The sequence below is a fragment of the Pseudomonas sp. ABC1 genome (genome assembly GCF_013395055.1).
Lineage (GTDB): Bacteria > Pseudomonadota > Gammaproteobacteria > Pseudomonadales > Pseudomonadaceae > Stutzerimonas.
This window is the reverse complement of the sequence record NZ_CP058349.1, coordinates 402,766-516,449: the sequence shown is the minus strand read 5'-3', so window position 1 is coordinate 516,449 and position 113,684 is coordinate 402,766. Positions and strand designations below refer to the sequence as shown.

Below are 113,684 nucleotides of genomic sequence, written 5' to 3'. Positions count from 1 at the left end.
CAGCAGCCCGTCATACCGTTCCTGCAGCTCCTGCATTTGTCGGCGGCACTGCATCAGGTCTGCCTTCAGGGCCTGCCGCTCAACCAGTAGTGCCTGGCCGGTTTCCAGGGTGATGACGGGATGCGCAATGCGTTCGCTGCGGCTGAAAAGAAATGCTGGTCGGTGCTCAGGGTAGTGGGTGCGCATCCAGCGTTTCAGGTCTATATGGCGAATAGTCAAATCCTGTTTATCAAGTAGTGATTCATCATTTAACGTGACGCCGTTCATGCCATACGGCAACTCCTGATTAATTAATGCATCGTATATGCGATCCAAACACAATCGAAGTTCGCTCCATCGAGGGCATTTAATATCCTGCGGCAACTCTCTTGGAGTTATCGTTGATGACAAAATTTCCTGCTTATACCGTAATAACCCAGCCCATCGTATAGCTGCCTCAATCGGTCGATAGAAAACCTTCGACATTGGCGGATCAGTATGCATGCATCAATCTCCTTGTGGGAGCGCTACATCACAGACTCCTCTGATGCCAACCAGCGTTGGCTTATCTACCAATTTGAGTCAGTGTTTCAGAAAAATCCAGGTCATCGCTCTGAAACGAAATTCCACATTCCTTTGAAGGCATGTGGCTATCACGCGCTCATTGTGTGAAAATGAAACTGCAGCACAGTTAAAAAACCTACCGACAGATAACTCAATAATCGTTTTCACACGTGAGCGTTATAGGTCTCAGGCACTTCATCAAGACTTATTGGGTCTTACATGTTTTGATGTATGTCTTACAGGTGGCTTGCCATCGCTTGCAATACGCCATGGGCAAAAGGTCGTAGAGGATAACTCGCCTGTAAGATCAGGCTGTAATGCTGATAGCCTGATATGGCAACGCCTTTAGTGTGCCCAAGAAGTTGTAAATAAGCAGAATGTGACGGTTTACACGTCAATGCTGCTCATATGCCTGTTGGGGATATCTACACGGTCTATTCAAGTCGCAAACATCTGCCGTCAAAGGTGCGGGTACTGATTAGTTTCCAGGCCGAGCGTCTCCCGAGCCCGGCCTGGAACACTTAGAGCCCACGGGGTCGGGCCTGGCGCAGATCAGAATGCTTGACCGGGCATTTCACTCCTATGCCTAGCAGTCGTGTTTGCACGTCGAGCAGATCTTCGTCAGTAGCCTGGGGGTGTACCCGCACCTCAATAATCGCTCGTGCGAAATCGAAATCGAGCACAAGGCCGCCAGCATCCTTTCTGCGGATCACTTTTTGGCCTTGCTCTATGCCTTTCTGCGACATGCATGCGGTGATTTGAGGGTTCAAATGCGATGGCTTATTACCGACGTAGACACCTATGCCTTCAAAGCCTGTGAGTATCGAGTAGTGGGTGAGATTGAAAACGACGCGGAACTCTTTCTCGGATTGAAATTTTGCATGCTTCACACGCAGCGGCTCATTCAGCGGACTAGCCTTTAGCTCATCGCTGTAAGTCACTGGATACCCATTTAAGGCCTGTTCCAGTGGTTCGGAAAACGCGCTCATCAGCTCCCATTCCGTGCTGATCAGGATGATGCCATCCTTGCCGAACTCCTCCCACATGGACTCGCTTTCTTCTGTTCCTAGGTACCAGCAACTCAGATAGTTTGTCTCGCGGCCTACCTTTTGCATGCCCAGCATGATCTTGTCGATATCGGTCAGTAATTTGGCATCCACGCCTTCAACATTCGCGGCGATGTGTTTAGCCAAAAATGTATGATCGGAGGTGCCTTCTTCTGTATCACTTTGATTCTGAGCCGCACTGACGTACAGGCCTTTATCAGCCAGAAGCCATTCGAGCTTCTGTTTCGAGAGGTACCGCATGATTTTCTGCATGGTTATTATTGTCCTTTGAACATCGAAGGCACGATGTGTTCTTGGTGAGGCGTGTGGATTTAGGTGGATATCAGCAGATGCCCTTGGACGGGTTTTTGACTAGCAACCTTGCTATCCGCTTCGATCTAGTCCATAATATAGTCCATCCTGTTAAGCGGGGTAACGAAAATTCTTTTTTAATCAAAGAGTTAGAGTCTCATCCAAGGACTCGTTTCCCGCTCCAATTCTTAAGCTGCAGACAGCCACCAACGTCTACGGCGCCTTGATTCCACAGGGTTTTATCCTTGTGGAGCATCCAGCGAAATCTGCTGAAATCCACTGTCAACCACGCCGGATCAGTACATAAATCAGTACACGAAATCCGGGTGGCTGGCAGTTCGTATTATTTCTAAATATCCCTCCCAAAAAGCGCGGTAGATATCTCCTTGTACTGGCGGATATGCATCTACGGCGTTTCTAGTGTTGACGGTTGTGCTCGTTGATCCACTGCGCCAGCCTTGTCATAACCGCTGCGGGCGCCGCTGTTCGTACTCTTCAACAATGGCTTATCAGGTGATCTTTCTTCGCCGGCTTGGCAATGGCGTCAAACCGTTGGGAGGGATCAAAGATGTTGAAAGGCCAAAAGCGGCGGCCGCTGTAAGTCCGGGCAAATCGGTGTGCGCCTGTGATGGCGGCGTGCCGGGCATTGCTTGAGATGACGTGCGAGCCTAAAGAGGCGCGACAAGCACAGGGTTCTTCATTCATTCAGATGATTTCTGGTCGATGGGCCATGAGTATCATCGCGCACAGTTTCTGCTGTTGCGCTCTCATCCCTGGGAATTGAATGACATGAAGACAATCATTGGCGCTGTGCTTTCATTGTGTTTTTCCGCAGGTGCGATGGCTGAGACCATCGATGTAGCCAGCGGCGCATGTGAACGGTTCTGCGATGCGCAGCGTCGGTATTGCCCCTCGGTCAGTGAGGCTGCTGCGGTGGCCGATCTGAAATCCCGTCACGCACGGTCGAATGCGATGGAGCGTTCGATGGACTTCGAGTTCTATGAGCGCGTCCGTCCGTTCGCGGCAACCGGCGTCATGGATGTTCCAACGAATACCAATATTGCTGCCAGCGAATTGGCACCTGCTCTTTGGGCAATGTGCGTCGGTGCCAAGGCAGGGTTGACCAGCCCGATGGTGGAGGTGAACGCCAAGGTATTCGAGGCTTGGAATACGCCAGCAGAGAAAAAACCAAAACCTTCCGCGCCCGCCCTGGCACAGGGACAGGGACAGGACGAGCAGGCCGATATCCTGGATGCCCAAAGCTATCAGCGCGAGGCTTCGGTCAAATACCGCGAGTCATTGGCCTATGTGCATGAGAAAGATCGTCAGGCGGGTAATGGCAAACGTAGCGATATCCGTGCGCCGGTCATCAAAAGTGATTGCATCAAGTTCAAGAACTGGGGAGCTGGAGTCTCTGCAGACGTGAAGCAGATCGTCAGTACCTGCAAGGTTCCTGTGGCCGTGCTGTATTGTTTCATCGAGCCCGACAAGGGGGAGCAGTGCGCTGATCCGTATCGTGGCTGGGGCCTGTCAGGCGTGATAGCGCGCGGCGGTAAGGTGCTGGCGGTCAGTCCGTCTGCTTCTGCGGGTAAGCGTTTGCAGGTTCGCTATTTCGTCTGTGACATGTCGAACCCCGAGCGAAGCTTTTGCGTCAGGCCCAAGTGATGTCTCACTACTGAACTGCTTGGCGACTGGCGTAATACCCCGCCTCCCGCGAGCGGGGTATTACGATTCAATCGTGCCGTTGGTCATACGCGATACGAGCCTGTTCAATAGTATTGAGGTTCTCTTCGGCCCATATCCACACGCCACAGAAGGCGGCTCCCAGCCCCAGTCCCAAATCGGTCAAGCGGTATTCGACCTTGGGCGGCACCACGGGATGCACGGTGCGGATCACCAGGCCCTCGCGCTCCATCTCGCGCAGTGTTTGCGTCAGCATCTTCTGGCTGATTCCGCTCACCTGCCTGGCCAACTGCGTGAAGCGCAATTCCCCGTGCGCTGCCAGCACCTCGAGAACGATCATGGTCCATTTGTCTGCAACCCTGCTGATTACCTCGGCGACCAGTGCTTCAACGCGTGGATCTGGCGCTTGCTCCTGGGCGAGTTTGTTGCGTACCTGGGCATGTTTGGCTGCATCGATGCTCATCCGACACTCTCCATCAGTAGATGAAACTCAAATCTAACCCGATGGTTAGTATGGCACTTTTGGGTTCCTACTTTCTAAAAGTGAGTGTCAATCCTATGCTGACGATCTTATTGATCTTCAGGAGTTGACGCTCATGTCCAACGGCATTTCATCCGCACCGCAAAATCCGCTTGGTATCGATGCGACAGCACAGCCCGGCATGCGGGCTCACAACAACACCATACTGATCACTGGCGGCGGCTCCGGTATTGGCCGCGAACTGGCCCTGCGGCTGAACGCGCTTGGCAATACAGTCATTGTGGCCGGTCGGCGCCTGCAAACCCTGCAGCAGGCTATTGCGGGCCGGCAGAATATGTACGCGATGGAGTTGGACACCGATGATCCGAGTGCGATCGAGGCGTTTGCGCGGCGCGTTATCGCCGAGCATCCGTCGCTGAATGTCCTTTTCAACAATGCCGGCATCATGCGCTACGACAATCTGGGCACGCACAGCGATTTGCGCGACGCTGAGGCTCAGATCAGTACGAATCTGCTGGGCCCCATCCGTCTTACCAACGCGCTGATCGAGCACCTTAAAAGCCAGCCTGCGCCGGCGATTCTCAATGTCTCTTCCGGGCTGGCCTTCGTCCCGCGCGCGGATGCAGCGATTTACAGCGCGACCAAGGCGGCCATCCACATCTATACGGTAGGCCTGCGCCATCAGCTCGCAGGGCGGGTGAAGGTCATGGAGCTGGTTGCGCCAGCGATTCAGACAGAACTCACGCCAGGCCAATCGGTGCGTGAAGGCTATATGCCGCTGGCCGCGTTCATCGATGAAGTCATGGCGCTGCTGGTTGAGCAGCCCGTGCCTGATGAGATCGTTGTGGAGCGCGCCCGGGTGCAGCGCTGGGCTGAGCGAGAAGGGCGCGTTGAACAGGTATTTGCACGAATCAATGCCACCGCGGCGCAGTAGCGCGTCTACAGGTCAATTGCAAAAAGGCCGAAGAACACTGTTCTTCGGCCTTTTTCGTCTATGCCCCACGTCTTTTCGGATGCCACGGCAGCGGCCCTGGCTTGAAAGGTCGTGGGCTACCTTGGGTGTGGCCGCGACGGGGCTGCTGTCGGCATTGCCAGTGGATCAGAAGAAGTACCTGACCGATGCGCCCAGCGTCGTCGAGGGTTGCGGTACGATGACCAGTCCGCTGCTGGTGCCATAGGCGACTTCCGTGCCGTAGCGGTGTGGCTGGAAGGTGCCGTATACGCTGAACTGATAGTCGGCATAGTCATAGGACGCGCGCAGGTCGTACCGGGTATAGACCGGCATTTCCTTTCTCTCGGTGCCCATGTAGTAGGGGATGCCGGTGAGGTGGTAGGCGTCGGCGTTGAGCGTCAGTTGACCTGCCATGAACGCATCGCGGTACTGAACGCCTGCCTTGTAGGTGTGCTCCGGTACGACCAGCCTGTCGCCGGTGCCGGCGGGCGGGTTGTCGATCACGGCATCGAGGATGCGGCCATAGCTGGCATAGGTGCTGACCGTGGATGTGGCCTGGTAGTTGAAGCTGGTCTCCACGCCTTTGCGTGTGGTGTCGCTGACCTGTTCGAAGACGCCAGGTGAGGTCTGCAGTGTCTCGCTGTCGTTCTGGATGTAGTAGAACTCGGTGGTGCTGGAGAAGCGTTCCGTCGGGCGCAGGGTGAAGCCGATGTCGTAGGAGGTCACCTTGCTGGGGCGTACGTTACCGTTGATCCGGCCGCCGGACTCGCTCGGCGGCAGTGCGCCGCTGTTGCCGGAGCTGATGTATTCCGCCGCGGGCGAGCGGAAACCCTGTGCGGCGTTGGTGAATACTTCGAGCTGTTCGACTGGTGTCCAGACCAGGCCGAATTTGGGTGTGGTGACCGAGCTGTGGTAACCGGTATCGGCATTGCGAAACTTCCGGTTGTCGATGTCGTAGTCGAAGCGGTCATAGCGCAGGCCCGCCAGCAATTTCAGCGAATCGACCGGTTTGTACTGACCCTGGGCGAATACGCCGTAGGTGATCAGGTCCATGTCGAAATCGAAGTAGTAGTTCTGCGTCGGTTCGAAGTTGCGGTATTGCTGGCGGTAGGCATCGCCCTTGTCGCGGCGGATGTCGGCCCCGATCATCAGCGCCGCCGCGTTTTCGTAGACGAAGTTGTAGGCCAGGCGACCGCCGTAGATGTCGCGGTCATCCTTGCCGTAGTTGTGGGTGCTGGTGCCGTTGGCGATACCACGCACGCGCTTGAAGTCTTCGAAGTAGGCGGTGTAGTACAGGCCTTCCTCGCCTTCGGCAGGGCTGCGGTTGAGGACGTAGGTATTGCGGTTGGCGTTGCCGAAGCCATACAGGTTGTCGGTGTCGCGGCGGCTGATCTTGCCGGCCTTGAGGGCTGGCAGGTTCAGGTAGCCATCGTTCTTGAAGTCCGACTGGTAGTGGCTGAAGCGGACCGAGTACCTGGCGTCATCGATGACCTTGGAGAGCTTCCAGAAGTAGTTGTCGCGATTGGTTTCCGCGGCCTTGCGGTAACCGTTGGTCTTGTAGATGTCTGCCACGAGCAGGGATTCGAAGCCCTCATGCTCGCCACTCAGGACCAGGTTGGCCCTGCGTCCATCGAAACTGGTGACTTCCAGGCCAATGCTCGAGGCCACGTCACCGCCGTCGAGTGTCTCGATGTTGACGGCGCCTGCGCGGTTCTGGTCGCCATACAGCGCGGAAACCGGACCCTTGATGACGTCGACGCGTTTGATCATCTGTGGTGTCAGCCATTCCATGAAGACCGGGCCGTGGCCAGCGCCACCCTGGCTCGACGGTATGTTCTGTGGTACGCCGTCGACATGCACGGCCACGTCGGCCCCGTGGGTGCCATTGGTGGTGAAGCCGCGCATGCGAAAGCCATTGCCGGTGTCGCCCTGGTCGATGTTGTTGGCGACCACGCCAGGCACGCGGCGATAGATATTGGAGATATCGCGGCCGACGTTGAGGGTGCGAATTTCTTCATCCGTGATCGTGGACACCGACGCGGGCAGGCTGTCAGGCGCGTTGCTGACCTTGTTGCGCGCCAGCGGCTTGATGGCCCCTGGATTGTTTCCCTTGCCAGTGACTTCGATCGTGCTCAGTTCGGTGATGCCGGCGGTCTCCGTTTCCGCCGCCGAAGCTGGTGCGCAGGCGACCATGCAAGCCAGTGCTGTGCTGCCAAGAATCCAATCCCTGCCGTGATGTGCAGATCTGTACATGAAGCAAAATTCCTCGAGTGTGTTGTGGGCGTGACGTTTTGTTATTTAAAGATATAACATATCAATTTGTGGCGTTCAGCGCAGCCTGTCCAGCGTTTCGGTTCGGGATTGAGTTGGCGCGCTGCTGGCTTTGTTCTACCCACACACGACATCAGGAAGGCATATGAAGCTTTTACTTTCACTCGCTGCTGCAATAGGGCTTCTGAGCGCGGGGGCCGCTTGTGCCCATGGCATCTGGATAGAGACGCGTCATGGCCATCTTGCCGTGGTCTACGGGCATGGCGCCGAGGATGACGCCTATGCGCCCGAGAAGATCAGGGGCGTGTGGGCCTATGATCCCGGCGGCAAGCCGGTGCCTGTCACCGTCGAGCGACTGAACGGCCATGCGCGTTTGCAGCCTTTGGCGCCACCTGCCGTGGTGACGGTTGCGCTGGACAACGGTGTCTGGAGCAAAGGTGAGGATGGGGTCTCCGTCAATGCGCCCATGACAGAGGTGCCAGGTGCGACCAGCGCCAGCCATAGCTACAAATACAGCCTGGCGATTCTGGCGCCGCACGCCCATATTCCCGAGCGACTGAAATTGGCGATGGTCATCCGCCCGTTGAAAGACCCGACGACCGTCGGGGCAGGCAATCCCCTGCCCGTGGAGGTGACGATCGATGGCAAGCCAGCGGCCGACATCGCCCTTTTCGATGATTACCGCGCAATGCCTGATGCCAGTGGTGTGAAGACCGATGCCCAGGGGCGCGCGAATATCGTCATCCGCAACGCCGGATTGAACATCATCGCGGCCCAGGCCAGGGTGCCGGCAGCCGGCGAGGAGGGTGTCTCCGAGCGTAGCCTGTTCACATCCCTGACCTTCATCGGTGAAGCCCACCAGCACTGAGCTGGCCTGCAGCGCCCGGTTTACCGGGCTTGTCAGGGCAATGCTGGGGTGTCGGTCCATTCTCAGGTCAGCGTGGCCAGGTCGGCAGCCTTGAAGCCCTCAAGTTCTCCGGTACGTCCTTCGCGTACTTTGTTGACCCATTGGGCATCGGAGATCAGCACGCGGCCCACTGCAATCAGGTCGAACTCGCCGCGCTCCAGGCGCCCGTTCAGGTCGCCCTGCAAATCCGTGGCTCCCGAGCCCTTGCCACCGAAGGCGCCGAAGAAGTCCTCAGCCAGGCCGACGGAGCCCACGCTGATGGTGGTTGCCCCGGTGAGTTTCTTGGCCCAGCCGGCAAGGTTCAGCCCGTGTTCACCGTCCAGTTCGGGGAACTCAGGCTCCCAGAAGCGGCGTTGCGAGCAGTGCAGTACGTCGACGCCGGCTTCCACCAGTGGCAGCAACCATGAGCTCAACTCGTCCGGGGTGTGAGCGTTGCGGGCGGTGTAGTCCTGTTGTTTCCACTGACTGATACGCAGCGCCAGGGGAAACTCATGGCCGACCGCCGCACGTACGGCGCGCACCGCCTCGGCGGCGAAGCGGGAGCGCTCGGCGATGGTTGCCCCGCCAAAGGCATCGCTGCGTTGATTGGTGCCGCTCCAGAAGAATTGGTCGATCAGGTAGCCATGGGCACCGTGCAGTTCGACGATGTCGAAGCCCAGTCGCTGCGCATCGGCTGCCGCGCGCGCAAAGGCGTCTACGGTGTCGGCGATATCCTCTTCGGTCATCGCTACGCCTCGCGGGTCGTTGGGGCCGACCAGGCCGGAAGGGCTCTCGACCGGCGTGTCAGGCACCCAGTCAGTGCCCATGCCGCGCGTCGATCCGGTGTGCCAGAGCTGCGGGCCTATGCGTCCGCCAGCGGCATGCACGGCTTCTGCAACCTGCTGCCAGCCGGCCAGCGCGGCCTCGCCGTGGAACAGGGGTACACCCGGTTCATTGCGCGAGGCGGGTCGGTCGATCACTGTCCCTTCGGTCAGGATCAGGCCCACGCCACCGAGCGCGCGTCGGCGGTAGTAGTCGGCGTGCGCGGTGCCGGGAACTCCATTGGGGGCCATTGCCCGGGTCATCGGCGCCATGACGAAGCGGTTGGGCAATGTGAGTCCGCGGATACTGATGGGGCTGAAAAGCACGTCATTGGACATATCGGTTTTCTCGCTGGGTTGAGTCGGTGGGGATGCGGCTGTTTCGGGTGCAATCACTCGTCGTCCAGGACGCGTACTGTGATCTCGGCGAATGCCTGGGGATACTGAAAGTGCGCTCCATGCCCTGAGTCTGCAACCTTCATTGCCAGCTACCGATCGCGTGAACATCAGGATGAGCCTGGGAATGGCCGCATGATGGATGTCGGTGGCGACCGACCAAGTGGGCTGATTCCGACCGCCTGACACAAAGTGTCGACAATCTCCCTTTTTCCCTCAATCCCCGCTGCCGGGCATATAGCCTGCCGCTGGCATTTATCTAATTGAAAATCATTGATGATAACTGGTGCTTGTCAGGTTTTATGCTGCCTGCAGGTGTGTTTTTCATATGTTTCAGCCCTGCCTATTAACCTAAGGTATTAGATGGATTGTCGACAATCTGCCTGGTTTGAAATTGACCTCACAGGTTCTAGTGGTTAGATTTCCCCCGAACTGTTTGTGGGTGTCGACAATCATGCTTGAGTTACCCGTAGAGCCCAGCCTGGATAGCGAAACACGTTCCGAACATGTGTTCCGGCAGATACAGGCGGCCATCGTCAAAGGGCATATCAAGCCGGGCAGCAAGATTTCCGAGCCCGAGCTGGCGCGCACCTACGGCATCAGCCGTGGCCCGCTGCGCGAGGCCATTCACCGCCTTGAAGGGCAGAAGCTGCTGGTGCGCGTACCGCATGTCGGGGCGCGGGTGGTTTCCCTGAGCCATGCCGAGCTGATCGAGCTGTACGAGATCCGCGAGTCGCTGGAAGGCATGGCCTGTCGCCTGGCGGCCGAGCGCATGAGCGAAGTGGATATCGACGAGTTGCGCCGCGTGCTGCGTGCCCACGAACGCGACGAGGCGTTTCTCGCCGGTGTCGGCTACTACCAGCAGGAAGGCGACTTCGACTTCCATTACAAGATCATCCAGGGCAGCGGCAACAGCACGCTGACGCAGATGCTCTGTGGCGAGCTGTACCAACTGGTGCGCATGTACCGCATCCAGTTTTCCTCGGTGCCCAATCGCCCCCGCCAGGCCTTCAACGAACACCACCGCATTCTCGATGCCATCGCCGACCGTGACGGCGAACTGGCCGAGTTGCTGATGCGCCGCCATATCGCGGCCTCCAAGCGCAATATCGAGCGCCATTTCGGTGTCGCTCACATCCAGAACCAACCAAAGAGAGGTGAGGCATGACCCTTCCTACAGCGGGCCAGCGTTTCCGTGACGCCCTGGCCAGTGAGTCGCCCTTGCAGGTGATCGGTGCCATCAACGCCAACCATGCGCTGCTGGCCAAACGCGCCGGTTTCAAGGCCATCTACCTGTCGGGCGGCGGTGTCGCCGCTGGCTCCCTCGGCTTGCCGGACCTGGGTATCAACACCCTGGACGACGTCCTCACGGACGTGCGTCGCATCACCGACGTCTGCGACCTGCCGCTGCTGGTGGATATCGACACCGGTTTCGGTCCGAGCGCCTTCAATATCGAGCGCACGGTGAAGAACCTGATCAAGGCCGGCGCCGCCGCCGCGCATATCGAGGACCAGGTTGGCGCCAAGCGTTGCGGTCACCGTCCGGGCAAGGAAATCGTTTCCGTCGAGGAGATGGTCGACCGCGTCAAGGCCGCCGCCGATGCCAAGACCGATCCGGCGTTCTTCCTGATCGCCCGTACCGATGCCATCCAGGCTGAAGGTGTGGATGCCGCCATCGAACGCTCGCTGAAGTACGTGGAGGCCGGTGCCGATGCCATCTTCGCCGAAGCCGCCTACGACCTGCCGACCTACAAGCGTTTCGTCGACGAATTGAATGTGCCGGTGCTGGCCAACATCACCGAGTTCGGCGCCACGCCGCTGTTCAGCCGCGAAGAGCTGGCCTCGGTCGGCGTTGCCATCCAGCTCTACCCGCTGTCGGCCTTCCGTGCGGCCAACAAAGCAGCGGAGGCGGTCTACACCGCCGTGCGCCGCGATGGCCACCAGAAAGAGGTGATCGACCTGATGCAAAGCCGTGCCGAGCTGTACGACCGCATCGGTTACCACGCCTTCGAGCAGAAGCTCGACGCACTGTTCGCCCAGAAGAAAAGCTGAACCGGGCGGGCACAGGTGGCAGTTGCCTGATCTGTCACCTCCGCCGGATTTCCTGTTTTGCACGATCCAGAATAAATCCAAGAAGGAGAAAGCAATGGCTGAAGCAAAAGTATTGAGTGGTGCTGGCCTGCGTGGCCAGATCGCTGGCGAGACCGCGCTCTGCACCGTCGGCAAGGAGGGCGCTGGCCTGACCTACCGTGGTTATGACGTGCGTGAGCTGGCGGCCAATTCGGACTTCGAAGAAGTGGCCTACCTGCTCTTTTACGGGGAGCTGCCGACTCGCCAGCAACTTGCCGACTACCAGCAAAAGCTCAAGACCAAGCGCGACCTGCCGGCTGCGCTGAAAGAGGTGCTGGAGCGCATCCCCGCCGATGCACACCCCATGGACGTGATGCGCACGGGGGCTTCGATGCTGGGTACCCTGGAGCCCGAGGAGTCCTTCGAGCAACAGCGAGAGGTGGCCGAGCGCCTGCTGGCGGTCTTCCCGGCGATCCTCTGCTACTGGTACCGCTTCACCCACGACGGTGTTCGCATCGACTGCACCAGCGACGAGAACACCATCGGTGGGCACTTCCTGCACCTGCTGCACGACAAGGCCCCGAGCGAACTGCACCGCAAGGTGATGAACGTCTCGCTGATCCTCTACGCCGAGCACGAGTTCAACGCCTCTACCTTCACCGGCCGCGTCTGCGCCTCGACGCTGAGCGACCTGTACTCCTGCGTCACCGGTTCCATCGGCTCGTTGCGCGGTCCGCTGCATGGCGGTGCCAACGAAGCCGCGATGGAGCTGATCGAGCGCTTCTCTTCCCCGGAAGAGGCGGTGACTGAACTGCTGGCGATGCTCGAGCGTAAGGACAAGATCATGGGCTTCGGCCACGCGATCTACCGCGAGTCCGACCCGCGCAACGAAGTGATCAAGCAGTGGGCGAAGAAGCTGGCCGACGAGGTGGGCGACACCGTGCTGTACCCGGTTTCCGAAGCCATCGACAAGACCATGTGGGAGCAGAAGAAGCTGTTCCCCAACGCCGACTTCTACCATGCCTCGGCTTACCACTTCATGGGGATCCCGACCAAGCTGTTCACGCCGATCTTCGTCTGCTCGCGTGTGACCGGCTGGACCTCCCATGTGTTCGAGCAACGCGCCAACAACCGCATCATCCGCCCCAGCGCCGACTACATCGGTGTGGAGCAGCGCAGCGTGCCGGAGATCGACAAGCGCTGAGTAAAAAGCAGAGAGGGGGCCGGGCGTGTGCCCAGGCCCTCCGATTCATACGTGTAATGACCTGATCGAGTTCCTGCCCAATGAACGCCGCAAACCGCAAGACCCTACCTGGAACCTCCCTGGACTATTTCGATGCCCGCGCCGCGGTCGATGCGATCCAGCCGGGCGCTTATGCCACGCTGCCGTACACCTCGCGCGTACTGGCGGAAAACCTGGTGCGCCGCTGCGATCCGGCGACCCTGACAGACTCGCTCAAGCAGTTGATCGAGCGTCGACGTGACCTGGACTTTCCGTGGTATCCGGCTCGCGTGGTCTGCCACGACATCCTTGGGCAGACCGCGCTGGTCGACCTGGCCGGCCTGCGCGACGCCATCGCGGAGAAGGGCGGTGACCCGGCCAAGGTCAACCCGGTGGTGCCGACCCAACTGATCGTCGACCACTCGCTGGCCGTCGAGCATGGTGGCTTCGAGAAGGATGCCTTCGAGAAGAACCGCGCCATCGAAGACCGCCGCAACGAAGACCGCTTCCACTTCATCGAGTGGACCAAGACCGCATTCAAGAACGTCGACGTGATCCCTGCCGGCAACGGCATCATGCACCAGATCAACCTGGAGAAAATGTCGCCGGTGATCCAGGCGCGCGATGGCGTGGCCTTTCCGGACACCTGCGTCGGCACCGACAGCCACACGCCGCACGTCGATGCGCTGGGCGTGATCGCCATCGGCGTTGGCGGCCTGGAGGCCGAGACGGTGATGCTGGGCCGTGCCTCGATGATGCGCCTGCCGGATATCGTCGGTGTCGAGCTGACCGGCAAGCGCCAGCCAGGCATCACCGCCACCGATATCGTGCTGGCGCTGACCGAATTCCTGCGCAAGGAGCGGGTGGTCGGTGCCTACGTCGAGTTCTTCGGCGAAGGGGCGGACAGCCTGTCCATCGGCGACCGCGCCACCATTTCCAACATGTGCCCCGAGTATGGCGCCACTGCCTCGATGTTCTACATCGACCAGCAGACCATCGACTACCTGAAGCTGACCGGCCGCGAGCCGGAACAGGTCGCGCTGGTCGAGAACTACGCCAAGACCACCGGCCTGTGGGCCGATGCGCTGAAAACCGCCGAGTACGAGCGGGTGCTGACGTTCGACCTGTCCAGTGTCGTGCGCAACATGGCCGGCCCGTCCAACCCGCACCGTCGCCTGCCGACCTCCGCCCTGCACGAGCGCGGCATCGCCGACGAGGCCAAGCTGGAGGCCGCCAGGGCCGAAGAAGCCCAGGGGCTGATGCCCGATGGCGCGGTGATCATCGCCGCCATCACCAGTTGCACCAACACCTCCAACCCGCGCAACGTGGTCGCCGCCGGCCTACTGGCGAAAAAGGCCAACGCGCTGGGACTGGTGCGCAAGCCGTGGGTCAAGACTTCCTTCGCGCCGGGCTCCAAGGTCGCCAAGCTGTACCTGGAAGAGGCGGGCCTGCTGTCGGAGCTGGAAGCGCTGGGCTTCGGCATCGTCGCCTATGCCTGCACCACCTGTAACGGTATGTCCGGCGCGCTGGACCCGGTCATCCAGCAGGAAATCATCGACCGTGACCTGTATGCCACGGCGGTGCTGTCCGGCAACCGCAACTTCGACGGTCGCATCCACCCGTACGCCAAACAGGCTTTCCTGGCGTCGCCGCCGCTGGTGGTGGCCTATGCCATCGCCGGGACCGTGCGCTTCGACATCGAGCAGGACGTGCTGGGCCATGATGCTCAGGGCAACCCGATCACCCTGAAGGACCTGTGGCCGAGCGACGAGGAAATCGACGCCATCGTCGCCGCCAGCGTCAAGCCCGAGCAGTTCAAGCAGATCTATATCCCGATGTTCGACCTCGGCACCATCGAGGAAGCGGAAAGCCCGCTGTACGACTGGCGCCCGCAATCCACCTACATCCGTCGTCCGCCTTACTGGGAGGGCGCGCTGGCCGGCGAGCGCACGCTCAAGGGCATGCTGCCGCTGGCGGTGTTGCCGGACAACATCACCACCGATCACCTGTCGCCGTCCAACGCGATCCTGATGGACAGCGCCGCCGGTGAGTACCTGCACAAGATGGGTCTGCCGGAAGAGGACTTCAACTCCTACGCGACCCACCGTGGCGACCACCTGACCGCGCAGCGCGCCACCTTCGCCAACCCGAAACTGTTCAACGAAATGGTGTTGAACGAGGACGGCAGCGTGAAGCAGGGCTCGCTGGCTCGCGTCGAGCCGGAAGGCCAGGTCATGCGCATGTGGGAAGCCATCGAAACCTACATGAACCGCAAGCAGCCGCTGATCATCGTCGCCGGTGCCGACTACGGCCAGGGCTCGTCCCGCGACTGGGCCGCCAAGGGCGTGCGCCTGGCCGGTGTGGAAGCGATCGCCGCCGAGGGCTTCGAGCGTATCCACCGTACCAACCTGATTGGCATGGGCGTGTTGCCGCTGGAGTTCAAACCGGGCACCACGCGCAAGACCCTGGGCCTGGACGGCACCGAGACCTACGACGTGGTCGGCGAGCGCAAGCCGCGTACCGACCTGACCCTGGTCATCCGTCGTCGTAACGGTGAAACCCTGGAAGTGCCGATGACCTGCCGTCTGGACACCGCCGAGGAAGTTTCGGTCTACGAGGCCGGTGGCGTGCTGCAACGCTTCGCCCAGGACTTCCTCGAAGGCAAGGCCTGATAGCAGACGTTTCCCCTCCCGCGAGGGGGCGTAGGGTGCGCCGAGCGCACCGGGGCGGGCCTTCCCGGCAGCCTTGGTGCGCATGGTTCACCTTGCCACGGTGCCCCGCGTTTCGTTTTTGAGCGTCATGTTTCTCAACCCAGGAGCAAGCAATGCCCCACGCAGCTCAAGTCAAGATTCCCGCCACTTATATCCGTGGCGGCACCAGCAAGGGCGTGTTCTTCCGCCTGCAGGACCTGCCGCACAGCTGCCAGGTGCCTGGCGCAGCCCGTGACCGCCTGTTCCAGCGCGTCATCGGCAGCCCCGATCCGTACGCGGCGCATATCGACGGCATGGGTGGCGCCACCTCCAGCACCAGCAAGTGCGTGATTCTGTCGAAGAGCACCCAGCCGGAGCATGACGTCGACTACCTGTATGGCCAGGTTTCCATCGACAAGGCGTTCGTCGACTGGTCCGGCAATTGCGGCAACCTGTCCACGGCTGCCGGTGCCTTCGCCATCCACGCCGGGCTGGTCGATCCGTCACGCATTCCCGAGAACGGCGTGTGCGTGGTGCGTATCTGGCAGGCCAACATCGGCAAGACCATCATCGCCCATGTGCCCGTGACGGCGGGGCAGGTGCAGGAAACCGGTGATTTCGAGCTGGATGGCGTGACCTTCCCGGCAGCCGAGATCGTGCTGGAGTTCCTCGATCCGTCCGACGATGGCGAGGAGGGCGGCTCGATGTTCCCCACCGGCAACCTGGTCGACGACCTCGAGGTGCCGGGTGTCGGTACCTTCAAGGCGACCATGATCACCGCCGGCATTCCCACGGTGTTCGTCAATGCTGCCGACATCGGCTACAGCGGTACCGAACTGCGCGAAGCCATTAATGGCGACCCGGTGGCGCTGGCGCGTTTCGAGAAAATCCGCGTTGCCGGCGCGTTGCGCATGGGGCTGATCAAGACCCCCGAAGAAGCCGCGACCCGCCAGCACACGCCGAAGATCGCCTTCGTTGCGCCGGCCAGGGACTACATCGCCTCCAGCGGCAAGACCATCGCCGCCGGTGATATCGACCTGCTGGTGCGTGCCCTGTCCATGGGCAAGCTGCACCACGCCATGATGGGCACCGCTGCGGTGGCCATCGGCACGGCGGCCGCGATTCCCGGCACCCTGGTCAACCTGGCGGCAGGCGGCGGTGAGCGCAGCGCAGTCCGTTTCGGTCATCCCTCCGGCTCCCTGCGTGTCGGTGCCGAAGCCCGGCAGGTGGACGGCGAGTGGGCAGTGACCAAGGCCATCATGAGCCGCAGCGCCCGCATCCTGATGGAAGGCTGGGTGCGCGTGCCAGGGGATGCGTTCTAAGTGAGTGGGTAGGATGGGTTGAGCTGCAAACGTAGGGTGCGCCGCGCGCACCTGGGTGGCGACTCAATCGTCTCCAGAACGCGTAGCGCACCCTATGCCACGTGCAAGTCATTCATAAGAAGCCCGCCCCACCCGGAGGCAGGGCCAGCCAGCCTGAAGACTGAGGACAACTTTCCAACCCTTCATACGAGAGGATTGCAAGATGAGTTCCAATGTCGACCTTAACAATCGCCCCGACTACGATCAGGTGATTCAGGACATCGCCGATTACGTTCTCGACTACGAGATCGTCTCCCGCGAAGCCTGGGACACCGCGCGCAACTGCCTGATCGATACCCTCGGTTGCGGCCTGCTCGCCCTGCGTTTCCCGGAGTGCACCAAGCATCTCGGGCCGCTGGTCGAGGGCACGCAGGTGCCCCATGGGGCCAGGGTGCCGGGCACCAGTTTCCGTCTCGACCCGGTCAAGGCAGCCTGGGATATCGGCGCCATCGTGCGCTGGCTGGACTACAACGACACCTGGCTGGCCGCTGAGTGGGGCCATCCCTCCGATAACCTCGGGGCCATTCTGGCCATCACCGATCACCTGTCGCAGAAGCGCGTGGCCCAGGGCGAAGCGCCGCTGACGATGCGCGACGTACTCGAAGCGATGATCAAGGCCCACGAGATCCAGGGTGTGTTCGCCCTGGAGAACTCGTTCAACCGCGTCGGGCTCGACCATGTATTCCTGGTCAAGCTGGCATCCACGGCGGTCAGTGCCAAGCTGCTGGGGGCGAACCGCGAACAGATACTGTCGGCGCTGTCGCATGCCTTCGCCGATGGTCAGTCGCTGCGTACCTACCGCCATGCGCCGAACGCCGGGTCGCGCAAGTCCTGGGCGGCGGGCGATGCCTCCAGCCGTGGCTTGCGCCTGGCGGATATCGCCCTGCGCGGCGAAATGGGCATTCCGGGTGTGCTGACGGCGCCGCAGTGGGGCTTCTACGACGTGTCCTTCAGCCACACCAACAAGGACCTGGCGACCAAGCCGCAGGCCCAGCGCCAGTTCAGCTTCCCGCAGCCGTTCGGCCACTATGTGATGGAGAACGTGCTGTTCAAGATCAGCTTCCCCGCCGAATTCCATGCACAGACCGCTGCGGAGGCCGCTGTCATCCTGCACCCGCAGGTCAAGGATCGGCTGGAAGAGATCGAGAAGATCGTCATCACCACCCATGAATCGGCGATCCGCATCATTTCCAAGGTGGGACCGCTGGCCAATGCCGCCGACCGCGACCATTGCATCCAGTACATGAGCGTGGTGCCGCTGATCTTCGGCAACCTGGTGGCCGAGCACTATGAGGATGACTTCCATGCTGGCAACCCGTTGATCGACCACCTGCGGGACAAGATCGAAATCGTCGAAGACCCGCGCTACACCCGGGAATACCTGGAAGACGACAAACGTTCGATCGCCAATGCCATCCAGGTGTTCTTCACCGATGGCAGCAGCACCGAGAAGGTCGCGGTGGAATACCCCATCGGTCATCGTCGCCGCCGGGTCGAAGGGATTCCGCTGCTGGAGGAGAAGTTCAAGGCGAACCTGGCGACACGCTTCGCGCCGCAGCGCTGCACGGCGATTTTCGAATTGGCCAGGGATCAGGCGCGGCTGGAGGCCACGCCGGTGCATAAATTCGTCGATCTGCTGGTGATCTGACGGTTTAGGCAGTGTAAGAAAGCGGCAGGTTCTGAGTCGAGCCTGCCGCTCCAGCATTATTTGAGACGGCGCTCGACGCCTTTCTCGACGAGGATCTTGGCGGAAATCTCTTCCACCGAGAAATGCGTGGAGTTGAGGTACGGAATGTTTTCGCGGCGGAACAGGCTTTCCACTTCGCGGACCTCGAACTCGCACTGGGCGAAGCTCGAGTAGCGGCTGTTGGGCTTGCGCTCGTTGCGGATGGCGGCCAGGCGATCGGGGTCGATGGTCAGGCCGAACAGTTTGTCGCGGTATTGCTTGAGGGTCGCCGGCAGTTGCAGGCGCTCCATGTCCTCTTCGGTCAGAGGGTAGTTGGCGGCACGGATGCCGTATTGCATGGCCATGTACAGGCAGGAGGGCGTTTTGCCGCACCTGGATACACCGACCAGGATCAGGTCGGCCTTGTCATAATGTCGCGTGCGCGCGCCGTCGTCGTTGTCGAGGGCGAAGTTGACCGCGTCGATCCGCTCCATGTAGCTGGTGTTGTGGGCGATGGAGTGGGATTTGCCCACGGAATAGGAGGAGCGCGAGCTCAGCTCGCTTTCCAGCGGAGCGAGGAAGGACGAGAAAATATCGATCATGAAACCGTCGGATTCGGCGAGGATATCGCGGATTTCCTGGTTCACCAGCGTATCGAAAATGATCGGACGGACACCGTCCTTTTCCGCTGCCGCGTTGATTTGCTGTACCATTGCCCGCGCTTTTTCCGCAGTATCGATGTAGGGGCGCGTCAGCTTGATGAAGCTGATGTTCTCGAATTGCGCGAGCAGGCTCTGGCCTAGGGTTTCGGCAGTGATGCCGGTGCCGTCGGAGATGAAAAAGGCGGTTCGTTTCATGGGCTGCGGCCTTGAGTGAAGGGCGTTTCGGCAGGTTTTGCCGAGCGTCGAATGGCGGGCATTGTCACTTATTTTGCGGGGCCAGGTCACTGTCGGCGACATGGCTCGGATCGAGATTCCAACATGACTGGAGAGATCACCTTGGTAGAGTACGTAGTTTCCCTCGATAAGCTCGGCAACCACGATGTCGAGCACGTAGGGGGCAAGAACGCCTCGCTGGGCGAGATGATCAGCAACCTCGCCGGTGCCGGTGTTTCCGTACCGGGCGGTTTCGCCACCACGGCCCAGGCCTACCGTGACTTCCTCGAGCAGAGCGGTCTCAATGACCGTATCCATGCGATCCTGGACGCCCTGGATGTCGACGACGTCAATGCCCTGGCCAAGGCTGGCGCACAGATTCGCCAGTGGGTGATGGACGCCGAACTGCCGGCACGCCTCGATGCCGATATCCGCACCGCCTTCGCCGAGATGAGCGGCGGCAACGACAACATGGCGGTGGCCGTGCGCTCCTCGGCCACCGCCGAAGACCTGCCGGATGCTTCCTTCGCCGGCCAGCAGGAAACCTTCCTCAACATCCGTGGCGTGGACAACGTGATCCGCGCTGCCAAGGAAGTCTTCGCCTCGCTGTTCAACGACCGTGCCATCGCCTACCGCGTGCATCAGGGCTTCGACCACAAGCTGGTCGCCCTGTCCGCCGGTGTGCAGCGCATGGTGCGCTCCGAAACCGGTACCGCCGGGGTGATGTTCACCCTGGACACCGAGTCGGGCTTCCGTGACGTGGTGTTCATCACCGGTGCCTACGGTCTCGGCGAGACCGTGGTGCAGGGCGCGGTCAACCCTGACGAATTCTATGTGCACAAGCACACGCTGGAGGCCGGTCGCCCGGCGATCCTGCGCCGCAACCTGGGCAGCAAGGCGATCAAGATGGTCTATGGCGAAGAAGCCAAGGCCGGCAAGTCGGTCAAGACCGTCGAAGTCGATCCCGCCGAGCGTGCGCGTTTCTGCCTGAGCGACGAAGAAGTCAGCAACCTGGCCCGCCAGGCGCTGATCATCGAGAAACACTATGGCCGCCCGATGGACATCGAGTGGGCCAAGGACGGTGACGACGGCCAGCTCTATATCGTCCAGGCGCGTCCGGAAACCGTTAAGAGTCGTAGCAACATCAATGTGATGGAGCGCTACCTGCTCAAGGAAAAAGGCACCGTACTGGTGGAAGGCCGCGCCATCGGCCAGCGTATCGGTTCCGGCCCGGTCAAGGTGATCCACAGCGTCGCCGAGATGGACCAGGTGCAGCCAGGCGACGTACTCGTCTCCGACATGACCGACCCGGACTGGGAACCGGTGATGAAGCGCGCCAGCGCCATCGTCACCAACCGTGGCGGGCGTACCTGCCACGCGGCGATCATCGCCCGCGAGCTGGGCATCCCGGCAGTGGTCGGTTGCGGCAACGCCACCGAGCTGCTGAAGGACGGCCAGCGCGTCACCGTGACCTGCGCCGAGGGTGATACCGGCCTGATCTTCGAAGGCGAACTGGGCTTCGACATCCGTCAGAACTCCATCGACGCCATGCCTGAACTGCCGTTCAAGATCATGATGAACGTCGGCAACCCCGACCGTGCCTTCGACTTCGCGCAACTGCCCAACGCCGGTGTCGGCCTGGCGCGCCTGGAGTTCATCATCAACCGCATGATCGGCGTGCACCCCAAGGCGCTGCTGAACTTCGCCGGGCTGCCGGCCGAGGTCAAGAGCAGCGTCGAGAAGCGCATCGCCGGCTATGACGATCCGGTCAATTTCTACGTCGAGAAGCTGGTCGAGGGCGTCAGCACCCTGGCCGCCGCGTTCTGGCCGAAGAAGGTCATCGTGCGCCTGTCGGACTTCAAGTCCAACGAATACGCCAACCTGATCGGCGGCAAGCTCTACGAGCCGGAAGAAGAGAACCCGATGCTCGGCTTCCGTGGCGCCTCTCGCTACATCAGCGAATCCTTCCGCGATTGCTTCGAGCTGGAATGCCGGGCGATGAAGAAGGTCCGCGACGTCATGGGCCTGACCAACGTCGAGCTGATGGTGCCTTTCGTGCGCACCCTGGGCGAAGCCTCCCAGGTCGTCGACCTGCTGGCCAAGTACGGCCTCAAGCGTGGCGAGAACGGCCTGCGGGTCATCATGATGTGCGAGCTGCCGTCCAACGCGCTGCTGGCCGACGAGTTCCTCGAGTTCTTCGACGGTTTCTCCATCGGCTCCAACGACATGACCCAGCTGGCGCTGGGTCTGGACCGCGACTCCGGCATCATTGCCCACCTGTTCGACGAACGTAACCCGGCGGTGAAGAAGCTGCTGGCCAGCGCCATCCAGGCGTGCAACAAGGCCGGCAAGTACATCGGCATCTGTGGCCAGGGGCCTTCCGATCACCCGGACCTGGCCAAGTGGCTGATGGAGCAGGGCATCGAAAGTGTTTCGCTGAACCCCGACTCCGTGCTCGACACCTGGTTCTTCCTGGCTGACGCGCAGATCTGATACGCCTAGACTGGGTGCGTTCACATGACGCGCCCGCGACAGGTTCCAGACGTGTACTGACGAAGGGCGGATGATTCCGCCCTTTTTCTTTTGGGCAGGCTTGCAAGCGTCCAGGGTGCGGCTGACAATGCAAGTCGTTTTCATTAACTGCTCAAGTGTCTGTCATGCCGTCGGATGATCCAGCCCTGCACAGTGCCGTCACCAGTCTCTACACCGAGCACCACCGTTGGCTGCGAGGCTGGCTGCGCAAGCGGCTGGGCAGCGTCAGCGATGCCGACGACGTTTCCCAGGACACCTTCCTGCGCATCATCCGCAAGCGCAACGCGCTGGATATCCGCGAGCCCAGGCATTACCTGTCGGTGGTGGCCAAGGGCATCATGCTCGACCTGTTCCGCCGGCGCACGCTGGAGCAGAGCTACCTTGACGTGCTCGCCAGCCTGCCCGAAGAGCAGGTGCCCTCGCTGGAGGAGCAGGCGCTGCTGTTCGAGGCGCTGGTTGAGATCGACCACATGTTGCAAGGGTTGGGGCCGAAGGTCCGCCAGGTGTTCATCCTCTCTCAGGTCGAAGGCCTGACCTATGCGCGCATTGCCGAAGAACTGGGGATTTCCCTGCGCACGGTGAACAACCACATGGCCAAGGCCATGGAGCACTGCTGTCTGATGCAGCTGGGTCTATGAGTCGCCTGGAGACGGATATCTCCGAGCAGGAGCGTGACGCCATCCGCGCCGCCGCAGGCTGGTATGCACGCCTGTCCTCGGGCGTGCCCAGCCCGGCGGACGAGGCCGAATGGGCACTCTGGCATGCCGCCGATCCGCTGCACCAGCAGGCCTGGCAGCGTATACAAGCGGTGCGTGAGCAGGTCGGGCGGGTGCCTGTCCGGATCGCACGTGACACCCTGCGCCCGCGCTCCACTCATCCATCGCGCCGCGAGCTGCTGGGGTTCGCCGTGCTGCTGGGCGGGGCGGCTTGGCTGGGTTGGCGCAGCGATTACCGGCAGGCCTGGCAGGCGGACTACCGCAGTGCCGTTGGGGAGCGGCAAACCCATCGACTGGCGGATGGCTCCCGTCTGCTGCTCAATACCGGTACGGCGCTGGACGTGCATTTCGATCCACAGCAGCGGCTGTTGCGACTGCTACGCGGTGAAATCCTGGTCGAGACCGCCGCCGATACCTTGCAGCGGCCCTTCCTGGTCGACACGCCCCATGGCCGGGTGCAGGCGCTGGGTACGCGCTTTACCGTCCGCACCGACGAGCAGGGCAGCGAAGTCATCGTCCTGCAGAGTGCGGTGCTGGTTACCCCACTCCAGGGCAGCGCACAGCGTGTGGAAGCCGGGCAGACCGGTCGTTTCGATGACCGGGGCCTGGCTCCTGTGCAGCGCAATGCGCCGGGTGTGGCGGCCTGGCAGCAGGGCAGTCTGGTGGTGGTCGACCGTCCGTTGCATGAGGTGCTGGCCGAGCTGTCGCGCTATCGCACCGGCATCCTGCGTTGCGATCCGGCCATCGCCGACCTGAACGTCTCCGGCGCTTTCCCCATCGATGACACCGACCTGGCGCTGGCGGCGCTGGAGAGTGGGCTTGGGTTGACGGTCGTCAGGCGCACGCGCTATTGGGTGACGCTGACCCAGGAGCGGGGGTAGGGTGGGTCGCAGTCGATATCGAAGTGACTCAGGGGAAAAGCTCACTCCGTCGCTCCCGCGCAGGCGGGAGCCCAGGTGCGCGGACTCATGATCGATGAATTTTTCCTACGGTCCCTGGCATTTACACAGGAGCGATGTCCCGAAGGCTTGCGTGCCATGTCCAGGGCACAGCAGGACCACAAATGAAAATTGGCGCTTTGCCTCTGCGCATTCGATCAATTGCAAAATAAAGCGATTCGCTTTGCACTTTATTGCATCCCCATTCGGCTGTTTCCTCGAACGGCGTCATTCGAGCGCCGACAGGGGAGGAACAGCATGATCCATCAACCATTCAGGGCCGGCCTGCTGGCCAATGCCATCCGCTTCAGCCTGCTCGGCCTGATGGGCGCCAGCCCTTTGCTGGTGACCGGCGTGGCGCAAGCCCAGGCGGAAAGCCGGCACTACGAGATCGCGGCCGGCAGCTTGAGCGAAGTGCTCAGCCGTTTCGCCGGCGCGGCTGGCGCAGCGATCTCGTTCGACTCGCGCCTGATCGCGGGGCGCCAGTCCGCCGGGCTGCATGGGCAGTACAGCGTCGAGCAGGGGTTTGCAGTGATCCTGGCGGCCACGGGGTTCCAGGCGGTGCGGCAAGGGAATGGCAGCTATGTATTACTGGCTCGCAGTGAGGTTGGCAGTGCCTTGGAACTGGGTGCCACCAGTATCAGTGCCGCAAGTGACAGGCTGGGACAAACCACCGAGCACTCGAACGCCTATGCAACGGGGGCAATGAGTACCGCGACCAAGCTATCGCTGACGGCTCGACAAACGCCTCAGTCGCTGACGGTGGTTACCCGTCAGCAGATGAATGATCAGAACCTGACCAACCTCGCTAGCGTTCTGGAGCGCACCACGGGCGTTACCCTCAGCAAAACCGAAAGTGACCGCCACTATATCTACGCGCGGGGTTTTGCCATTACCAAGCTGCAGTATGACGGTATCTCGACCCGGGATAATGGCTTTGGCTATGAAACCGACTTGTTGTCCGATACGTCGATCTACGATCGGGTTGAAATCGTTCGTGGAGCCACTGGCCTGTTGAGCGGGAGTGGAGAACCCTCGGCTTCTATCAATCTGATACGCAAACGTCCTACAACTGAATTCCAGGGGCATGTGCAGGGCAGCGTCGGCCGCTGGGACAATTACCGTAGTGAAATGGATCTGTCCGGCCCCCTGTCAAGCGACGGTCGGATTCGCGGTCGCTTTGTCGGGACTTATGCTGACCGTAAGTCCAATCTGGATTATTACGGGAAAGATGCCACAGGCCTGTATGGCATACTCGAAACAGACTTGAGTGATGAAACCCTGTTGACACTTGGTCTCGACTATCACAACAGTCATGCCAGTGGCGTTACTTATGGGGCTCCGGTACCGCTCTTCCATGACAACGGCCAAAAAGCTCATTTCTCTCGTTCGACGACAACGGCCGCTGACTGGACTTCGCTCGATAAAGAAAAAACCGTCGCCTTCGCAAGTCTGGAGCACAGGTTCAACGACAGCTGGCAAGCCAAGCTGCAATATACCCACCGCGAGATCGAGGCCAGTCCGAAGCTGCTGTATATGTATGGCTTTCCCGACGCCACGACAGGCCAGGGTATAGGCGCATTCTCCACTAGCTACCACATCGACACGAAGCAGGACGCTATAGACGCTTATACAACAGGTCTCTTCCCGCTTCTGGGGCGTGGGCACGAACTGGTGTTCGGATATTCTTACAGTCAATACGAGGCAAACTATAAATGGCACCCGCTGTTGGGTTCTGCTCCGCTGGATAATTTCTACGACAGGGATGACTACCCTGAGCCCGTGTTCGGTAAAAACTACAACCGTACTCGCGATTCGAAGTGGCGTGAAACAGGGACTTATGCCGCCGTCCGCTGGAATCTGGCAGATTCACTCAAGTTCATCACCGGCCTCCGGGTGACGGACTCTGACTTCGATGAGGCCTACAGCACGTCTACGACAAAAACCTCTGCCAGCTACAGCAGTGAGCTGACACCTTATGCCGGCCTGGTTTATGACATCACTGACAATCACTCTGTCTACGTGAGTTATACGGATATTTTCCAGACGCAAACCAATAGGGATCGAAGCGGTACGTTGTTGGATCCTGTCACCGGTAAAAACTATGAGGCCGGGGTAAAGAGCGAATTCTATGACGGTCGACTCAATCTTTCCGCAGCAGTATTCAAGGTCAAGCAGGACAACCTTGCCGAGTTCGATACGGTTATCGATGGTGAGAACCGCTACCGCGCAATCAAAGGTGCCACCGTTCGCGGTTATGAATTAGAGGTATCCGGAGAGTTGACCCCGAATTGGAACGTCTCGGGTGGATTCACTCGACGCCTTGCCATGTCCGGTGATGGCACCTCGATTCAAACCATCGAGCCGCAAAACCTGTTTCGACTCACCAGTGCCTACAGGCTCCCGGGTAATCTGAGTTCCATCACACTGGGTGGGCATGCCTCTTGGCAGAGCAGGACCTATGAGAAGGATATCGGCCCGTCTGGCGAAGATGCGCTACAGGAGAGCTACGAGTTGCTCCATCTTTTCGGAATCTATCAGGCCAGTCATAACCTGAGCTTCCAGGCCAATCTCAACAATGTCTTCGATAAGGTCTACTACTCGGGCATTGTCGATGGATATGGCTTATATGGAGATCCACGCAATCTGGCTGTTTCAGCCAAGTACAGTTTCTAGGCAGATACCTTTCAGTATCTTCGCGAAGATGGCTCCGAGGGACTGGCAGGGCTCGCGGTCAATACCGAGGTGGTCCTGGGGAAAAGCTCACCCCGTCGCTCCCGCGCAGGCGGGAGCCTAGGTGCGCAAAGTCAAGGTCGGCGGGTTTCTTCCTACAGTCACCACCGAAGACGGTTGTGCGGATGTCAGGTGGCGGGACGGGGCCTTCGCCGCCAGGGATGGCGGCGTAGAGCTACAGGGATGTATTCATGCGTGCCCCGTCCCGCCACCTGGCATTCGCACAGGAGCGGGCTATTGCATCGGAGCAGTGTCGAGCAGGGCCATCCGTGCTTACTTGTCCCACCCCTGCGGACAATCGGTGCAGCCTGCCATATTGGTGCCCTGGAAGTTGGCGTAGTGGCGGCGGGCGCCGGTGAGGATGGCGTTTTCCAGGTTGGCTTCGCCGAACTTGGCTTCCTGCAGATTGGCGTCGGTGAGGTTGGCGCCCTTGAGGTCGGCCTTGCTCAGCCAGGTCATTTCCAGATCGGCAGCGGTCAGGTTGACGTCATGCATCTTGGCGCCGCTGATACGGGCGAACTCCAGGTAAGCGGCGGAGAGGTCGGCGCCCTGGAATTGTGCACCCTGGCCGAACAGCCCCCAGCCCTGGATGGCGACCAGCCGGGCTCCGGTGAAGTCGGCAACGCGCAGGTTGGCCTGTTGCAGGCTGGCGCGGGTCAGGTTGGCTTTCTGCAGCTTGGCTTTCTCCAGGTTGGCCAGGTCCAGGCGCGAGTGGCGCAGGTCGGCGCCGCGCAGGTCGGCACCGGCCAGGTTCATGTTTTTCATGTCCTGGTTGCTCAGGTTGGCACCACGCAGGTCGGCGTTCGGGCACTGGCTTTCCGGAGCGATACGGCAGCCATTGATGACCAGGGCGTCGCTGTCGTCGGCGGCGAGCGCCATGTGGCTGGTGAAGAGCAGGGCGAGGGGAAGCAGTCTGTGCAATTTCATGGCGATACCCGTTTGTTGTAGTTGTAGGTTCTCTGGGAAAACAGCGGCGATCCGCTGCTTTCCCAGAGAACCTGGCGTGAGCCAGGTTTCTGGAAACGCGCCCCGCAGGGCGCGCTACATCGCTATCAGTTCTTTTCCCAGCTGGGCAGCTTGAACACCCAGAAGGAACCGCCCTGTGCGACCGGCTTGGTCAGTTCGGCCATGTCGCCGCCCCACAGCGGTACGGCCCCGCCGTAACCGGCCGTTACGCCGATGTACTGCTCGCCATCCTGTTCCCAGGTGATGGGCGGGGAGATGATCCCGGTACCGACCTGGAACTTCCACAGCTCCTTGCCGTTCTTGGCGTCGAAGGCCTTGAAGTAGCCGTCGCCGGTGCCGGTGAACACCAGGTTGCCCTTGGTGGCCAGAACGCCGGCCCACAGTGGCAGTTTTTCCTTGTGTTCCCAGGCCACTTTGCCGGTGGTCGGGTTCATCGCACGCAGGATACCGACGTGGTCGTCGAACAGACGCTTGATGCGGAAGCCCTGGCCCAGGTAAGCGGAGCCTTTCTTGTAGCTGACTTCCTCGGTCCAGTAGTCCTCTTTCCAGTGGTTGGCCGGAACATAGAACAGGCCGGTGTCCTGGCTGTAGGCCATCGGGTTCCAGTTCTTGCCACCAAGGAACGGCGGAGAAACTTCGACGGACTTGCCGTGTTTCTCGCCTGGCTCAGGCAGCGGCGGACGCTGACCTTCGTTCTCGACCGGACGGCCGGTCTTCAGGTCGATGTGGCTGGCCCAGGTGATCTTGTCGACGAACGGGAAGGCGTTCTGCAGCTTGCCGTTGTTACGGTCGACCACATAGAAGAAGCCGTTACGGTCAGCGTGGGCGGTAGCCTTGACGACCTTGCCGTTCTTGTCTTTGTAGTCGAACAGCACCAGTTCGTTGTTGCCGGAGAAGTCCCAGGCATCGTTCGGGGTGTGCTGGTAGAACCACTTCACTTCGCCGGTGGTCGGGTCTACGCCAACCTGGCCGGAGGTGTAGAGGCTGTCGTAGTCGTGCGGGTTGCCGCCGTCGGAGGTACGCGCCCAGCCGTTCCAGGGTGCCGGGTTGCCGGTACCGATGATGATGGTGTTGGTTTCGGCATCGAAGCTGGCGCTCTGCCACGGTGCACCACCGCCCTGGCTCCAGGCTTCTTTCTTGCCGGTCGGATGGTTTGGATCATCCGGCCAGGACGGAGCCTTGATGTCGCCGGTCGGTGTGCTGTCCTTGCCGTTCAGGCGGCCCATGTGGCCCTCGACGAAGGGGCGCATCCAGAGTTCTTCACCGGTGTCCGGGTCGCGGGCGAAGAGCTTGCCGACTACGCCGAACTCGTCACCGGAGCTGCCGTGGATCAGCAGGGTCTTGCCGGTCTTGCTGTCTTTGACCAGGGTCGGGGCGCCGGTCATGGTGTAGCCAGCGGAGTGATCGCCGAACTTCTTGTTCCAGACGACCTTGCCGGTGTCCTTGTTCAGGGCTACGACGCGCGCGTCGAGGGTGCCGACGAAGATCTTGTCGCCATAGATGGCGGCGCCGCGGTTGACCACGTCACAGCACGGACGGATATCGTCGGGCAGGCGGTGGTTGTAGCTCCAGAGGCGCTTGCCGGTCTTGGCGTCGAGGGCGAACACGCGGGAGTAGGAGCCGGTGACGTAGATCACGCCATCATGGACGATGGCCTGGGATTCCTGACCGCGCTGCTTCTCGTCACCGAAGGAGAAGGACCAGGCAGGTGTCAGTTTGAATACGTTCTTGTCGTTGACCTTGGCCAGTGGGCTCCAGCGCTGTGCGTTGGTGCCGAGGCCGTATTGCAGGACGTCCTTCGTGGTGACGTGGTCGTTGGCGATGTCCTCCCAGGTGACAGGCTTGGCGTTGGCTGCACCAGCCAGGCCCAGAGTACCGGCCAGTGCCAGGCACTGAACGGCAAAGGCGAGGGGGCGTTTGCTGCTGGGTAACGATTTTGTTGTCATGTTCTGGTTCCCATTATTGTTCGAACTAGGCCGCCATTGCTGGCTGTACAACGACTTCCAGTAGCGTTGTTCACCGGTCTTCCACGCTGGCCTACCACCTGGAGGTCAGCCTTTCCCGCCGGTTCGCAGCGTTGCCTGCGAAGTTGCCACGTGGCCTGCATCAAGCGGCCTGGCAATTCGATATTGGAACCTTGCTCATCGTCCGGATACGGAATTATTCCCGCGAACTTCGGGAAAAATTCCCAATCCGGACGTGATTTGGAATTGCTACTTAGGTAGTGCTACCGGGGGTGTGAAATCTACTCCCTTGCGCCTATACCAAGGGAGCAGGGGTCGACCACCAAAGCAGCATTCTGGCGCTTCCCGCCTCCTTTCTAAGATGTCTGCCATGCGCTGCACAGGGCTTCTGTCCCTCGGCGTGTGTGCCTTGCAGGAATCCCGAAAAGAAGGTGGTAGTCATGAACAAGAAGAAAATGTTGCGCGCACTGTTGGCCGCAGGTGCACTGAGCGCTACCGGATTAGCCCTGGCACATGGAGATATGGTGCCGCAAGCCGTGAACACTGAAGGACTGACCCCGCTTGGCAAGGAATGGCTGGACGAGAACCCCTACCGTGGCGACTCCCCCGAGCACGACCTGGCGGTGGACATCGGTTCTTCCGCCTACAATCAGAACTGTGCTCGCTGCCATGGTCTCGAAGCCATGTCCGGTGGTATCGCACCTGATCTGCGCGAGCTGGAAGCCAATATCAACGGCGACGAATGGTTCAAGGAACGCGTCATCAATGGTGCGGTACGCGACGGTGCGGTCTACATGCCGCGCATGGCTGACCACCTGAACCAGGAAGCCTTGTGGGCCATTCGTACCTATATCGAGAGTCGCGTCGGCAAGTGATCGCGGTTCGAGGATGGTTGCATGTCCAGATACCTGCTGTTTCTGCTGCTGGTGAACGTGCTGGGGAGTGCCTGGGCCACCGGGACTGACCCTCTGCAATCGACGATGTGGGACTACCACTATCAGCGCCTGCTGAATGGGGAGCCTTACGTCTTCGATGAGCGGGTCAAGGTACTGACCCCGCCGTTCGCCGAGGATGCGCGGCAGGTGCCGATCCAGGTGGATGCCCGCCAGGTGCCCGGTGAAGTGGTGCGCATAGAGGCATGGGCCGAATTGAACCCGATTCCTCGCATCTTCACCTTCCACCCCGGCGAGCAGGTCCTGCCGGTGGCGGCGATCCGTATTCGTGTCGAACAGGCAACGGCCATCCGCGCGGCGGTGCTGACGCGCGATGGTGTCTGGCACATCGGTTCCGCCCGTGTGGATGCGGCAGGCGGCGGTTGTACGGCGCCCAGCGTGGTGCGCAGCCAGCCAGGTTGGGAGAAGCACCTGGGCGAAGTGCAGGGCGGCCGTTTCGAGCGTGCCGACAGCAGCCGCCTGCGGCTGCGTATTTCCCATCCGATGGACAATGGACTGATCGGCGGCATCCCCGAGTTTTTCCTCAACCAGGCGCAATTGCGCAATGAGCACGGCGAAGCCCTGGCCACCCTCGAACTCTATCCGGCTGTCAGTGAAAACCCGACCCTCAGCCTGGAGCTGAAAAGCCAGGACGCGGCGCGGTTGTGGCTGCGCGATAACAATGGCAACGAATTCGAGGCGACGTTCTAACGCGCGCTTTGCGTAGGGTGTGCGGCGTGTACCGGGGGATTGGCGATGCGATCTCTGGTACGCACGGCGCACGCTACTTCCAGGGGCAATCGGCGATGTGGCTGGCGTGGCGGTTTGGTCGCGACATGCGGCTGCTCCATCGAACGGGGAGGCTTCATGCGTTCACTACTTCATTTCACCTTTCTGCTGTGCCTCGCCACGCCCGCGTTGGGCGAGCTGGAGTACCGTCTGCAACCGCGCCAGATCGCCGAGAACACCTGGCTACTGGAAGGCAGTACGGACGATTTCGACCGGAAAAACGGCGGCAATATCGTCAACACCGCGTTTATCCTGACCTCCGCCGGGGTGGTGGTGATCGACACCGGGCCTTCCCGCCGTTATGGCGAAGCCATGCGCCAGGTGATCGCCGAGACGACCGGCCAGCCGGTGGTCAAGGTGCTGCTGACTCACCATCACCCGGACCATGTGCTGGGCAACCAGGCCTTCGCCGAGGCGCCCATCGCCGCTCTGGCCGGTACCAACCAGTTGCTGCGCGAGCAGGGCGATGCCATGGCCGAGAACATGTACCGTCTGGTCGGGGACTGGATGCGCGGCACTGAGCTGGTCCTGGCCAACGAAGTGCTGGAGCCGGGCGTGCTGCAAGTGGGAGATCATCGTCTGCGCCTGCTGTCCCTGAGTGGGCATACCGGCGCCGACCTGGCCATCCTCGATGAAACCACGGGCGTGCTGTTCGCTGGGGATCTGGTGTTCTATCAGCGCGCCCTGACCACGCCGAACTCGCCGGGACTGGATGTCTGGCTGAAGGACATCGACACCCTGGCGGCGCTGCCCTGGCGTTTGCTGGTGCCGGGGCATGGCCCGGTGGCGAAGGACGATACGCCCTTCGTGCAGATGCGCGATTACCTGGGTTGGCTCGACATGGTGTTGAACGATGCCGCCGTGTCCGGTGCGGACATGAACGAGGTGTTGCGCACGCCGATACCGGAGCGCTTCGCCGCGATCAGCCTGACCCGCTACGAACTGATCCGCACCGTCAGCCACCTCTATCCGACTTATGAACGGCGCGTACTGCGGGCGTCAGAGGGCTGACTCCCGGTGTGTATCGCTGCCGCCTTCAGGCAGCATGGTCCTTTGGTCGTAAGACCTTTGCCGGACGCCCCGGGCGAGGATAGGCATTATTGTTCACCCATTCCCTGTGCCGATACCGAGATGGAGCGACCATGACCGATAGCCTTGCCCGACTTAGCCGCAACGCCCTGTTCCTCGCCGTGAGTGCCGCCGTTTCCGGGCAGGCGCTGGCCCTGGAGCTGGAACTGGACCCGCTGGTGGTCAGCGGCTCGCGCAGTGCGGCGTCGAGTTTCGATCAGCCGTTCTCGGTCGACAGCGTCAGCGCACGGCAGATTCGCGACGGGCAACTGGGCATCAACGCCTCGGAAGCGCTGGCCCGTGTGCCTGGGCTGGTGGTGCAGAACCGGCAGAACTATGCGCAGGACCTGCAGATATCTTCTCGTGGCTTCGGTGCCCGCTCGGCCTTCGGGGTGCGCGGCATCAAGCTGATCACCGATGGCATACCGGCCAGCACCCCGGATGGACAGGGCCAGGCGGCGACCTTCAACCTCGACACCGCAGAGCGCATCGAAGTCTTGCGTGGGCCGGCCTCGGTGCTCTACGGCAGCAATGCCGGGGGCGTGGTGCAGATGTTCTCGCGGGACGGGCAGGGTGCGCCGCGCATCGGTGCCAGCACCCTGTTCGGCAGCGACGGCCTGCGGCGCAACCGCCTGAACGCCGAGGGCGAGGCCAATGGCGTGGGCTTTCTGTTCAACGCTTCACGCCTGGACACCGATGGCTATCGCGATCACAGCGCCGCCCGCCGCGACCAGGTATTCGGCAAGCTGAGCTTCACCCCGGACGACGACAGCCGCCTGGCAGTGGTCTACAGCAGCCTGGAGCAGAACGGCACCGATGACCCGCTCGGTCAGAGCTGGCAGGCCTACAAGGACGATCCGCGTTCGGTCACGCCCAATGCGCTGCTGTATGACACGCGCAAGAGCATCGACCACCAGCAACTCGGCGTGAACTACGAGCGCGATTTTGGCGAAGCGACGCTGCAAGCCACGCTCTATGGCGGCAAGCGCCATGTGATCCAGTACCTGGCCATTCCGGCTGGCCCTCAGGGCAATGCGCGCCACGGCGGCGGGGTAGTGGATTTCGAACGGCATTTCCACGGTGGCAGCCTGCGTTGGCTGCAACCCTTGCAGAGCCGCATCGGTGACCTGCGCCTGGCCCTGGGATTGGAGTACGACCGCAGCCAGGATGACCGCCAGGGCTACGAGAACTTCCTTTCCAGCGGCCAGGTGGGCGTCAAGGGCCGTTTGCGGCGCGACGAGATCAACACGGTGACCAGCCTCGATCCCTATGCTCAGTTGACCTGGCAGGTGGGCGACTGGACCGTGCAGGGCGGGGTGCGCTACAGCAACGTCGAGATCGAGGTGGACGACAAGTACATCGCGGGCCTGAATGGCGATGACAGCGGCACCCAGCGCTACCGCAAGGCGACGCCCTCGCTCAGCGTCGGTTATGCCTTCACACCCGAGCTGAACGGCTATGTCAGCGTCGGTCGCGGTTATGAAACGCCAACCCTGGGCGAGCTGGCCTACGGCCTGGACAGCAGCTTCAATCGCAACCTGTCGCCTTCCCTCAGCACCCAGTACGAGCTTGGCCTCAAGGCGCTGCTGGGCGAGCGTGCGCGCATCAATGCGGCGCTGTTCCAGATCGACACCGATGACGAAATCGTCGTCTCGGGCAGTCAGGGCGGTCGTACCAGCTACCAGAATGCCGGCAGGACGCAGCGTCGCGGCCTGGAGCTGGGCCTGGAAGCGCAACTGCACTCCCAGTGGACCGTCAGCCTTGCCTATACCTACCTGCAGGCGGTCTACGACTCTTCCTTCAACGCGGGCGGCAACCGTATCGACAGTGGCAACAACCTGCCGGGCGTGCCGCGCACCACGCTGTTCGCCGAGCTCAACTGGGAGCCGCTGGAAGGCTTCAACACGGCCGTGGAAGGCTTGTACCGGAGCAAGGTCTATACCGAGGACAGCAACCTCGCGAAGGCCGCGCCGGCCTATGCGGTCTTCAACTGGCGTGCGCAACTGGAGCAGCGCCTGGGGAACTGGCGCTTGCAGCAGACCCTGCGGCTGGACAACCTGTTCGACCGCCAGTACGTCGGCTCGGTCATCGTCGGCGACAGCAACCAGCGCTACTACGAAGCAGCACCGGGCCGCTCGTGGTTTGCCGGGGCGGGGGTCGAGTATCAGTTCTGATGCGAGAGGCGCGGCTTGGTTCGTTATGCAAAGGCCATAGGCATCTGGCGCTATCTGTCCGAGTCGAATGCACCCGGGTTGGCAATATTGTCTGGGCTTTTGGTGTACACCCGTGGCTGGGGCGGTGGCCGGGCCACCGGTTGCGCCCTTACGGCGCCTCACTTTTTCTTGCTTGCCCAAGAAAAAGTAAGCAAAAAGAAGGGCACCCCAAACATACGGCCCCTGCGCTCCGGGGTTCCCTCGCTCCATCGCCGTTCCAGGGGCACGCCGCGAAGGGCCATCCATGGCCCATCGCGCCTCTCGCGGCATCCCTGCCGCTCAACCCCTTACACGACGATTCCGCTCGGCCTCCTGATGGGGGTGGTGAAGCGGGCGGTGACTGGACGAACGAATTAAACCAACTTGATTGAAGTTTATATTTAGACTGGAGCGATAGAGGATGTTACAGACGCAGCATCCCCACCCCCTTTCAGAAGGCTGAACGCAGGCATTGCGTAGGGGAGCGAGTGGCATGGATGCCACGAGAGGCGTAAAGGGCCAGGACGGCCCTTGTACGCCGGCCCCCGGAGCGATGCCAGAGTGAAGGAACCCCGGAGCGCAGCGCAGGGGCCGTATGACTGGGAGCGTGTTTCTTTGCTTCCTTTCTTTGCACGAGCAAAGAAAGGGAGGCGCCGTAAGGGCGCAACCGATGGCCCGGCCACCACACGTGTCATGGGTGTACGCCAAAAGCCCAGACAATATGCCAATCCGATCGCAAGACCGCTCCTTGGCGGTTATAGCGCGATTGCCTTGCCAATTCCCCTGGTCTGCCTTGAGTGCATGGATGCAGCAGCGCAGAATGTGCGGCCCGAGCCGGGCATCGTCCATTGCGCTGCCTGCATCCTGTCCTCGATACCCAGGAGTCCCGCATGTCCTTTTTTAGAACCCTGATGTTGGCCGGCGCCCTTGCGCTGGGTGGGCAGGTCGCACCGGTGCTGGCGGATGAGGCGACCCATGTGCGCAATGCCAAGGAGTTCCTGCAACTGGCGCGGGCGCAGCAACTGGCTACGCCGGTCTATGCGCAGGTCCAGGGCATGTTCGCCGAACGCTACGCCCAGTTGCAGGGCGGTCAGGAGCAGCAGGCGCTGCTGGACAGCTACCAGGCGCGCGCCAACGCCGCGCTGGACAAAGCCATCGGCTGGGACAAGCTCGAACCCGAACTTGTGAAGCTCTACACCCGGCAGTTCAGCGAGCAGGAGTTGCGCCAACTGATCGAGTTCTACCGTTCGCCGCTGGGGCGCAAGGTGCTGACGCAACTGCCCGAACTGAACATGCGCTCGGCGCAGATCACCCAGGACAAGCTGGAAGCGGCCGTACCCGAGGTGAACAAGTTGCTGGATGACATGAGCAAGACACTCGACACGAGGAAGAAGTGACCCATGGCCAAGATAGACAGCATCCGTACGACCCTCGACGCCCAGTTGCAGCCCGAGCACCTGGAGGTGTTCGATGAGAGCCATATGCACAGCCGTGGCCAGGAAACCCATTACAAGGCCGTGGTGGTCAGCGCCTCGTTCGACGGGCTGAATGCGGTCAAGCGTCACCAGCGCGTCTACGTAGCGATGGGCGAGCTGATGGGGCAGATTCACGCGCTGGCCGTGCACACCTATACGCCGCAGGAGTGGAGCGAGCAGAAGGTTGCCCCGGCTTCGCCGACCTGTCGCGGCGGGCATGCCTGAATCCCGACCCGCTCGCCGCCAGGCAGGGGCGAGCGGTTACTTCTCCGTCGCGCCGTCATGTTATCGTCGCGCTTTTTCCGCAGGCCCATGGAGTTTCGATGAAGTTCATCCACCAGCGCGAGTATCTCAACGAAGATGACATCGTGCTGATCGAGTGTTCGAAGCCGTGCAACATCCGTCTGATGAACGATGCGAACTTTCGCAGCTTCAAGAATGGCGGGCGGCACACCTACCACGGCGGTGCGTTCGATCGCTTTCCGGCGAAGATCGTGGTGCCCAGCAGCGGTTTCTGGAATATCACCCTGGATACGGTCACACGCCGTGCCATCAGCGTGACGCAGAAGCCCAGCGCGTTGAAACATTCGATCAAGATCATGCGCCGTTCCGCGGCAGGCCCGCGTTAAGAGGCTGTGCGCGCTCTGCGGTGCTGCAGTCCGCCCTTTGCGAGGGCGATTACCGAGGATTACCCGATGACGGAAAAAATCGTCGTGGCGGCGATGTATAAATTCGTTGCCTTGCCCGACTACGAGGCTCTGCGCCAGCCCTTGCTCGACACCCTGTTGCAGCAGGGGATCAAGGGCACCCTGCTGCTGGCGGAAGAAGGCATCAACGGCACGGTGTCGGGCTCGCGGCAGGCGATAGACGCCTTGCTGCAGTGGTTCGCCAGGGACGAGCGCCTGGCCGATATCGACCACAAGGAATCCTTCTGCGACGAGCAGCCGTTCTACCGCACCAAGGTCAAGCTGAAGAAAGAGATCGTCACCCTCGGCGTGCCGGGCGTGGACCCCAATCGTCGGGTGGGCACCTATGTCGAACCCGCCGACTGGAACGCACTGATCGATGACCCCGAGGTGCTGCTGATCGACACGCGCAACGACTACGAAGTGGCCCTGGGCACTTTCGAAGGCGCCGTCGATCCCCAGACCCGTTCGTTCCGCGAATTTCCCGAGTACATCAAGGCCCATTACGACCCGACCCGGCACAAGAAGGTCGCGATGTTCTGCACGGGTGGCATTCGCTGCGAAAAGGCGTCGAGCTACATGCTCGAAGAGGGCTTCGAGGAAGTCTTCCACCTCAAGGGCGGCATTCTCAAATACCTGGAGGAGGTGCCACAGGCGCAGACGCGCTGGCGTGGCGACTGCTTTGTGTTCGATAACCGCGTGACGGTTCGCCATGACCTGGGTGAAGGGGATTTCGAGCTTTGCCATGCCTGCCGCATGCCGGTTTCCGTCGAGCAGCGGCAGTCGGAACATTACGTGACGGGCATCAGTTGCCCGCATTGCTGGGACAGCCTGAGCCCGAAGACCCGGGCCAGGGCGCAGGAGCGCCAGCGTCAGGTCGAGCTGGCGCGTCAGCGTGATCTCGCGCATCCGATAGGACGCGATCCACGCCGCAACGAAGAGTGAAGGAGTCCGCCATGAGCGCCCAACTGATCTATGTGATGGACCCGATGTGTTCGTGGTGCTGGGGCTTCGAGCCGGTGCTGCAACGGCTGGGCGAGCAGGCGGCGCGGGCCGGGGTCGGCCTGCGGCTGGTGGTCGGTGGCTTGCGCCGCGAGCAAGAGCCGATGGACGCGGTGGGGCGCGAGCGCATCCTGGGCTACTGGCGCGATGTGCAGGCGGCGACCGGACAGGCATTCGATTTCACCTCGGGCCTGCCACAGGGGCTGGTGTATGACACCGAGCCCGCCTGCCGTGCGCTGGTCACCGCACGCGGCCTGGATGCCGCGAGTGCCTGGCCGTTGGCGCGCTCGATCCAGAAGGCCTTCTATCAGGATGCGCTGGATATCACCCAGGCCCAGGTGTTGCTGGGGTTGGCCACGGAACTGGGCTTGCCGCGCGAGGCCTTCGCCAGCCGCTTCGACAGTGTGGCGGCGCGGGAGGAAACGCAGCAGGATTTCGCCTGGGCGGGCAACCTGGGTATCGCCGGTTTCCCGACATTGCTGGCGAAGCGTAAAGGCGGTTATGCCCTGGTGACCAATGGCTACCAGCCCCTGGAGGCCCTGGAGCCATTGCTGGGCCGCTGGCTGGAGCAGGGTGGGCATGCCTGAAGGGTTGAGCTGGGCGAACATCCGCACCCTGGCGCTGAAGCATAGAAAGGCGCTGGTGCTGGCTAACCTGGTCGCGGTCCTGGCGACGCTGTGCAGCGTACCGATTCCCCTGTTGCTGCCTCTGTTGGTGGATGAGGTCCTGCTCGGCCAGGGTGGCTCGGCCGTCACCTGGATGAACCGCCTGCTGCCGTCGGCCTGGGAGAACGCCATCGGCTATGTCGGCCTGATGCTGGTGCTGACCTTGTTGCTGCGTGGTGCTTTCCTGATCTTCAGCGTCCTGCAGGCCTGGTTGTTCGCGCGCTTGTCCAAGGATGTCATCTACCGCATTCGCCTGCGCCTGCTGGAGCGCCTGAAGTGGATCGCGATGGCCGAGTACGAGAGCCTCGGCGGCGGCACGGTGACCACGCACCTGGTCACCGATCTGGAAACCCTCGACAAATTCATCGGTGAAACCCTCAGCCGCCTGCTGGTCGGTGTGCTGACGATCCTCGGTACGGCAGCCATCCTGCTGTGGATGCACTGGCAACTGGCGCTGCTGATCCTGTTGTTCAACCCATTGGTGGTGTACGCCACGGTGCAATTGGGCAAGCGCGTGAAACACCTGAAGAAGCGCGAGAACGACAGCACCGCCAGCTTCACCCAGGCGCTGACGGAAACCCTGGATGCCATCCAGCAGGTGCGTGCCGCCAATCGCCAGGGTTACTTCTTCTCGCGCCTGGGCCAGCGTGCCCACCAGGTCCGCGATCATGCGGTGGCCTCGCAATGGAAGACCGACGCCTCCAACCGTGCCAGCGGCCTGTTGTTCCAGTTCGGTATCGATATCTTCCGCGCCGCGGCGATGTTGACGGTGTTGTTCTCGGACTTGTCCATCGGCCAGATGCTGGCGGTGTTCAGCTACCTCTGGTTCATGATCGGCCCGGTCGAGCAGTTGCTCGGCCTGCAATACGCCTTCTATTCCGCCAGCGGTGCGTTGAAGCGGATCAACCAGTTGCTGGCCCGCGCTGACGAGCCGAGATATGCCTCGGTCAGCGATCCGTTCCGGGGGCAGCGAACGGTCGGTGTCAGTGTGCATGGGGTGTCGTTCTCCTATCAGGACGAGCAGGTGCTGGATGGCCTGGACCTGGAGATCGCGGCGGGCGAGAAGGTCGCCATCGTCGGTGCCAGTGGCGGCGGCAAGAGCACCCTGGTGCAGTTGTTGCTGGGGCTCTACCAGCCGCAGCGTGGTGAAATCCGCATGGGCGGGGTGCCGCTGGAGCGGATTGGCTACGAATGCGTGCGTGAGCATGTGGCGGTGGTGCTGCAGCATCCGGTGCTGTTCGACGACACGGTGCGGGCCAACCTGTGCATGGGCCGCGAGCGCACGGACGAAGCGTGCTGGGAGGCGCTGCGTATCGCACAGCTGGAAGACACCGTCGCACGCCTGCCGGCAGGCCTGGACAGTGTCGTCGGGCGTTCGGGTGTGCGCCTTTCGGGCGGCCAGCGCCAACGCCTGGCGGTCGCCCGTATGGTGCTGGCCGATCCGCACGTGGTGATACTCGACGAGGCAACCTCAGCCCTGGATACCGCCACCGAGCACGCCTTGCACGAGGCATTGGAGCGCTTCCTCCAGGGGCGCACGACGCTGATCATCGCCCACCGTCTGTCGGCCGTCAGGCAGGCCGAGCGTGTGCTGGTGTTCGATGGCGGGCGCATCGTCGAGCAGGGCGAGCACCAGCAACTGATCGACGAGGGCGGGCTCTACGCCAGGTTGTACGGCCACTTGCAGCACTGAGCGGACGGGCCGCGACCCATGGGTCACGCAGCCCCGTACAACCATCGGTGCCACGATATTGGCACTTGTCCCTGTAATTTTTCTGGCGAAAGTGGCGAAATGCCACGCTTTGCTGATTAGAATACCCCACTTTGGTGCACCTACTTTCGTAGTATGCGGTGCTGATCTATCGGCGAAATAGCACGATTTCAGGGTATTTATGATGCGATCTCTGGTTGGCATATTTATCGACCTGGGCGTCGGCAAGAAGCTGCTGCTGGGTTTCGGCGTGGTGTTGTTGCTGACCCTCGGGGTCGCCTTCACCGGGTTCTATGCCGTCAGCGGCATCATCGGGCGAGCCCAGCAAGTGGACGAACTGGCGCATGTGAATGCGCTGATCCTCTCGGCCCGTGGCCAGGAGCGCGACTTCGCCCTGACCCGCAACCCCGCTTCGGCGGCGGCGCTGCGTGACTCGCTGGCCGGGCTCGATAAGGCGTTGCAGGCGTTGGGCACTATTTCCTCCCGTAGCGAACAGGCCGACCTGGCCGCCATCGCCTCGGCGGCGAAGGAGTACGGGCAGCAGTTCGAGCGCTATGGTGCCTTGATCGAGCAGGTCGCCAGCCTGCGCGAGCGCATGGACGAGTCGGCGCAGAACAGCCGTTATGAGTTCGAAGGCATCGAGCTGGAAATGTACGATGCCGTCCGCGCACTCAGGCTGGAGGGCGACCGCCTGCGCGGCAGCGATCCGCTGACCGTGGCCGAGGCTGCCTCCGGCCTGACCAAGAACATCCTCGACCTGCGCACCTTCGAGAACGTCTATGTCGGCAACGCGACCCAGGAAGCCGTGGACAACTGGAACGAGGTCCACGTCAACGTCATCGATGTAGGGCGCAACCTCAAGCGCTGGCTCAACGAGAGCCAGTCTGCCGCGATGGATACCGCCCTGGCCGAGCTGGAAACCTACCGGCAGAATTTCGCCGCTTTCCGTGAAGTCAGGGAGCAGCGCATAAGCCTGGAGCAGGCGCTGGCCGAACACTCCGCGTCGGTGATCGCTTCGGTCGAGCACAGCGTGGAGCGGGCGACGCAGGACATGCGCGAGCAACGCCGCAATGCCTACCTGCTGCTGTCGGGTATCGCCGTGCTGGCCATCGTCATCGGCATGGTCGCGGCCATCTCGATTACCCGCACCATCACCGTCCCGCTACGGCGCACGGTGCAACTGGCCCAGCGCGTGGCCGAGGGTGACCTGAGCGAAGCATTCGTGGCGGTCCGGCGTGACGATGAACTGGGGCAGTTGCAGCGGGCCATGCAGGGCATGACCGAAAGCCTGCGCAACCTGATCGGGCGTATCGGCGGTGGCGTGGCGCAGATCGCATCATCCGCCGAGCAATTATCGGCGGTGACCGCGCAGACCAGTTCCGGCGTGCAGAGCCAGCGCATGGAAACCGAGCAGACCGCGACGGCCATCCACCAGATGGCCGCCACGGTGCAGGAAGTGGCGCGCCATGCCGAACAGGCTTCGCTTGCCGCCCGGCAGGCGGACGACGAAGCGCGTCAGGGCGAGGCCGTGGTGCGCCAGGCCATCGCTGAAATCGGCCGCCTGGCCAGTGAGGTCGAACAGTCGGCCGAGGGCATCGAGGCGCTGGACGCCGAAAGTGGGCGTATCGGCAGCGTGCTGGAAGTGATCCGTGCGGTGGCCGAACAGACCAACCTGCTGGCGCTGAATGCGGCTATCGAAGCAGCCAGGGCTGGTGAGCAGGGGCGTGGTTTCGCCGTGGTGGCCGATGAGGTGAGGGCGCTGGCGCAACGCACCCACGAGTCGACCAAGGAGATCGAGACGCTGATCGCCAGCCTGCAACACCTGGCGCACCAGGCGGTCGAGCAGATGGGCAGCAGCCGAGCGCTGACGCAGAACACTGTCGAGCTGTCCGAGCAGGCCGGCGCCGCACTGGGGCGGATCACCGGAGCGGTGTCCACCATCGAACAGATGAACCAGCAGATCGCCGCCGCCGCCGAAGAGCAGGGCGCGGTGGCCGAGAACATCTCCGAGAGCGTGACGCGGGTTCGCGATATCGGCGAGCGCAGCGCCGAGGCCACCGAACAGACCGCCGGTGCAAGCGCTGAATTGGCGCGCCTGGGAGGGGAGTTGCAGGGGTTGGTCAGGCAGTTCCGGGTGTGAGGGAGAGTGCCTTTCAATGTCTTCGTAGAGGTCGCTAAGCCACTGCCGGCGATTGCATGCATGGCTAGGCTACCCGGACATCCGCGCACCTGGACCCCCGCCTTCGCGGGGGCGACGGCTTCCCCCTTGTGTTCCTAACCTCTGTCATTCCCGCGCAGATGGGAATCCATGCAGTGGTGGTAGCGCCACCTGTCTTGCCGGCAAGCGCTACACGTTGAAAGGCATGGTTCCAGGCTCATGAGCCAGGCCGCCAATCTCCGGCTCTCGCTTTCTGTTCGTTCAGGCTGGCAGCAAGCGCCAGCAGCAGTGCGGCAGCGGCCAGTCCACCCGCCAGCCAAAGATTGCCTGCCAGGCCAAAGCCATCCACGGTCCGGCCTCCCGCCCATGATCCAAGTGCAATGCCGATATTGAAGACGCCCACATACAGCGCGGTGGCGATCTCCACGGCGCCCGGTGCGGCTTTTATCATCCAGGTCATCAGGCCGACCGAAACCCCGCCATAGGCCAGCCCCCAGGCCAGCAGCACCGTACCTCCACCGATGTGGGTGTTGCCAACGGTCAGGAACAATACCGGCGTCAGCAGCAGCCCCAGTGCAATCGCCATCACGGTCCATGTGGTGCGCCGTGCCGCGACGATGCCCGCCAGGAAGTTGCCGGCAATGCCCGCGATGCCATAGGCGAACAGTAGAGCGCCGATCCATTGCGCATCGAATCCAGCCACCGACAGCAGCAGCGGGCGCACGAAGGTGAAAACCATGAAGTGCCCGGCCACCAGCAGCAGCGTCAGGAGCAGTCCGACTTGCAATGTGTGATTGGCAACAAGTTGTTCACCGAACTGGCGCAGGGTGGCTGACCGGGCAACGGGCAGCGCCGGAATGACGGCAAGATGAAGCGCCAGCACCAGTCCACTGAGCAATGCCATGCTGCCGAAGGCCCAGCGCCATCCGGCAAAATCGCCAATCACTGCTCCAAGTGGTACGCCCAGCACCGACGCGGCCGCCACTCCGCCAAAGATGATGGACGTTGCCAAACCAACCGCGTGTCCCGGAACGAGCCGTGCCGCCAAGCCGCCGGCGATGGCCCATATGCCTCCCATGCAGAAGCCGACCAGCACGCGTGCGGCCAGCATCCAGCCCAGGCCAGGGGCGAGTGCCGATGCCGTATTGGCGATCATCAACAGCCCCAGCAGCCCGCACAGAATCCTGCGTCTATCCATGCCGCCCGATGCGATCACCACCAGCGGTGCGAACAACGCCGCCAGCAACGCGGGCAACGAGATCATCAGACCAGCAGTTCCGGTGGAAATGTCCAGGGTGTCAGCGATGGGGGACAGCAGGCCAACCGGGAGCATTTCCGTAGTCACGACGGAAAACGTGGCAAGTCCGACCGCTGCCACGGCCAGCCAGGGGGGGCGAGGCAAGGCGCCTGCGGATACCGATGCGGGTGTGCTCATGGCTCAAGTCCTTGAAATGAAGAAACAGGGTGAGTCGCCATCACGTGGCATCCGATCCAGGCAAACCATGTGCGCGCAGGTGCCGATGCCCCCACAGCGCCACGAGCAGTACCACTGCACCCGCACAGAGCGCGACGGTGAACCCGGCTCGTGCTCCACCGCCATCCACCACTTGGCCGGATACCGCCGCGCCCAGCGCCACGCCGACATTCAGCCCGGCCAGCAGCCAGGTCATGCCTTCGGTCAGGCGTCGCTCGGGCACCAGGCGCTCGACCAGCGACATGGCGATGATCATGGTCGGTGCGAAGAACACTCCCGCGACCAGCACGGCTCCAGCCAGCGCGGCGATACTGCCGACTAGCAACAGGGGCAGCGTGGTCGCGGCCGTTGCCAACCCGGCCAGCAGCAACAAGCGATGCAAGGGTGTCTGCAGTTTGAGTGCGCCGAACAGCAGCCCGGCCAGGCAGGAGCCCACGGCATAGGCCGATAGCACCAGACTGGCCGCCGCCGGTCGGCCCAGGTGTTCGGCAAAGGCCACACTCACGATATCCACGGTGCCGACGATGACGCCCATTGCCACCATCAGCAGCGCCAGCCGCCGCACGTTTGCCAAGCGGATTACCGATCCCGCACCTTCCGTGGCAGCGTCTTGCGCCTCGACGGGCGGTTCGGTGCCACGTTGCACGACTAGCGCGAAGACGCCGAGCATCAGCAGCAGCGCCGCCGCCAGTGGGCCGGCCTGGGGCGCCAGCGCCACCGACAACCCGACTGACAGCGGCGGCCCGGCGATGAAGGTGACTTCATCGAATACCGTTTCCAGCGAATAAGCCGTTTGCAGGTGTGGCTGGCCGCGATACAGCGCCGTCCAGCGCGCCCGGACCATCGCCGACAGGCTGGGCATGAAGCCGGCCAGTATCGCTCCAATGAACAGCGTCCAGTCCGCTATCTGCCAGTGCGTGCAGGCCAGCAGCCACATCATGCCCAGCACGCTGATGGCGGTGGCGATGGGCAGCACGCGACGCTGGCCATGCCGATCCACCAGCCGCGAAATCTGTGGAGACAACAGCGCATAGGTCAGCACGAAGGTGGCCGATACCGCCCCGGCCAGGGCGTAGCTGCCACGCAACTGCGCCAGCATGGTGATGATGCCGATGCCGGCCATGGGCAACGGAATGCGTGCCACCAGGCCGGCCAGGGAGAAGCCCTTGGTGCCAGGCATGGCGAATAGCTCGCGGTAGGGGTTGAGCATGGGGTGGCATCTCCTTTGGCGCCGGGATTGCCAAGACAGGCTTCGCTGGCAACAATACATACAGGTCGTATGATTGAAACTCTATATTCATACGTTGTGTTTGTAAACAATCATGCAGTCCGTATGAAAGGAGAGGCCAATGGTTCGCCGTACCCGCGCAGAGACGGAAGAAACCCGCGTCACGCTGCTGGCGACAGCACGGCAAGTTTTCGGTGAGCGGGGCTATGCCGACACCTCGATGGATGATCTCACCGCACAGGCGAAGCTGACCCGGGGGGCGCTCTATCACCACTTCGGTGACAAGAAGGGATTGCTGGCCGCAGTGGTGGAGCAGATTGACGCCGAGACGGATCAGCGCCTGCACGCCATCTCCGACACCGCCGAAGACGCCTGGGAAGGCTTTCGCAACCGCTGCCGCGCCTATCTGGAAATGGCGCAGGAGCCGGAAATCCAGCGCATCGTGCTGCGTGACACCAGGGCCGTGCTGGGCGGTGCTTCGCCGGAGTCGCAACGCCACTGCATCCAGTCCATGCAACGGCTGCTCGACAACCTCATGCGGCAAGGGGTGGTGGACGAGGCCGATCCGCAGGCGCTGGCATCGCTGATCTACGGCAGCCTGGCCGAAGCGGCGTTCTGGATCGCAGATGGCGAAGACGGCAATACGCGGCTGGCGCAGGGCATTACAGCACTGGAACTGCTGCTGCGTGGCTTATTGGCCAAGCGCTAGCCTGCGCGGGGCCGATTCCAATGCAGTTCTTGGCGCTTGTCTCGAAGCGCCTTCGTTATTCCCGCGCAGGCGGGAGTCCAGCCGAGCGCTTGCCTGGGCCCGACTGCGCAAGTGGGGCGACCCACTGCGCCAGCGGCAGTTCGGGGTGCGGCTGCCAGATTCTGTTCCAGATCAGCACCAGCCGCTGCAGGTCGCCGCGTTCGGCTGGCAGGCGCTGGGGCTGCTCCAGCACGACCCAGTCACCGGCACGCTGTTCGGCCAGCGCAAAACGAAACGGGTGGAAGCCGGTCATGCCCAGGCGCAGGTCGGTGACGACCACCTGGCCGTCGATATCGTCATAGCGCAGCAGGTCATCGCTGAACCAGCGCAGGCGTTCGTGGGCGGCGGAACCTTGCAGCCTTTCGATCTGTTCGGTGCCCCTGGCGATGGGGACCAGCGACGGCGGCTCGTTATCGAACCAACTGCTGACCGCCTCGTAGTAGTGCTCGTCATCCACCGCGAGCATGCGCCACAGCAGCGTATTGAAAGGTGTCGGCGCACTGAACACCCGATGAGCCTCGATGCCTTGCTGTGCGAGGGCGTCGTGCATGCGTTTTTCCGCCATCTGCTTGCCGGCCAGCGTCGAGCCGAGGTAGAGCGACGATGCCGCCAGGGCGATCACAGGCAGACGCCGGCATTTACCGTTCAGGCCGAACAGGCCGGTCAACAGCACCGCCAGCAGCAAGGGCAGGCTGTACAGCGGGTCGATGATGAAAATGCTCGACCAGGCGATCGGCGGCGTCGGCAGGGGCCACAGCAACTGCGTGCCGTAGCTGGTGAAGGCATCCAGCAGGACATGGGTCGTCAGCACCAGCCAGATACAGAGCAGCAGCCGTGCGGCCGAATAGCCCGCGTCGAGAAAGAAGCGCCGCAGCAACCAGGCGAGCAGCACCGAGAACAGGCTGAGCACCAGCAACGAGTGGCTGAAACCACGGTGGTAGGTCATGTTGGCGACGGCATCGCCATAATCGATGATGACGTCCAGGTCGGGCAGGGTGCCGAGCAGGGCGCCGTACAGGAGCGCCTTGCGACCTTGCCAGCGGCCGAGCAGGCTCGCCTGGACGCTGGCGCCGAGGACGGCTTGGGTGATCGAATCCATGGGTGGCCTGGTGCGGGTATGGGGTGGCTACGTTAGCAAGGCCGCGTGAAGGCATGAAGCCTTTCGTGTGAACGGGCGGCCCATGGCGGGCGTAATGGCCTGCAAGGGGTTACAATCCCGCCGTTTTCTTCAGCAGGTTTTCCCCATGCAGCATCCCGCCGAACTGTCTCCGCTGGGCAAGTCCAGTGCCTATGTGTCCAGCTACAGCCCAGAGCTTCTGTTCCCGATTTCCCGGGAGACGAAGTGGCGCGAGCTGGGCCTGACGGCGGCGACCCTGCCGTATCGTGGCGTGGATATCTGGAACTGCTATGAGCTGTCCTGGCTGCTGCCTTCGGGCAAGCCGGTGGTGGCCATCGCCGAGTTCGCCATTCCCGCCGACTCGCCGAATATCATCGAATCCAAGTCGTTCAAGCTCTACCTGAATTCGCTCAACCAGACGGTCTTCGCCAGCCGTGAAGCCGTGGCCGAGACGTTGGTGCGCGATCTGTCCGCCGTGGCGGGGGCGCCGGTCGGGGTGCGTGTGAGCAGTATTCAGGAGGCCACTGCGCAAGGCCTGGTCGAACTGCCGGGGCAATGCATCGACGATCTGGATGTCGTCATCAGCGAGTACGATGCGCCACGAGCGGAGCTGCTGAGCTGCGATCCGACGCGGCAGGTGAGCGCCAGCCTGCACAGCCACTTGCTCAAGTCCAATTGCCCGGTCACCGGTCAGCCTGACTGGGGCAGCGTGTCTGTTGAGTACCAGGGTGCGTGGTTGCAGCCCGAGAGCCTGCTGGCGTACCTGGTGAGCTTCCGCCAGCATGCCGACTTCCACGAGCAGTGCGTGGAGCGTATCTACCTCGACCTGTGGCGGGTGCTGCAGCCGCAGCGCCTGCTGGTCAGTGCCCGCTATGTGCGCCGTGGTGGGCTGGACATCAACCCGTATCGCAGCAGCGAGCCGTTCACCCCGGTCAACCCGCGGCTGGCCAGGCAATAAGCTGCCTGACCTGCGCTGAGGGCGGGGTCTCAGATCCCCATGTTGGCCAGGCTCTGGATGATGTTGCGCAGGGTCATGGCGGTATTCGGGTGGCTGGCTTCGAAGCGTTCGACCGCCAGATTCACGCCGTCGACCAGGCTGTCATGGGGTTCTTCGTCGCCGGAGCCTTCGTTGGCCAGGCGGATTTCGATGCGCTGGGCGATTTCCTGCAGGGCGGTGCGCTCCTCCTCGGTCAGGGGTGTGTCCTGCGCGAGTTGGTTGCGCAGTTCGTCGAGTTGGGTTTGCAGGTTGTGGATCGGCATGGTGTTTTCCTTATGGCCGTTGGAGTCGATCTTCGCCTCGAAGGTTAAACCAGCGGAGCGGGGTTTGTCCGCGTCCATTGGTGACCCGGGCGGGCTTTCGTGCGCTGCGTTGCGCAAATGCGTATGATGCGATCCCTTTCAATCGGAAATGTCACACCGGGAGGTGCCCAGATGACCGAGCATGAAACACCCGAACCCCATATCGCCCACGGCGAGAAACTGCAAAAGGTGCTGGCGCGCATCGGCCTGGCTTCGCGGCGCGAAGTCGAAGGCTGGATCGCGGCGGGCCGCATTCGTGTCAACGGCAACGTGGCGACCCTCGGTCAGCGGGTCGACCTGCACGATGCGATCGCGCTGGATGGGCGTCTGCTCAAGCGTGAAGAGACCACCGAGGCCGTGCGCCGGGTCCTGATCTACAACAAGCCCGATGGCGAGATCTGCACCCGCGACGACCCGGAAGGCCGCCCGACGGTGTTCGACCGGCTGCCACGCCTGAAGGAAGGGCGCTGGATCAATATCGGCCGCCTGGACATCAACACCACCGGCCTGCTGCTGTTCACCACCGACGGCGAACTGGCCAACCGCCTGATGCACCCGTCCTACGAGATGGACCGCGAGTACGCCGTGCGTGTGCGCGGTGAGGTCGACGAGGAGATGCTCGAGCGCCTGAAAAACGGCGTGACCCTCGAAGACGGTCCGGCACGCTTCACCGATATCAAGGAAGCGCCGGGAGGCGAAGGCTTCAACCACTGGTATCACTGTGTCGTGATGGAAGGGCGCAACCGTGAGGTTCGCCGTCTGTGGGAATCCCAGGGGCTGGTGGTGAGCCGTCTGAAGCGCGTGCGCTTCGGCCCGGTGTTCATGACCTCCGACCTGCCCATGGGCCGCTGGCGCGAGATGGCACAGCGCGAGGTGGATATCCTCAGTGAGGAAGTCGGCCTGAAGCCGGTGGCGTTGCCTGAGGTGAAGGTCAAGCCGAAAGAGCAGTTGGAGCGTCAGCAACGCAAGACCTCCAAACCGCTGACCCGCAGCGAGCGTAACAAGCGCGTGCTGCGTCCCGCCGAGGGCGGTTCGGGCAAGAACCGTGAGCGCGGTAGCGCCGTGGCCGAGCGGCCTGGCGATATCAAGCGCGGTGGCCGTGGTCGGGACACGTCCGGTAAAGGGCGTGGCCGTAGCTGACGGACAGCGTTGCGCAGTGAATTGAATAGGCCCCGCATTGTCGGGGCCTATTCAATTCAGCGAGAGCCTTTCTCGCATATGCCGAGGCCTGTCCTTTTATGGAATCCGCTTCGTGTCTTCTCAGTTCATGGACAGTGATACGGCAGTAGTCATTTGCTCGCTGCTGAGGTTGCTGTCCTTCATGGCTTTGATCAGGTTGGCATTGGCTGTGGAAAGTGCACCCTGCAGCGTGGCCAGGCTGCTTTGCAGAGCGCCCAGTCGAATTTGGCGTTCTTCCGGTGTGCCGCTGTCATCGGCCATGGCAGCTTGCAGTTCAGCCATTTTTTCGGCGATCTGTCGTTTCAGTTCGCGGATCATCTTGAGGATCTCCTTGATTCCATTGGGGAGATCGCTTTCGTCAATATCCGCATTCTTATCCGTACTTTTGGAACGCTGGATGCCTACTTCGGACAGGCTGACGCGAATACCTTCGCGTAAGGAGTCGCTGCTGTCCGGGGCTGGCGAGCTGGTTTCTGTTTCCGCTTGGTGCTTGACGGGAACCGGAGTTGTGTGAGTGAACGGTTGGGCAGTGTCGAGTTTCATGGATGGAAATCCGGATGATGTAATCATGCGTATTATCGGCAGGCCCGGTGGTAACTTGATGCGGATTGCTGTGCTTTGACTTGCCGCAGACGAAAGGGTGTTGTGCTGCAGCTATTCGCGCAGGCCGACCTCCGACGCCAGCACTTCATCCAGCTCCAGTTCGTTGTAGAGCATGCGGTTGAAGGCGATGGCATGCATTTCCTTGTCCACCAGCAGGCCGCTGCTCAGGGCCAGGTTGGAGCTGTTGCGGCAAAGCTGTACCACCACCAGCGAGGTCTTGCTGGGGTTGTCCGGGTCTTCTTCCACTTCTTCGGGCATTTCGCCCGTGTACTTGAGGCCTTCGCTCTGGCTCGGGCACAGGTCGCCGACCGAGCCCCGGTACAGGGGCTTCCAGGCCATGTTGCGGTCCAGCGCGACCTGGCTGATGACCAGCTCATAATCGCCGAGGGCCTTTTTCGAGGCCGCCTGGTCGACGAGGGCCTGCAGGCCGTCGTAGTCGAGCCGGCTCTGGTTGGACAGCACCGAGGCGATGGTATGGGCGGACAGCTCCATGTAGCCGCGTGCCTGGTGGACGCTGTACAGGTCGGCGCTGATGACCGCGACGCCGATCACCAGGGGCATGATCAGTGCGGTTTCCAGTACCGCGCTACCACGCTGGCGACGGGGATTGAAGGCTTTCATCACTCATCCTCCTCCTCTGCGCTGCTGGGCAGGTCGCCGAGCAGGTGGCGATACTGGTATTGGAAGGCGTCGCCAAGGCCGAACAGCGCCGGCAGTGGCGTCATGAATCGCTGGCTCAGGTCGACCGTGACGCTGAGGATGGGCGGCGAGCGATCGTTCTGCGAGGCTTCCCTTTCTTCCTCGTCAGCCGTCTCGTTGGTGCCCTGGCCGAACTGGTAGAGGTTGTCGAAGGGCAGCACTTCGATCTCCAGGTTCTCTTCGGTGAGGAAGCCGTAGGAGAAGTCGATCATGCGGTCTTCGATATCCTGCTGCAGCTCCTCGGCATTCTTGCTGTAGTAGTTCGCGTCGCGGCGGAAGTCCTGCAGGGCATGTTCCAGCGAGAGGTTACCGATGCCGATCATGAGGGCGATGCGCGCCAGTTCGAACAGCATCATCACGCCGAACAGCAGGACCGGCAGGATCAGGGCGGTTTCTATGGCGGTGACGCCGCGCTCGTCGCGCGACCAGCGGGAAAGCACCTGCATGTTCAGTCCTGCTCGCTCAGGGCCAACGGACGCTGGCTGGCCGCCAGCAGTTCCTGCGCCAGGGGTGCGCCGGCAGCGATGCGCTGGCGGGTGGCGCGGAAATCTTCGAGGACGCGCTCGGCAAAACTCGGCTGCATGCTTTCCAGCAGGACGCGCCGGGCGGTGTCATCGTGTCCTTCCAGGACGTAGGCCAGGGCCAGGTTGAGTTGCAGGGCGGCGTCCGGGGAGCCGTTGCGGGCCTGGTTGAGCAGGTTGATGGCGCGTTGGTTCTCGCCGCTGGCAAGCCAGGACAGGGCCAGGTTGTTGGCGGCCGCACCGTTGCCTGGTTCGTGCTCGAGGACTTTTTCGAACTGCTGGCGCGCGCCTTCGGTGTCGCCGGTGATGTTCAGTGCGACACCGAAGCCGTTGAGGGCCTGGGCGTTCTGCGGGTCGACCTGCAGGGCGCACTGGAAGTCGCTGATGGCGCCTTTGGGCTGGCCGAGGGCCAGGCGCGCACGGCCGACGCCGTTGCACAGGGCGATGCGCTGGCCGGGGGCGATGTCCTGCAGATCGCCGCCCAGTTGCTGCCTGGCCCGGCCATAGAGGCTCAGGGCTTCCTGTTGCGGACGTACGGCGGCTGCGATGCTGGCGTATTCCAGCAGGTAGGCGCCTTCGAGCTGCTTGCGCTGGTCCATGCGCTCGTAGACCTCATAGGCCGCCTGCAACCTGCCGTTGTCGCGCAGCACACGGGCCAGGCGCAGCGCTTCTTCGGCTTCCTTGGAGATCGCCGGCGGCTTGCCCGAGGCGAGCGGGTTGCCGCCACTCATGCTGGCGCATCCGGTGAGTGAGATCAGGCCGGCGAGCAGGAGGCAGGGCAGGGGGAATCGCATGGTTCGATGGCTCCGGAAAGGGTCGTTAATTGCTGAGCAGGCGGATGATGCGAATCATGGCGGGGGCGCCCATCATCGCCACGATCGGCGGCAGGATCATGGTCATCAGCGGTACGCTGAGCTGGGCTGGCAGTTTACCGGCCCGCTCTTCAAGGTTGAGGATCAGCACTTTGCGGCTTTCGTCGGAAATGGTGCGCAGCGCCTGGGACAGCGGGGTGCCGTAGCGTTCCGCCTGGATCAGCGTGGCCACCATGCTCTCGATATTGCTGACGCCAGTGCGTTCCGCCAGGTTGAGCAGGGCGCGGGTGCGGTCGCTGAGAATCTGAAGTTCGGCACAGGTGTAGCGCAGTTCGTCGGCCATTTCCGGTGCGGACAGGGCCATTTCCTTGGACACCACTTGTAGCACACGACCCAGCGGCAGGCCCGCTTCGGCGCAGATCACCATCAGGTCGAGGGCATCGGGCAGGCTGCGCCCCAGACGCTCGCCGCGCTGTGCGCTGCGCAGCTTCAACCAGGCTTCCGGCAAGGTGGTGCCGGCGAACAGGGCGATCAGGCCGGCGGCCAATCCGGTCAGCCCGAAGCGGTTTTCCGGGCTGATCAGCCCGAACAGCACCACCATCATCAGCAACAGGCCGAGGGTGCACTTGGCGACCATCAGCAGGCCGAGGCCTTCCGGATTGCGGAAGCCGGCCATGGCCAGCAGGCGGCGCAGGCTCTGGCGATCATTGCTGGTGCCGGCGAGGTTTTCGCCGAAGCGGGCAATGGGGCGCAGGATCGCTTGCTGTCGCGGCGACAGACGCAGGCCCTGGCTGCGCAGGATATCCGCCGCCGGGCCGCTGTCGCCAATGAGTACCGGCTCCACGTTGAGGCGCTCGTGCAGACCGGATGTGCGCTGTTGGCGATAGAGGCCGATCAGGCCAAGACCGATGCCGCACAGCATGAGGCCCAGGCAGGTGATGACCTGCGGGTCGTCGAGCAGGTTCATGCGACTCTCCTGACCATCAGGTGGGTGATTATCAAGCCCAGGGTGACGCTGCCGAATGCATAGAACAGCACGACGTTGCCGGTGGGGTCGTTGAGCAGGAAGTGAAAGTCCCTTGGCGAATTTATGTACATGTAGCCGAGGGCCAACGGCACCAGCGCGGCGACGATCTTCGCCGAGGCGCGGGCTTCGGAGGTCTTGGCCTGGATCTTCAGTTGCAGTTCCTGCCGTTCGCGCAGGGTGGATGCCAGTCGGTCGAGGGTTTCGCCCAGGCGTCCACCAGCTTCCTGGTTGATGATCAGGATCACGGCGAAGAAGCGGTATTCGTTCAGCGGGATGCGCTTGGCCGAGTCCTGCATGACCTGGCGCATTGGTACGCCCAGGCGTAGCCAGTTGTCGATCAGCGCGAATTCCACCGCGATGGGGCCGGGCAGGTTTTCCGCGACCAGGGCGAAGGCGTTGCTGACCGGCACCCCGGCGCGAGCGGTACGGGTAATCGCATCGATGGCTTCCGGCAGGCTTTGCTTGAGCTGTGCCAGGTGCTTGGCCATGGCGCTGCGGTACAGCATGTTGCCGATGCCGAAGAAGAACAGCAGGGCGAACAGCGTCCCGAACACCCAGGGCATGGGCGTATCGCGTGCGAGGAAGATGCTGCCGGTCAGGCTCGCCAGCCCCAGCAGCACCAGCCGCAACTGCAGGTTCTTGTCCCAGCCCAGGATGCGCAGGTCCAGCCAGAGGCGGCCCAGGTAGGGGCCGACCAGTGGCCATTCGGCCAGGGGCGGACGCTCCAGCTCACGCAGGATGCTTTCCGCCTGGTCGAGTTGCGCATTGCCGGGTTTGCGCGTCGGCAGTGTGCCCGACAGGTGCAGGCGCAACTGTTGCAGGCGCTCTTGCGCCGCCTGTTCCCGCTGGCGCCGCCCACTGAGGCCGCGTGCGGCGAAGAACGCCAGCAGGACGCAGACGAAGACCAGTACGGTGAACAGATCGAGCATGGCATCCATCAGGCTTGCCCCTCGAACAGGTGGGCATGGGTGCTGTAGAAGTGCGGGCGCTGGCCACTGGGGACGAATTGCCCGGTGAGCTGGCCCTTGGCATCGATGCTGGTGGTCTTGAAGCCGAACAGCTCCTGGGTCTGGATGACTTCGTTCTCCATCCCGCAGACTTCGGTGATCGAGACGATGCGACGGGCACCGTCGCGCATACGCTCCACCTGTACGATCAGGTTGACCGCACTGGCGATTTGCCGGCGAATGGCTTCCAGCGGCAGTTGCATGCTGGCCATCATCACCATGTTCTCCATCCGCATGATGGCGTCGCGCGGGGTGTTGGCGTGCACGGTACAGAGCGAGCCGTCGTGGCCGGTGTTCATCGCTTGCAGCATGTCGAAGCTTTCGCCGCCACGCACCTCACCGAGGATGATGCGGTCGGGGCGCATACGCAGGGCGTTGCGCACCAGGTCGCGCTGGTCGACCTTGCCAGTGCCTTCGGCGCTGACCGGGCGGGTTTCCAGGCGGACCACGTGGATCTGTTGCAGTTGCAGTTCGGCGGCGTCTTCGATGGTGATGATGCGGTCTTCGTTGCTGATCTTCTGCGACAGGGCGTTGAGCAGCGTCGTCTTGCCCGCGCCGGTACCGCCGGAGACGATGATGTTGAGCTTGGCGATCATCGCCCGGCGCAGCACTTCAACCATCTCGTAGGACATGGCGTTGCGTTCGGCGAGGATTTCCAGCGACATGTTGCGCCGCATGAATTTCCGGATCGAGATGGTGGTGCCGTCGATCGCCAGCGGGTAGGTGATGACGTTGACCCGGCTGCCGTCGGCCAGGCGCGCATCGACCATCGGGTGGGTTTCGTCGATACGTCGGCCCACTGCCGCAGCGATGCGCTGGGCAGTGTTGAACACGTGCTCTTCGTCGATGAAGGTGATCGGCGACAGTTCCAGCTTGCCGTAGCGCTCGACGAAGACCTGGCCGGCACCGTTGACCAGGATATCGTTGACGCTGTCGTCGGCGAGCAACGGCTGGATCGGGCCGATGCCGATCATTTCGTTGAGCATTTCCTCGCAGATGACTTCCTCTTCCTGGCGGGAGAGCTGCAGGCGTTGCTCGTCGCAGATGCGGCGGATCAGCGACTCGATCTGTACGCGCAGTTTGTCGCGGCCCATGGAGGCGGCTTTCAGCGGGTCGATCTGGTCGTACAGGTGGGTACGGATCATGCGCCGGTTCTGCGCACCCAGGGTGTCCACCGGCTTGCCGCCGTTATTGCGCTGGACGCTGGTGGCGCGTATTTCCTGCGGTTCTGCGCTGGCCGTTTCGGGGCGCGGCTTGCGCGCCGGCACGGGCTTCTGTGGTTGGCGGATCAGCATGCTGGGACTCCTCGGCTCACGCCGCCGAACGGTTGCGAGTCAGGACGTTTTTCAGGCGTCCGACGAGGCCTGTTTCAACCACCTGCTTGCGCAATGGCCGGCCACAGGCGAGGTCCGCCAGGTCCAGAAGGGTCGACTGGAAGGCGGCAGCGCTTTCCAGGCGCAACGGGCCGGTCAGCAGGCTGTCGCTCAGGGCCTGGCCGGCGTGGGGCAGGATCAGGTCGATGGGACGGCCGACGAACTCTTCGAACTGGCTGCGCTCGACGACGCCGGGTTGCCCATTGCGCGAGGGGTTGGCCACCAGCAGCAGTTGTTGGCCCGCGCTTTCATCGCCGATTTCGCGCAGCAGACGGTGGGTGTTGCGGGCGTCCTGCACGGTGAAGTCGGTCAGCAGGATGCGGGTCTGCGCATGGGCGAGGACATCCAGCGAACCCTGCGGGCGACCCGCCGGCAGGTCCCAGATGACCTGGTTGAACATGCGGCACAGGCTGGCGCCGAGGGTCAGCAGAAGCTCCGTGCTGAGGTGCGTGTCGGTGTGCAGGCTGGGTTCCTGGGCGAGCAGGAAGAGACGCTCGTTGACCTGGCCCATGGCGCGTTGCAGGAAGCGCGCGTCGATTTCCTCGCTGGCCAGCGCGGCGGCCAGGCCGGCGTCGCCGTCATAGCCGAGCAGCAGGGCGAGGTCGCCGTTGCTGCGGTCGAAATCCACCAGCGCGGTGCTGCTATGGCGTTGGGTGGAGAGCAACTGGGCCAGGCCTGCGGCGATGGTGCTGCTGCCACAGCCACCGGATACGCCGGTGACGGCGATGGTGCGACCGCTGCGTACGGCGGAGGTTTCGCCGATGGCGTGGCCCTGGGCGCGTGACAGCGATGAGGCGAGCAGGTCGAGCGGCACCGGCTTGGTCAGGTAGTCGAAGATGCCGTGCTGCAGCAGGGTGCGGTAGAGGTCGATGTCCTGGCGGCTGCCCAGTGCGATGATCTGGCAGGCGGGATCGCAGACTTCGAGGAGGTCGTTGATCGATTGCAAGGGCAGCGAGTCGCCATCCAGGTCCACCAGCAGTACGGCGGGCGGTGGATTGCTGCTGGTCCAGCCGATGGCGGCGGTGATGCCGCCGGACATGGCCATGTCGCTGCTGTAGCCCAGGCGTAGCAGTTGTTCGCCGAAGTGACGGGCGTCTTCCGCACTGGCGGCGAAGAGGGCCACGCCCTGTTTGCCGCCGAGGGTATCGAGAGTATTCCGGGATGCGTCGTTCATAATGCTGTTCTCCTGCCGGATCAATCTTCCTGGAAGTCGATGTCGAGCAGCTCGCGCACTTCATCGTCGTAGTAGCGGGTGACGGCGTTGACCGCGGCGATGCCGTCGCCGGCATCCAGCGTGCGTGGGCGCACCAGGTCGCTCGGGTCGGACACCATGCGGGCGATGTTGGAGCGGTTGGCACAGCCCATCGGGCCGACGGACTGGTAAGGCTTGACCGTCCACACGTCGGCATCGGCTACCGAGCAGTCGGGGGTCTTGACCACCAGGGCTTCGGAGACGACTTGCAGGTCCCATTCCTGGGATTCGGGTGCTTCCAGGCGCACCGGCATGACGACGACCTGCTCGCCAGGTGCACCCAGTTCACGCAGCACGCTGGCCAGGCGTTGCGCCAGTTGCTCACCGGACGGCGTATAGGGTTGCAGGCTCAGGGTCTGGCGCGACAGGCGTCCCTGGACGCGCAGCAGGGTGTTGAGGTTCTCCAGCGACTCGGCGGTGAAACCACCGCTATTGGCCGCCTTCAGCGAGGTGACCATGGCCGAGGGGCTGACCGTCGGCAGAGGCGCGCTCTGGTAGGGCGTGAAGCGGTTCTCGCGCATCTTGTTGAGGTTGTGGTCACAGCCTGCCACCAGCAGGGAGAGCGCCAGCAGAGACAGCAATGGGCGTACAGTCATGGCAGTTCTCCTCAGAACAGGTAACCGGCGGCGGCCTGGGCCGGCATCATCGAATCCAGGGCGCGAATGCCGCGGCCTGGGGTCTGCAGGTCGCCAGGCGCGGTGGGCTCGACCACATAGGCGGTGGCGATGATCACCAGTTCGGTGTCTTCCTGGGAGCTGGCGTCGGTTTCGAAGAAGCGGCCCAGTACCGGGATGCTCTTCAGGCCGGGAACGCTGGTGATGGTCTGGTTGATGTTGCTGCGCAGCATGCCGGCGAGGGCGAAGCTCTGGCCGCTGGCCAGTTCCACCGTGGTGTCGGCACGGCGTACCTTGAAGGCCGGGATGACATTGCCTTCGAGCATCACCGCACCCTCGTCGGACAGGTCGCTGACTTCCGGCGCCACGTGCAGGCTGATGCGGTTCGGCGACAGCAGGGTCGGCGTCATGCGCATGATCACACCGTACTGCTTGTACTCGATGGTCACGTTGTTGTTGGTGATGATGACGATGGGCACCTCGCCACCCGCGGCGAAGCCCGCGGTTTCACCGGACATGGCGGTCAGGTTCGGTTCCGCCAGGACAGTCGCCAGGCCGTCTTCGGACAGCGCGGTCAGCAGGCCGGCGACCGTGGTCGAGCCGTTGCGGTGGAAGCCGCCGGCAACGGCGCTGGTGATACCGGTGCTGGTGAAGTCGCCGGTGGTCGCATCGAACAGGCTGCTGGCGTTGCGGAAGAAATAGTTGCCGTTCTTCAGGGTGGCTTCCCAGTTCAGGCCCAACTGGGTGGACAGGCTGCGCGACACTTCGACGATGCGCACGCTGATGTTGACCTGTGCCGACAGTTCGACCTTGAGCTGGTTGACCACTTTCGGGCCTTCGCCACCGCCGCCACCCTGGGCACCCGAGCCGCTGGCACTGCTGCCGCCCAGATAGGATTCGACGCTGCTGATCACTTGCTTGGCCTGTTGCGGGGTACGCACGGTGCCACGCACGATCAGGCCGTTGTTGGAGGCCGGGCCGAACTCGATGTGCGAGCCGGGCACTTCGTTCTCGATCTGTTCGCTGAGTGCCGTCAGGTCATGGTTGGCGACCAGGCGAATGGCTGCGATCACTTTGTCGTTGGCGTCCAGTGCATAGAGGGTGGTCGTGCCGGCCGTTTCGGCGAAGACGAACACACTGCCGGCGGAGGGCATCTGGAAGCTGGCGATCTTCGGATCGGCGACCAGTACCTTGGCGGCCGGGCGTGGCAGTTGCAGCAGGCGACCCTGCTTGACCAGCAGCTTGACGTCTTCGGTCTCGCTGACCTGGGTGAGCTGCTTGCGCAACGGGGCGCTGCTCGGTTGCCGGCGTGGCGCAGGCTGGGGTGTTTGCACTGCCGCCAGCAGGTCTGCGGCGGGTTCGGCCTGGGCGTAGAACTGCTGGGCCATCGCCAGGTCCAGGTCCGGGTTGTAGGTGTTGGCGGCTTCGGCCGGTGTGTCGGCGCCATCCAGATTGTTGGCGTGGGCGAGTCCGGGGCCGACGACGCCTGCACCCAGGGCGCAGGCCAGCGACAGGGCTGTGGTTTTGAACGCGAACTTCATGGGTTGGGTTCTCTGTTGGGCAGGTGCGGCTGGTGCGAGCCAGCCGTCAACAATGTCGGGTTACTGCTGGCCGAACTGCACGACGCCTGCGGCGTTGCCATGGAATGTATTGACCTTCGTCGGCGAGGCGGGCGCCGACGCCTGGTAGACGCCGGTGGCCTGGGTCAGGGTGGTGACATGGCCATTACCGGGCTTGACCTGTCCGTCGCTCTCTTCCTGGCTGCTGCGCAGCGCCAGTTGCAGCGTGCCTATTTGCGTGGCGAGGGTGAGCTTCTCGGTGTAGGCCGGGGGGATTTCCAGGGTGACGGTTTCGGGGAAGATGTTTGAGTATTTTCCCTTGGCGGATGTAGAGCCTTCACCCGGCTGCGGGTTCGGTTGCAGTGGGCTACGGGCCTGGCTGTTGATGGCAAGGACACGCACGTCGCGCAACAGAGTCTGGGCTGCCAGGCGCGGTATCTGGTCCAGGTTCTGCGGGTTGATCTGCGGGGCTTCCTGGGCGCGCTCCAGGTTCAGCAGGACATCCACGCGATCACCCGAAGTCACCATGCCGTAGAGGCTGCTGGTGTTGTTGGTGGGAACGGAGACCGCCCGCATGCCGGGTTTGATGACAGTGGCAATGAAGCCGGGTTCGCCTGGCATGACCACCAGGTTGCTGGTCAGCGGCTTGCCTGCTGTGATGGGCTCACGGACGGTGGCACCGATCAGATTACCGACCAGGTTGCTGATCCCATTGTCGGCTTGTTCACGGTCGTCAAGGAAATACAAGCGTCCGTCGTACTGGCGCTCAACGCCTTTCCAGCGCAGGAGTGACGGATCGATGAAGTCACCCGGCTGCAGGTCACGGTCCACGACCAGGATGGCTTTATAGACGGGTTTCGCCGGCTCGACAGGTATCTGCTTGACCACGACGGGTGGCGGAGGAGGCGGCGTCATCAGTACCCGAGCCAGCAGGGCGGCGCCGCCGGCCAGGACCAAGGCGCCAGCCAGGAGAAGGATGGGAGGGGTTTTCATGAATTGAACCGTGCAGTCAGGAGTGAATGGGAAACAGCAAGGTGTAAAAAGCGCCGGCAGCGATGGCGAGCCCGTATGGAATGCCCTGCGGGCGGTCTTCGGTGAGCACCGTGGGTGTTGGAATGGCCAGGCGTGGATAACGCTGGCCGAACTTCATCCAGGTCTGCGCACAGAAGCTCTCGATCATCGTCAGCAACGGCAGTCCGAGTGCCAGCAGGCCACCGGCGAGTGCCGTGACGATCAGAAAGGTCATCAGGTCCAGCCCGCTCAGCCACAGGCACATGACGGCCATCAGCTTGACGTCGCCAGCACCGACACGGCCCAGGCTGAACAGGCCGAAGCCCACCAGCAGGACGATGCTGGCGCCGCACAGGGCGCGCAGGACCTGATACAGCAGGCCGTTGCCGGCCAATGACGCCATGGGCCCGAGGCCGAAAAGGGCTGCCAGTGGCAGCAGCAGCCATAGCGCCAGCAGGATCAGCACCAGCGTGTTGTGGATGCGCCGGTAGAGGAGGTCGCTGCAGATCACCCAGGCCAGTGCCGGTAGCAGGACGAGCATGGCGTAGGTGGTGTACATGCTGGGCTCCGTGGCCGGTCGCTTACTTGCTGGCGCCAGGGTTGTTGGTGTTGGTGATCTGGTCGGCGATGGTTGAGAAGCGCTCTTTCAGGGCCGTCACGAAGACGCCGTCGGAACCGAAGATGACGCCGATGGCGGCAGCCATGGCAGCGGCCAGGATGCCGTATTCGATGGCAGTGACACCGCTTTCGTCGGCGAGGAATTTTTTGAGACGGCTGGCCATGTAACGACTCCTTGGGAATGAGCAGGGGATCACTTCGAAGGGCTTCGGTGCCTTCGAATCAGTGTTCGATATTAGGAGTTATTCTCAACTGGGCGGCAAGGGTCTGATCATTAAGAATGCTTAAGGAATTCATCCTCAATTGCGTTCGAAGGCGCGTATTTTCAGCACCGCACGCAGGCCAGGCTGGTTGTCTTCCAGGGTCAGTTCGCCGCCATGCAGGTCGGCGATGGCCTTGGTCAATGTCAGGCCGAGACCGTTGCCGGGCGTGCTGCCGCTGGTGTCCAGGCGCTGGAAGCGCTCTATCGCCTTGTCGTTGAGCTGGTGGGGAATGCCCAGGCCCTGGTCGGCGACGCTGATACGGCTCCAGCCGTACAGGTTGTGGATGTCCAGCGTGATGGGCTTGCCGACGGGACCGTACTTGAGCGCGTTGTCGATCAGGTTGGCCAGTGCCTGGAACAGCAGCGCCTGGTCGCCATAGAGCTGGCAGTCGTCATCGGTCTGTATCAGCAGCTCGCAGTCCCGCTCTTCGGCCAGCGGCAGGTAGTACTCGCGGATGTCTTCGAGCAACTGCCTGGCCTGGATGGGGGCGAACTGGTGGGCACAGCGGCCGGTTTCCACTTCGGCGATGCGCATGACCGCACGGAACAGGTTCTGGATACGCTCGCCATCCTGGATGGCGCGTTGCAGTTCATCGCGCGCGTCGCCATCGACCATGTCCGCCACGTTCAGCAGGCGCCCCTGCAAACGGGTCAGCGGCGTGCGCAGTTCGTGGGCGATATGGCTGGTGATGTGCTGCACTTCTCCCATCAGCCGGTTGATGCGGTGCAGCCCCTGGTTGATTTCGTTGCCCAACTGGTCGAACTCGTCGCCCTGGCGGTCATAGGGAACCATCGCCGTGTGGTCGCCGCTGGCATAGCGCCCCAGTGCGTCGCGGATGCGGTTGATGCGCGACAGGTTGCGGATGCTGAAGGGCAGGCTGATGAGCATGATCGACAGCAGGATGACCAGCAGGCTGGCGCCGGCGATCAGCGGGATGATGCGGGTTCTCTCCAGCATCGGGCGCAGGTCGTAGGCGCTGAAATATTGCCCGCCATCGGACAGCGGGACGACCAGTCCGAGGATTTCCGTCGCGCGGCCTTTCGAGTCCAGCAGTTCGGCATGCCGCCAGTTGGTGGTGCAGGGCGCTGGGCAACTGTCACGCGGCATCAGGCGGGGGTCGCCGTAGAGCGGCTGGCCGGAGGCGTCGAAGACGATCGAATGACGATCCTTGCGCAACTCGAACGGGTGGCGATAGTTGAGCGCCTCGGCGACCGTGCTGGCTTCGGTCAGTCGCCCATACAACTGTTGCGTGCGTATGTCGGTGAGGATCATGTCGCGGACATGGCTGCGCATGACGATTTCCAGCAAGTGGTTGCTGAAGACCATGGACAGCAGGGCGACCAGCAGACAGATGAAGGCGATGGTGGCGGCTTGGCGAAAGTTACTGGTGTTGAGCAGCAGACGCAGGTTGCGGGTACTACCCCAGGACATAGCCGATCGCTCGTATGGTACGGATCAGCGGGCGCTCGAAGCCCTTGTCGATCTTGTTGCGCAGTTTGGACAGGTGCACGTCGATCAGGTTGGTCTGTGGGTCGAAGTGATAGCCCCAGACCTTTTCCAGCAGCATGGCGCGGGTGACCGTCTGCCCCTGGTGTTCGGCCAGCACCTGCAACAGTTTGAATTCCTTGTCGGTGAGGTCGATGTTGTTGCCGCCACGGTGGACTTCGCGGCGGTTGAGATCGATGCACAGGTCTTCGATGTGCAAGCGTTCGTCCTGGTGCGTGTGGGTGTTGCGCTTGGCCAGCAGTTCCAGGCGCAGCAGCAGTTCGGTGAAGTCGAAGGGTTTGCCGAGGTAGTCGTCGGCGCCGGCGCGCAGGCCTTCCACACGGTCGGATATCTCGTCGTTGGCCGAGAGCACGAGGATGGGCGGGCGTGTGCGACCGTGCAGGCGGTTGAGCAGTTCGATGCCGTCCATCCTGGGCAGGATGCGGTCGAGGATCACCACATCGAACGCTTCGCTCTGGATCATCTGCAACGCGCCTTCGCCATCGTCGGCCAGGCGAAAATTGTGCCCAGACGCATGCAGTTTGCTGCCGATCCAGTGGCTGACGGATACGTCGTCTTCTACGACCAGAACGCGCATGCGCTGTTCCTCAGTGAGTGTGGGCTGAAAGCGGGAGTCTTTTTAGCAATCGCAGGCGTGCGATAGGATTAAGAATACTTAACTCTAATGATAATACTTATCATGAGCAAAATTATAGTGGCGAATAGATAATAGGTTTGACCAATTTTTTAGATGCATCGGCACGGCTCTATGCCGTATGGGCTGATGCCGGGTCGGAGAGGTCGGGAAGCTGGGCGCTCCGACGTGCCAGGACGGCACGTCGAGGGCGCGAGGCGATCAGTGCAGGGACTTTCTCAGGCGTGACAGGGCGCCGAAGAAGAAGGCCGCGCCAATGGCGACCAGTGCCAGCAACTGCGGCCAGACGATAAGGATGTCCGCACCTCGGAACAGGATGGCCTGGGCCAGTTGCACGAAGTGGGTGGTGGGGGCGGCCAGCATGATCTGCTGGACCAGTTCCGGCATGCTCTCGCGCGGTGTCATGCCGCCGGAGAGTATCTGTAGCGGCATCAGCGTGAGGATCACCAGCAAACCCAGTTGTGGCATGGAGCGGGCCAGGGTGCCGAAGAAGATCCCCATCGAGGTGGTGGCGAACAGGTGCAGCGCTGCCCCCGACAGGAATAGCGGGATCGAGCCCGGAATGGGCACGGCCAGCCAGCCCTCGACCACCAGGTTCAGGGCGATGCCTGAGGCGACCAGCACCACCAGTCCCATCGACCAGACCTTGGCGCACATGATCTCGAACGGCGTCACCGGCATCACCAGCAGGTGCTCGATGGTGCCGTGCTCGCGCTCGCGGATCAGCGCCGCGCCGGTGAGGATGATCGACAGCAGGGTGATCTGGTTGATGACCTCGTTCACCGCGCCGAACCACGAGCGCACCAGGTTGGGGTTGTACTTCATGTGCACCACGGCTTCCACCGGCAGTGCGCTCTGGGCGCGATAGCGGGCGAGAAAGGCGCTGACCTCGTCGCTGATGATCTGCTGGATATGCCCGGCGCCAGTGAAGGCCTGGGTGATCTGCGTGGCGTCGACGTTGAGCTGGATGCTCGGCTGCCTTCCCGCCAGCAGGTCTTGCTGGTAGTTCGGCGGGATGCTCAGGGTGAAGGTGTAGAGGCCGGCGTCCATGCCCTGGTCCATTTCCTCCAGGCCGATGGCCTTGGGTGCCAGGAAGTAAGGCATCTGGAAGGCGCTGATGATTCGACTTGAGACCTGCGAGCGGTCCTCGTCGATGACGCCGATGGTGGCGCGGTGCGGCGCTTCTGGTACGCCGGTGGCGCTGGAGTAGATGCCCAGGGTGAAGGCATAGACGATCAGCAGCAACAGTGCCGGGTCGCGGTACAGGCTGCGGAGTTCCTTGATGCCCAGTTGCAGGATATTGCTCAGGCTGCGCATGTCATTTCTCCTGCTTTTTCAGGCCCAGCACGCTGAGCAACGTCAGCACCGGGATGGTCAGCAACAGGGGAATGAAGTACGGGTAGAGCTCCGCCAATCCCAGGCTCTTGGAGAACACGCCACGGCTGATGGTGAGGAAGTGGCTGGTCGGGTAGATATTGCCGATCAGCGCCGCGGCACCCTCCATGGCCGAAACCGGGTGCATCAGGCCGGAAAACTGGGTGGCCGGGATCAGCGTGGCGATGGCCGTGCCGAAGATCGCCGCGATCTGGCTGTTGAGGATGGATGACATCAGCAGGCCAAGCCCCGTGGCACAGATCACATAGAGCAGGGCGCCGAGGCTCAGGGTCAGCAGGCTGCCCTTGACCGGCACGTCGAACACCAGCACCGAGAGCACCACCAGCAGGGCGAAGTTGACCATGCCCATGGCGATATAGGGCAGTTGCTTGCCGACCAGGAATTCCAGCCGTGTCACCGGTGTGACATACAGGTTGGTGATCGAGCCCAACTCCTTTTCCCGGACGACGCCGAGGGCGGTCAGCATGGCCGGGATCAGCATCAGCAACAGCGGTATCACAGCAGGCACCATGGCCGGCAGGCTGCGCACGTCGGGGTTGTAGCGATAGCGCAGGGCGACGTTGGTGGGGCTGGCCGCCGTGGCGTAGGGCTGGCTGGCGGCCAGTTCCTGCAGGTAGCTCAGGTGGATGCCCTGTACATATCCCTTGATGGTGTCGGAGCGTGTCGGCATGGCGCCATCGATCCAGAAGCCGACTTCCGGCGTGGCACCGCGCTTGAGGTCGCGACCGAAGCCCGGTGGGATTTCCACGGCGAGGCTGAGTTCGCCGTTGCGCATGCGCTGGTCGAGCTCCTCGTAGCTCTGCAGCGGTGCCTCCTCGATGAAGTAGCGCGAGCCGGCGATATTGCGTGCGTAGGCCTGGCTGGTGGTGGTCTGGTCCCGGTCCAGCACGGCGTAGGTCAGGTCCTCCACGTCCATGCTGATGCCGTAACCCATGATGAACATCAGGATCACCGTACCCAGCAGGGCCAGGGTCGCACGGATCGGATCGCGGCGCAGCTCCATGGATTCGCGTCGGGTATAGCTGAGCAGGCGGCGCAGGCTGAAGCGCGAACGCAGGTCGACGCCAGTGGCGTTGAAGTCCGTGGATGGAGTGCTGTCCTGGGTGGCGGCATCTTCCGTCACCACATCCCTCAGGTAGGCGATGAAGGTTTCTTCCAGCGTGTCCAGCCCGCGCTTGGCCATCAGCGCCTGGGGTGTGTCGCTGTCGAGCACGCGCCCGGCATGCATCATCGACATACGGTCGCAACGCAACGCTTCGTTCATGAAGTGGGTAGAGATGAAGATGGTCACGCCATCCTCGCGCGACAGTTTGATCAACAGTTCCCAGAAACCATCGCGGGCAATGGGGTCGACGCCTGAGGTCGGTTCGTCGAGGATCAGTATTTCCGGTTCGTGGATCACGGCGACGGCCAGGGACAGGCGTTGGCGCACGCCAAGTGGCAGGTCGCCGGGCAACTGCTCGGCGACGCCGTGCAGGTTGAACTGGTCGAGCATGGCCTCGATACGCTGGTCGCGCCGCTCAGCGGGTATGTGGAACAGACGGGCGTGCAGGTCGAGGTTCTGCCGCACGCTGAGTTCGCTGTACAGCGAGAAGGCCTGGGACATATAGCCAACGCGGCGGCGCGTGTCGATGTCCTTTGGATCGACCTGTTGGCCGAACAGGAATGCCTCGCCTTCGCTGGCCGGCTGCAGGCCGGTGAGCATCTTCATGGTGGTGGACTTGCCGCAGCCGTTCGAGCCGAGAAAGCCGAATATCTCCCCGCGTTCGATGCGAAAATCCACATGATCGACTGCGACGAAATCGCCGAAGCGGCAGGTCAGGCCGTGGGCTTCGATGGCGATCGGGTGTTTGCCTTCGGGCACCTGGCGGGGCGGTATTACCAATTCATGGTGACCCTGGCGCTTCTGCTCCGGCAGCAAGGCGATGAAGGCGGCCTCCAGGTTATCGCGGCCTGTCCGTTGCAGCAGTTCGGCGGGAGTGCCGGTGTCCAGCACCTTGCCGTCGTCCATGGCCACCAGCCAGTCGAAGCGCTGGGCTTCGTCCATGTAGGCGGTGGCGACCAGCACGCTCATGCCGGGGCGGCGCTGGCGGATGCGGTCGATCAATTCCCAGAACTGGCTGCGGGCCAGCGGGTCGACGCCCGTGGTGGGTTCGTCGAGGATCAGCAGGTCGGGGTCGTGGATCAAGGCGCAGCAGAGGCCGAGCTTCTGCTTCATGCCGCCGGAGAGCTTTCCGGCGGGACGGTCGGTGAAGGCTGCCATCCCGGTGCTTTGCAACAGATCGGCGATGCGCGCTTCGCGTTCGGCCTGGCCCTGGCCGAACAGGCGGCCGAAGAACTCCAGGTTTTCGAACACCGTCAGTGTCGGGTAGAGGTTCTTGCCCAGGCCCTGGGGCATGTAGGCGATCCGCGGGCAGACCTCGCGGCGATGCTTGCGCTGCGCCATGTCGCCGTCCAGTGCCCAGACTTCGCCCTGTTGCAGGCGGCGGGCACCGGAAACCAGTGCCAACAGGCTGGATTTACCGACGCCATCCGGGCCGATCAGGCCAACCATGCGGTTGGCCGGGATCTCCAGGGTCACCTCGTCGAGGGCGCAGGTGTCCTTGTAGTGCAGGCTGACATTCCGTAGCCGCACGACCGGCGCAATGACTTCGCTCATTGTGGGACCCGTATCTGCAACCGTTCAGGCCATTCTTGCTGTGGATCGAGCTTCAGGTAGGCCATGCCCGGGACGCCGGTCTTGACCTGGTCCAGGTGCTGCTGGAGCAGTTGCGGGTCGATGCGCGCCTTGACGCGAAACATCAGTTTTTCCCGTTCGCTTGCGGTCTCCACGCTCTTGGGGGTGAACTGCGCGACGCTGGCGACGAAGCTGACCTTGGCCGGAATGACGTAGTCGGGGGCGGCATCGATGACCAGGTGCACATCCGCGCCAAGCGATACGCGCCCGGCCTGGTTCGAGGGCAGGAAGAAGGTCATGTAGACGTCGTTCAGGTCGACCAGGTTGAGCACCTTGCCGCCAGCGCCAAGCACTTCGCCCGGCTGGCTGACGCGGTACTGCACACGTCCGCTGCGCGGCGCCTTGAGCTGGCTGTCCTCGATATCGGCCTGCAAGCGCTCGACGCTGGCCTGGGCGGCTTCCACCGCAGATTCGGCTTCGATGACCTGGGATTCGGCGGCCTCGATACCGGCCTGGGCCGAGAGCACCTGGGCACGCGCGGCGGCCAGTGCGGCCTGGGCGCTTTGCAGACGGGCGACATCGTCGTCCAGTTGCTGCTGCGGCATGGCGTTGCGCTTGACCAGGGTCGCGGTGCGCGCGTGGCGCTTCTGCGCCGCAGTCAGTTCGGCCTGGCGCTGGTTCACAACCGACTCGGCACTGGTTTTTTCACTGTGGCGCAGGCTGACCTGGGCCGCAGCGGTGCGGGTGGCGTTCTGCGCCTGGCGTGCCTGGGCCTGGGCCTGGGCCAGTTGGGCCTCAAGCGTCTGGGTGTCCATGCGCGCCAGCACCTGCGCCAACTGCACGAAGTCGCCTTCGTCGACCAGGATATCCTCCAGACGCCCGGCCAGCTTGGTGGCGACATCGACCTCGGTGGCCTCGATACGTCCATTGGCGCTGGCGAAGCCTTCCCCGAGGCTGTCCGGCTGCATGCTCCACCAGGCGATGCCGCCTGCGCCAAGCACGGCCACCAGCACTGCCAGCTTGCCGAATGAGGCCTTTCTTTCCTTTTTCATCAAGTGGGGCTCCTGTTGTGAACGAAGAATCCGATCGACGGATCATAAAGATTGTCAGCCCATTGTTCAGCATGCCTGTGCGCAGGGGAAGTCGCAGGCAGACGCTTTGGCACGGCATTGCGTCGAATGCTGATGCAGGTCAGATGGCTATCCGCCATCTCGACGACTCATACCAAGGCCGACTGTACCTTCCGTGATGGGCGGTCTTTACTGAAGATGAACCTTCCAGCAGATGAGGCCAGCCATGACACATCTATTCCAACCCCTGACACTTCGCCAGCTGACCCTGCCCAACCGAATCGCCGTATCCCCCATGTGCCAGTATTCGGCGGAGGATGGACTGGCTACCGACTGGCACCTGGTACACCTGGGAAGCCGTGCCGTGGGCGGTGCCGGCCTGGTGCTGGTGGAGGCAACGGCGGTTGTGCCCGAGGGACGTATCTCCGCCCAGGACCTGGGTCTGTGGAACGAGGCGCAGGTGGAGCCGCTGCGTCGTATCGCGGCCTTTATCGAAAGCCAGGGCGCGGTGCCCGGTATCCAGTTGGGGCATGCCGGCCGCAAGGGCAGTGTCTGGCAACCCTGGCTGGGTCGCCATGGCAGCGTGCCGCTGGAGGAGGGCGGATGGGTGCCGGTAGGGCCGTCGAGCATTGCCTTCGACCCCGAGTATCGTGCCCCGCAGGCACTGGATGAGGCGGGTATCGCATCGATCACCCAGGCCTTCGTCGACGCGGCGGAGCGGGCGCAACGTGCCGGCTTCAAGGTGGTAGAGATCCATGCGGCCCACGGCTATCTGCTGCACCAGTTCCTGTCGCCGATTTCCAATCAGCGCCAGGACGGTTATGGCGGCTCGTTCGAAGGGCGCATCCGCCTGCTGCTGGAAGTGTCCGCCGCTGTGCGCGAGACCTGGCCGCAGGATCTGCCGCTGTTCGTCCGACTGTCCGCCACCGACTGGGTCGAGGATGGTTGGAATGCTGATGAAACCGTAGAACTGGCCCGGCACTTGAAGAACATTGGCGTCGATTTGGTCGATGTGTCGTCGGGAGGCACGGCGGTCAATGCCGAGATCCCCATCGGCCCCGGTTACCAGACCCAGTTCGCCGAGCGCATTCGCCGCGAAGCGCATATCGCCACCGGCACGGTCGGTTTGATCACCGAGGCCGTGCAGGCCGAGCACATACTGCGCACCGGCCAGGCCGACCTGGTCTTGCTGGCCAGGGAACTGCTGCGCGATCCCTACTGGCCGCTGCATGCTGCCGAAGCCTTGCGTGACAGCCAGGTGTCATGGCCGGCGCAGTATGTACGGGCGGCTCATCGCGATACACCACTGCGCAAGCCTCGCTGACAGGCGATTTATCCGCGCTTTTACCTCCTCTCCCGCTTGCGGGAGAGGGCTGGGGAGAGGGTAAAGAAGCCACAGTCAATAAGTCGGTATGCATCGATTCCAACGGTTGCGCTTGTAACCACTGGGGTAGACTTGTCGGCTCTTCATGACAGGCGGGCCTCCAGTGAGCGCGAGCATTTTCTGGTACGACTACGAAACCACCGGGATCAATCCACGCAGTGACCGCCCGCTACAGGTCGCGGGTATTCGCACGAACGAGGCGCTGGAGGAGATCGGCGAGCCGCTGAATCTGTATTGCCGTCCCTCGGACGACATCCTGCCGCATCCGGTTGCCTGCCTGGTGACGGGTATCACCCCGCAAGTCCTCGAAGAAAAAGGGCTGTGCGAGGCCGAGTTCATGACGCGCCTGCACCAGGAAATGGCCCGCCCTGGCACCTGCGTCGCCGGTTACAACAGCTTGCGTTTCGACGACGAAGTCACGCGCTACGGGCTGTACCGCAATTTCTTCGATCCCTATGCGCGGGAATGGCAGGGTGGCAACAGCCGCTGGGACCTGATCGACATGGTGCGTACGGCTTATGCGCTGCGCCCCGAAGGATTCGAGTGGCCGCAGGAAGAGGGGCGGGTGACGCTCAAGCTGGAGCGTCTGACCGTCGCCAATGGCCTGGAGCACCTGCAGGCGCATGATGCACTGTCCGACGTGCGGGCGACCATCGCCATGGCCCGCCTTGTCCGGCAGCGTCAGCCGCGACTGTATGACTATCTTTATGCGCTACGGCGCAAGCCCGCTGTTCTGGAACGTATCGAGCTGCTCAAGCCGCTGGTGCATGTTTCCGGGCGGTTCTCCGCTGCGCGCAATTATCTCTCGGTGGTCTTGCCGCTGGCCTGGCATCCGGGCAACCGCAATGCCCTGATCGTTTGCGATCTTGGGCAGGACCCGTCCACGCTCTGGAGCGAGGATGCCGAGGCTCTGCGGCAACGCCTCTATACCCGTCACGAAGAACTGCCCGAAGGCGTTCTTCCGGTGCCGCTCAAACTGGTGCATATCAACAAGTGCCCGGTACTGGCACCAATGAATGTATTGCGGCCCGAGGATATTTCGCGTCTTGGCCTCGACATGGCACTTTGTCAGGAACGGGTTCAGGGACTCAGTAATAACCGTGATAAATGGCTGGATAATGTCCGGCAGGTTTATGCAACGCGTGGTGATGACTTTGCAAGCCAGGACGATCCCGAGCAGCAACTCTACGATGGGTTTCTGGGGGACCGTGACAAGCGATTGTGCGAAGAGGTCCGGAATTGTGCGGGCGATTCCCTTGGCAAGCGGAGTTGGTCTTTCGATGATCCCCGGTTGGCACCGCTTCTGTTCCGATATCGCGCGCGCAACTTTCCTGAAAGTCTCGACGACGCGCAAAGGCAACAATGGTATTCATTCTGCCAACAACGGTTGGTTGCACCACAATGGGGCGCGCCCAATACAGTGCTGCAATTCGAAACGGCACTGGCCGAGTCGATGAAGAGTGCGACCCCAGAACAACAACGCATTCTGTTGGCCTGGGAAGAGCATGCGCGGAAACTTGGCGAGCGTTACGCTCTCGATCAGGCAGTTCCTTTACCTGCCGAAAGCTGAAATGAAAACGCCGCCATAAAGGCGGCGTCTGAAGCGGGGAAGTGCGATCAGCCGAGCAGTGTCGCCCAGCCTTCGACCACGTCAGCACCCCATTGTGCTTTCCACTCTTTCAGCGTCTTGTGGTTGCCGCCTTTGGTTTCGATCACTTCACCCGTGTGCGGGTTCTTGTACTGCTTGACGCGACGGGCGCGTTTGCCGGCAGCCGGGGCCTTGGCGGCACGGGCGGTCTTGCTGGTGCGGGCTTCCGGATCGAGAAGGGCGATGATGTCGCGCAGCGACTTCTGGTATTCGCCCATCAGGTTGCGCAGTTTGCCTTCGAATTCCAGTTCCTTTTGCAGCTTGTCATCGGAGGACAGGGATTTCAGGCGCTCTTGAAGTTCCTTGATGGCTTCTTCGGTAGCACGGTATTCATTGATCAGGGACATGGTATTTCCTTGGTATTCGGGTTTAAGTCTGCAAGTGCGCGTAATCATAAGACGGTGCAAGGCACAAGTAAATATATCTGGCCTGTGGCCTGGCTATTTGTTTTCCTGAAAATATTACTTGCTTGGGCATTCCATTCCCTCTATTGCGGCAATGGAATGATGAAAAAGTTTTCCGCCGGTTGTTCTTATCTTCCGTTGTTTTCGTTAAATGTCCATACAGTCAGGTGGTTGGCCCAGCGGCATTGATGCGCTTGCAGGTCCGCCAGTGCAGATGGCGAGACCGGCTTTTCATGAATCGGCTAATTCCCTGGCAATGTGGTTTGCGGCAATGTCGCCGCGCCCCTAGAATGCACCGTCATTTTTGTCAGCTGGAGTTACCCCGGATGCGCACTTTCAGGCTGGTCATTGCCTGTCCCGATGGCGTTGGCATCGTTGCCAAGGTCAGCAACTTCCTGGCCACCTACAATGGCTGGATCACCGAAGCGAACCACCATTCGGACCACCATAGCGGCTGGTTCTTCATGCGCCATGAGATCCGCGCCGACTCCCTGCCTTTCGATATCGAAGGCTTCCGCCAGGCGTTCGCCCCGATTGCCCGTGAGTTTTCCATGGAATGGCGGATCACTGACTCGGCGCAACGCAAGCGTGTCGTGCTGATGGCCAGCCGGGAGTCCCACTGCCTGGTCGACCTTCTGCACCGCTGGCACAGTGGCGAGATGGAGTGCGACATTCCCTGCGTTATCTCCAACCATGACGATCTGCGCAGCCTGGTCGAGTGGCATGGCATTGCCTACCACCACGTGCCGGTGCAGGCCGATCGCAAGCAGGAAGCCTTCGCCGAAGTGACGCGCCTGGTGCGTGAGAACGAGGCTGACGTGATCGTGCTGGCGCGCTACATGCAGATATTGCCGGCCGAGCTGTGCAGCGAGTTCGCCCAGCGGGCGATCAATATCCACCACAGCTTCCTGCCTTCCTTCGTCGGCGCCAAGCCGTACCACCAGGCGTCGATGCGCGGCGTGAAGCTGATCGGTGCGACCTGTCACTACGTCACCGAAGAGCTGGATGCAGGTCCGATCATCGAGCAGGATGTGGTGCGCGTCAGCCACCGTGACAGCATCGAAGACATGGTTCGCCTCGGCAAGGACGTCGAGAAAATGGTTCTCTCGCGTGGTCTGCGCTATCACTTGCAGGACCGCGTGCTGGTCCACAGCAACAAGACGATGGTCTTCAACTGACGGTATTCATCGTTAGTAGCGATGCTGCATAACGAAACAGGGCGCCTCGGCGCCCTGTTTCGTTGTGTCGCCTTGAGTCAGATGCGGAAGCTGTCGACCAGGTGCTTGAGGCGTTCGGCCGCCAATTCCAGGTCCGAGCAAGCGCGCAGCGTGGCCTGCAGGTTTTCGACGCCCTCCTGGTTGAGGGTGTTGATCTCGGTGATGTCCATGTTCAGCGCTTCGATCACCGAGGTCTGTTCCTCGGTGGCCGTGGCGACGGACTGGTTCATGCCATCGATCTCGCCGATCCGGTGCGTGACGGCGCCCAGGCTTTCTCCTGCCTGGTTGGCCACTTGCACGCTGTTCTCGCTGTGTGCCTGGCTTTCCACCATGGTCTTGACCGACTGCTGCGAACCGACTTGCAGTTCCTCGATCATTTTCTGGATTTCCTGGGCCGAACTCTGGGTGCGATGGGCCAGGTTGCGCACTTCATCTGCAACCACCGCGAAGCCCCGGCCGGCTTCGCCTGCCCGCGCTGCCTCGATAGCGGCATTGAGTGCAAGCAGGTTGGTCTGTTCGGAGATGCCCTGTATCACTTCCAGAATCTGGCCGATGTTCACCGTCTTGCTGTTGAGCACTTCGATATTGCTGCAGGAGTCGCTGATGCGGGCTGACAGCTCGTTCATTGCCTGGATCGTGGTGTTGAGCACCTGTTGGCCACTTTCCGCCTGCGTGCGCGCCGCGCTGGCCTGATGCGAGGCGTCAGCGGCGTTGCGGGCGATTTCCTGGGCGGCGGCGCCCAGCTCGTTGATGGCGGCCGCGACGCTGTTGGTGCGGCTGGACTGTTCGTCCGAGTTGCTCATCGAGGAGTTGGAGGCGTTGATCACCAGGGTGGCGACTTCATGCAACTGACGTGTCGCCGAGGACACTTCACGGATGGAGCCGTGGATGCGCTCGACGAACTGGTTGAAGGAAAGCGCCATTTCGCCGAATTCGTCCCGGGAGTGCACGCTCAGGCGTCGGGTCAGGTCCCCTTCACCCTGGGCGATGTCGCGCATGGCACGGCCCATGGTGTGCAGTGGGCGCATCAGGGCACGCATCAGCAGGCTCAGCAAGCCGATGATCAGCGCGACGCTGATGAGCGTGGCGACGATGGCGCTGATGCGGAAGCTCTGCAGCTGGGCGTAGGCCAGGTTCCTGTCGATGGACAGTCCCACATACCACTCGACACTCGGCAGGCCATTGACCGGTGTGAAGGTCAGCAGGCGTGGCGTGCCTTGCAGGTTGACCTCGGTGAGCGAGCCGTCCATGCGCAGGGCAATGCCGGGGTAGACGTCCTTGAGGTTCTTCAGCAGGAGATCACTGTCCGGGTGTACCAGGATGGTGCCGTCCTTGCTGGCGAGGAAGGCGTAGCCGATACCACCGAAGTCCTGTGTGTTGATGATGCTGTCCAGGGTCTTCAGGCTCAGGTCGCCACCGGCCACGCCGATCAGGCTGCCGTTCTGCCGCACCGGCGAGAGAACCGAGACCACCAGGGTCTTGGTGATCTGGTCGATATAGGGTGCGGTCAGTGTGGAGCTGCCGGCACTGGCCGTGTCCTTGTACCAGGGGCGTTGGCGTGGATCGTAGTCCGCCGCCATCTGCGCGGGTGGGTTGGGCGTGAAGGTGCCGTCGGCGGCGCCGAAGTAGGTTGAAAGCAGGGACTTCTCAAGCGTCGGGCGAGACACCAGTTGGCGCACCTCGCCTGGTGCCAGTTCGATGTTCTGCGCGAGGTTCTCCAGCAGCAGGATGCGTCCCTGGAGCCAGCCCTGGATGTTGTTGGCGGTTGCGGCGCCGGAGTCGTGCAGGCGGCTTTCCAGCCCCTTCTGGATGTTGCCGCGTTCCCGGTAGTCGTTGTAGAGGCTGAACAGCGCGAAGGCTGCAATGACTACCAGGGATGCCGCTATAAGGATTTTCTGACTGAATTTCAAAGAGTTGGCCATTTATATCGGTATCCGATGGAGGACGGTTGGTTGTGCGCGGTATGGGATGACTCATCATCGGTTCCACATATGACGTTGCACGTGCTACGCAGGCGGTTCGTCCACTCTTTTTATCGTTGAGCTGGCTCTATGTCGGCGGCTGATGGGGATAGCTTTAGCCATTTTCGAGCGACTGCTTCGATCCCTTTGCAGGATGGCAGCGGTGTATCCTCTGTGGGGTACCGAATCAGCGAAAGTCGCCAGGTGCGCTTTCATATTGCTCAGGAGTGGCATTATGCCGTTATCGGATTCTTTTGTGCTTGGGGCCGACACCCATGGCAACCCGATCACCCACGCCTTGCGCATGGCCAACCGCCATGGCCTGGTCGCCGGGGCGACCGGCACCGGCAAGACGGTGACCTTGCAGCGCATGGCCGAACAGTTCAGTGCCGCCGGTGTGGCGGTCTTCGCCGCGGACGTCAAGGGTGACCTGTGCGGCCTGGGCGCGGCAGGTGCGCCGCAGGGCAAGATTGCCGAACGTATCGCCAGCATGCCCTGGCTCGGTCACAGCCCCAAGGCTTACCCGGTGACGCTGTGGGATATCGAAGGGCGCACCGGGCACCCTCTGCGTACCACCATGAGCGAGATGGGACCGCTGCTGCTGGGCAATCTCCTGGAACTGACTGACAGTCAGCAAGCTGCGTTGTACACCGCATTCAAGGTCGCAGACCGCGAGGGCCTGTTGCTGCTCGATCTGAAGGACCTGAAGGCGCTGCTGGTGCACTTGCGGGAGAATCCGGCGGTGCTCGGCGAGGACAGTGCGCTGTTCACCAATGCCTCTGCCCAGGCCTTGCAGCGCCGACTGGCGACGCTGGAGCAGCAGGGCGCCGAGGCGCTGTTCGGCGAGCCGGCCTTGCAACTCGAAGATATCCTCAGGCCTGACGCCGATGGCCGTGGCCGTATTCATCTGCTCGATGCCAGCCGGTTGGTGCATGAGGCGCCCAAGGTCTACGCGACCTTCCTGCTCTGGCTGCTGGCCGAGCTGTTCGAGCAGTTGCCCGAGCGTGGCGATGCCGACAGGCCTTTGCTGGCCCTGTTCTTCGATGAGGCGCACCTGTTGTTCAGTGGTACGCCCAAGGCGTTGCAAGAGCGCCTGGTACAGGTCGTGCGCCTGATCCGCTCCAAGGGCGTGGGCGTCTACTTCGTGACCCAGTCGCCGGCGGACCTGCCGAATGACGTGCTGGCCCAGCTTGGCCTGCGCATCCAGCATGGGCTACGGGCTTATACGGTCAAGGAACAGAAGTCGCTGCGGGCGGTGGCCGATGGTTTCCGGGCCAACCCGGAGTTTTCCTCGTTGCAGGTGCTGACCGAGCTGGGTATCGGCGAGGCGCTGGTAGGCGGGCTGGAAGAGAAGGGCACGCCGGCCATGGTGCTGCGCGGTGCCATCGCGCCGCCAGAGTCCAGGGTCGGGCCGTTGAGCGAGCAGGAGCGTCAGGCGCTGATCGCCCAGTCGCCACTGCGCGGGCTCTACGACAAGCCCATCGACCGGGAGTCGGCTTACGAAGTGCTGGCCGCTCGCGCCCATGGCGCTGCCACGGCGAAGACGCCGGAGGAACCACCGAAAGGCAAGGCTGCGGGCAAGAATGACATGGGTATTGGAGATCTGGCCGAACGTGCGGTGAAGAGTGCCCTGCGCCAGGCCGCAAGCCAGTTGGGGCGGCAGTTGGTCAGAGGCATCATGGGGTCTTTGATGGGAGGGAAGCGCTAGTCGCTCAGGGGCATCCGGGTAGCGGGCCGCGCCCGCTTCCTGCGAGCCTGCTCAAGGTTCGATCGTGTTTTGTCCTTGCTTGCAAGGACCAGGCATGCGCGGCGTTCTTGTACGTGTGTTCTTCGTTACTTGTTCTTTTCTTTTTCGATCTTCTGCAACTCTTCCTGGAATACCTGATCCAGCAGGCTTGGCCTCTTGCGCCACGGCTTGCGTTCCGGATCGGGTTGAGCGGCATAGTTGGTCACTTCGCCGCCATAGATATCCTTGAAGCGATTGGCTTGTCGCTCGAGTTCGATACGCAGTTCTTCTTTTGTCATCAATTGAACCTTTGTGGCTGCAGGATTGCCGGAGCACAGTTTCCCAGACTTCCATGCAAATGGATGTGACAGTGTCGTCAGTATGGGAACGCCGCGTAGCGGCTATGCGTGAGTCACCATGAACGGAGTTGCCGATCTTGCGCCGGTGACATTCAGGCAGGTGGCGATTCTACTACTTAAGAGAGGTCAAGTGGATAGCAGGTCGCCATCTTGCCGGTATTCTGCTTTCAGCCTTTATCCATGAGCCGCCCGGCGATTGGACGGCAGATCCATGTTGGTACTGTTTCAGTGCTGGATATAACGGTATGCCGTGCCTTATGTGTGATCACGCAAGAATACGAGATGGTCGGGTGCAGACTGCTCCTCGCTGTAGTAATAACCCTCCAGGTCGAAAGGCAGTAGTTGTTCGGGCGTCGTCAGCCGTTGTTTGATGACGTGGCGCGCCATCATTCCACGCGCTTTCTTGGCATAGAAACTGATGATTTTGTATTGGCCGTTCTTCAAGTCCTTGAAGTCGACGTTTATTACTCTGGCATTGAGTGCCTTGCGCTTTACCGCGCTGAAGTATTCGTTCGAAGCCAGGTTCAGCAACAGGTCGTCACCTTGCGCTTCGAGTGCCTGGTTCAACCAGCCACTGATACGGTCGCCCCAGAATGCATAAAGGTCCTTGCCCCGTGCATTGGCCAGGCGTGTGCCCATTTCCAGGCGGTAGGGTTGTATGAGGTCGAGGGGGCGCAGTACGCCGTAGAGCCCTGACAGCATGCGCAAATGGCGCTGGGCGAAATCGAAGTCGTCCTCGCTGAAGGTCTCGGCTTGCAGGCCCGTGTAGACATCGCCCTTGAACGCCAGCAGCGCCTGCTTGGCATTCTGTGGTGTGAATTCCGGGGTCCAACTGCCATAGCGTGCGACGTTGAGGGCGGCGAGTTTGTCGGACAGGTGCATCAGCTCGCTGATGTCCTGTGGTGACAACTCCCGAAGATGCTCGATCAACTCGGCGGAGTGTTCGAGGTGTTCCGGCAGGGTATGGCGTTGCGTGGCGGGAGGTGTGTCGTAATCGAGGGTTTTTGCGGGTGAAATAACCATCAACATGGGCGGTCTCCTGTGGCTTGGGAGGATTCTAACAGCCCATCGCGGGCAGGGCTCCTGGGGCGACCGCACTGGTGAATCTAGCGCTTGTCCAGATGGGCGCCAAGGTCATTCGTCGTGCGGATGAAAAAAACCGGTTCGTTCGAGAAAAGACTTTTTCTTGTCATGTTTTTTACGGTATTACGGCAATCAGGAGTCATCGTGATCTTGCCCGCAAGGGCTGGGTGACGATGATTCCGGACCGCCGAACCCGAGGGCATCAGGGGCGGCTACCGCCCGGTTTGCATGTCGCTGGCATGGTTGCCCCAGGTTCGTTCTCCGGTATGGCGGTTCTGCTGGCGGAGCGTGACGGACGCTCCGTCCCCGATCTTCGAATAAGGTGATCGCGTATGGACGACTATGGCAGACAGGGTGCGACAGGCCCCATCATCTATGTGCTCGATACCAATGTTCTGCTTCATGATCCCAATGCCTTGCTGAACTTCCAGGAGCATCAGGTCGCTATCCCCCTCACCGTACTGGAAGAGCTCGACCAGTTGAAAACCGGCAAGCACAGTGTCGCCGCCGAATGCCGGCAGGTAATACGGCTGATCGACAAGGTGCTTGGCAAGGCCTCGCCGGAGGAGGTCGAGAATGGCGTTCCCATCGCCCGCGATGCCGGCGAGAGCCGTGGCAGCCTTTCCATCCTCATGCGCCAGGCCAGTGTGGCCAAGGGGCTGCCGGAAGACCTGAACGACAACAAGATCATCAATCAGGTGGTCGAGTTGCAGTCGCTCCGGCCGGGCGTGCCGGTGGTTCTGGTGACCAATGACATCAACATGCGCCTCAAGGCCCGCGCCTGTGGTGTCGCGGCGGAGGATTACCAGACCGACAAACTGGTCGACGATGTCGGGCAGCTTTCTCGTGGCTACCACAACCTGTCTGGGTCGTTCTGGGACCGTGTCAGCAAGGTCGAGACCCAGCAAGGGCAGGGCCGTACCTGGCACCGGGTGCTGTTGACCGACAACCTGCCGGCGCTCCATGTCAACGAGTTCATTCTCGACGAGCAGGGCTTCGTCGGCTGGGTCAAGCGTATCGACGGCGAGGAGCTGCTGATCCTGGACATGCACCAGGAGCCGCTATTGCATCAGGAAGCCTGGGGGCTGAAGCCTCGCGATATCTACCAGGCACTGGCGCTGTTCGCGCTGCTCGATCCAGATATCCACCTGGTCAACCTGTCCGGTGCCGCCGGTTCCGGCAAGACCATCCTGGCGTTGGCCGCTGCGATCGAGCAGACCATGGTCAGCAAGCGCTACCGGCGTATCATCGCCACGCGCAGTGTGCAGGGGCTGGACGAGGACATCGGCTTCCTGCCAGGGACCGAGGCGGAGAAGATGGAGCCGTGGCTCGGCGCGATCACCGATAACCTGGAGGCGCTGCACCTGGATGACGAGAACACCCATGGCAGCGTCGACTACATCCTGCAGAAGGTCCCTTTGCAGTTCAAATCCCTCAACTACATCCGCGGGCGCAGCTTCCAGCAGAGCCTGATCCTGATCGACGAAAGCCAGAACCTGACACCGCACCAGATGAAGACCATCATCACCCGTGCCGGCAGTGGTTCCAAGGTGGTGTGCCTGGGGAACCTGGCGCAGATCGACACGCCTTATCTGTCGGCGACCAGTTCAGGACTGACTTACCTGACCGAGCGCTTCAAGGACTTCCCCCATGGTGTCCATATCGCGCTGCAGGGGGTGCCGCGTTCGGTGCTGGCCGAGTATGCCGAGAGCCATATGTAGGTCGTAGCGTCACGACGAAGGGAGAAGGAGGCTGGGTGCGGGCGCAGATGTCTGCCTGCCCCCAGCCTTCTCTCTTTTCAATGACTGCCTGAGGTGCTGTTGGCGGCGGGGTTGGCTTCTGGCTGCCCAGAGGCTTCCTCGTCGGCCTTCTGTGGCGAGTCCGGCATCATTTCCATGACCGTAGGGCTGGTGCGCAGGATGGGCGTGAAATGCCCGTAAGGTTCGCTGACGAGATCGACCACACGACGTGCGCGGTAGACCGTGTAGAGCGCCAGGGTCGCCAGTGGCATGGCGAAGAACACCGGCAGTGTCCAGGGACCGATGGCGTGCATCAGCGTGCCGGCCAGCAGTGGCCCGAGTGCCGAGCCAAGTCCGAATGAAAGCAACATGCCGCTGGAGCCCGAGAGGATCTCGTCGGGTGTCAGGTGGTCGACCATTTGCGCCATGGCGATGGAGTAGATGGAGAAGACCAGGCCGCCCCAGACGAACATCAGGCCAAGCAGCAGCGAGCCCGTCGGCAGCGGGGCCATCAGCAACGCCAACATAGCGGCGAGTCCTGCCACGCCGAGCATGACCTTCCGGCGGTCCCAGCGATCCGAAAGCAGGCCTATCGGCCACTGTAGAACGGCACCGCCCAGAATGGTCAGGCCCATCAGCAGGCCGACGCCGGAGGCATCGAAACCGCTCTGGCGGGCATAGACCGGCGCCAGCCCCCAGAAGCCGCCGAGGGCCAGTCCGGACATGGCGGCGGCCATCAGTGGCAAGGGAACGATACGGGCCAGTTGCAGCAGGTCGGTCGGTGGAATGTCCGGCAGGTTGGGTTGTGCCTGGCGTGTCAGCGTGATGGGCATCAGTGCGCAGCAGATGAGAATGGCCGAGAGCGCGAACAGGGTGAAACTCATCGGGCTGTCCAGGTTCAGCAACTGCTGCGCCGCCGCCAGGGCGCCCAGGTTGACGGCCATGTAGATGGCAAATACCTGGCCACGCTTCTCTCCATTGACCTGTGCGTTGAGCCAGCTCTCGATGACCATGTACAAGGTCACCATTGCTACGCCATAGAGCACCCGTAACAGCATCCAGACCCACGGTGAAACGATCAGTACATGCAGCAGCGCGGTGATTGCGGCCAAGGCCGCGTAGAGCGCGAAGGTGCGGATATGCCCGATGCGGCGTATCAGGGAGGGCGCCATCCAGGTACCCAGCAGATAGCCGACGAAGTACCCGGACATGAGCAGGCCGATCATGCTGGTCGAGTAGCCTTCCTCGATACCGCGCAGCGTCAGCAATGTATTGAGCAGGCCATGGCCGAGCAGGAGCAGGGCGACACTTGCCAGTAGTGAGCTGACCGGTGCGAGCAGTGATTTCATCGACGGATTCCAAGCGATTGATTGCATGGCGAACCGCTGCCGGCAGGGCATCGGTTCGCTCAATGGAGCCTGGCTTTGCTGAATGGTTTCAACGAATCGGTGACAGGCTGTTTATCTGGACAGCCTGGGTTCAGCCGAAAAGGCGCCCGAGATTGGGCACTATCAACACCATCAGTGTGACGAAAAGAATCAATGTAACCTGCTGGAACTTGGGATTCTTGACCATGGCATCAACCCATCCATAGGTACGCTCCTGCGCGGCCGCTCTGGAGTGCACCTTTGCGGTGATCGACTCGGTGTTACCCCCTGGTGGCGGCAGAGTAGACAGAGCAAGAGGTGCGCCAGATACCGGGCTGGTTGTAGCGGGGAATGGTCGATGCGTGTGCTGGATGCTGGGCCGCTTTCCAGGCGGCCAGGTGCGTGCGGGTTATTTGAACAGAGGACCGGAGCGGGTGTTGTTGCCTTTGGCCATGCGGTCATAGAGCACCACGTTCACGGTTGCCGCCAGGTTCATGCAGCCTTGGGTCGGGATGTAGATGACATCTTCGCACCAGTCGAGGATTTCCCGGTCCAGCGAGCCGTCTTCCGGGCCGAAGATATACAGGGCGCGGTCGGGGTGGGTGTACTCCGGTAACGGACGGGCATCGGGGACCAGCTCGACGGCAACGGGCGTGCAGCCCAGGGGCAGGATCTTGCGCAGATCGTCGATATTGATCAGCGGTATGTCCTGGTGCACACGCTTGGTATCGGTGATGAAGTCCCTGGCCCGGTCATAGCGGGTTCCCGTATAGAACACCGAGCTGGTGCCATAGCAACCCGCCGCCCGCATGATGGAGCCGACGTTGCTGGGGGACTTGGGGTTGAACAGGCCTACGCAGCTGTATCTCTTGTTGGCCACTTGGCTTCTCGCAAAAGCGGCGATTATAACGATTGCCTGGCTTGTGCGCTGTAGCTTCGGTATCTGGTATTTGTCCGATGTGAGGGCAGACTTTCGCTCTTTACATGAGGCCGTGTTCGCCATTTGGCATTACAATGCGCGCCTTATTTTCCGAGGGCCGGCCATGCAAACCTCTTTTCTGGAAATCGTCGAACTGCCAGACGGGCGCATCGTGTTGCGTCGGGCCGAGGACGAGGAGGTGCTGGTGACACTGGACTTCTCGGATGAAGCACGGCTGTTTCTGCAAGGGCAGCACGTCGAGATCGCCAAGGTCATGTTGACGGCTGGTGTGCAGATGGCTGGGCGCGTGTTCGACGACGAGTTCGAGCATGAACAGGAACCGCACGTTCTGCACTGAGCCGATCGCCATGAGCGCTGTCGCAGCCTGAGCTGCGCACGCTGTCCGCGTGACGCCTTATGAAAGCCGGATATTCAGGCTCTGGGCATTTCCCTGGTGCGCGGCAGCGGCCAGCAGCCTGCGGTCGAAGGCATCCAGTTTCAGCCAACTGATCACCGTATGGCTGCGCCCCAGGCGCAGGGCACGGCATACCAGTTCGAGCGGGTCCTGATCGTTGCGTGAAGGCAGCAACAGGATGCGCTCGCGGTTCAGATCTGCATCACGTAGCCAGCTGTAGCTCACGAGGTTGGGCGGCGCGATCATCGTCAGCCAGCGCTCGTCGTTCTCCCGGCTGAGCTCGCGTAGCACCGGGGCCAGCAATTGCAGGCCGTGGCTACCGATCAGCCTCATTTCGCTGAGCACGTCTGCGCTGCGTACCGGGGCTGCCGGTTCGAACGACCGTTCGGGCGCCAGGAAGGCTTCGAACAGCGGCAGTTGGTTGGTCTGTGCAGTGGTGTAGAGGGGGAACTGCATGGCTACCTCCTATCAGCGGCGAATCACGCCGACGCTCAAGCCTTCTATGGTCAGTTCCTGTTGTTCCAGGTCGACCTCTATCGGGGCGAAATCAGGGTTTTCTGCGATCAGCCAGACCTTGCTGCCTTCGCGCTTGAAGCGCTTCACCGTGACTTCGTCATCGATGCGCGCCACCACCACCTGGCCGTTTCGTGCCTCGCGTGTGGTGTGGACGGCCAGCAGGTCGCCATCGAAGATACCGATGTCCTTCATGCTCATGCCGCGTACGCGCAGGAGATAGTCGGCGCGAGGGTGGAAGAAGTCGGGATTGATCCGGCAGGACTCTTCGACATGCTGTTGGGCGAGGATGGGTGCACCGGCTGCGACGCGACCGATGACAGGCAGGCCGCTCTCTGCATCGTTGCCGCCTGGCTCGAAGCCGGGAATGCGGATGCCGCGCGAGGCGCCGGGCGTCATCTCGATGGCGCCTTTGTTGCGCAGGGCCTTGAGGTGCTCTTCCGCTGCGTTGGGGGATTTGAACCCCAGCTCCTGGGCTATTTCAGCGCGGGTCGGGGGGTAGCCGTTCTCTTCCAGGCAGCGCTTGATGAACGCAAGGATTTCCGACTGGCGGGGCGTCAACTTGATCATGGGCGTTCTGTCCTTTTGTACAGTAACTGGGATTATATACAGTAATCGTCGCTTGGCAATTCCCCTCGGGTAAAAGTGCTGGGCAACCGTACAGTCGCCTTTGGCGCTGCCTGTAGAGATAAGCCTGTTGTCTACGACCTGGAGATCGCTGTGTCGCGACGATGGATGGGCTACCGGAAACCGGCCTTCATCCGCTTATAATCCGCGCCTCAGGCTTTCATGATTGACTTGGCCGGGCCCGAAACGTAGGTTTCAAACAGTTGTTGGTCTTTGGAGGGCGCATGGCGCAGTCGGAAACCGTTGAGCGCATTCTCGATGCCGCGGAGCTTTTGTTCGCGGAGAGAGGGTTCGCCGAGACATCGCTGCGGTTGATCACCAGCAAGGCAGGCGTCAACCTGGCTGCGGTGAATTATCACTTTGGCTCGAAGAAGGCCCTGATCCAGGCGGTGTTCTCGCGTTTTCTCGGGCCATTCTGCATGAGCCTGGAAAAGGAGCTGGATCGACGCGAGGCGCAGCCCGGCCAGAAGGACAGGCTCGAAGACCTGCTGGAGATGCTGGTTGTGCAGGCGCTGTCGGTGAAGCCTCGCAGCGGCGATGACCTGTCCATTTTCATGCGCCTGCTCGGCCTGGCGTTCAGCCAGAGCCAGGGACACCTGCGTCGCTACCTGGACGATATGTACGGCAAGATTTTCCGCCGCTACATGATGCGGGTACACGACGCCGTGCCGACGATCACGCCGATAGAGCTGTTCTGGCGCGTGCATTTCATGCTCGGGACCGTGGCGTTCAGCATGTCGGGTATCAAGGCGCTGCGGGCGATCGCCGAGAATGATTTCGGCGCCCGGGTTTCCATCGAGCAGGTCATGCGCATGATGGTGCCTTTCGTCGCGGCGGGTATGCGCGCAGAAAGCGGGGTGGATGACCCGGCGCTGCTGGAGGCCGGACCCAAGGTCCGTCGCAATGCCCTGGCCATGCCACAGAAACGATGAACGAGCCCGCCGTGTTTCCCCCGATGCAGATGCTCGACTTTCTTCATGTCTCCCTCACCGAGCAGATGCTCTACGGTTTTTCCAAGGGCGTGCTGTGCGCGCGCTTTCCGGTCTCGACGGCCCTCAACGGTGCCGGCGAGTCGAATGGTTCCGGTTGTACGCCGAGGGGCCTGCATCAGGTGCGTGCCCGGATCGGCGAGGGTCTGCCGTGTGGAGCCGTGCTGCGTGGTCGTCGCTGGACCGGCGAGGTGTGGAGCGACGAGCTGCATGCCGCCTTCCCGGGCCGCGACTGGATCCTGACGCGGATCCTCTGGCTGAGCGGCTGCGAGCCGGGCGTCAATCGCCTGGGTGCGGTCGACACCTTCCGCCGCTACATCTATCTGCATGGCACGCCTGACACCGAGCCCATGGGTGTACCGCTGTCCCATGGCTGCATCCGCATGCGCAATGCCGACATCATGCAGCTGTTCCCCCGCGTGCCTGCCCATTGTCGTGTTCTGATTGCAGAGCAGGCACCCCCACAATCGCAGCAAGCCGTCATTTTCTAAGGATCGCTATGCAAGGCTCTTTGATGCTGGATATCGAGGGCACCTGGCTGACCGCCGAGGACCGCCATGTGTTACGCCAGCCACAGGTTGGCGGACTGATTCTGTTCGCACGCAATATCGAGCACCCGCGCCAGGTGCTGGAACTGAGTCGGGCGATTCGCCAGGTGCGACCAGACCTGCTGCTGGCAGTCGATCAGGAAGGTGGCCGGGTGCAGCGTCTGCGCCAGGGCTTCGTGCGTCTGCCGGCCATGCGCCGTTTCGCCGACTGCGAGGATGCGCTTTCCCTGGCAGAACTGAGCGGCTGGGTGATGGCGACCGAAGTGTTGTCCGTCGGTCTCGATTTCAGTTTTGCGCCGGTCCTGGACCTGGATCACCAGCGCAGCGCGGTCATCGGGGCGCGTGCCTTCGAAGGCGATCCGCTGGCGGCGACGCAACTGGCCGGCGCTTTTATCAAAGGCATGCACGCCGCGGGTATGGCGGCTACGGGCAAGCACTTTCCGGGGCATGGCTGGGCCGAGGCGGATTCCCATGTCGCCATTCCGGTCGACGAGCGCAGCATGGACGAGATTCGCCAGCATGACCTGCTACCGTTCCAGCGGCTTGCGACGACGCTTGATGCGGTGATGCCGGCGCATGTGATCTACCCGGCGGTGGACGAGCGACCTGCCGGTTTCTCGTCGCACTGGTTGCAGAATGTCCTGCGCGGCGAGCTGGGCTTTGACGGTGTGATCTTCAGCGATGACCTGTCGATGGCGGGGGCGCATGTGGTCGGTGATGCCGGGCAGCGTATCCTGGCCGCCCTGGGCGCCGGTTGTGACATGGGCCTGGTGTGCAATGACCGTGCTTCGGCCGAGCTGGCTTTGAGTGCCTTGCAGCGTCAGGCCGTGGCGCCGTCGCCACGCTTGCAGCGCATGCGCCGAGGGTCCGAGGTGGCGCCGGACTACAAGCAGGACCCGCGCTGGCAATGCGCGCTGGATGCGCTGCGCCGGAACGATCTGATATCGCATTGATATTTGATGGCATTTTGCTTCGATTCCGCACGGGCGGGCCTTGCGGTCAGTGTTGTGCTTGCTACACTGAGCCGTCTTTTGGAGTACCGGAATGCGTTGCCAGGCACGAACATCGAACCTCTTCAGAGTGTTGGCGCTATTGGGCCTGTTTGGCGGCCTCGGCGGCTGTTCGACCTGGTTTTCATCGGCATTCGAGGATCCGCAGGTCGAGCTCACCAAGGTCGATGTGATCAAGGCGCGCTTGCTGGAGCAGGAGTTCCTGCTGCGTTTTCGCATCGACAACCCCAACGACCATAGCCTGCCTGTGCGTGGCTTGATCTACACCGTGCACCTGAACGACATCGAGCTGACCAGTGGCGAGTCCAGCGCCTGGCTGACGATCCCCGCCAACGGCTTCGAATACTACGATGTCCCGGTGCACACCAACCTCTGGCGACACATGAAATACGTGGTGCGCTTGCTGGAGAAGCCCGACAGGCCCATCGCCTATCGCCTGGATGGCGAGTTGAAGATCGGCCTGATGTCCGGTCGGCGCGTGCATATTTCCAGGCGCGGCGAGATAATCCCCGGAAATTTCATTCCGGAGTGAACAGCATGAACCACGAGCACCACGTACACGGCCCTGACTGCAACCACGATCATGGCCATGACCACGGTCACGTGCACGGCCCGCATTGCAACCATGCCCAGGACCCGGTCCGCAATCCACTGAAGGATGTCGGCCGCAACGACCCTTGCCCGTGTGGCAGCGAGAAGAAATTCAAGAAGTGCCATGGTGCCTGAGACACCGGCTTCCCCCCTCGTCATTTCCCTCTATTGCGCCGCGCTGCTGCTGATCGTCGCCTTGTCCGTCTATGCCGGGTGGCTGTGGCACAAGGTCTGGCAACGACGGCGGCAGGCCACGCAGCTTCAGCAGCGGCGCCGCGCAGTGCTGGCCGCCGATCTGCGTATCCTGGCGACCAGTCTGCTGGAGGGGCAGCTACCGTTGATCGAGGGAGCGATTCGCATCAAGGTGCTGCTGGATAACCATGATCCCGTTCTGACGGGCGACCCGCAGGTTGCGGTGCTCCACCAGATTTACTCCGCCACCGCGCACATTCCGACCCATGCCGCCTGGAAGGCGCTTGGGCGTGACGAGCGGCGGCGGTTCGAGGCTGATCTGCATGCACTGGACGTGCAGCATGGCGAGGACGTTCGCCGGGCCGCGCGCTGGTTGCTGGATGAGGCCCTGCCGGCCTGAAACCCTGTTCAACGTCTCACGGGTCAAGGCGACCGTAGGGCGCGCATGGCGCACTCCGTGGATGGACTTTTTGCTTCATAGCGAAGGAATTACCGATGTCTGTTCGTGCTCATACCCTGGTTCGTATAGCGCTTGGCGCGACATTGATGCTGGCGGGGCTGGCGGGTTGCCAGTCGTACCTGGACCAGCGCTACCGTGCGAGCCTGCCGCCGGCCCAGGGTGTCCAGCCATTGAAGGGGCTGGGGGGCAACGTCAGCATACGGCGCAATCCCTTGGGTATGCCGCTGATCGAGACGTCGTCGTTCCACGATGCGCTGTTCGCCTTGGGTTATGTCCATGCCACGGATCGCCTGAGCCAGATGGTCGGCATGCGCCTGATGGCCCAGGGCCGGCTGTCGGAGATGGTGGGCGAGGGGGCGCTGGATATCGACCGCTTCATGCGTGCGGTCAACCTGCGCAAGGACGCCGACGTGCTGTACCGAAATTCGTCGGAGCGCATGAAGCGCTTTTTCGAGGTTTATGCACGGGGCGTCAACGCCTACCTGTACCGGCACCGGGACAAATTGCCGATGGACCTGGACGCTTCTGGCTATCAACCCGAGTACTGGAAGCCCGAGGACTCCGCACTGATTTTCAGCCTGCTGAACTTCAGCCTGTCGACCAACCTGCAGGAAGAAATCGCCGCCCTGGTACTGGCGCAGAAGGTCGGCCACGAGAAGCTGGCCTGGTTGCTGCCGATCTACCCGGATGAACCATTGCCCTTCGATGAAGCGCAGAAGCTGGATTTCCTTTCGCGCAAGGGGGCCGTCGCCGGCCTGGTTGAGGTCGACCGCACCGTGGCCGACCTGGCCCGCCTGAACATGGTGGGGGTGGCCGCTTCCAACAACTGGGCGCTGTCCGGACGCCAGACCCGTGGCGGACGCACGATCATGGCCAATGACACCCATCTGCCGCTGGCGATGCCTTCCTACTGGAATTTCGTGCAGATACGCACGCCGAAATTCCAGGCGGCAGGTGTTTCGGTCGCGGGTATTCCGGCCGTGGTTGCCGGCTTCAATGGCAAGATCGGCTGGGGCATGACGATGGTCATGGGTGACACCCAGGACGTCTTCGTCGAGCGTCTGCGTCAGCAGGGCGGGCAGTTGCAGTACCTGGCCGATGGACAGTGGCAGCCTGCCCGGCAGCGCCAGGAGACGTTTATCATCAAAGGCCAGCGCCCGGTCCGCGAAGTCATCCACGAGACGCGCAACGGCCCGCTGCTCAACAGTGTGCTGGGGGAGCGCAAGCATCCCTTGCAGCCCCTGCGCGTCGAGACCGGCTATGGCCTGGCGCTGAAAACCGCTTCGCTCGACGACGACCGCAGCCTCGATGCGTTCTTCGACCTGTCCCGTGCCGGCTCCGTCGACCAGGCCTTCGAGGTGGTGCGCGATATCCGTGCCATGGCCCTCAACCTGGTGTTCGCCGATGAGCGCAGCGTCGGCTGGCAGGTGACCGGGCGTTACCCTAACCGCAAGGAAGGCCTTGGCCTGTTGCCGTCGCCCGCCTGGGATGCGCGTTATGGCTGGGATGGCTACACCGACCCTATGCTGCACCCCTACGATCAGGACCCGGCCCAGGGCTGGCTCGGCACGGCCAACCAGCGCACGGTCAACCGTGGCTACGGCGTGCAGTTGTCCAGCTCCTGGCACTACCCGGAGCGCTACGAGCGCCTGGCGGAACTGGCCAGCCGGGGCGGGCATGACACCCGCAGTGTGATCGGCATGCAGTACGACCAGACCACGGTCTTCGCCGCCAAGCTCAAGGCGATGTTCGAGGCTCCGGGCATGCAGCTACCGTTGCGCCAGGCCATCGATGCCTTGCCCGCGGAGCAGCGCGCGAAGGCCCGGGAAGCCCTGTCGCGCTTGCTGGCTTTCGATGGCCGGCTGGCGGCGGACTCCGCCGATGCGGCGCTCTACAGTGCCTTCATGCACGAGAGCGCCCGGCAGACATTCCTCGATGAACTGGGTCCGGAGGACGGCGAGGCCTGGCAGGCTTTCGTGCGTATGGCCGACCTGTCCTACTCGGCCCAGGCCGATCACCTGCTGGGGCGCGAAGACAGCCCGTTCTGGGATGATCGCAGTACCTCTGGCAAGGAAGACAAACCGGCGATTCTCGCCCGCAGCCTGGCCGCTGCAGTCGGCCTGCTGGAGCGTGAGCAGGGCAGTGACCGCAAGGCCTGGCGCTGGGGGCGTTCGCACACTTATGTATGGGCCAGCGATGCCTCGCAGCTCGCACCGCATATGCCGGCGGCCCAGCGTGCCCGCATCAATGCCATTCGCGGTTATCTCGACCGTGGCCCCTACCAGGCGGGCGGGGACCATAGCACGCTGAATGTCTCGGCCTATCACTGGGGGCAGGACTTCGATACCTGGCTGATTCCGGCCATGCGCATCGTGGTCGACTTCAACCGCGACGAGCCCCTGATCGGCCTGAACAGCAGCGGGCAATCGGGCAACCCGGCCAGCCCGCACTATGGCGACGGCATCGAAGCCTGGCGTCGGGCCCAGTACATGAGCTTCCCATTCAAGTCGGAGAACATCGACAAGGTCTACGGCAGTAAGCGCTTGCTGCTGACTCCGGCGAAGTGAGCCGATAGCGAGCGGAGGTGATCAGGGCAATCGCGCTATACAAAAGATTGCGACCGGATTGGCAAGTGAGTGGCCTCTTGAGCATAAAAGCAATTGCATTGCCTTGATGGTCGCGGTGTTGCAATCCCGAAGTGGCCATAGGAAAAAACACCGATACCCGTCGCTCCCGCGCAGGCGGGTGCCCAGGTGCGCAGGCTTATGACCGACACATTTCTTCCTACAGTCACCACCAAAGATGGCTGTGCGGGTGCCAGGTGGCGGGACGGGGCCTTCGCCGCCAAGGATGGCGGCGTAGAGCTATAGGGATGTATTCATGCGTGCCCCGTCCCGCCACCTGGCATTCGCACAGAGGCGCTGCACCCAAGGTCACGCGGTGCACTCGATAGACCAGATACAAAATTGCCAATCCGGTTGCAACCGTTCACATCGTGAGATTGGCCGGTAGAGGTAACAGTCTCTCGAGCCCGTACGCACAGCTCTGTGTAGTGTTGCCCAAGTGATGCTCCGCCATCACGGGTTCGCAGTTTGCCGCTCGATCTCGATCACGCAGATCCGGTCCGGGCTGGGGTAATGCCAGCGCACGGACACATCCCAGAACAACGTGCCATAGCGCCGTTCTGGATCGGGGTGCTGGTAGGCCGGGCGCGGGTCCTGGGCCAGGCATTGCTCCACCAGTTCGGTGAAGGGCTGGCCGAGTCGCAGGCTTTCGGCCTGGGCGCGTTGCAGGATGCCGGGCGCCCATTGCACCTCGATGCATTCCGGCGCCTGGCTGGCGATGGTGTTGCGTGCGTCGGGCAGGGCGTCCGCGTAGGGCACGTAGGGCTTGATGTCCAGCACGGGGGTGCCGTCCAGCAGGTCGATGCCGGACAGGTGCAGGCGTCCCGCTTCCACTGCCTCCAGCCGCACCACCGATTGCCCGATGCCGTTGGGACGGTGCGTCGCCCGGCTGGCGAAGACCCCGAGCATCCGGTTGCCCCCCAGGCGCGGTGGCCTGACGCGCAGGCGCGGTTGCTCTTCGAGTGCCTGGTGGAACAGGAACAGCAGCCAGACGTGACTGACCTCTTCCAGCCCCTGCAGGGCTTGTGGCTGGTCGTAAGGGGGAATGAGTTCCAGCGTTCCGCGTGCGGCCGGGGCGAGTTGCGGCTGGCGCGGGATGGCGAATTTCTCCCGGAAGCAGGAGCGCATGAAGCCGATGGGGGAAACGGAGTAGGACATGATCGGGGCCAGGTGGTATTCCGCGCGCATCTTACCAGCCCGCAGGGTTCAGCCTCGTGTCGGGAAACGCTCGCGCAGCGACCTATCCCAGGGCGGCACGGGGCCGAAGCGGTTCTTCAGGAAATTCAGCAGCAGATGGCTGCGTGCGTTGGCTTCGCGGGTCAGGCGCAGGGCGTAGACGCCGCTGGCCTCGGTGGCGGGCAGCCCGTCCTGGCAGAACAGTGGCAGCAGTTCACCGCGCAGCAGGTGTTCGCTGATCAGCCAGGTCGGCAGGTGGGCGATACCCAGCCCGGCGAGGGCGCCGCAGAGCAGGGCTTCGGCATTGTTGGCCTGCAGGCGCATGCGTCCGGGGCGGGAGGTGTAGGTCTTGCCCGCGCGTTCGAAGCGCCAGGCCTGCGGTGGTGCGAGGGTGTCCCAGTCGATACCGTCGTGCTGGCACAGGTCATCCGGTGTTTCGGGGAGGCCACGGCGTTCGAGGTAGGCGGGGCTGGCGCACACGACCCGGATCATGGGCGCGAGCGGTGTCGCCACCAGGCGCGTGTCTGCCAGCGGCCCGATGCGCAGCACCAGGTCGACTTGCCCCAGGTGTTCGCCTTGCAGGTCGATGAAGCTGTCGATCAATTGCAGCTGGATATCCACCTGCGGATAGAGCGTGAGGAATTCGGCGAGCGCCGGTGCCAGGTGCCGGCGTCCGAACGGCGCCGGGGCATCGATACGGATGTTGCCCTGGGGCGCATCGTCCAGTTGACCGCTTTCCATCCGCGCCAGGTTGAGTTCGTGGATGATGCGCCTGGCCCGGATGGCGAAGGCCTGGGCCGCGCTCGTCGGTTTGACGACGTGGGTCGTGCGGTTGAACAGGCGATAACCGAGGGATTGCTCCAGGGCGTCCATACGACGAGCCACAGCCGAGGGCGTCAGGGCATGCAGCCGGGCCGTGGCTGAAAAGCTGCCGTGGTCGAGTATGTCGAGAAACAGCTGGAGCTGGCTGGCCAGTCGGTCTGGTTGCATGGTGGAGGTTCTCTTGTGCGTTTCATGCACAGCCATTTTGCTCGCTTATGCCATAGGCACGCCAGCGCCCCGTGGGTAGGATGGCGGCCTTTCCTTCCAGGGGCTGATCATGGCTGTGCTCGATATCGCGTTGAACCTGTTGCTGGGCCTGGCCCTGGGAACCCTGGGCGGTCTGTTCGGGATCGGCGGTGGCCTGATCGCGATTCCCGTGCTGGGCGTGTTGTTCGGTCTGGACCAGCAATTGGCACAGGGCACGGCCCTGGTGATGGTGGTGCCCAATGTATTGCTGGCGGTCTGGCGTTATCACCAGCGCAACCGTATCGACCTGCGCCAGGCCGCGGCCCTGGCGGTCACCAGTTTCTGCTTCGCCATCGTCGGCGCTTATTACGCGCTGTCCCTGGATGCCGGGCAGATGCGCTGGGCATTTATCGTGTTCTTGTTGGTCCTGGCGTTGTACAGCGCATTGCGGGCCTTGCTGCGTAGCGCGGCGGGCAGTGGCGAGCTGAAATACGGCTGGCCCTGGCTGAGCCTGCTGGGTGCATGGGCGGGTGCGCTGGGGGGACTGTTCGGCGTTGGCGGTGCGGTTCTGGCGACGCCCGTGCTGACCAGTATCTTCGGCGCCAGCCAGGTGGTCGCGCAGGGCCTGTCGCTGGCCCTGGCGATCCCCAGCACCAGCGTCACGCTGGTCACCTATGCCCTGCATGACCAGGTCAACTGGCTGCTGGGGCTGCCGCTGGCGGTGGGCGGATTGCTGAGTATCAGCCTTGGCGTGCGCCTGGCGCATTCGCTGCCGGAGTCGCTGCTGCGGGTGCTGTTCAGCGGTTTCCTGGTGGTCAGTGCGGTATTGCTGGCGCTGGAGACCTGAGCCGGCGGATGGCCTTGCGCGCGCTGTAGCGCAGGCGCAGCCCCAGCAGCACGGCTGCACAGCTCAGGCCGGCGATCAGGCCCTGCCACAAGCCCGCCGGCCCGCTGGCCGGGCCGAACCAGTCGGTCAGGCCCAGCACGTAGCCGATCGGCAGGCCGATCAGCCAGTAGGCGAACAGGGTGAAGATCATGGTCATGCGTGTGTCCTGATAACCGCGCAGGGCACCGGCGGCCGTTACCTGTACGACATCCGAGAACTGGAACAGCGCGGCATACAGGAACAGTCCCGAAGCGATGGCGATTACCGCCGGGTCGGTGCTGTAGATACGCGCGATCGGTTCGCTGAACAGCAGCATGCCGGTGGCGGAGAAGCAGGCGTAGACTAGGCTGGTGACGATGCCCAGGCCCGCGATGAAGCGCGCATCGTGTGGTGCGCCACGGCCGAGCGACTGGCCCACGCGCACCGTGATGGCCATGCCCAGCGACAGTGGGATCATGAAGATCAGCGAGGTGAAGCTCAGGGATATCTGGTGCCCGGAGATGACGGTTTCACCCAACCTGCCGATCAGCAGGGCGATCACCGAGAAGATACTCACTTCGGCGAATACCGCGATACCGATGGGCGTGCCCAGTGCCAGCAACGGCGCAAGCTGTGCCCAGCGCGGCCATTCGAAGCGAGTGAACAGGCCTGATTCGGCATAGTACCCGGAGCGGCGCACCCAGAACAGCATGCCCGCCAGCATCGAGCACATCACCAGCGCGGTGGTCCAGCCGCAGCCGACGGCGCCGAGCGCCGGCATTCCGAGCTTGCCGTAGATGAAGATGTAGTTCAGCGGGATGTTCAGCAGCAGGCCGAGAATGCCGATCACCATGCTTGGCCGTGAATACCCGAGGCCATCGCTGTAGCTGCGCAGGACCTGGTAGAGGCCCATGGCGGGGAAGCCGCAGGCGACCGCGCGCAGGTAGCTCATGCTGGTGTCGATCAGGTCAGGTTGCACGCCCATGACACGCAGCAGGGGATGGGCATTCCACATGATCAGCGTGCAGAGCAGGCCGATGCCGAAGCCCATCCACAGCGACTGACGCACCAGTGGGCCGATGCGGTCGTTCTGCCGGGCGCCGAAGTACTGCGCGACGGTGGCGGTGGTGGCGAGGATGATGCCGTTCATCATCAGCAGCATCGGTACCCAGACCGAGTTGCCCAGTGCCACGGCAGCCAGTTCATGGGCGTTGACTCGCCCGGACATGATGGTGTCGACGAAGCCCATGGCGGTGGTCGCGAGCTGGGCGATCATCATGGGAATGGCGATGGCGAACAGGGCGCGCAATTCGTTGCGAATGCGCCCGAGTCTGGAGCCGCTGGGCATTGCTGGTGTCCGGAACAAGAAAGGCCGGGCAGTCTACGCCGCTTCACGCAGGGCAGAAAGTAGTGCAGAAATCAGGGAGGCGAGGGCTTTGCCGGGATGGTTTCCATTGCCTTGGGATAACCGTTGTTTTTCCTGCCGGAAGGGCGTGGGCATTGTCTGCAATGCCCTGGGTATCGCTGCGCTCGGCCCAGGCTACGGGATCGTAGTCAGGGCAGGGTGGTTGGCAGGCGTGGCCCTGGGAGGGCCACGCCTGGGGGCTCAGGCAGGCTGCCCGGCGGCGCTGATGACGTTGGCGTTCGGCTTGATGTACAGCGTCTCGCCACGCACCAGGCCATCGAGGCTCTGGTGATCCTTGGCCACTTCGGCTTCGATCAGTTGCTCATGCGCCGGCACCTTCAGGGTGACCCGGGTGATCGCCCCCAGTGGGCGGATATCGCGCACTTCGCCGGCCAGGTAGCCGCTCAGTTGCAGGCGCGACAGCGACACTTCATGGGGGCGGAAGAGCAGTTGCTGGCCTTCCTCGGTCTTCAGTTCGTTGGCATCGCCGAGGAAGTGATAGACGAAGTCGCTGGCCGGCTTGTCGTAGACCTCGCCCGGCGAGCCGATCTGCTCGACCACACCCTTGTTCATCACCACGATACGGTCGGCGACTTCCATGGCTTCTTCCTGGTCATGGGTGACGAACACGCTGGTCAGGTGCACTTCTTCATGCAGGCGTGCCAGCCAGCGGCGCAGCTCCTTGCGCACCTTGGCGTCGAGGGCACCGAAGGGTTCGTCGAGCAGCAGTACCTTGGGCTCCACCGCCAGGGCGCGGGCCAGGGCGATGCGCTGGCGCTGGCCACCGGAGAGTTGCTCCGGGTAGCGGTCGGCCAGCCAGTCCAGTTGCACCAGGTCGAGCAGGTCGTGGACTTTCTTCTTGATCGTGGTTTCGTTCGGGCGCTCGCCCTTGGGCTTCATGCGCAGGCCGAAGGCGACGTTGTCGAACACGGTCATGTGGCGGAACAGCGCGTAGTGCTGGAACACGAAGCCGACCTTGCGATCGCGCACGTCATGCTCGGAGACGTCTTCGCCGTGGAAGACGATGCTGCCGGTGTCGGGCTGCTCGAGGCCAGCGATGATGCGCAGCAGGGTGGTCTTGCCGCAACCGGATGGGCCGAGCAGGGCGACCAGCTCGCCGCTCTGGATGTTCAGGTTGATATCGTTCAGCGCCTTGAAATTGCCGAACTGCTTGTTGATACCTTTGACTTCGATACTCATGGACGTCGTACTCTCGAAAAACCTGGTCTGTATGGCTATTAGGGGCTCAGTCGTCTTTGTTGGCCTTGAGCGCCCGGCTCAGACGCGCTTCGCTCCATTGGCGAAGCAGCAACACGACCAGGGCCATGATGAGCAGCAGGATAGCCACGCTGAATGCAGCGACGATGTTGTACTCGTTGTAGAGGATTTCGATGTGCAGCGGCAAGGTGTTGGTGTAGCCGCGAATGTGTCCGGAAACCACCGATACCGCACCGAATTCGCCCATCGCACGGGCGGTACAGAGCACCACGCCGTAAACCAGCGCCCATTTTACGTTGGGCAGGGTGACATGCCAGAACATTTGCCAGCCATTGGCGCCGAGCAGGCGGGCGGCTTCCTCTTCCTGGGTGCCTTGTTCTTCCATCAGCGGGATCAGCTCCCGGGCGACGAAGGGAAAGGTGACGAAGATGGTCGCCAGTACGATGCCCGGTACGGCATAGACGATCTGCAGGTTGTGCGTGTCGAGGAATGGCGCCAGTTTGCTCTGGGCGCCGAACAGCAGCACGTAGATCAGGCCGGCGACCACTGGCGAAACCGAGAAGGGCATGTCGATCAGGGTGATCAGCAGGCTCTTGCCGCGGAACTCGAACTTGGTCACGGCCCAGGCCGCGGCCACACCGAACACCAGGTTGAGCGGGACCGAGATGGCGGTGGCCAGCAGCGTCAGTTTCAGCGCCGAGATGGCGTCCGGTTCGGTGATGGCCTCCCAGAAGAAGTCCAGCCCGCGTTGCAGGCCCTGGGTGACGACGATGTACAGCGGCAGCAGCAGGATGACCGCGAAAACCAGCCAGGCCAGGGCGATCAGCGCGATGGCCGCTGGCGAGCGCTGGGCGCCGGCGCGCGTGGTGTCCTTGCGCAATGTTGCAAGACTCATGCTTGTCTCCTCGGCTCTAGATGGCGGGCTGGATGCGGCGCTGCAACAGGTTGATCAGCAGCAGCATGATGAACGAGACGACCAGCATCAGTACGCCGATACCGGTGGCGCCGGGATAGTCGTACTGATCGAGCTTGGAGACGATGAGCAGCGGCAGGATTTCCGTCTTCAACGGAATGTTGCCGGCGATGAACACCACCGAGCCGTATTCGCCGACGCCGCGCGCGAACGCCAGGGCAAAGCCGGTGATCCAGGCGGGCAGCAGGCTGGGCAGCAGGACGTGCCAGAACACCTGCAAAGGCTTGGCGCCCAGGCAGGCGGCAGCTTCTTCCACTTCACGCGGAAAGTCGGCCAGTACCGGTTGCAGGGTGCGCACCACGAACGGCAGCGTCACGAACACCAGCGCCAGGGTGATGCCCAGTGGGGTGTAGGCGATCTTGAACGGGAACAGCGAGCCGATCATGCCGTTGGGGGCATAGAGCGCGGTCAGGGCGATGCCGGCGACTGCGGTGGGCAGTGCGAAAGGCATGTCGACCATGGCATCGATGATGCGCCGGCCGGGGAAGGTGTAGCGCACCAGCACCCAGGCGATGACGGTGCCGAGGATGCCGTTGAGCAGGGCCGCGAACAGGGCGGTGCCGAAGGACAGCTTGAGGGAGAACAGTACCTGGCGACTGGTGATCAGGTTCCACCACTGGTCCAGGCTGAGTTGCAGGGAGTAGACGAACATGGCGCCCAGCGGGATCAGCACGATCAGGGCCAGGTAGGTGATCGTGTAACCCAGGGTCAGCCCGAAGCCGGGTATGACCGGGGAAGTTCGACGCGACATTGGCGAGTCCTTTGGTCAGGGTTTCACAGGCCAGGCCCCTCGCATGGAGGGGCCTGGCGCACATTGCGGTTACTGGTTGATCTTGTTGAAGATCTGGTCGAACACACCGCCGTCGTCGAAGTACTTGGGCTGTGCTTTTGACCAGCCCTCGAAGTCCTTGTCGATGGTAACCAGTTTCAGATCCTTGAACTGATCCTTGAACTCCGCCGCCACTTCGGCATTGCGTGGGCGGTAGAAGTTCTTGGCCGCGATACGCTGGCCTTCTTCGCTGTAGAGGTACTGCAGGTAGGCTTCGGCCACCTTGCGGGTGCCCTTGCGATCGACGTTGCGGTCGACCACGGCCACCGGCGGTTCGGCCAGGATGGACAGGGACGGGGTAACGATTTCCAGTTGGTCGCCGCCTTCTTCCTGCAGCGACAGATAGGCTTCGTTTTCCCAGGCCAGCAGGACATCGCCCAGTTGACGCTGCACGAAGCTGATGGTCGAGCCACGGGCGCCGGTGTCCAGTACCGGGGCGTGACGGTACAGCTCGGTCACGAACTCCAGGGCTTTTTCCTCGCTGCCGAATTTCTCGCGGGCATAGGCCCAGGCGGCGAGGAAGTTCCAGCGTGCGCCACCGGAGGTTTTCGGGTTCGGTGTGATGACTTCCACACCGCTCTTGACCAGGTCATCCCAGTCCTTGATGTTCTTCGGGTTGCCCTTGCGTACCAGGAAGACGATGGTCGAGGTGTAGGGCGTGCTGTTGTCGGCCAGGCGCGACTGCCATTTCGGGTCGATCAGTTGCTGGTTGAGGTTGAGTGCGTCGATGTCGCCGGACAGCGCCAGGGTCACGACGTCGGCCTGCAGGCCGTCGATCACCGAACGGGCCTGTTTGCCTGAGCCGCCGTGGGACTGCTGAATGGTCAGCGGTTTGTTCCCTTCAGCCTGCCAGTGTTTGTTGAAGGCCTTGTTGAATTCCACATACAGCTCGCGCGTCGGGTCGTAGGACACGTTGAGCAGGGTCTGTGCCGTGGCCGGGCCGGCGATGAGTGCACTGGCCAGGGCCGCGAGGGCAAAACGACGGATACTCATGGTTGTTGCTCCTTGAAGACAGATAGAAGTTCGAAGTGCTTGCAGGTAGGCGCTGGGCCGCCTGCGGGTGTACGGGTGCTTCTCTGGTGTCTGGCGTGTTCGCGGGCCTGACTCAGGAGGCTGCCTTGCCGGCAGGGCTCTGCAGGCGGAACTTTTCCTTGCGTTCGATCTGGACGACCTGACCGTTGTGCACAGTGATCTCCACCGCACCGAAACGAAGGCCGCGCAGAGCGTTCTGGATTTCGCTCAGGAGTGCTGCCTGATCCTGACCGTCGACGCTTCGTAGGGGTGCGCTCATAACTCTTGGCTCCATTGACCGGGTTTCTGCTCCGGCCAGTCGTTGCCTGAGCTTGGTGCGGATTATTGATCAAGCAAGGTTATTCTTTAAAAGAATATTTAATAATGTTCATATTCTTTTTTGTTTTGTCTGGTCGTTGGGATCAAGGATGGCGAGCCACCGTCTTTCCGAGGTGGATCGGGAGTGGCTTTTATTCCATTTTGGAATTTAAATAAAAATATTAATTATTTTTTGCCATGTCCAAGGCGGCATAGAGTAGCCATCCATTAGGTATGGCAGCGAACTGCCAGCCCCGACTAGCCAACTAGAGGACATGCCATGCCAGCCCTAGCAGTGACAACAAACCCCACCATTACCACCCAACGCCCGGAGAGCGTGCAGGAAGCGTCCGCGCTTTCCGCCGAGGCGCTCCTGGCCAGGGGACGGGCCAGGGCAGAAGCGGATGGCGTCGGCTATGCCGGCAGCCTTTATCCACCCGAGGCCTGGGCGCTGGTGGAGGCGGGCGCGGCGACGCTGATCGATGTCCGCACCGCGGAAGAACTCAAGTACGTCGGCAGGGTTCCCAACAGCCTGCATATCGCCTGGCAAAGCGGCCCGGCAATGATCAAGAACCCGCGCTTTCTGCGTGAGCTGGAAAGCCGGGCCGGGCGCGACAAGGTCCTGGTGCTGCTGTGCCGCAGCGGCAAGCGTTCGGCGGCGGCGGCCCGGGCGGCGACAGCAGCCGGTTTCGAGCATGTATTCAATGTGCTGGAGGGTTTCGAGGGCGATCTCGATGCCCAGCAGCAGCGCGGCGACTCGGGCGGCTGGCGGCACTGGGAGTTGCCCTGGGTTCAGGACTGATGGCGACATGCACCTGAGCGGCGCGTAATATCCAAACCACCCCGGCAGGCCATGCGCCTGCTTTTCCGGATAGTTTCTATACGAGGCGAGGCCGCGGCGCTGCCGCGAGCCTGCCCGATGGGCCTGATGATGAGTGATGAGCTGAATTCGAAGCAGCCACCCGTGGCGAATCTGTGGCAACTGGATCGTATCGTTGGCGAACTGCGCGAGGCGCGCAGGGCCTGGCGCAGCAGTACCGGACGCAGCCAGGAGCCGGGCGGGCGCGAACTGCCGTCGCGGGCCGCGGTCGGGCAGGTCGTCGAGAACCTTTCGGGAGCCTTGTTCCCGATGCGCCTGGGGCCGCACGACCTGCGCCAGGAAAGCGAGGACTTCTACGTCGGACATACCCTGGATGCCGCACTCAACAGCCTGTTAGTGCAGGTTCGTCTCGAATTGCGCCATGCCGCGCGGCAGCGCGCTGGCGAGCCCGAGGCGAGCCTGGGTATCCATGAGCAGGCGCGGACCATCGTGCGGGATTTCGCCGAAGCCCTGCCCGGTTTGCGCCGACTGCTGGACACCGACGTACTGGCCGCCTACCACGGCGATCCGGCGGCGCGCAGCGTCGATGAGGTGTTGCTGTGCTACCCGGGCATCCTGGCCGTGATCCACCATCGCCTGGCCCATCATCTGTACAACGCCGGCCTGCCGCTGGTGGCACGGATGATCTCGGAACTGGCGCATTCGGCGACCGGTATCGACATCCATCCGGGGGCGCGTATCGGCGAAAGCTTTTTCATCGACCATGGGACTGGCGTGGTGATCGGCGAGACCGCCATAATCGGCGACCGCGTGCGCATCTATCAGGCCGTTACCCTGGGGGCCAAGCGTTTCGAGTCGGATGACTCAGGTCAACTGCTCAAAGGACAATTGCGGCATCCTATCGTTGAGAACGATGTAGTGATCTACGCTGGGGCAACCATCCTCGGGCGCATCACCATCGGTGAGGGGTCCACCATCGGTGGAAATGTCTGGTTGACGCGCAGCGTGCCCAAAGGCAGCAACGTCACCCAGGCGAGCATACAAAACCAGGTGGGCAACGTGGGGTAGTCGTCGACGAACCATCCCGGCCCCACGAATCGAACTCATCTGGAGCTATTCATGGCCGACAACCAGGATGTACGCCTGGCGTTGGGCGACAGCGCTGCGCGCCAACTCGCCAATGCGACAAAAACCGTCCCTCAACTTTCCACCATCACGCCGCGCTGGCTGGTGCACCTGCTGCAATGGACACCGGTCGAGGCGGGCATCTTCCGCCTGAACCAGGTGAAGAACCCGCTCAACGTGCAGGTGGCCTGCACCCAGCGCGATGAGTCGGTGCTGCCGCAGACGTTCGTCGATTATGACGCGCAGCCGCGTGAGTACTTCCTCAACGCCGTGACCACCATTCTGGATGTTCACACCCGCGTTTCCGATCTCTACAGCAGCCCGCACGATCAGATTCGCGAGCAACTGCGCCTGACCATCGAGACGATCAAGGAGCGCCAGGAAAGCGAACTGATCAACAACCCCGAGTACGGGTTGCTGGCCAGCGTCGACCCGGCCCAACGCATCTCCACCCTGACCGGCGCGCCGACCCCGGACGACTTGGATGAACTGATCGCCAAGGTCTGGAAGGAGCCGGCTTTCTTCCTCGCCCACCCGCTGGCCATCGCCGCCTTCGGTCGCGAGTGCACCCGTCGTGGCGTGCCGCCACCCACCGTCAGCCTGTTCGGTGCGCAGTTCCTGACCTGGCGCGGGCTGCCGCTGATTCCTTCGGACAAGGTTCCGTTCGACGACGAAGGCAAGACCAAGATCCTGCTGCTGCGCGTGGGCGACAAGCGCCAGGGCGTGATCGGCCTGTACCAGCCGGGTGTCGCCGGCGAGCAGAGCCCAGGCCTGTCCGTCCGCTTCATGGGCATCAACCGCAACGCTATCGCCTCCTACCTGATCTCGCTGTACTGCTCGCTGGCAGTGCTGACCGAGGATGCTCTGGCAGTGCTCGATGACGTGGAGGTCGGCAAGTACCATGACTATCCAGACACTTACAAGTAATCCCCAGGCCCTGCCGGATGCTTCCGCACCCGCCGGGCTGCCGGACCTTGGCGTGCTGACGCAACTGGCCAACGAGCTGTTCTCCAGCCTGCCCGGTGGCGGTACGCCGCAACCGAACGGCGTGCCAGCCTCTGCGCCGGCCTCGCTGCCGCATGAAGCGCCGCTCCAGGCGACACCGCCGGCGGGCGTCGCCGATGGTCTGGACCTTGGTTCGCCGCAGGCCTATACCGCTGCGATTCCCCAGGTCTATCCGGGGGCTGCGACCGTGGCACCGGCCGGTGGCGGTGCGCCAGCACCGGCATCGCCTTACTACTTCACCGGAGACGGGGCCGGCTACCCGGCCGCATCGGCGGGAGAGGCCGTGCCTGCGCAGGAAAGCCGTATCGACGCGCAGCCCTATGCATTGCCGGGCGGTGATGCGCTGGGCGATATCCTGCAGTCGATCATCAGCGAACCCAGGAATGCGTCGGCGAACCCGTCGTCACGCGGATCAGGCGGGCAGTTTTACTTTCTCGACGATGCCGGGCATGCGCCAGGTATCGAGAAGGCGCCGGAGCGCTCGGGGCAGCCACAGGCCGCCAGCACGGGCGGGCTGGACGTACAGGCGGTGCGCCGTGATTTTCCGATCCTCGCGGAGCGGGTCAACGGCAAGCCGCTGGTCTGGTTCGACAATGCCGCGACCACGCAGAAGCCCAAGGTGGTGATCGACCGCATCAGCTACTTCTACGAGCACGAGAACTCCAATATCCACCGCGCCGCGCATGAACTGGCGGCACGGGCGACCGACGCCTACGAGGGGGCACGCAACAGTGCGACCCGTTTTCTCGGGGCACGGTCGAGCAGCGAGATCATCTTTGTGCGCGGCGCCACCGAGGGGATCAACCTGATCGCCAACACCTTCGGGCGCAAGTACATCGGCGCGGGGGACGAGATCATCGTCTCCAACCTGGAGCACCATGCCAACATCGTGCCCTGGCAGTTGCTGGCCAAGGAAGTGGGGGCGAAGCTGCGGGTGATCCCGGTGGACGACAGCGGACAGATCATCCTCGAGGAGTACGCCAAGCTGCTCAACTCGAGGACGCGGCTGGTCTCCGTCACCCAGGTGTCGAACGCGCTGGGCACGGTGACGCCGGTGCAGGAGATCATCGCCCTGGCGCATGCGGCCGGTGCGCGGGTGCTGATCGATGGCGCGCAGTCGGTGTCCCACATGCGCGTCAACGTGCAGGCGCTGGATGCGGACTTCTTCGTGTTCTCCGGGCACAAGGTGTTCGGGCCGACCGGTATCGGCGTGGTCTACGGCAAGAAGGACCTGCTCGACACGCTGCCGCCCTGGCAGGGTGGCGGCAACATGATTGCCGACGTGACCTTCGAGCACACCCAGTTCCAACCGGCGCCGGCGCGTTTCGAGGCCGGTACCGGCAACATCGCCGACGCGGTGGGGCTGGGCGCGGCGCTGGACTACGTCGACCGCATCGGGTTGGAGAACATCTACCGCTACGAGCATGACCTTCTGGTCTATGCCACCCGCGGCCTGTCTTCCATTCCCGGCCTGCGCCTGATCGGCACGGCGGCCCACAAGGCCAGCGTGCTGTCGTTCGTCCTCGACGGCTACCGCACCGAAGAGGTGGGCGCGGCGCTCAACCGCGAGGGTATCGCGGTGCGTTCTGGGCACCACTGCGCGCAGCCGATCCTGCGCCGCTTCGGCGTGGAGGCAACGGTGCGCCCGTCACTGGCGTTCTACAACACCGTGGGTGAAGTCGACCTGCTGGTGGATACGGTGCGCCGGCTGGCCCGTGCCAAGGGCAGTAGCCGACGCGGTTGAGTCGGTGTTGAAAAGCAAAAGGCCGACAGGGTTTCCTGCCGGCCTTTTGCGCTTTTGCGGGGGTATCGCCAGGATCAGAAATCGTAGCGAGTAGTCAGCATTAGGTTGCGTGGTTCGCCGTAGTAGATGGAATTGTAGAAGCCGATATTGGTGTAGTACTTCTTGTCTAGGACATTGTTCATATTCAAGGTGGTCGACAGGTTTTCGCTGATGCGGTAGCGGGCCATCAGGTCTAGCAGCCAATAGGCGCTCTGGGTCACGTTTTCTGTGCCGCGCACGGGGTTGGTGACGCTCTGCCAGGCCTTGCTCTGCCAGCGGGCGCCGCCGCCGAGCGTCAGGTCATCCAGAGCGCCCGAGAGTTTGTAGCTGGTGTGGATGCTCAACTGATCCTCAGGTTCCCAGGTCGACAGCTTCTTGTTACCAGTGCCGTGGATGGTCTTGTGTACATAACCTGCCTGGACTTGCCAGTTCGTTGCCAATTCCCCTGATATTTCCAGCTCGTACCCTTTGGTCTTGGCCTTGACGCCTTCATAGGCGTAGGTCAGCCCAGGGTGGACAGGGTTGCTGTTGTATGCGGTGTCGGCTTCGGCCCGATTGTCCTGATGCACTTCGAAGTAGGCCAGGCTGGCGTTGAGTCTGCCCTCGAAGTATTCCCCCTTCAGCCCGAGTTCATAGTTGTCGCCGGTATCCGGCTCCAGTGCTTTCTGGTTCCGGTCCAGCTTTGATTGCGGATTGAATATGGTGGTATAGCTGGCATAGACCGAGTAGGTGTCGTTGAGGTCATAGACCAGACCGGCATAGGGCACCAGACGCCCGGTTTCCCGCGAATTTGTATCGCCTGTACGGCTGTAATTGGCCAGCCTGCTACCTAGGATCAGTGCTAGGTCGTCGGTCGGTTTGAAGCGTGCGGTGATATAGCTGCCCAACTGGCGGGTGGTCTGCTCATTGACCATGAAAGCCGATCCCCAGTTAGGCTCCGCAACGTTTCCATTCCAGTTGTAGAAGTCGCTGACATTGCGGTTGTAGGCGCTATTGTAATAACCCTTTCCATCCCACTTGGCTTGGGAGCCACTGACTCCGGCGACCAGATCATGCTCACGCCCCAGCCACTGGAAGGGACCCTGGGCATACAGTTCGACGGAGTCGCTCTTTGTTTCTCCCGTGTATTTGCCATGGAACATAGTAACGCCGGTGCCTGTGACTGGGTCAGGATACGAGCCGCTGGCTGACCCCATTGCGGCGCGATAGCCGTTGATCTTGTGACTCAGCTCGCCTTTGGCGATCCAGCCATTGCTGAACTTGTGTTCCAGAGCCGTGAAGATTGAGCGGGTGTACTGCGCCCAGCCGCTCCAGTCAGCGCCTGGATTGAAAGAGCGAGATGTCTCGACCAGGTCGCCACGGTTGTCATAAAGCGGAATGCCACCCCAACTGGAGCCTTTGGGATTGTTGTCCTGATAGTCGGCCCCAACGCTCAGCAAGGTGTCCTCGCCGAGGTCTATTTCGAGAATGCCGTAGTAGGTACTGGTCTTGCGCTCGTAATGGTCCTGGAACGAATGCTTGTCGTTGTAGGCGGTAACGGCTCGTCCGCGGATGTTGCCCGATGCCGTCAGGGGGCCGGAGATATCCAGCTCACTGCGATAGTTGTCCCACGAACCCACACCAAGGGAAGCGTGACCGGCAAACTCTCGGGTGGGTTTCTTGCGTACCAGATTGATCGTTGCTCCAGGAGCGCCCGCACCGGACAGCAGGCCGGAGGCGCCCTTGATCACTTCTATGCGGTCGTAGATCGAGGTATCGCTCAAGGTGGCGCCAGATGAATAGGCGTCGTCCCTGAGGGTCGGGATTCCGTCGTACTGGAAGTTCTGGATGGTGAAGCCGCGAGAGTAGTAGAACGTCCGTTCGCTGTCGTAGGTGCCTACACTGACCCCCGGCGTGCGGCGCATGACATCGTCGATTCCGTTGAGCCCGAAATCATCCATGTATTGCCGTGTCGAGACAGTGATGGTTTGCGGTGTTTGCCGGGGCGTTAATACCAGGCGGGTTGCTGTTGCGATGGTAACGGCTGCGTAGGAACCACTGCCTTCGGTAATGGTACCGAGCTGGTTGCTGACGACATTGGTGGCACTCAGTTCCAGAGCGTTTTCAGATGAGTTGATCGGGAGCAGCAGGTAGCGTCCCTGTTCCGCCAGTACGGCTTGCAGGCCACTGCCGGCCAGCAGTTGCCGCAGCCCGGAGGCGATGTCGTACTCGCCGCGCAGGCCATTGCTGCTCAGTCCCTGCGTCAGCCTGGCATCGAACGACAGCACCACGCCGGCTTCGGCGGCGAAACGGGTCAGGGACTGGCTCAATGCTTCCTGCGGCAGTTGGTAGTGCCGCACGGCGTCCTGTGCATGCACCAGGGCAGGGCTCAGCAGCAGGCTGGAGCAGAGCAGGGCACGGCGGATGGCAGCAGGTAGCGGGTTGATCCGGGCGGTGGCCGGCAGGGGCTTTCTCATTTCGACGGTTTCTCTTCTGGTTGGCAGGCGGCGGGATGCTGTCCGCCTTCATGGGTCGAACGAGAACGTGAAAAAATATCATCCTCACTGAAAAAATCCGTTTCTACGAATTTTCCAGCGGATCTGCTGCATGCGGCGCGGGATCGTGCTCTTGCCTGCGGGTATCCGTACCACTGTCTTTGGTGATGACTGTGGAAAAGGCTCGTTGGCCATAAGCCCGCGCACCTGGGTTCCCGCCTGCGCGGGAACGACGAGTGGGGTAGAGCTACAGGGATGTATTCATGCGTGTTGCCTGGAGGGGCGTCGGGTTCGCGATGCGATGTACGTCAGCGCCCCACGACGCTGATCCAGTAGTCCGTGCGCCGTTCGATCCGCACCGGCAACGAAGATGCCAGGGCGCGCAGGATCTGCTCGGTATCGCGCAGGTCGAAGGTGCCGCTGATACGCAACTGCGCCACGGCGGGGGCGCAGCGCAGCCAGCCACGGCGATGGCGCGCGAGTTCGGTGATGAAGTCGTCCAGGCGCCAGTCGTTGACGATCAACTGGTTCTGCTGCCAGGCATCCTGGCCAGGGACAACGGCAGTCTGCCGGAGGATGCCGCTGCGGTCGAAGATTGCCTGGTTGCCGCTCTCCAGGCGTACCGGCTGGCCGTCGCTGGGGGTGATTTCGACGCTGTGCTGGTGGACGGCCACCCGGGTCTGCCCGTCGTCCAGGCAGCGTACCGAGAAGCGCGTGCCCAGTGCCCGCACCGTGCCTTGTGCGGTGCGTACGCGTAGCGGGCGGCCTGCCGGGTCGGTGGCGCTGGCCAGCATGATCTCGCCCCGGCGCAGTTCCAGCAGGCGCTGCTGGCTGTCGTAGCGAACATCCACGGTGCTGGCGCTGTTGAGGTGCAACTGGCTGCCGTCGGGCAGGCTGTGCGACAGGCGCTCGCCGCTGGCCGTGTGCAGGTCGCTCAACCAGGCGTCGAAGCTGCCCTGGCGGTAGCCGCCCCAACCCAGCCCACCGGTGCCGAGCAACAGGGCGATGCCCTTGAGCAGTGAGCGGCGTTCGGTGGTGCGGCGTTCGCCTGCCAGTGCCAGGGTTCGTCCCGCCTGGAGCGGGGCGCCGCTCAGGCGTTGCTGCAAGCGCTCCGCCTGCTGCCAGGCCCAGGCGTTGAGCGGGCTGCCGTCATGCCAGGCCTGCCAGTGTTGGCGCTCGGTGGCGCTGAGGTCTTCGCTGTGCAGGCGGCTGAACCAGTGTGCGGCCCTGGCCAGTGCCGCTTGCTGTTCTTCACTGAGAGGGGGCATCTAGTGCTCTTCTGCTTGCAGGGCGTAGAGCATGCAGTGCTGTGCGGCCTTGGCCATGTTGCGGTTGACGGTGGCCAGCGAGATGCCGAGGGTTTCTGCGATGCGCTGGTAAGGCAGGCCTTCGAGTTGCGAGAGGATGAAGGTCTGGCGCACCTGCCGGCCGAGCCCGGCCAGCATACTGTCCAGCGCTTGCAGGGTTTCCAGCAGCAGGGTCTGTTCCTCGGGGGAAATGGCGTAGTGCTCGGGTTGTTCGCTGAGCACCTGGAGCCAGGCACGTTCCAGCCTGTCGCGGCGGAAATGGTCGATCATCATGCGCCGCGCGATGGTCGCCAGGTAGCTGCGCGGCTCACGGATTGAACCGATGCTGTCTTCGTTCTTGAGGATGCGCAGGAAGGTGTCCTGGGCCAGGTCGGCGGACAGCTCGCTGCAGCCGGTACGCGAGCGCAGCCAGTTGATCAGCCAGCGGTGGTTGTTGCGATAGAGTTCGGTGAGAGGAGAGCCGGACGGCGGCCTTGACGCATGCATGGCGATCTCGGGATCGATAAGATGATAATCATTCTAGATTCGACCCGCTCCGGCCCGCAAGGCATGGGCGCATGCCTTGCGGTTGTGTGCCGGCGTGTATCAGACCTCGCTCTGCTGGCCTTGCAGGAGCGTGCTGTTGAGCTTCTCGGCTTTTTCCAGGGCTGGCGCATCGAATCGCTCGTCGGTGCTCATCACGCCGGAGAGCAGGCGTTCGAGGCTTTCCTTACCGTTGAGCAGCAGGCTATTGGCACTGTGCAGGGCTTCCAGCAGGCCCTGGGCATATTCCTTCAGGGCCGGGTTGACGGCACTGATGGCCTGGCCGTCGCCGCTGTTGCCGGCGACGCTGCTGTAGGTGTCGGTGGCCAGGCGCACGCTGGTCTGGGTCAGTTGCAGCGACATGGAGTAGAGCTGCTCGCCGTCGAGTTCCAGTGCCAGGGCCTGGTCGAAGGCACCGTCGAGGTCACCCGAGAAGAAACGGTCCGACAGTTCGCTGACCTGTCCCAGCAGTTTCTCCAGCGCGGCTTTTTCCTCGTCATCCAGTTCGCCTTCGACGCTGACCTGCAGGCCGCTGATCTGCAGGAAGCCCTGTTCGCTGCGCCCGCTGCTGCTAGTGCTCTGGCTCCAGGCCGCTGACGACTGGGCGATGGAGATGCGCAGCAGGTCGCCGTCGCGGGTGGTCACCGAGAGTTCGAAACTCGAAGCCTGTGCGGCGAAGCGCTGGCTGGTGGAGGCCTGGATCAGGTTGCTGGCGCCAGTCGTCTGGGCGTAGTCCTTCTGCAACGAGTCGAGCCCGGTCTGGATACGCGAGTAGGTGTCTTCGATATCGCTGGCGACCTTGCCTTGCAGCACGCCGAGGCTGTCGAGTATGTCCTTGGCCTCGCCGATGCCCTTGTCCACGCCCTTGCGGATCTGGCCGAGTACGTATTCCAGGCGTTCCGGGCTGGCGCCTGCGGCACTCTCGCGCTGCAACGCGCGTTCGGCGTAACCGACGACACGCTCGGCGACTTTCTCCGGGGTGTAGTCACTGGCTTGCCCGCCCAGGCTGCCCGGTTGCAGGCCGAGGCGTTCGGCGATGCGATTGGTCAGTGTCTGCTGGGCGTTGGCGGCTGTCGGGGTGCTCTGTGCCTTGTAGAGGGCCGCGGCGCTGCTCGAAGGGCTGGACAGGGAGGACAACAGGCTCATAGGGCTATACCGAAATGTAGACGGACGTTGCCATGTTGGCGGCGGCGATGCAGGGAACTTTAATGTGGGCGATCGGCGGAAGGTCGGATGTGCGGCCACCGCTTGCCGCGATGTGATACAAACCGGCCGAGCATGGGCAAGAAGGAGCCATTCATGGGGAGCGTCGTAGGGGCTGCGGTCTACAGCCAGGGGCGGAAGGTCGCCGATATCAGTCTGGACGAGGGGCTGGAGTGGTCGCGCAAGCCCGAGCATTTCGTCTGGATCGGCCTGCATGATCCGAGTGGCGAGGAATTGCGCACGCTGCAACGGCAGTTCGGGTTGCATGAACTGGCCCTGGAGGATGCCTTGCAGCGGCACACGCGGGCCAAGCTGGAGACCTTTGGCGATGCGCTGTTCCTGGTGGTCTATTCGCCCTTGCGCATCGATGGCGAGCTGAAGTTCGTCGAGACGCAACTGTTCGCCGGCAAGGGGTATGTCATCAGTGCGCGTTACGGCAATTCGCCGTCCTATGCCCAGGTGCGCCAGCGCTGCGAGGCCCGCCCGCTACTGCTGGCGCATGCCGAGGACTTCGTGCTGTATGCGTTGTTGTCCTTCGTCATTGAAAGCTACCACCCGCTGATGGACACCTATTACAGCGAGCTGGAGGCCCTTGAGCAGAATGTGCTGGAGCGTCCGCTGACCCAGACCGATGTGGAGGTCATTCACCGTCTGCGGCGTGACCTGCAGCGCCTGCGCCGCCATATCGGGCCGCTGGCGGAAATCTGCCAGGAACTGCAACGGCTGGATTTCCCCTTCATCGACAAGCATATGCGGCCTTATTTCCGCGACGTGGCGATCCATGTCAGCCGCTTGCTGGAGGATGTCGGCATGCAGCGCGAGATGGCAGACCACGCCATCGAGACCGGGCTGTTGCTGGAGGCGTCGCGGCAGAGCGTGACCCAGCGCAAGTTCGCCGCCTGGGCGGCGATCCTGGCGTTTCCGACTGCGGTGGCGGGGATCTACGGCATGAATTTCCGCTTCATGCCGGAACTCGAGTGGCAATACGGCTACTTCGGTGTGCTGGGATTCCTGGCTGTCGGCTGCGTCAGCCTGTATGCCAGTTTCCGACACTACGGCTGGTTGTAGGGGACGCCGTGCACAGGGCGCACCCTGTGCGGGTTGCTAGCGGTTCCAGGCGATGAAGTGCAGCATCCAGGCGCCGACGGTGCGGCCGTGATGTTCGTGTTGCAGGCTGTCCAGGGCGGTCTGGTAGAGCTGCTCGCCGTAGTTCGGGCGGCGCAGGTCGAGCAGGGCGCGTGAATAGTCGGTGACGAACTCGGGGTGCCCCTGGAAGCACAGGACCTGATCGCCGATGCAGTAGGCCGCGTGGGGGCAGAAGTCGCTGGACGCCAGCAGGGTGGCGTTCTCCGGCAGGCGCGTGACCTGGTCCTGGTGACTGATCAACAGGGTCAGTTCTTCCACTGCAGGCTGCATCCACTCCGGACGATGTTCCAGCCGGTAGCGGTGCAGCCCCAGCCCCCAGCCGCGTTCCGCACGTCGCGTCTCGCCGCCGAGCAGCAGGGCCAGCAACTGATGGCCAAAGCAGACGCCCAGCAACTTGTCACCGGCGAGGAAGCGCTCCAGCAGGTATTGCTTGAGCGTCTGTATCCATGGGTCGCTGCCAAAGGAGTCGGCCTTGCTGCCAGTCACCAGATAGGCATCGTAGCGTTGCCCGGCGGGTGGGTAATTGCCCTGGAAGACATTGAATGTGCTGAATTCCGCCGTGATCGGCTGGTTATCCAGCAACTGCTGGAACATCCGCGCATAACCCTGATAACGCTCGCTCAGATCGGGGTGGAGAAGATCGGTTTCCAGAATGCATATCCGCAGCGGCATGGTGCAGTGATCCCGTGTTTTCAAAGGGTGAGGATGGCAGAAAAGACTGCCTGTCCGGCAGGCCCAATGCAACTGGGCAATCGTGCTTTGTAGAGCCTTGGCGGAAGAAATCTGCCGACAGGAGAAGCAGGGGTTGCGCGGGTGCTTCGTCGATCAGGGTACGTAGTATGATCGCCGCCTTTCGGGGGTGGGTTTTGCCGTTTGCCGGTGCAATGGCTTTATAATCCCGCCCCTTCGACCATTACTGTCCATATCCGTCAGGGGATGTCTTGCATGCATACGTTCGGCATGAAGAAACTCGGCCGTATCGCCACATTCGTTTCGCTGGGATTCATGGCGTCGTTCTGCGCCGTTTCCGCCCAGGCGGCCGAGGAAGATCCGTGGGAAGGCTTCAACCGTGTGGTCTTCCGCTTCAACGATACGCTCGACCGCTACACCCTCAAGCCCCTGGCCAAGGGTTACCAGAAGGTGACGCCCGCGCCTCTGGAAGACGGTATCGGTAATTTCTTCCGTAACGTCGGCGATGTGGTCGTCCTGAGCAACAACCTGCTGCAAGGCAAGGTGCACGATGCGGGTGTGGATACCAGCCGTATCCTGTTCAACACCACCTTCGGCCTGCTGGGCTTCGTCGATGTCGCCACCCGCATGGGTCTGCAACGCAATGACGAGGATTTCGGCCAGACCCTCGGTGTCTGGGGCCTGGGCAACGGCCCTTATGTCGTCCTGCCGCTGCTGGGGCCGAGTACCGTGCGCGATGCGGTGGGTCGGGTGCCGGACACCTACCTGCAACCCTATCCGTACATGCAGCATGTGCCCTCGCGCAACACGCTGATGGGCGTCGACGTGGTCGATACCCGCGCCAGCCTGCTGGCGGCCGAAAGAATGGTCACTGGCGATCGCTATATCTTCATCCGCAATGCCTACCTGCAGAGCCGCGAGTTTCGTATGCGCGATGGGCAGGTCGAGGATGATTTCTGAGCCAGGCGACAGGCCGTCTACTACCAAATGAGTAGGGTCTATCGCCCATGGGGGCATTCCGGGGTTGTCGTCGCGCTGCCTAATATCGGTCATCGCCTGTCAGCAAGGACAGGCAACAGCAGATCGATTCGACGACAACAAAAGAGGCCCCATCATGATCTATGCGCAACCCGGCACCCCAGGTGCCATCGTTTCCTTCAAGAAGCGCTACGGCAACTACATCGGCGGTGAGTTCGTCGAGCCGGTCAAAGGCCAGTACTTCACCAACACCTCGCCGGTCACGGGCGAAGTGATCGCCGAATTCCCACGCTCCACCGCCGAGGACATCGACAAGGCCCTCGACGCCGCCCATGCCGCCGCCGACGCCTGGGGCCGCACCTCCGTGCAGGACCGTTCGCTGGTGCTGCTGAAGATCGCCGACCGCATCGAGCAGAACCTCGAACTGCTGGCCGTCACCGAGACCTGGGACAACGGCAAGCCGGTGCGCGAGACCCTCAACGCCGACGTGCCGCTGGCCGCCGACCACTTCCGTTACTTCGCCGGCTGCATCCGCGCCCAGGAAGGCGCCGCCGCCGAGATCAACGACACCACCGCCGCCTATCACTTCCACGAGCCGCTGGGCGTGGTCGGCCAGATCATCCCGTGGAACTTCCCGCTGCTGATGGCCGCCTGGAAACTTGCCCCGGCCCTGGCCGCCGGCAACGCCATCGTGCTCAAGCCCGCCGAGCAGACGCCGCTGTCCATCACCGTGCTGCTGGAAGTGATCGGCGACCTGCTGCCGCCGGGCGTGCTGAATATCGTCCAGGGCTTCGGTCGCGAAGCCGGTGAAGCGCTGGCCACCAGCAAGCGCATCGCCAAGATCGCCTTCACCGGTTCCACCCCGGTCGGCTCGCACATCATGAAGGCCGCCGCCGAGAACATCATTCCGTCGACCACCGAGCTGGGTGGCAAGTCGCCGAACGTGTTCTTCGAAGACATCATGCGCGCCGAGCCGGAGTTCATCGAGAAGGCCGCCGAAGGCCTGGTGCTGGCGTTCTTCAACCAGGGCGAAATCTGCACCTGCCCGTCCCGCGCACTGGTGCAGGAGTCGATCTACGATGACTTCCTCAAGGTCGTGATGAAGAAGATCGGCCAGATCAAGCGTGGCGACCCGCTGGACACTGACACCATGGTCGGCGCCCAGGCCTCGCAACAGCAGTTCGAGAAGATCCTGTCCTACTTCGACGTTGCCCGTGAAGAGGGCGCGCAAGTGCTCACCGGCGGTGCGGTGGAGAAACTGGAAGGTGGCCTGGCCAGCGGTTACTACATCCAGCCGACGCTGCTCAAGGGCACCAACGACATGCGCGTGTTCCAGGAAGAAATCTTCGGCCCGGTGGTGAGCATCACCACCTTCAAGGACGAAGCCGAAGCCCTGGCCATCGCCAACGACACCGAGTTCGGCCTGGGTGCCGGCGTCTGGACCCGCGACATCAACCGTGCCTACCGCATGGGCCGCGGCATCAAGGCCGGTCGCGTGTGGACCAACTGCTACCACCTGTACCCGGCGCACGCCGCGTTCGGTGGCTACAAGAAGTCCGGTGTCGGTCGCGAAACCCACAAGATGATGCTCGACCACTACCAGCAGACCAAGAACCTGCTGGTCAGCTACGACATCAATCCGCTCGGGTTCTTCTGAATGATGGGTCCGGCGCGTCCGCTCCGATGCGCCGGTTCACTTGCAGCACCCCTCGGGTGCGATGGTTGATCCCTGCTCTTGTCTCGATCCGGCAACCATCCTCGCAGCGCGGCCTCGGCCGCGTTTTTTTATTTACGCTGGATCATCCACGACAGCTCGCACGCCATCAGGGCTTCAATTGCAGCCAGACCGGGCAGTGATCGGAAGGTTTTTCCATGCCTCGGATGTCGTAGTCCACGCCGCTGGTATCAAGGCGGGCCAGGAGTGGGGCGGTGGCGAGGATCAGGTCGATGCGCAGGCCGCGGCGGGGTTCGTCCTCGAAGCCTCGGCTGCGGTAATCGAACCAACTGAAGAGATCGTTCACTTCCGGGTGCTGGGTGCGGAAGCTGTCCTGCAGACCCCAGGCTTTGAGTTTTTCCATCCATTCACGCTCTTCCGGCAGGAAGCTGCATTTGCCGGTGCGCAGCCAGCGCTTGGCGTTGACCTCGCCGATGCCGATGTCGCAATCCTGTGGGGAGATATTGAAGTCGCCCATGATGGCCAGCGCCTCGTCAGGGCTGAAGCGCTCTTCCAGCAATGCTTGCAGGTCGGCATAGAAGCGGTTCTTGGCAGGAAACTTGGTCGGGTGGTCGCGGCTTTCACCCTGGGGAAAGTAGCCGTTCATCACCACCACGGGGTTGCCCTGGGCATCGGCGAAGCGGCCCCAGATAAAGCGCCGCTGTGCGTCTTCTGCATCACCCGGAAAGCCCTTGTGGATTTCCAGGGGCGCCTGGCGTGACATCAGGGCGACGCCATAGTGGCCTTTCTGCCCGTGGTAATGGACGTGATAGCCCAGGGCTTCAACCTCGGCCAGGGGAAATTGCTCGTCGGAGACCTTGGTTTCCTGCAAGCCGATGACGTCGGGCTG

101 protein-coding genes and 1 pseudogene (2 of these 102 only partly in view) are annotated in these 113,684 nt (G+C 62.4%); 49 read left to right on the top strand and 53 right to left on the bottom strand.

Features of this window, described 5'->3' with window-relative positions:
• The 3 genes from HW090_RS02050 to HW090_RS02040 form a co-directional block, all read right to left on the bottom strand.
• Positions 1-483: the 5' portion of a hypothetical protein gene (locus HW090_RS02050; protein ID WP_179111914.1), read on the bottom strand. The gene continues 261 nt to the left of window position 1, outside the view; the window shows 483 of its 744 coding nt (coding positions 1-483); its start codon is at positions 481-483; the stop codon falls past the left edge of the window.
• Between the two features lie 581 nt (positions 484-1,064).
• Positions 1,065-1,862 carry a hypothetical protein gene (locus HW090_RS02045; RefSeq protein WP_179111913.1) on the bottom strand — a complete coding sequence of 266 codons (798 nt, stop codon included), beginning with the start codon at positions 1,860-1,862 and terminating at the stop codon, positions 1,065-1,067.
• 534 nt (positions 1,863-2,396) lie between these two features.
• Complete coding sequence (locus HW090_RS02040; protein ID WP_179111912.1) at positions 2,397-2,606, bottom strand: hypothetical protein; 210 nt, start codon at positions 2,604-2,606, stop codon at positions 2,397-2,399.
• 84 nt (positions 2,607-2,690) lie between these two features.
• On the opposite strand from HW090_RS02040, the gene HW090_RS02035 reads away from it, so the two are divergent.
• Entirely contained in the window at positions 2,691-3,566 is an 876-nt protein-coding gene (locus HW090_RS02035; RefSeq protein ID WP_179111911.1) for a hypothetical protein, read from the top strand.
• Positions 3,567-3,633: 67 nt separating this feature from the next.
• Here HW090_RS02035 and HW090_RS02030 read toward each other — a convergent pair whose 3' ends face one another.
• Positions 3,634-4,047 carry a helix-turn-helix domain-containing protein gene (locus HW090_RS02030; protein WP_179111910.1) on the bottom strand — a complete coding sequence of 138 codons (414 nt, stop codon included), beginning with the start codon at positions 4,045-4,047 and terminating at the stop codon, positions 3,634-3,636.
• A 133-nt stretch (positions 4,048-4,180) separates the two neighbouring features.
• Here HW090_RS02030 and HW090_RS02025 point away from each other — a divergent pair, with 133 nt between their 5' ends.
• On the top strand, positions 4,181-4,999 hold the full coding sequence (locus HW090_RS02025; protein WP_256930721.1) for an SDR family oxidoreductase: 819 nt from the start codon (positions 4,181-4,183) through the stop codon (positions 4,997-4,999).
• 165 nt (positions 5,000-5,164) lie between these two features.
• Here the strand turns inward: HW090_RS02025 and HW090_RS02020 are convergent, their stop codons facing one another.
• Positions 5,165-7,270 (bottom strand): TonB-dependent receptor, encoded by a 2,106-nt coding sequence (locus HW090_RS02020; RefSeq protein ID WP_218673556.1) that lies wholly within the window; start codon positions 7,268-7,270, stop codon positions 5,165-5,167.
• A gap of 163 nt (positions 7,271-7,433) precedes the next feature.
• Between HW090_RS02020 and HW090_RS02015 the strand changes: the two genes are divergently transcribed.
• Positions 7,434-8,156, top strand: coding sequence for a DUF4198 domain-containing protein (locus HW090_RS02015; RefSeq protein ID WP_179111909.1), 723 nt, complete (start codon positions 7,434-7,436; stop codon positions 8,154-8,156).
• 62 nt (positions 8,157-8,218) lie between these two features.
• On the opposite strand, the gene HW090_RS02010 is transcribed toward HW090_RS02015, so the two are convergent.
• A complete protein-coding gene (locus HW090_RS02010; protein WP_179111908.1) occupies positions 8,219-9,334 on the bottom strand; it encodes an NADH:flavin oxidoreductase in 1,116 nt (371 codons plus the stop codon).
• A 511-nt stretch (positions 9,335-9,845) separates the two neighbouring features.
• Here HW090_RS02010 and HW090_RS02005 point away from each other — a divergent pair.
• From HW090_RS02005 to prpD, 6 genes are all read left to right on the top strand, one after another.
• Positions 9,846-10,559 carry a GntR family transcriptional regulator gene (locus HW090_RS02005; protein ID WP_179111907.1) on the top strand — a complete coding sequence of 238 codons (714 nt, stop codon included), beginning with the start codon at positions 9,846-9,848 and terminating at the stop codon, positions 10,557-10,559.
• Positions 10,556-11,443, top strand: a complete 888-nt coding sequence (prpB, locus tag HW090_RS02000; RefSeq protein WP_179111906.1) for a methylisocitrate lyase — start codon at positions 10,556-10,558, stop codon at positions 11,441-11,443. The genes HW090_RS02005 and prpB overlap by 4 nt, the downstream gene beginning before the upstream one ends.
• 94 nt (positions 11,444-11,537) lie before the next feature.
• Positions 11,538-12,665 carry a 2-methylcitrate synthase gene (prpC, locus tag HW090_RS01995; protein ID WP_179111905.1) on the top strand — a complete coding sequence of 376 codons (1,128 nt, stop codon included), beginning with the start codon at positions 11,538-11,540 and terminating at the stop codon, positions 12,663-12,665.
• An 80-nt stretch (positions 12,666-12,745) separates the two neighbouring features.
• The gene (gene acnD, locus HW090_RS01990) at positions 12,746-15,355 is read left to right on the top strand and encodes a Fe/S-dependent 2-methylisocitrate dehydratase AcnD (RefSeq protein WP_179111904.1); all 2,610 of its coding nucleotides are present in this window, start codon (positions 12,746-12,748) and stop codon (positions 15,353-15,355) included.
• 152 nt (positions 15,356-15,507) lie between these two features.
• Positions 15,508-16,695 carry a 2-methylaconitate cis-trans isomerase PrpF gene (prpF, locus tag HW090_RS01985; RefSeq protein WP_179111903.1) on the top strand — a complete coding sequence of 396 codons (1,188 nt, stop codon included), beginning with the start codon at positions 15,508-15,510 and terminating at the stop codon, positions 16,693-16,695.
• Positions 16,696-16,897: 202 nt separating this feature from the next.
• Positions 16,898-18,382, top strand: a complete 1,485-nt coding sequence (prpD, locus tag HW090_RS01980) for a 2-methylcitrate dehydratase (protein ID WP_179111902.1) — start codon at positions 16,898-16,900, stop codon at positions 18,380-18,382.
• 56 nt (positions 18,383-18,438) lie between these two features.
• Here the strand turns inward: prpD and HW090_RS01975 are convergent, their stop codons facing one another.
• Entirely contained in the window at positions 18,439-19,257 is an 819-nt protein-coding gene (locus tag HW090_RS01975; protein WP_179111901.1) for a pyruvate, water dikinase regulatory protein, read from the bottom strand.
• A gap of 141 nt (positions 19,258-19,398) precedes the next feature.
• On the opposite strand from HW090_RS01975, the gene ppsA reads away from it, so the two are divergent.
• The 4 genes from ppsA to HW090_RS01955 all read left to right on the top strand — a co-directional run bounded on the left by ppsA (position 19,399) and on the right by HW090_RS01955 (position 26,137).
• Entirely contained in the window at positions 19,399-21,768 is a 2,370-nt protein-coding gene (gene ppsA, locus HW090_RS01970; RefSeq protein ID WP_179114791.1) for a phosphoenolpyruvate synthase, read from the top strand.
• Between the two features lie 164 nt (positions 21,769-21,932).
• Positions 21,933-22,445 carry a sigma-70 family RNA polymerase sigma factor gene (locus tag HW090_RS01965; protein WP_179111900.1) on the top strand — a complete coding sequence of 171 codons (513 nt, stop codon included), beginning with the start codon at positions 21,933-21,935 and terminating at the stop codon, positions 22,443-22,445.
• Positions 22,442-23,404 carry a FecR domain-containing protein gene (locus HW090_RS01960; protein WP_179111899.1) on the top strand — a complete coding sequence of 321 codons (963 nt, stop codon included), beginning with the start codon at positions 22,442-22,444 and terminating at the stop codon, positions 23,402-23,404. The genes HW090_RS01965 and HW090_RS01960 overlap by 4 nt, the downstream gene beginning before the upstream one ends.
• Before the next feature lie 315 nt (positions 23,405-23,719).
• Positions 23,720-26,137: a TonB-dependent receptor gene (locus tag HW090_RS01955; protein ID WP_179111898.1), complete on the top strand. Its 2,418-nt coding sequence runs from the start codon at positions 23,720-23,722 to the stop codon at positions 26,135-26,137.
• A gap of 330 nt (positions 26,138-26,467) precedes the next feature.
• On the opposite strand, the gene HW090_RS01950 is transcribed toward HW090_RS01955, so the two are convergent.
• Both HW090_RS01950 and exaA read right to left on the bottom strand, forming a co-directional pair.
• Complete coding sequence (locus HW090_RS01950) at positions 26,468-27,121, bottom strand: pentapeptide repeat-containing protein (protein WP_179111897.1); 654 nt, start codon at positions 27,119-27,121, stop codon at positions 26,468-26,470.
• Positions 27,122-27,246: 125 nt separating this feature from the next.
• Complete coding sequence (exaA, locus tag HW090_RS01945) at positions 27,247-29,106, bottom strand: quinoprotein ethanol dehydrogenase (RefSeq protein WP_179111896.1); 1,860 nt, start codon at positions 29,104-29,106, stop codon at positions 27,247-27,249.
• A gap of 458 nt (positions 29,107-29,564) precedes the next feature.
• Here exaA and pedF point away from each other — a divergent pair, with 458 nt between their 5' ends.
• From pedF to HW090_RS18065, 12 genes and pseudogenes are all read left to right on the top strand, one after another.
• The gene (gene pedF, locus HW090_RS01940) at positions 29,565-29,999 is read left to right on the top strand and encodes a cytochrome c-550 PedF (protein WP_179111895.1); all 435 of its coding nucleotides are present in this window, start codon (positions 29,565-29,567) and stop codon (positions 29,997-29,999) included.
• A 21-nt stretch (positions 30,000-30,020) separates the two neighbouring features.
• Positions 30,021-30,767, top strand: coding sequence for a quinoprotein dehydrogenase-associated SoxYZ-like carrier (locus HW090_RS01935; RefSeq protein ID WP_179111894.1), 747 nt, complete (start codon positions 30,021-30,023; stop codon positions 30,765-30,767).
• Positions 30,768-30,923: 156 nt separating this feature from the next.
• A complete protein-coding gene (locus HW090_RS01930) occupies positions 30,924-31,856 on the top strand; it encodes a quinoprotein relay system zinc metallohydrolase 1 (RefSeq protein ID WP_179111893.1) in 933 nt (310 codons plus the stop codon).
• Between the two features lie 131 nt (positions 31,857-31,987).
• Positions 31,988-34,087: a TonB-dependent receptor gene (locus HW090_RS01925; RefSeq protein ID WP_179111892.1), complete on the top strand. Its 2,100-nt coding sequence runs from the start codon at positions 31,988-31,990 to the stop codon at positions 34,085-34,087.
• A gap of 908 nt (positions 34,088-34,995) precedes the next feature.
• On the top strand, positions 34,996-35,502 hold the full coding sequence (locus HW090_RS01920) for a DUF2059 domain-containing protein (RefSeq protein WP_179111891.1): 507 nt from the start codon (positions 34,996-34,998) through the stop codon (positions 35,500-35,502).
• A 3-nt stretch (positions 35,503-35,505) separates the two neighbouring features.
• The gene (locus HW090_RS01915; RefSeq protein ID WP_179111890.1) at positions 35,506-35,805 is read left to right on the top strand and encodes a BolA family transcriptional regulator; all 300 of its coding nucleotides are present in this window, start codon (positions 35,506-35,508) and stop codon (positions 35,803-35,805) included.
• A 98-nt stretch (positions 35,806-35,903) separates the two neighbouring features.
• Positions 35,904-36,209, top strand: coding sequence for a DUF1883 domain-containing protein (locus tag HW090_RS01910; protein WP_179111889.1), 306 nt, complete (start codon positions 35,904-35,906; stop codon positions 36,207-36,209).
• A gap of 66 nt (positions 36,210-36,275) precedes the next feature.
• Positions 36,276-37,211 carry a rhodanese-related sulfurtransferase gene (locus HW090_RS01905; protein WP_179111888.1) on the top strand — a complete coding sequence of 312 codons (936 nt, stop codon included), beginning with the start codon at positions 36,276-36,278 and terminating at the stop codon, positions 37,209-37,211.
• Between the two features lie 11 nt (positions 37,212-37,222).
• On the top strand, positions 37,223-37,855 hold the full coding sequence (locus HW090_RS01900) for a DsbA family protein (RefSeq protein WP_179111887.1): 633 nt from the start codon (positions 37,223-37,225) through the stop codon (positions 37,853-37,855).
• Complete coding sequence (locus HW090_RS01895) at positions 37,848-39,626, top strand: ABC transporter ATP-binding protein (protein WP_179111886.1); 1,779 nt, start codon at positions 37,848-37,850, stop codon at positions 39,624-39,626. The genes HW090_RS01900 and HW090_RS01895 overlap by 8 nt, the downstream gene beginning before the upstream one ends.
• A 199-nt stretch (positions 39,627-39,825) precedes the next feature.
• Positions 39,826-40,878: pseudogene (locus HW090_RS18070) on the top strand (methyl-accepting chemotaxis protein); the annotation flags it as partial.
• A 33-nt stretch (positions 40,879-40,911) separates the two neighbouring features.
• Positions 40,912-41,784 carry a methyl-accepting chemotaxis protein gene (locus tag HW090_RS18065; protein ID WP_373416377.1) on the top strand — a complete coding sequence of 291 codons (873 nt, stop codon included), beginning with the start codon at positions 40,912-40,914 and terminating at the stop codon, positions 41,782-41,784.
• Positions 41,785-42,019: 235 nt separating this feature from the next.
• Here the strand turns inward: HW090_RS18065 and HW090_RS01885 are convergent, their stop codons facing one another.
• Positions 42,020-43,237, bottom strand: a complete 1,218-nt coding sequence (locus HW090_RS01885) for an MFS transporter (protein WP_179111885.1) — start codon at positions 43,235-43,237, stop codon at positions 42,020-42,022.
• A 40-nt stretch (positions 43,238-43,277) separates the two neighbouring features.
• A complete protein-coding gene (locus HW090_RS01880; protein ID WP_179111884.1) occupies positions 43,278-44,486 on the bottom strand; it encodes an MFS transporter in 1,209 nt (402 codons plus the stop codon).
• 139 nt (positions 44,487-44,625) lie between these two features.
• Here HW090_RS01880 and HW090_RS01875 point away from each other — a divergent pair, with 139 nt between their 5' ends.
• On the top strand, positions 44,626-45,213 hold the full coding sequence (locus HW090_RS01875; protein WP_179111883.1) for a TetR/AcrR family transcriptional regulator: 588 nt from the start codon (positions 44,626-44,628) through the stop codon (positions 45,211-45,213).
• A 55-nt stretch (positions 45,214-45,268) separates the two neighbouring features.
• Here HW090_RS01875 and HW090_RS01870 read toward each other — a convergent pair whose 3' ends face one another.
• On the bottom strand, positions 45,269-46,351 hold the full coding sequence (locus tag HW090_RS01870; RefSeq protein ID WP_179111882.1) for a metal-dependent hydrolase: 1,083 nt from the start codon (positions 46,349-46,351) through the stop codon (positions 45,269-45,271).
• Between the two features lie 145 nt (positions 46,352-46,496).
• Between HW090_RS01870 and queF the strand changes: the two genes are divergently transcribed.
• On the top strand, positions 46,497-47,327 hold the full coding sequence (gene queF, locus HW090_RS01865; RefSeq protein ID WP_179111881.1) for an NADPH-dependent 7-cyano-7-deazaguanine reductase QueF: 831 nt from the start codon (positions 46,497-46,499) through the stop codon (positions 47,325-47,327).
• 29 nt (positions 47,328-47,356) lie between these two features.
• On the opposite strand, the gene HW090_RS01860 is transcribed toward queF, so the two are convergent.
• Complete coding sequence (locus HW090_RS01860) at positions 47,357-47,629, bottom strand: DUF4404 family protein (protein ID WP_179111880.1); 273 nt, start codon at positions 47,627-47,629, stop codon at positions 47,357-47,359.
• Positions 47,630-47,800: 171 nt separating this feature from the next.
• Here HW090_RS01860 and rluB point away from each other — a divergent pair, with 171 nt between their 5' ends.
• Positions 47,801-48,808 carry a 23S rRNA pseudouridine(2605) synthase RluB gene (gene rluB / locus HW090_RS01855; protein WP_179111879.1) on the top strand — a complete coding sequence of 336 codons (1,008 nt, stop codon included), beginning with the start codon at positions 47,801-47,803 and terminating at the stop codon, positions 48,806-48,808.
• A 120-nt stretch (positions 48,809-48,928) separates the two neighbouring features.
• Here the strand turns inward: rluB and HW090_RS01850 are convergent, their stop codons facing one another.
• The 18 genes from HW090_RS01850 to HW090_RS01765 all read right to left on the bottom strand — a co-directional run bounded on the left by HW090_RS01850 (position 48,929) and on the right by HW090_RS01765 (position 67,470).
• Positions 48,929-49,390: a hypothetical protein gene (locus tag HW090_RS01850; RefSeq protein WP_179111878.1), complete on the bottom strand. Its 462-nt coding sequence runs from the start codon at positions 49,388-49,390 to the stop codon at positions 48,929-48,931.
• 111 nt (positions 49,391-49,501) lie between these two features.
• Positions 49,502-50,071 carry a TadE/TadG family type IV pilus assembly protein gene (locus tag HW090_RS01845; protein WP_179111877.1) on the bottom strand — a complete coding sequence of 190 codons (570 nt, stop codon included), beginning with the start codon at positions 50,069-50,071 and terminating at the stop codon, positions 49,502-49,504.
• Entirely contained in the window at positions 50,071-50,595 is a 525-nt protein-coding gene (locus HW090_RS01840) for a TadE/TadG family type IV pilus assembly protein (protein WP_179111876.1), read from the bottom strand. Before HW090_RS01840 ends, HW090_RS01845 begins: the two co-directional genes overlap by 1 nt.
• 2 nt (positions 50,596-50,597) lie before the next feature.
• Positions 50,598-51,464, bottom strand: a complete 867-nt coding sequence (locus HW090_RS01835) for a tetratricopeptide repeat protein (protein ID WP_179111875.1) — start codon at positions 51,462-51,464, stop codon at positions 50,598-50,600.
• 25 nt (positions 51,465-51,489) lie between these two features.
• The gene (locus HW090_RS01830) at positions 51,490-52,449 is read right to left on the bottom strand and encodes a type II secretion system F family protein (protein ID WP_179111874.1); all 960 of its coding nucleotides are present in this window, start codon (positions 52,447-52,449) and stop codon (positions 51,490-51,492) included.
• Positions 52,446-53,438, bottom strand: a complete 993-nt coding sequence (locus HW090_RS01825) for a type II secretion system F family protein (protein ID WP_218673555.1) — start codon at positions 53,436-53,438, stop codon at positions 52,446-52,448. The genes HW090_RS01830 and HW090_RS01825 overlap by 4 nt, the downstream gene beginning before the upstream one ends.
• An 8-nt stretch (positions 53,439-53,446) precedes the next feature.
• Positions 53,447-54,811 (bottom strand): CpaF family protein, encoded by a 1,365-nt coding sequence (locus HW090_RS01820; RefSeq protein ID WP_179111873.1) that lies wholly within the window; start codon positions 54,809-54,811, stop codon positions 53,447-53,449.
• Between the two features lie 16 nt (positions 54,812-54,827).
• Entirely contained in the window at positions 54,828-56,063 is a 1,236-nt protein-coding gene (locus HW090_RS01815) for a cellulose synthase operon protein YhjQ/BcsQ (protein ID WP_179111872.1), read from the bottom strand.
• Between the two features lie 20 nt (positions 56,064-56,083).
• Complete coding sequence (locus HW090_RS01810) at positions 56,084-56,737, bottom strand: CpaD family pilus assembly lipoprotein (RefSeq protein ID WP_179111871.1); 654 nt, start codon at positions 56,735-56,737, stop codon at positions 56,084-56,086.
• A gap of 11 nt (positions 56,738-56,748) precedes the next feature.
• Positions 56,749-58,296: a type II and III secretion system protein family protein gene (locus HW090_RS01805; RefSeq protein WP_218673554.1), complete on the bottom strand. Its 1,548-nt coding sequence runs from the start codon at positions 58,294-58,296 to the stop codon at positions 56,749-56,751.
• Positions 58,297-58,356: 60 nt separating this feature from the next.
• On the bottom strand, positions 58,357-59,307 hold the full coding sequence (cpaB, locus tag HW090_RS01800) for a Flp pilus assembly protein CpaB (RefSeq protein WP_179111870.1): 951 nt from the start codon (positions 59,305-59,307) through the stop codon (positions 58,357-58,359).
• 16 nt (positions 59,308-59,323) lie between these two features.
• The gene (locus HW090_RS01795; protein ID WP_179111869.1) at positions 59,324-59,884 is read right to left on the bottom strand and encodes a prepilin peptidase; all 561 of its coding nucleotides are present in this window, start codon (positions 59,882-59,884) and stop codon (positions 59,324-59,326) included.
• Positions 59,885-59,906: 22 nt separating this feature from the next.
• On the bottom strand, positions 59,907-60,107 hold the full coding sequence (locus tag HW090_RS01790) for a Flp family type IVb pilin (protein WP_179111868.1): 201 nt from the start codon (positions 60,105-60,107) through the stop codon (positions 59,907-59,909).
• Positions 60,108-60,242: 135 nt separating this feature from the next.
• Positions 60,243-61,637 carry a HAMP domain-containing sensor histidine kinase gene (locus HW090_RS01785; RefSeq protein WP_179111867.1) on the bottom strand — a complete coding sequence of 465 codons (1,395 nt, stop codon included), beginning with the start codon at positions 61,635-61,637 and terminating at the stop codon, positions 60,243-60,245.
• Positions 61,624-62,289, bottom strand: coding sequence for a response regulator transcription factor (locus tag HW090_RS01780; RefSeq protein ID WP_179111866.1), 666 nt, complete (start codon positions 62,287-62,289; stop codon positions 61,624-61,626). Before HW090_RS01780 ends, HW090_RS01785 begins: the two co-directional genes overlap by 14 nt.
• Before the next feature lie 258 nt (positions 62,290-62,547).
• Positions 62,548-63,663: an ABC transporter permease gene (locus HW090_RS01775; RefSeq protein WP_179111865.1), complete on the bottom strand. Its 1,116-nt coding sequence runs from the start codon at positions 63,661-63,663 to the stop codon at positions 62,548-62,550.
• 1 nt (position 63,664) lies between these two features.
• Complete coding sequence (gene rbbA, locus HW090_RS01770; protein ID WP_179111864.1) at positions 63,665-66,400, bottom strand: ribosome-associated ATPase/putative transporter RbbA; 2,736 nt, start codon at positions 66,398-66,400, stop codon at positions 63,665-63,667.
• Complete coding sequence (locus HW090_RS01765) at positions 66,397-67,470, bottom strand: HlyD family secretion protein (RefSeq protein WP_179111863.1); 1,074 nt, start codon at positions 67,468-67,470, stop codon at positions 66,397-66,399. The genes rbbA and HW090_RS01765 overlap by 4 nt, the downstream gene beginning before the upstream one ends.
• Before the next feature lie 244 nt (positions 67,471-67,714).
• Between HW090_RS01765 and HW090_RS01760 the strand changes: the two genes are divergently transcribed.
• The gene (locus HW090_RS01760; protein ID WP_179111862.1) at positions 67,715-68,812 is read left to right on the top strand and encodes an NADH:flavin oxidoreductase/NADH oxidase; all 1,098 of its coding nucleotides are present in this window, start codon (positions 67,715-67,717) and stop codon (positions 68,810-68,812) included.
• Between the two features lie 145 nt (positions 68,813-68,957).
• A complete protein-coding gene (sbcB, locus tag HW090_RS01755) occupies positions 68,958-70,442 on the top strand; it encodes an exodeoxyribonuclease I (RefSeq protein ID WP_373416357.1) in 1,485 nt (494 codons plus the stop codon).
• 47 nt (positions 70,443-70,489) lie between these two features.
• Here sbcB and mvaT read toward each other — a convergent pair whose 3' ends face one another.
• Positions 70,490-70,867, bottom strand: coding sequence for a histone-like nucleoid-structuring protein MvaT (gene mvaT, locus HW090_RS01750; protein ID WP_179111860.1), 378 nt, complete (start codon positions 70,865-70,867; stop codon positions 70,490-70,492).
• A gap of 383 nt (positions 70,868-71,250) precedes the next feature.
• Between mvaT and purU the strand changes: the two genes are divergently transcribed.
• Positions 71,251-72,102 (top strand): formyltetrahydrofolate deformylase, encoded by an 852-nt coding sequence (purU, locus tag HW090_RS01745; RefSeq protein WP_179111859.1) that lies wholly within the window; start codon positions 71,251-71,253, stop codon positions 72,100-72,102.
• Positions 72,103-72,179: 77 nt separating this feature from the next.
• Here purU and HW090_RS01740 read toward each other — a convergent pair whose 3' ends face one another.
• On the bottom strand, positions 72,180-74,063 hold the full coding sequence (locus tag HW090_RS01740; protein ID WP_179111858.1) for a methyl-accepting chemotaxis protein: 1,884 nt from the start codon (positions 74,061-74,063) through the stop codon (positions 72,180-72,182).
• A gap of 274 nt (positions 74,064-74,337) precedes the next feature.
• Here HW090_RS01740 and HW090_RS01735 point away from each other — a divergent pair, with 274 nt between their 5' ends.
• Positions 74,338-75,810 carry a helicase HerA-like domain-containing protein gene (locus tag HW090_RS01735; RefSeq protein WP_179111857.1) on the top strand — a complete coding sequence of 491 codons (1,473 nt, stop codon included), beginning with the start codon at positions 74,338-74,340 and terminating at the stop codon, positions 75,808-75,810.
• A gap of 125 nt (positions 75,811-75,935) precedes the next feature.
• Here the strand turns inward: HW090_RS01735 and HW090_RS01730 are convergent, their stop codons facing one another.
• Complete coding sequence (locus tag HW090_RS01730; RefSeq protein ID WP_179111856.1) at positions 75,936-76,127, bottom strand: hypothetical protein; 192 nt, start codon at positions 76,125-76,127, stop codon at positions 75,936-75,938.
• Between the two features lie 315 nt (positions 76,128-76,442).
• Complete coding sequence (gene yaaA, locus HW090_RS01725; RefSeq protein ID WP_179111855.1) at positions 76,443-77,216, bottom strand: peroxide stress protein YaaA; 774 nt, start codon at positions 77,214-77,216, stop codon at positions 76,443-76,445.
• 386 nt (positions 77,217-77,602) lie between these two features.
• On the opposite strand from yaaA, the gene HW090_RS01720 reads away from it, so the two are divergent.
• Positions 77,603-78,991 (top strand): PhoH family protein, encoded by a 1,389-nt coding sequence (locus HW090_RS01720; protein WP_179111854.1) that lies wholly within the window; start codon positions 77,603-77,605, stop codon positions 78,989-78,991.
• 77 nt (positions 78,992-79,068) lie between these two features.
• Here the strand turns inward: HW090_RS01720 and HW090_RS01715 are convergent, their stop codons facing one another.
• Together HW090_RS01715 and HW090_RS01710 are read right to left on the bottom strand one after the other, a co-directional pair.
• Complete coding sequence (locus HW090_RS01715) at positions 79,069-80,358, bottom strand: MFS transporter (RefSeq protein ID WP_179111853.1); 1,290 nt, start codon at positions 80,356-80,358, stop codon at positions 79,069-79,071.
• A 427-nt stretch (positions 80,359-80,785) separates the two neighbouring features.
• On the bottom strand, positions 80,786-81,256 hold the full coding sequence (locus tag HW090_RS01710; protein WP_179111852.1) for an RNA methyltransferase: 471 nt from the start codon (positions 81,254-81,256) through the stop codon (positions 80,786-80,788).
• 163 nt (positions 81,257-81,419) lie between these two features.
• Here HW090_RS01710 and HW090_RS01705 point away from each other — a divergent pair, with 163 nt between their 5' ends.
• The gene (locus tag HW090_RS01705) at positions 81,420-81,653 is read left to right on the top strand and encodes a hypothetical protein (RefSeq protein ID WP_179111851.1); all 234 of its coding nucleotides are present in this window, start codon (positions 81,420-81,422) and stop codon (positions 81,651-81,653) included.
• Positions 81,654-81,710: 57 nt separating this feature from the next.
• Here HW090_RS01705 and sulA read toward each other — a convergent pair whose 3' ends face one another.
• Both sulA and lexA read right to left on the bottom strand, forming a co-directional pair.
• Positions 81,711-82,166: an SOS-induced cell division inhibitor SulA gene (gene sulA / locus HW090_RS01700; RefSeq protein ID WP_179111850.1), complete on the bottom strand. Its 456-nt coding sequence runs from the start codon at positions 82,164-82,166 to the stop codon at positions 81,711-81,713.
• A gap of 12 nt (positions 82,167-82,178) precedes the next feature.
• Positions 82,179-82,793 carry a transcriptional repressor LexA gene (gene lexA, locus HW090_RS01695; protein WP_179111849.1) on the bottom strand — a complete coding sequence of 205 codons (615 nt, stop codon included), beginning with the start codon at positions 82,791-82,793 and terminating at the stop codon, positions 82,179-82,181.
• A gap of 281 nt (positions 82,794-83,074) precedes the next feature.
• Between lexA and HW090_RS01690 the strand changes: the two genes are divergently transcribed.
• The 7 genes from HW090_RS01690 (at position 83,075) to HW090_RS01660 (ending at position 89,207) form a co-directional block, all read left to right on the top strand.
• A complete protein-coding gene (locus HW090_RS01690) occupies positions 83,075-83,782 on the top strand; it encodes a TetR/AcrR family transcriptional regulator (RefSeq protein WP_179111848.1) in 708 nt (235 codons plus the stop codon).
• A 23-nt stretch (positions 83,783-83,805) separates the two neighbouring features.
• Positions 83,806-84,330, top strand: a complete 525-nt coding sequence (locus HW090_RS01685) for a L,D-transpeptidase (RefSeq protein WP_179114787.1) — start codon at positions 83,806-83,808, stop codon at positions 84,328-84,330.
• 8 nt (positions 84,331-84,338) lie between these two features.
• A complete protein-coding gene (gene nagZ / locus HW090_RS01680) occupies positions 84,339-85,340 on the top strand; it encodes a beta-N-acetylhexosaminidase (protein WP_179111847.1) in 1,002 nt (333 codons plus the stop codon).
• 91 nt (positions 85,341-85,431) lie between these two features.
• The gene (locus HW090_RS01675; protein ID WP_179111846.1) at positions 85,432-85,929 is read left to right on the top strand and encodes an LEA type 2 family protein; all 498 of its coding nucleotides are present in this window, start codon (positions 85,432-85,434) and stop codon (positions 85,927-85,929) included.
• 5 nt (positions 85,930-85,934) lie between these two features.
• Entirely contained in the window at positions 85,935-86,123 is a 189-nt protein-coding gene (locus HW090_RS01670) for an SEC-C metal-binding domain-containing protein (protein WP_179111845.1), read from the top strand.
• Positions 86,113-86,580 carry a DUF2489 domain-containing protein gene (locus tag HW090_RS01665; RefSeq protein ID WP_256930716.1) on the top strand — a complete coding sequence of 156 codons (468 nt, stop codon included), beginning with the start codon at positions 86,113-86,115 and terminating at the stop codon, positions 86,578-86,580. The genes HW090_RS01670 and HW090_RS01665 overlap by 11 nt, the downstream gene beginning before the upstream one ends.
• A gap of 95 nt (positions 86,581-86,675) precedes the next feature.
• Positions 86,676-89,207: a penicillin acylase family protein gene (locus HW090_RS01660; RefSeq protein WP_179111843.1), complete on the top strand. Its 2,532-nt coding sequence runs from the start codon at positions 86,676-86,678 to the stop codon at positions 89,205-89,207.
• Between the two features lie 510 nt (positions 89,208-89,717).
• On the opposite strand, the gene tsaA is transcribed toward HW090_RS01660, so the two are convergent.
• Complete coding sequence (tsaA, locus tag HW090_RS01655) at positions 89,718-90,422, bottom strand: tRNA (N6-threonylcarbamoyladenosine(37)-N6)-methyltransferase TrmO (RefSeq protein ID WP_179114786.1); 705 nt, start codon at positions 90,420-90,422, stop codon at positions 89,718-89,720.
• A 48-nt stretch (positions 90,423-90,470) separates the two neighbouring features.
• Positions 90,471-91,430 (bottom strand): LysR family transcriptional regulator, encoded by a 960-nt coding sequence (locus tag HW090_RS01650; RefSeq protein WP_179111842.1) that lies wholly within the window; start codon positions 91,428-91,430, stop codon positions 90,471-90,473.
• 109 nt (positions 91,431-91,539) lie between these two features.
• Here HW090_RS01650 and HW090_RS01645 point away from each other — a divergent pair, with 109 nt between their 5' ends.
• Positions 91,540-92,295, top strand: a complete 756-nt coding sequence (locus tag HW090_RS01645) for a sulfite exporter TauE/SafE family protein (protein ID WP_179111841.1) — start codon at positions 91,540-91,542, stop codon at positions 92,293-92,295.
• On the opposite strand, the gene HW090_RS01640 is transcribed toward HW090_RS01645, so the two are convergent.
• The 6 genes from HW090_RS01640 to oscA form a co-directional block, all read right to left on the bottom strand.
• Positions 92,264-93,661, bottom strand: coding sequence for an MATE family efflux transporter (locus HW090_RS01640; protein ID WP_179111840.1), 1,398 nt, complete (start codon positions 93,659-93,661; stop codon positions 92,264-92,266). The genes HW090_RS01645 and HW090_RS01640 overlap by 32 nt on opposite strands.
• 258 nt (positions 93,662-93,919) lie before the next feature.
• On the bottom strand, positions 93,920-94,918 hold the full coding sequence (locus tag HW090_RS01635; protein WP_179111839.1) for a sulfate/molybdate ABC transporter ATP-binding protein: 999 nt from the start codon (positions 94,916-94,918) through the stop codon (positions 93,920-93,922).
• A gap of 46 nt (positions 94,919-94,964) precedes the next feature.
• On the bottom strand, positions 94,965-95,831 hold the full coding sequence (gene cysW / locus HW090_RS01630) for a sulfate ABC transporter permease subunit CysW (protein ID WP_179111838.1): 867 nt from the start codon (positions 95,829-95,831) through the stop codon (positions 94,965-94,967).
• Between the two features lie 16 nt (positions 95,832-95,847).
• The gene (gene cysT, locus HW090_RS01625; RefSeq protein WP_179111837.1) at positions 95,848-96,660 is read right to left on the bottom strand and encodes a sulfate ABC transporter permease subunit CysT; all 813 of its coding nucleotides are present in this window, start codon (positions 96,658-96,660) and stop codon (positions 95,848-95,850) included.
• 69 nt (positions 96,661-96,729) lie between these two features.
• Complete coding sequence (locus tag HW090_RS01620; RefSeq protein WP_179111836.1) at positions 96,730-97,731, bottom strand: sulfate ABC transporter substrate-binding protein; 1,002 nt, start codon at positions 97,729-97,731, stop codon at positions 96,730-96,732.
• Between the two features lie 112 nt (positions 97,732-97,843).
• Complete coding sequence (gene oscA, locus HW090_RS01615) at positions 97,844-98,029, bottom strand: sulfur starvation response protein OscA (protein ID WP_179111835.1); 186 nt, start codon at positions 98,027-98,029, stop codon at positions 97,844-97,846.
• A gap of 318 nt (positions 98,030-98,347) precedes the next feature.
• Here oscA and HW090_RS01610 point away from each other — a divergent pair, with 318 nt between their 5' ends.
• The 4 genes from HW090_RS01610 (at position 98,348) to HW090_RS01595 (ending at position 102,761) form a co-directional block, all read left to right on the top strand.
• Entirely contained in the window at positions 98,348-98,869 is a 522-nt protein-coding gene (locus HW090_RS01610; protein ID WP_179111834.1) for a rhodanese-like domain-containing protein, read from the top strand.
• Positions 98,870-98,998: 129 nt separating this feature from the next.
• Positions 98,999-99,955: a serine O-acetyltransferase EpsC gene (epsC, locus tag HW090_RS01605; RefSeq protein ID WP_179111833.1), complete on the top strand. Its 957-nt coding sequence runs from the start codon at positions 98,999-99,001 to the stop codon at positions 99,953-99,955.
• A gap of 51 nt (positions 99,956-100,006) precedes the next feature.
• Positions 100,007-100,939 carry a family 2A encapsulin nanocompartment shell protein gene (locus HW090_RS01600; RefSeq protein WP_179111832.1) on the top strand — a complete coding sequence of 311 codons (933 nt, stop codon included), beginning with the start codon at positions 100,007-100,009 and terminating at the stop codon, positions 100,937-100,939.
• Positions 100,914-102,761 (top strand): family 2A encapsulin nanocompartment cargo protein cysteine desulfurase, encoded by a 1,848-nt coding sequence (locus tag HW090_RS01595; protein ID WP_179111831.1) that lies wholly within the window; start codon positions 100,914-100,916, stop codon positions 102,759-102,761. The genes HW090_RS01600 and HW090_RS01595 overlap by 26 nt, the downstream gene beginning before the upstream one ends.
• Positions 102,762-102,835: 74 nt before the next feature.
• On the opposite strand, the gene HW090_RS01590 is transcribed toward HW090_RS01595, so the two are convergent.
• From HW090_RS01590 to HW090_RS01575, 4 genes are all read right to left on the bottom strand, one after another.
• Positions 102,836-105,256: a TonB-dependent siderophore receptor gene (locus tag HW090_RS01590; RefSeq protein WP_179111830.1), complete on the bottom strand. Its 2,421-nt coding sequence runs from the start codon at positions 105,254-105,256 to the stop codon at positions 102,836-102,838.
• 326 nt (positions 105,257-105,582) lie between these two features.
• Positions 105,583-106,542: a FecR domain-containing protein gene (locus tag HW090_RS01585; protein ID WP_179111829.1), complete on the bottom strand. Its 960-nt coding sequence runs from the start codon at positions 106,540-106,542 to the stop codon at positions 105,583-105,585.
• On the bottom strand, positions 106,543-107,067 hold the full coding sequence (locus HW090_RS01580; RefSeq protein WP_179111828.1) for a sigma-70 family RNA polymerase sigma factor: 525 nt from the start codon (positions 107,065-107,067) through the stop codon (positions 106,543-106,545).
• 99 nt (positions 107,068-107,166) lie between these two features.
• Positions 107,167-108,249: a DUF5610 domain-containing protein gene (locus HW090_RS01575; RefSeq protein WP_179111827.1), complete on the bottom strand. Its 1,083-nt coding sequence runs from the start codon at positions 108,247-108,249 to the stop codon at positions 107,167-107,169.
• Between the two features lie 153 nt (positions 108,250-108,402).
• On the opposite strand from HW090_RS01575, the gene HW090_RS01570 reads away from it, so the two are divergent.
• The gene (locus HW090_RS01570; protein WP_179111826.1) at positions 108,403-109,374 is read left to right on the top strand and encodes a magnesium and cobalt transport protein CorA; all 972 of its coding nucleotides are present in this window, start codon (positions 108,403-108,405) and stop codon (positions 109,372-109,374) included.
• A 36-nt stretch (positions 109,375-109,410) separates the two neighbouring features.
• Here the strand turns inward: HW090_RS01570 and HW090_RS01565 are convergent, their stop codons facing one another.
• Positions 109,411-110,124, bottom strand: coding sequence for an amidotransferase (locus tag HW090_RS01565; RefSeq protein ID WP_179111825.1), 714 nt, complete (start codon positions 110,122-110,124; stop codon positions 109,411-109,413).
• Positions 110,125-110,457: 333 nt separating this feature from the next.
• On the opposite strand from HW090_RS01565, the gene HW090_RS01560 reads away from it, so the two are divergent.
• Both HW090_RS01560 and HW090_RS01555 read left to right on the top strand, forming a co-directional pair.
• On the top strand, positions 110,458-111,102 hold the full coding sequence (locus HW090_RS01560) for a VacJ family lipoprotein (protein WP_256930774.1): 645 nt from the start codon (positions 110,458-110,460) through the stop codon (positions 111,100-111,102).
• Between the two features lie 154 nt (positions 111,103-111,256).
• A complete protein-coding gene (locus HW090_RS01555) occupies positions 111,257-112,777 on the top strand; it encodes an aldehyde dehydrogenase family protein (protein ID WP_179111823.1) in 1,521 nt (506 codons plus the stop codon).
• A gap of 166 nt (positions 112,778-112,943) precedes the next feature.
• Here the strand turns inward: HW090_RS01555 and xthA are convergent, their stop codons facing one another.
• Positions 112,944-113,684, bottom strand: the 3' portion of a protein-coding gene (gene xthA / locus HW090_RS01550; RefSeq protein ID WP_179111822.1) for an exodeoxyribonuclease III. It continues 75 nt past the right edge of the window; 741 of the gene's 816 nt are visible here — the last part of the coding sequence; its start codon lies beyond the right edge, outside the window; its stop codon occupies positions 112,944-112,946.

Excerpts from the sequence above, each read along its gene's own strand:
- HW090_RS01935 (WP_179111894.1), top strand. The coding sequence starts at position 30,021 with ATGTCCAGATACCTGCTGTTTCTGCTGCTGGTGAACGTGCTGGGGAGT.
- HW090_RS02040 (WP_179111912.1), bottom strand. The coding sequence starts at position 2,606 with ATGAATGAAGAACCCTGTGCTTGTCGCGCCTCTTTAGGCTCGCACGTC.
- HW090_RS01950 (WP_179111897.1), bottom strand. The coding sequence starts at position 27,121 with ATGAAATTGCACAGACTGCTTCCCCTCGCCCTGCTCTTCACCAGCCAC.
- HW090_RS01560 (WP_256930774.1), top strand. The coding sequence starts at position 110,458 with ATGGCGTCGTTCTGCGCCGTTTCCGCCCAGGCGGCCGAGGAAGATCCG.
- HW090_RS01840 (WP_179111876.1), bottom strand. The coding sequence starts at position 50,595 with ATGCAGGTGCTTTCCCGCTGGTCGCGCGACGAGCGCGGCGTCACCGCC.
- HW090_RS01895 (WP_179111886.1), top strand. The coding sequence starts at position 37,848 with ATGCCTGAAGGGTTGAGCTGGGCGAACATCCGCACCCTGGCGCTGAAG.
- HW090_RS01825 (WP_218673555.1), bottom strand. The coding sequence starts at position 53,438 with ATGCTCGATCTGTTCACCGTACTGGTCTTCGTCTGCGTCCTGCTGGCG.
- pedF (WP_179111895.1), top strand. The coding sequence starts at position 29,565 with ATGAACAAGAAGAAAATGTTGCGCGCACTGTTGGCCGCAGGTGCACTG.
- HW090_RS01585 (WP_179111829.1), bottom strand. The coding sequence starts at position 106,542 with ATGCCCCCTCTCAGTGAAGAACAGCAAGCGGCACTGGCCAGGGCCGCA.
- HW090_RS01845 (WP_179111877.1), bottom strand. The coding sequence starts at position 50,071 with ATGAAAGCCTTCAATCCCCGTCGCCAGCGTGGTAGCGCGGTACTGGAA.
- HW090_RS01570 (WP_179111826.1), top strand. The coding sequence starts at position 108,403 with ATGGGGAGCGTCGTAGGGGCTGCGGTCTACAGCCAGGGGCGGAAGGTC.
- HW090_RS01930 (WP_179111893.1), top strand. The coding sequence starts at position 30,924 with ATGCGTTCACTACTTCATTTCACCTTTCTGCTGTGCCTCGCCACGCCC.
- HW090_RS01715 (WP_179111853.1), bottom strand. The coding sequence starts at position 80,358 with ATGAAATCACTGCTCGCACCGGTCAGCTCACTACTGGCAAGTGTCGCC.
- prpC (WP_179111905.1), top strand. The coding sequence starts at position 11,538 with ATGGCTGAAGCAAAAGTATTGAGTGGTGCTGGCCTGCGTGGCCAGATC.
- HW090_RS01735 (WP_179111857.1), top strand. The coding sequence starts at position 74,338 with ATGCCGTTATCGGATTCTTTTGTGCTTGGGGCCGACACCCATGGCAAC.
- rluB (WP_179111879.1), top strand. The coding sequence starts at position 47,801 with ATGACCGAGCATGAAACACCCGAACCCCATATCGCCCACGGCGAGAAA.
- purU (WP_179111859.1), top strand. The coding sequence starts at position 71,251 with ATGCGCACTTTCAGGCTGGTCATTGCCTGTCCCGATGGCGTTGGCATC.
- HW090_RS01740 (WP_179111858.1), bottom strand. The coding sequence starts at position 74,063 with ATGGCCAACTCTTTGAAATTCAGTCAGAAAATCCTTATAGCGGCATCC.
- HW090_RS01555 (WP_179111823.1), top strand. The coding sequence starts at position 111,257 with ATGATCTATGCGCAACCCGGCACCCCAGGTGCCATCGTTTCCTTCAAG.
- HW090_RS01875 (WP_179111883.1), top strand. The coding sequence starts at position 44,626 with ATGGTTCGCCGTACCCGCGCAGAGACGGAAGAAACCCGCGTCACGCTG.
- HW090_RS01925 (WP_179111892.1), top strand. The coding sequence starts at position 31,988 with ATGACCGATAGCCTTGCCCGACTTAGCCGCAACGCCCTGTTCCTCGCC.
- HW090_RS01705 (WP_179111851.1), top strand. The coding sequence starts at position 81,420 with ATGCAAACCTCTTTTCTGGAAATCGTCGAACTGCCAGACGGGCGCATC.
- acnD (WP_179111904.1), top strand. The coding sequence starts at position 12,746 with ATGAACGCCGCAAACCGCAAGACCCTACCTGGAACCTCCCTGGACTAT.
- HW090_RS01595 (WP_179111831.1), top strand. The coding sequence starts at position 100,914 with ATGACTATCCAGACACTTACAAGTAATCCCCAGGCCCTGCCGGATGCT.
- HW090_RS01835 (WP_179111875.1), bottom strand. The coding sequence starts at position 51,464 with ATGCGATTCCCCCTGCCCTGCCTCCTGCTCGCCGGCCTGATCTCACTC.
- HW090_RS01600 (WP_179111832.1), top strand. The coding sequence starts at position 100,007 with ATGGCCGACAACCAGGATGTACGCCTGGCGTTGGGCGACAGCGCTGCG.
- HW090_RS01775 (WP_179111865.1), bottom strand. The coding sequence starts at position 63,663 with ATGCGCAGCCTGAGCAATATCCTGCAACTGGGCATCAAGGAACTCCGC.
- HW090_RS01575 (WP_179111827.1), bottom strand. The coding sequence starts at position 108,249 with ATGAGCCTGTTGTCCTCCCTGTCCAGCCCTTCGAGCAGCGCCGCGGCC.
- HW090_RS01815 (WP_179111872.1), bottom strand. The coding sequence starts at position 56,063 with ATGAACGACGCATCCCGGAATACTCTCGATACCCTCGGCGGCAAACAG.
- HW090_RS01620 (WP_179111836.1), bottom strand. The coding sequence starts at position 97,731 with ATGAGTATCCGTCGTTTTGCCCTCGCGGCCCTGGCCAGTGCACTCATC.
- HW090_RS01900 (WP_179111887.1), top strand. The coding sequence starts at position 37,223 with ATGAGCGCCCAACTGATCTATGTGATGGACCCGATGTGTTCGTGGTGC.
- HW090_RS01665 (WP_256930716.1), top strand. The coding sequence starts at position 86,113 with ATGGTGCCTGAGACACCGGCTTCCCCCCTCGTCATTTCCCTCTATTGC.
- HW090_RS01790 (WP_179111868.1), bottom strand. The coding sequence starts at position 60,107 with ATGGCCAGCCGTCTCAAAAAATTCCTCGCCGACGAAAGCGGTGTCACT.
- HW090_RS02015 (WP_179111909.1), top strand. The coding sequence starts at position 7,434 with ATGAAGCTTTTACTTTCACTCGCTGCTGCAATAGGGCTTCTGAGCGCG.
- prpB (WP_179111906.1), top strand. The coding sequence starts at position 10,556 with ATGACCCTTCCTACAGCGGGCCAGCGTTTCCGTGACGCCCTGGCCAGT.
- HW090_RS01675 (WP_179111846.1), top strand. The coding sequence starts at position 85,432 with ATGCGTTGCCAGGCACGAACATCGAACCTCTTCAGAGTGTTGGCGCTA.
- HW090_RS02020 (WP_218673556.1), bottom strand. The coding sequence starts at position 7,270 with ATGTACAGATCTGCACATCACGGCAGGGATTGGATTCTTGGCAGCACA.
- yaaA (WP_179111855.1), bottom strand. The coding sequence starts at position 77,216 with ATGTTGATGGTTATTTCACCCGCAAAAACCCTCGATTACGACACACCT.
- HW090_RS01670 (WP_179111845.1), top strand. The coding sequence starts at position 85,935 with ATGAACCACGAGCACCACGTACACGGCCCTGACTGCAACCACGATCAT.
- HW090_RS01960 (WP_179111899.1), top strand. The coding sequence starts at position 22,442 with ATGAGTCGCCTGGAGACGGATATCTCCGAGCAGGAGCGTGACGCCATC.
- HW090_RS01965 (WP_179111900.1), top strand. The coding sequence starts at position 21,933 with ATGCCGTCGGATGATCCAGCCCTGCACAGTGCCGTCACCAGTCTCTAC.
- cysT (WP_179111837.1), bottom strand. The coding sequence starts at position 96,660 with ATGTCGCGTCGAACTTCCCCGGTCATACCCGGCTTCGGGCTGACCCTG.
- HW090_RS02025 (WP_256930721.1), top strand. The coding sequence starts at position 4,181 with ATGTCCAACGGCATTTCATCCGCACCGCAAAATCCGCTTGGTATCGAT.
- HW090_RS01590 (WP_179111830.1), bottom strand. The coding sequence starts at position 105,256 with ATGAGAAAGCCCCTGCCGGCCACCGCCCGGATCAACCCGCTACCTGCT.
- HW090_RS02045 (WP_179111913.1), bottom strand. The coding sequence starts at position 1,862 with ATGCAGAAAATCATGCGGTACCTCTCGAAACAGAAGCTCGAATGGCTT.
- HW090_RS01820 (WP_179111873.1), bottom strand. The coding sequence starts at position 54,811 with ATGCTGATCCGCCAACCACAGAAGCCCGTGCCGGCGCGCAAGCCGCGC.
- HW090_RS01850 (WP_179111878.1), bottom strand. The coding sequence starts at position 49,390 with ATGAAACTCGACACTGCCCAACCGTTCACTCACACAACTCCGGTTCCC.
- HW090_RS01780 (WP_179111866.1), bottom strand. The coding sequence starts at position 62,289 with ATGCGCGTTCTGGTCGTAGAAGACGACGTATCCGTCAGCCACTGGATC.
- nagZ (WP_179111847.1), top strand. The coding sequence starts at position 84,339 with ATGCAAGGCTCTTTGATGCTGGATATCGAGGGCACCTGGCTGACCGCC.
- HW090_RS01580 (WP_179111828.1), bottom strand. The coding sequence starts at position 107,067 with ATGCATGCGTCAAGGCCGCCGTCCGGCTCTCCTCTCACCGAACTCTAT.
- HW090_RS02005 (WP_179111907.1), top strand. The coding sequence starts at position 9,846 with ATGCTTGAGTTACCCGTAGAGCCCAGCCTGGATAGCGAAACACGTTCC.
- exaA (WP_179111896.1), bottom strand. The coding sequence starts at position 29,106 with ATGACAACAAAATCGTTACCCAGCAGCAAACGCCCCCTCGCCTTTGCC.
- sbcB (WP_373416357.1), top strand. The coding sequence starts at position 68,958 with ATGACAGGCGGGCCTCCAGTGAGCGCGAGCATTTTCTGGTACGACTAC.
- HW090_RS18065 (WP_373416377.1), top strand. The coding sequence starts at position 40,912 with ATGCAGGGCATGACCGAAAGCCTGCGCAACCTGATCGGGCGTATCGGC.
- HW090_RS01910 (WP_179111889.1), top strand. The coding sequence starts at position 35,904 with ATGAAGTTCATCCACCAGCGCGAGTATCTCAACGAAGATGACATCGTG.
- HW090_RS01785 (WP_179111867.1), bottom strand. The coding sequence starts at position 61,637 with ATGTCCTGGGGTAGTACCCGCAACCTGCGTCTGCTGCTCAACACCAGT.
- prpF (WP_179111903.1), top strand. The coding sequence starts at position 15,508 with ATGCCCCACGCAGCTCAAGTCAAGATTCCCGCCACTTATATCCGTGGC.
- epsC (WP_179111833.1), top strand. The coding sequence starts at position 98,999 with ATGAGTGATGAGCTGAATTCGAAGCAGCCACCCGTGGCGAATCTGTGG.
- HW090_RS01720 (WP_179111854.1), top strand. The coding sequence starts at position 77,603 with ATGGACGACTATGGCAGACAGGGTGCGACAGGCCCCATCATCTATGTG.
- HW090_RS01640 (WP_179111840.1), bottom strand. The coding sequence starts at position 93,661 with ATGCCCAGCGGCTCCAGACTCGGGCGCATTCGCAACGAATTGCGCGCC.
- queF (WP_179111881.1), top strand. The coding sequence starts at position 46,497 with ATGCAGCATCCCGCCGAACTGTCTCCGCTGGGCAAGTCCAGTGCCTAT.
- HW090_RS01645 (WP_179111841.1), top strand. The coding sequence starts at position 91,540 with ATGGCTGTGCTCGATATCGCGTTGAACCTGTTGCTGGGCCTGGCCCTG.
- sulA (WP_179111850.1), bottom strand. The coding sequence starts at position 82,166 with ATGCAGTTCCCCCTCTACACCACTGCACAGACCAACCAACTGCCGCTG.
- HW090_RS02035 (WP_179111911.1), top strand. The coding sequence starts at position 2,691 with ATGAAGACAATCATTGGCGCTGTGCTTTCATTGTGTTTTTCCGCAGGT.
- HW090_RS01915 (WP_179111890.1), top strand. The coding sequence starts at position 35,506 with ATGGCCAAGATAGACAGCATCCGTACGACCCTCGACGCCCAGTTGCAG.
- oscA (WP_179111835.1), bottom strand. The coding sequence starts at position 98,029 with ATGAGCGCACCCCTACGAAGCGTCGACGGTCAGGATCAGGCAGCACTC.
- HW090_RS02030 (WP_179111910.1), bottom strand. The coding sequence starts at position 4,047 with ATGAGCATCGATGCAGCCAAACATGCCCAGGTACGCAACAAACTCGCC.
- HW090_RS01975 (WP_179111901.1), bottom strand. The coding sequence starts at position 19,257 with ATGAAACGAACCGCCTTTTTCATCTCCGACGGCACCGGCATCACTGCC.
- HW090_RS01860 (WP_179111880.1), bottom strand. The coding sequence starts at position 47,629 with ATGCCGATCCACAACCTGCAAACCCAACTCGACGAACTGCGCAACCAA.
- HW090_RS01955 (WP_179111898.1), top strand. The coding sequence starts at position 23,720 with ATGATCCATCAACCATTCAGGGCCGGCCTGCTGGCCAATGCCATCCGC.
- lexA (WP_179111849.1), bottom strand. The coding sequence starts at position 82,793 with ATGATCAAGTTGACGCCCCGCCAGTCGGAAATCCTTGCGTTCATCAAG.
- HW090_RS01905 (WP_179111888.1), top strand. The coding sequence starts at position 36,276 with ATGACGGAAAAAATCGTCGTGGCGGCGATGTATAAATTCGTTGCCTTG.
- HW090_RS01610 (WP_179111834.1), top strand. The coding sequence starts at position 98,348 with ATGCCAGCCCTAGCAGTGACAACAAACCCCACCATTACCACCCAACGC.
- HW090_RS01765 (WP_179111863.1), bottom strand. The coding sequence starts at position 67,470 with ATGAAAAAGGAAAGAAAGGCCTCATTCGGCAAGCTGGCAGTGCTGGTG.
- HW090_RS01870 (WP_179111882.1), bottom strand. The coding sequence starts at position 46,351 with ATGGATTCGATCACCCAAGCCGTCCTCGGCGCCAGCGTCCAGGCGAGC.
- HW090_RS01805 (WP_218673554.1), bottom strand. The coding sequence starts at position 58,296 with ATGAAGTTCGCGTTCAAAACCACAGCCCTGTCGCTGGCCTGCGCCCTG.
- HW090_RS01635 (WP_179111839.1), bottom strand. The coding sequence starts at position 94,918 with ATGAGTATCGAAGTCAAAGGTATCAACAAGCAGTTCGGCAATTTCAAG.
- HW090_RS01690 (WP_179111848.1), top strand. The coding sequence starts at position 83,075 with ATGGCGCAGTCGGAAACCGTTGAGCGCATTCTCGATGCCGCGGAGCTT.
- cysW (WP_179111838.1), bottom strand. The coding sequence starts at position 95,831 with ATGAGTCTTGCAACATTGCGCAAGGACACCACGCGCGCCGGCGCCCAG.
- HW090_RS01795 (WP_179111869.1), bottom strand. The coding sequence starts at position 59,884 with ATGTACACCACCTACGCCATGCTCGTCCTGCTACCGGCACTGGCCTGG.
- HW090_RS01685 (WP_179114787.1), top strand. The coding sequence starts at position 83,806 with ATGCAGATGCTCGACTTTCTTCATGTCTCCCTCACCGAGCAGATGCTC.
- HW090_RS02010 (WP_179111908.1), bottom strand. The coding sequence starts at position 9,334 with ATGTCCAATGACGTGCTTTTCAGCCCCATCAGTATCCGCGGACTCACA.
- HW090_RS01565 (WP_179111825.1), bottom strand. The coding sequence starts at position 110,124 with ATGCCGCTGCGGATATGCATTCTGGAAACCGATCTTCTCCACCCCGAT.
- mvaT (WP_179111860.1), bottom strand. The coding sequence starts at position 70,867 with ATGTCCCTGATCAATGAATACCGTGCTACCGAAGAAGCCATCAAGGAA.
- rbbA (WP_179111864.1), bottom strand. The coding sequence starts at position 66,400 with ATGAGCGAAGTCATTGCGCCGGTCGTGCGGCTACGGAATGTCAGCCTG.
- HW090_RS01650 (WP_179111842.1), bottom strand. The coding sequence starts at position 91,430 with ATGCAACCAGACCGACTGGCCAGCCAGCTCCAGCTGTTTCTCGACATA.
- HW090_RS01885 (WP_179111885.1), bottom strand. The coding sequence starts at position 43,237 with ATGAGCACACCCGCATCGGTATCCGCAGGCGCCTTGCCTCGCCCCCCC.
- HW090_RS01830 (WP_179111874.1), bottom strand. The coding sequence starts at position 52,449 with ATGAACCTGCTCGACGACCCGCAGGTCATCACCTGCCTGGGCCTCATG.
- prpD (WP_179111902.1), top strand. The coding sequence starts at position 16,898 with ATGAGTTCCAATGTCGACCTTAACAATCGCCCCGACTACGATCAGGTG.
- HW090_RS01660 (WP_179111843.1), top strand. The coding sequence starts at position 86,676 with ATGTCTGTTCGTGCTCATACCCTGGTTCGTATAGCGCTTGGCGCGACA.
- tsaA (WP_179114786.1), bottom strand. The coding sequence starts at position 90,422 with ATGTCCTACTCCGTTTCCCCCATCGGCTTCATGCGCTCCTGCTTCCGG.
- HW090_RS01760 (WP_179111862.1), top strand. The coding sequence starts at position 67,715 with ATGACACATCTATTCCAACCCCTGACACTTCGCCAGCTGACCCTGCCC.
- HW090_RS01730 (WP_179111856.1), bottom strand. The coding sequence starts at position 76,127 with ATGACAAAAGAAGAACTGCGTATCGAACTCGAGCGACAAGCCAATCGC.
- HW090_RS01920 (WP_179111891.1), top strand. The coding sequence starts at position 34,996 with ATGTCCTTTTTTAGAACCCTGATGTTGGCCGGCGCCCTTGCGCTGGGT.
- cpaB (WP_179111870.1), bottom strand. The coding sequence starts at position 59,307 with ATGAAAACCCCTCCCATCCTTCTCCTGGCTGGCGCCTTGGTCCTGGCC.
- HW090_RS01880 (WP_179111884.1), bottom strand. The coding sequence starts at position 44,486 with ATGCTCAACCCCTACCGCGAGCTATTCGCCATGCCTGGCACCAAGGGC.
- HW090_RS01810 (WP_179111871.1), bottom strand. The coding sequence starts at position 56,737 with ATGACTGTACGCCCATTGCTGTCTCTGCTGGCGCTCTCCCTGCTGGTG.